We start from the raw sequence: 115,343 nt of genomic DNA, 5'->3' as shown, positions 1-115,343 counted from the left end.
ACTTCCAGTTCAGGAAGCGCCCTAACTCCTAGCTGAAATCCATACGGTAAACCAACTGAAACCTGAGCAAACGGATAAAAAAGAGCCCCTTTATCTATCCCTTCTATGGCCTGAAAAGAAAAATCCTCGCCCATAAAGCTACCATTGAACATTACTTCAGAATCTGTTCCAAAAGCTGTTGGAATTACAGCACCACGATCCCCATCATTAATAGTAAGATTTGTAAAATCATTATCCTTAACAGTAAATTCCTTTTTACTGGATGGCACAAATAAGGCATTTGCATGAAGTGAAACATCTACTTTCCAGGGTTCAAGTGCTCTTGCAGAGGTGAACCAGCCGGCTGTAGCCTGATAAGCAGCGCTTTCAGATGCAGGACTCGCAAAACCATCAGCTAGAATTAAAAAATCATTAATTATATCTGTTCCCTCCTGAGGTATAGCCTGAGAAAATGACTTACCTGATGCAAAAATAAGGACTAAAAAAAGGTATTTAAAATTTTTCACGGTATAGTAGATTAGGTTGTTGTAAAAATAATAAAATATAGGCTCGCTTCTTATAAGAACGAAAAAAACCCACACTTATTAGCACGGTGTGGGTCTTTTAAAATATATGTTAGAACTGCTTAAGCATCAATATTTGCATATTTAGCGTTCTTCTCAATAAATTCTCTTCGTGGAGGAACTTCATCACCCATTAACATAGAGAAAATCCTATCAGCTTCTCCACCATTATCAATGTTCACCTGTCTTAAAATTCTGAAATCTGGATCCATAGTTGTATCCCAAAGTTGTGAAGCATTCATTTCCCCAAGACCTTTATATCTCTGGATCTGAACTCCTCCACTATATTCAGCAGCGATCTCATCACGCTCCTTCTCAGACCAGGCGTAACGCTTCTTTTGACCTTTCTTAACAAGGTAAAGTGGCGGTGTTGCTATATAGATATGACCATTCTCGATCAATTCTTTCATATATCTAAAGAAGAAAGTCAGGATCAATGTTTCAATGTGGCTACCATCTACATCGGCATCACACATGATCACAACCTTATGGTATCTAAGTTTTGAAAGATTCAGTGCTTTGCTATCCTCTTCAGTTCCAATAGTTACTCCAAGTGCTGTATAAATGTTCTTGATCTCTTCATTATCAAAAACCCTGTGAGACATCGCCTTTTCAACATTAAGGATCTTACCTCTTAAAGGAAGAATCGCCTGAAATTTACGATCTCTACCCTGTTTCGCAGTACCACCCGCCGAGTCACCCTCAACAAGGAATACTTCACATTGTTCCGGATCCTGCTCTGAACAGTCAGATAATTTCCCAGGCAAACCACCAACACTCATGGCAGTTTTACGCTGAACCATTTCACGGGCTTTTTTCGCGGCATTTCTAGCCTGCGCAGCAAGTATTACTTTTTGAACAATGGTTTTAGCATCATTCGGATTTTCTTCCAGGTAATTCTCAAGCATTTCTGATACAGCCTGAGAAACAGCTGAAGTTACCTCTCGGTTACCAAGCTTAGTCTTCGTCTGACCTTCAAATTGAGGCTCAGCTACTTTTACCGAAATAATCGCCGTTAAACCTTCGCGAAAATCATCTCCTGTAATCTCAAATTTTACCTTATCAAGAAGTCCGGATGCATCAGCGTATTTCTTCAGCGTAGAAGTTAAACCTCTTCTAAAACCTGAAAGATGCGTTCCTCCTTCATGCGTATTAATATTGTTCACATAAGAATGAAGATTTTCATTGAAAGAGGTGTTGTAAATCATTGCCACCTCAACAGGAATATCATTCTTTTCGCCTTCCATGGAGATCACATCTCCAATAATAGGCTCACGGTTTCCATCTAGAAAGCGTATAAATTCTTTTAAACCTTCTTCAGAATGAAAATCATCATGAACAAACTCTCCATTATCTTCCTTATTTCTTTTATCTGTTAAGCTGATTCTGATCCCCTTGTTCAGATAAGCAAGTTCACGCATACGACTGGCTAACGTATCATAATTATACTCCAGCGTTTGAGTAAAAATACTAGGATCAGGCTTAAAGGTTACGATCGTTCCACTAAGCTCCGTTTCACCAGTTGGCTTTACCGGATAAAGAGGCTTTCCTAACTCATATTCCTGCTGCCAGATCTGGCCATCTCGATAAACTGTAGCCGTTAAGTGCTCTGAAAGCGCATTCACACAACTAACTCCAACTCCATGAAGACCCCCGGAAACTTTATAGGAATCTTTATCAAACTTACCCCCGGCACCAATTTTGGTCATTACAACCTGAAGTGCGGAAACCCCTTCTTTTTTATGAAGATCTATAGGAATTCCCCTACCATTATCTTCTGTGGTAATGGAATTATCTTCATTAATAGTAACTTTTATATTATCACAGTGTCCGGCAAGAGCCTCATCGATAGAGTTATCAACAACTTCATATACCAAATGGTGCAAACCTCTAACGCCGGTATCTCCAATGTACATTGAAGGGCGCATACGAACATGCTCCATTCCTTCCAACGCCTGGATACTGTCGGCGGAATAATTATGTTTCTTAGCTTCTTCGCTCATATAATATGCTAATTAATTTCGTCAATTTTGGACAACGAACAAATATAACAATTCGCATATTTTTAACAGGTCGAAGCAAGCTTATAAGCCCTTAAGTTATCAACATATTATGTGGAAAAACCCGAAGCCCTAAAGAATTCTTTAAGGTTTCGGGTATTATGAATAAATAGTGATAAATACTAAACTTTTGCCATCTCCTTTTTCATTCCCGGAGCTACATGAGTTTCGTTTGCTCTTCCGCTTGGATCCAAATCTTTTTGCCATTTCGGAACCCATCTTTTTACCGTTTTCGCAGCAGAATCCTGAGGAAAATGTTTAGAGAACAATGTTCTATAGAAATAAGCTTCTTTTGTGGCAGGTGTGTTTACAGGATATTTCTCTGCAGCTGCTTCCATTTGCTCATCGCTTACCTGCTTTGAAGCATAATCAATAAGCTCATCAATCCAGTTGTAACCAACTCCATCGCTAAACTGCTCTTTTTGTCTCCATAGAACCTCATCTGGCAAAAATGGCCTTTCTGGCGTGTCAAATGCCTTTCTAAGAATATATTTTTCAGCTCCATCATAAGTAGATGGCATTTTTTCTTCTGGTACCATTTCTATTGCAGTTTTCAGAAAAGCTTTATCTAAGAAAGGAACTCTCGCTTCCAGACCATGGGCCATTGTTGACTTATCAGCCCTTAAACAATCGGCTGTAGCTAGCCTTTGCACTCTCCTAATAGTTTCTTTTTGAAATTCTTTAGCTGAAGGAGCATTTTTAAAATACAGATAACCTCCAAAAATCTCATCTGAACCTTCTCCGGAAAGCACTACTTTAATACCTTTTTCCGCAATTGCTTTCGAAAGGAAATACATAGGTGTGCTTGCTCTAATTGAAGTCACATCATAGGTTTCTAAATGCCACACCAGTTTCTCAAGGATTTGTATACCTTCTTCCACAGTGAAGTGAATTTCATGATGCTCGGTTCCTAAAAATTCAGCCACTTTTCTAGCTGCGATCAAATCTGGCGCTTCAGCATCCAACCCTATAGAAAAAGAATGCAGTTTTTGACCGGAATCCTCCATTAATCTTGCTGCAATAGACGATGTAAGGGAAGAATCGAGACCACCACTCAGTAATACGCCTAATGGCACATCTGCCATTAATCTTTTCCTGGTCGCTTCTATAAGACTCTCTCTCAGTTTAGCCAGATCTGCTGGCTGTACCGCCTTTTCAGCATCAAACCATTCTGGAGTATAATATCTTACAAAACCGGTTTCAGGCGTATAATAATGACCAGGAGGGAATGCTGAAAATTCCAGACAATGATCGGTCAGAGCTTTCATTTCACTTGCAAACCACAAAGCACCCTTTTCATCTGTTCCGTAATACAACGGTTTAACTCCAATTGGATCTCTCCCGACAATAAAATCGTCACCATCAATAATTACAAATGAAAAGACCCCATCTAATTTATCTACAAAATCGTACCCATACTTTTCATACATATGTACGATCACTTCAGAATCTCCGGTAGTTCTAAAAGTATGATCTTTTAGTTCGTTATTTCTTAATGCCACGTGGTTATAGATCTCACCATTATGAACCATCCAGGCTGAACTGGATCCTTGAATTGGCTGAATACCTGTTGTTAGATCTACAATAGAAAGACGTTCATGCGACAACACATAACCTTTCTCTGTAATTTTTAATCCGCTTTCATCGGGTCCTCTATGGGACATTCTTTTTGAAAGGCCACTAATTTTTGCCGCTTCAATGTCTTTTCCGATAACTGCTAAAATTCCACACATGACTAATATTATTTATAATTATAATACAAATATGAGTTTAAACTTACTTTCATAAAACACTAGACGCTATTTAAGTAATAATTAAAAACAATAATTAAAGTTTTTGATATAATTTTAAAGTTTATTTTTAAATATTAGGTTTATTTCTTTCATCTGTAAAGCTTTAAAATTTTAACAGCAACTTTGTTCTTTTTTAACAATGCTAACAGCATGCTTCAATTATCTTTATTGAATATTTAAACTAAAAAGACATGAAAAATCTAATACTAGGCGGAATAAGCCTTATTTGTTTATTGATCGCGAATCCTGTAAATGCACAGGAAGAGGACAAGGTGAATTTTTCTAAAGAAGAGCTGAAATTCTCCAAAATGGATGCAAGCCCTATGGATCTTGCTTTGTATAGAGACAAGAATGATGTGGCCGTTGCCCGAGTGATCTATAGCCGACCACAAAAAAGGGATAGAGAGATCTTCGGAAAACTTATACCTTATGGTGAGGTATGGAGAACGGGAGCGAATGAAGCTACCGAACTTACATTATACCAGGATATGAAAGTAGCAAATGCTGTAGTAAAGGCGGGAACTTACACGCTATACTCTATTCCAGGTGAAAAAGAATGGACGGTTATTCTAAATAACAAAACCAATACATGGGGTTCTTATGAATATACCGATAAGGAGGACAAAGTCAGGATTAACGTTCCTGTAAGACAGGCTCCAAATACTATTGAGTCTCTTTCAATGGCATTCCAGGAGTCTAATAAAGGCGCAGATCTTTTAATTGGATGGGATGACAGTTATGTGAAAGTTCCTTTTGAATCTGTTAAATAACCTTATACAAAATAAAGTAATCTAAAAACGCCCATGAAGGGCGTTTTTTTTATGGAATATTCAGGTATTTATGTGTTTGCAAAGACACCTTCCATTTAGGATTAGCCATTACATAATCTACTATTAATGGAATTATCTCCTCTCTTTTGCTCCATTCCGGCTGCAGATAAAGAATACAATCCTTATTTACCTTTGCTGCCTGCTCCTCTGCAAATTTAAGATCATGTTTATTAAAGACAATCACTTTCAGTTCGTTTGCAACGGGATAAATTTCATTCTTCGGGAGTTTTATTTTCTTAGGCGAAAGACATATCCAATCCCAGGTCCCTGAGAGGTCATAAGCTCCGGAAGTTTCAATATGGATATCACAGCCCTGATTCTTAAGATTAGTGGTTAATGTTGTCATGTCCCAGGTAAGTGGCTCCCCTCCGGTAATCACAATCGTTTTACTATACTTAATGGCATTTTCAACTATTTGTCCAACATGTGTTGGCGGATGAACTTCTGCATCCCAGCTTTCTTTCACATCGCACCAGTGACAACCTACATCGCAACCGCCTATTCTAATAAAATAAGCCGCGGTCCCCTTATGAAAACCTTCTCCCTGTATCGTATAGAATTCTTCCATTAAAGGAAGCATCACTCCTCTGTCTACCAGCTCTCTTGTCTCTTCTGAAATCATAGCCTGCAAAGATAAGGAAACTATAACTTCTAAATTACTTAAGAAGGACTGAATAAACCAATCGCACTAATTATAAATTATAGTGTTTTTTATATCCTCGTGAGGCTCTTCCAGATTACTCAAAAATCCATTAATAATAGCATACTTCACTTCCCCATCTTTATAAAGGAAAAAATTTGCTCCCGTTCCTGGTTGTAAATCTTTTTCCAGGGTAAAATCCTCTGAAACCATATTCAAGGGATAATTGGAGTGTTTTTTATCCATCATTTCAGAGCTAACATGTAAATATGCATATCCCTCTTTTAGTAAATTGACGGGATCAAGATCATCTAATTCGCGTTTAGAGTTTATTGTCTCAGGATAAATTTCACCCATTTCCAATTTTAAACCACTAGCATCAACCTCCTCATAACCATAACTTGTAGAAAGGTCTCCCTGATCTGCTATTCTTCCTGAATAGTAAAAATCTGAATTTCCTTCCAGATCGGTTTCAGATCTGTTTATACCAATATCCAGCACAAAATCCTCTCCATCCATCTCATAATGTAACCCGGTTAATTTAAGATCAAATAACATTCTGTCGTTATTTGGAATGTTTTCGTATTCTGAAATTTCTTCATTCTTATAACTTTCAGTAGCAATAGCATTAAGGGCTGCAAGAATACTCACGAAATTTAATTTTCGGATCTCCTGTTTTTCAGGATCATTTGGATAGCCTCCAGACTCTATTAAAATTGTACTTGTACCCCATTTCTGAATATTATCTCCAAAAGCTCTTGGTTCAAAATCATCATTATATCTACCCACCTGTCCCGGAGCATACTTTTGAAGCACTTTATTCATCCCCACAATAATTTTCATCGCATTTCCCCGAACTTCGTTTATCTCTTTTTCATAATTATAAGCCGGAGCCAGGAAAGAGATCGTAGCCGGCTTTTCAGTCCTTTCGGCATTGTAATATTTACTTTGATCGTGAAGATTAAAACCAAAATCAGCATCAAGACTATCTCTTATTCTTTTTAATGTTTTCGCCTCTGGAGACTGAAGTCGCAGCGCATCACGATTTACATCTATCCCCAGAGCATTACGCCGGGTAAACTTTTCAGCTCCATCAGGATTAAGCATGGGCAGAAAGTGAATTTTTAATTCCTTCAGCATTATTCTTTTTTCATCTTCAAATTCATCTGATTTAAAAAAATTGAGAATATCAAAAATAGCCATGGTCGCAGTAGATTCGTCTCCATGCATCTGTGACCAGAGAAAAACATCAGTTTTACCAGTACCTAAACTTATTAGATTAAGACTTCGGCCTTTAATGGATTCTCCTACTTTTTGAAATTTAATATCTTCGTCAGACATCAGTTTTTCCAAAAGAGAAATAACATCTTTATGTTTAATTCTTCTTTTCGTGATCTCTTTTTCTTTAAATTCTGAATATCCTTCAAATAGTTCCTCTGAAAATTCATCATTTTGAGCTATTGAAATATTAGAAATCACCAATACCGCTAAAACCTGTATAAAAATTCTTTTCATATTTATTATTTTGAAGGAACTTTCCTGAAATTCCTGTTTTGTGTTGCATCTCTAACTGCTTTCATAAAATCTTCGCCAGGGTCAACCTTTTCTGTTCTATAGCCTGAATCTTTCTCCAACCATAATTCATGATCTTCAAAGTTGGTATATTCATAATGACCAATTACATATTGAATGTCATATTTACCACTTAAATAATTAACCAGCCAGATATTGGATTTTAATTGGGCATTTGTAAGCGGAGTATCTTTAGTTCCTCCCACGTTTTCAACCCCAATGGCGGTATGATTCAATCCAATGACATGCCGGGCCATCATGGTTTCAGGCATTAACCTATAAATAGTACCATCTCTAGCTACCAGGAAATGTGCAGATACATTTAACTGACTCGCTCCTGAAATCGCTTCCCTGGATTGAGGCAATTTTGAACTTTTGAATGCCTGAAATGAATCTTCAAGTGTTGGAATTGCCGTCCAATACAAAACGATCATCTTTGGATCTATTTCAGGTGATTTTCTGTCCAGCCCATAACGATCCTGCATATATTCCAAAGTTAGATCTATGCGATCCTCTTCAAAGTTTATAGGTTTATCTATGATTCCTGGAGATTTACATGAACCCAGAAATATAAAGAGCATCCCGATTATGACGTATATCTTTCAAGTCTTCATTTAAATTATTTTATATAAAAAAAGCCCTGCCAAAGACAGGGCTTTAAATTAATTAATTTTTATTCATCCCAGAAGACAGGATCCAGTAAGGTCACATCTGGCACGTTATTACCATTTCTGCTTACTTCTGAATCTGGATAGGCCAGTCTTCTAATAAACATTCCATTTAAATCTGGATTAATATTTTCTGGTAGATCAAAATTCTCGTAGCCATAGTCAAAACGTCGTGCATCCACCCATGCTTCCGGATTAAGAAACAAAGACACCCACTTTTCCTTGAAAATATCTTGCATTGTGAAGGCATCTACACCCATGCTTACCTCATCAGAGTTTATATAAGCATCGATTTCAGATGCTTCTACTCCTACTTTTTCCATATGAGCTCTTATGCCATCAAGATATGCCTGATAGGATCTGGCTTTATCAATTCCGAAAGCAGCTTCAGCTTCTATAAATTTCTGTTCGGCATAAGTTGCTATTAAAACCGGCCCCTGCCTGGTAGTGTAGAAATCACCTTCTTCCAGAACAGATCTTGCTCCCTGTTCCGGGGCATTTCCTCTACCTGCTCCATTCTCAGTACCTATGTATTCCCCATCATCGGTAGCTCCGACCATCAATGGCAATCGCGGATCTTCAACTCCAAAAGTGGTTCCGTCCAGAGCTTCAATAAACTGTTCTGAAATCCATCCTCCAAGAAACAGATTCGCATTATCTATAGCTACATCTGCCCAGGGATTAAATTCTTCTTCAAAATATTCCATTTGAGCATCATCAGCATTGCTTTCGAATCCATTTTCCAGAGCAGAAAGAACAGCATTGGGATCATAACTACCCGTTTCACTATAATGGTTGAGATATCGAGCTTTTAGCATGTATGCAAATTTGATCCAGTTCTCTGCGTCACCGTTATAAATAAAATCATCGTTACCTACAGAGGTACTGGTTTCCATAGAAAGATTCGCTATTCCTAGATCAAGAAGTCCTAAAATTTCTGTGTACAATTGCGCATCGTCATCAAAAGATGGGGTTACAGTAACAAAATTAAAACCTTCACTATACGGAACATCTCCCCAGGCATCAACTGTTAAAGCTAAATTATAAGCCATAAGAATTTGTCCTATCCCCTCATAATGATTCGCTTCTTCATTCTGTGCTTTCAGAATCATATCGTTAATATCGGTCATAACGTTATAAAGAGCTCTCCAGGTACCGCTATAACTCACCGGCTCCATAATATCTGAAGAACTTGCTTCATTGGGAGACGCCAGATACTGCACATAATTTGTCGCTATATCACCCATTCTGAAAGTATTCTGCGCAGTTTCAAATGTTGAATTCACCATCAATCCCGCCAAAGGTGCTTCGGTTGGATTGTTAGGATTCTCATTAATATCCAGGTAATCATCGCATGAGACAAGCAAAAACGCAAACGCAAGGATTACATATTTGTATTTATTTATTTTAAATTTCATATCGAAAATTTTTAAATTTTAAAGTCCAAGGTTTAGCGTGAAAAATAAGCTTCGAACACCCGGATAACCCAATCCTGTCAAACCAGTAGCATTTCCTCCGGCTCCTGAGCTAAATGACTCAGGATCGAACCCGTCCCACGGAGTATATAAGATAATATTATTCGCAGCTACAGACAACCTTGCCGATTCAAATGGCAACGCATTGAGCACATTCTCCTGAAAATTATATGCCAGGGTTACATTTCTCAATTTTATGAATGCAGCATCCTGAACAAAGTTTTCACTTACCGTACGATAGGTATTCCTATAAAATCCGGCACCGTAATTTCTTCCATCAGGACCTTCTCCCTGCCCAAGCCAAACTTGCTGTGTATTTGGAGATCCATCGGCGAGCACCCCATCAAAAACAATGGTTTCATTTCGATTTAAAGTATATTCTGCTATACCAAATGCAGAAAAGAAGTTATCATATTGATTGTATTGATCAACTCCCGCCCGGAAGTCTACCAGAAAAGAAAAGTCAAAACCTTTATAAGTAAAATCATTCTTTAAACCACCAATCCATTTTGGAGTTGTGTTACCCAAAACAAGCTGACTGCTATTTCTATCTGGAAAGCCATTCTCTCCAATAATGATTGGAAGTCCTTCCTTCAGATAAATACTATTAGGGTCTGCTCCTAATCTGGAATAGCTGGTTCCAAAAATATTACCGTATGGCTCACCTTCCAGAAGCTTTATAGTAACGGAAGACCCTCCGTATCCAAACTGGCCACCAACCACAATTTCTTCTATACCTTCCCTAATACTTTTAACTTCATTTTTATTATATGACGCATTAAAAGAAACATCCCACCTAAAGTCTTCCTGTTTAATCGGGGTTCCTCTTAAGATAAATTCCCATCCCCTGTTTTCAATTTCTCCGGCATTGGTCACAAAAGTTGAAAAACCTGCTGTTTCACTAACAGGCACCGGTATGATTTGATCTTTACTATTAGATTTATACCAGGTAACATCTACTCCTAACCTGTTTTCGAAGAATCGAAGGTCGGTTCCAAATTCTATGGCCGTAGTTTTTTCAGGTTTTAATTCAAGATCACCAAACTGGCTAAATCTGGTAAATCCAACCTGACCGCCTAAAGGATAAATAGAAGGTGAAGCATAAGTTTGCCCAATCAGGTATGGATCGGTATCCTTACCAACCTGTGCCCAGGAACCTCTTACTTTACCAAAGGTAAACCAATCTGGCTGTTCAAAGCTTTCAGTAAATACATATCCTAAATTAACCGAAGGGTAGAAAAATGAATTATTACCAATAGGCAATGTAGAAGTCCAGTCATTTCTTGCAGTAACATTTAAGAAAATGGTTTCAGCGTAATTGAGCATGAGGTCCCCGTAAACTCCCACCAGTCTTCTTTTTCTTTTATCCTGGGAATTTGAAATCTGGCTCGCATAACTTAAATCATAAAATCTTGGGATCACAAAATTTTCACCGGTCGCATCTACTCTTTCATAATCTCTTTCAAAAATATCATTACCTAAACGCAAGGTTGTATTCAATTTTTCGTTCCAGTCCTTTTTAAGAGTTATATAAAAGTTAGAGTTAATATCTCTACTGTTAATCCTGGTTTCTGTTATGAATCCAGTGCTACTCAGTGGAACTTCTCCATCAATTCCCAGAGGTCCAGGTGTAATCTCTGTTCTTCTATCACTATAATAATCTGTTCCAATTAAATAATTAAGGTCTAACCATTCTAACGGACTGTACGTAAATCTCAAATTACCTACGGTTCTATTTACCTCATCCTCAAAAGTACTAAAACGAGCATCGTAGATTGGATTCGTATTTTGATAAGTATTCATGGTACCGTCTGGATTAATATAATCTTCCACATCGTGATTGGGAGTCCAATAAACTAAACGTTCCATAAATCGATCATGTGGCACACGGTTACCTCCTGAAACAGTATAATTTATATTTCCTGAGAATTTAAACTTCTCACTAAACTTAACCTCTCCACTTAATTTCGCCGAAGTTCTTGCCCAGTCACTGAATGGAATAATTCCTTCCTGATCCAGCTTCCCTATTGAACCGTAAAACGTAGCATTTTCACCACCTCCAGATATACTAATATTGTTATCTATTTGCACACCGGTTCTCATAGCATCAGACCATATATCATGAAACCTAACATCAGGATCTATTTGATTGATTTCTTCCATTGAAGGACCCCAGTTAGGCCAAAAAGAAGTTGGATCATATACTCCCGAGAATCCCTGACCATATGTTTCCTGAAATTCCGGATACTGATTAATCTCATCAAATCCCACAGAACTATTCAAATTAATTCTCACTCTACCAGCCTTCCCTTTTTTGGTTGTAATAATAACAGCTCCATTGGCGGCTCTTACTCCGTAAAGAGCAGTTGCGGCAGCGCCTTTCAGAATGTTAAGGGATTCAATATCATTCGGATTAATATCAGCGGCACGATTAGAAAGTCCACGAGGCGTACCATTCGATTCTATAGTTGAATTGTCTATCGGAACCCCATCGATTACGAATAGTGGCTGATTGTCTGCATTAGGGTCAAGAGAATTAACACCCCTGATAATAATTCGAGCACTCATGCCCGGAGCACCTCCGGAGTTCGTCACCTGAACACCGGCTGCCTGACCCTGCAAAGCACTTACAAGGTTTTGCTGCTTGGTTTTTGCGATTTCTTCTGAATCTATTTCCTGTACAGCATAACCAAGTGATTTTTTCTCCTGTTCAATCCCAAAGGAAGTCACAACTACCTCATCGAGACTCTCCAGGTCTGCCACCAAAGTGACATCCAGAGTAGATTGACCTGAGTATGGAATTTCCTGTGTCTCAAACCCAAGTGATGAGAATACAATGGTTTCTCCAGATTGAACATTAATTTGATAATTTCCTTCAAAATCGGTTACGGTTCCCCGATTTGTGTCCTTGATCACAACATTCACCCCCATAAGAGGTTCTCCGTTCTCAGATCCGGTTACCAGACCGTTAACAGAGTTTTCTTGTGCTGACAAGGTTGCAAATTGAAAAACAGCCAAAAAGGCCATCATTAAAGTTTTTAATTTCATACCTTAATTTGTTAAGTAATTGTGAATGAAGTTTAAATATAACATATATTATTTTACAAAAGTTCACTACCTTATTAAAATATTTCATTATTATTAACCATATTTCAACATTCAATACCCTAAACCTGCCTTAACACCATGGTATCACTACAGATTAAAAACCTAAAAACAAGCGTATATACCTCAACAATTGTTAAGAGACTATCCTTAATTATTTTTATTTCCTTTATACTCGCTTCCTGTTCCGCAATAAAGAAAACGAACAAAAAAATAGAAGCAGATTTTCGTGAATCAAGAGTATTTAATCAAGGTTTTACTGGATTAGCTATTTACGATCCCGCAGAGAATAGCATGCTCTATACCCATGATGCGGACAAATATTTTACACCGGCTTCGAACACTAAATTATTTACACTTTATACAGGTTTGAAAATCATAGGAGACTCAATCCCGGCCCTGAAGTACACCATTAAAGGTGACAGCTTAATTTTTAGAGGCACAGGAGACCCTTCTTTTCTTAATCCTCATCTGCCAGAATCAAAAGTACATGGTTTTTTAAAACACAATGCATACAAATTATTCTATGCTCCTCCCGTTTATAAAGAAAAGCGACTTGGTTCTGGATGGGCCTGGGATGATTACGACTCTTACTATTCTGCAGAAAAGATTGACCTGCCCGTTTATGGCAACCTGTTGGAAATTAAATTTAATAAAGGTTCAAATACTCCTACGGTTTACCCTAAATTATTTCAGGATTCTATCGCATCGGTAAATCCAACAGATCCCACAAATAAATACACCCAAAGAAATATTGCGTCAAATAGTATGGAATTCCAGGATTTTAAGAGAGAAGAAAATTTCACTCAATACATTCCTTTTAATTTCTCTCACAAGCTTATAACAGAAATCATTTCGGATACAATTAATAAACCCGTAGAAGTTTATCATGGCAAATTAAAAAGCAGTGATTTGGAAAATACAGTTTACAGTGTCTCTGCTGATAGTATTTACAAAAGAATGATGCAGGCAAGTGATAATTTTATTGCCGAACAAATCCTGTTGATGGCTGCAGATAAAGTATCTGATACTTTAAAAACAAGTATCGCTATAGATTACATGAAAGAGAATTATCTTCAGGATCTGCCAGATGAGCCAATGTGGTATGATGGGTCAGGTCTTTCCAGATATAATTTATTCACTCCAAGATCGATGGTAAGGCTGATCGAGAAAATAGAAGAAGAAATACCTACAGAAAAACTTTTTAAAATACTGGCCGTGGGAGGCGAATCTGGAACTTTAAAAAATTACTATAAAGCTGAAACACCATACATTTATGCCAAAACAGGAACTTTAAGAAACAATCATAGTCTAAGTGGTTTCCTTATCACTAAAAAGGGAAGAATTCTTATTTTTAGCTTTATGAATAGTAATTATACGGTTTCAACTTCAGAATTAAAAGAAGGAATGACCAAAATACTGGAACAGGTAAGAGACTACTATTAAAACAGAACCTACTCAAATGCAAAGAAGAAAATTTATTCAGAATATAGGGATTGGCGGACTTTTACTACCGCTAAATACACACTCATTCAATAGTCTTAAGGAGTTCAGGTTAAGTAGTGACACCTTACTTCCGGAAGCTTTAATAGAAGGGGATACTATTGGGATTGTAAGCCCCGCCAGTGCTATTTTCGAGTCGGAACCCTATGAAATTGCAAAGGAATCTTTTGAAGCCATGGGCTTGAAGGTAAAATTCGGGAAAAACACCAGGAACCGTTATGGCCACCTGGCTGGTACCGATGAAGAAAGAGCTGAAGAATTCAACGAAATGTTCAGAGATGATTCTATCAAAGCGGTAATCGCTTTGCGAGGAGGTTCAGGAGCTGCAAGAATTCTGGATAAATTAGACTATGAAGCAATAAAGAACAATCCCAAGATCTTTCTTGGATATAGCGATATTACAGCATTACACATGGCCATTTTCGAAAAAACGGGACTTATAACTTTCCATGGGCCGGTGGCAGTATCCAGCTGGAATTCCTTTAGCTATGACTATTTAAAGCGTCTTCTTTTTCAAAAGGAAGCGATCACCTACGAAAACCCAAAAAATAAAGGGGATGAGCTTGTTCAAACCAAAAATCGAATCAGAGTGATAAATGAAGGAACGGTAACGGGTCAGCTTCTTGGTGGAAATCTTTCTGTACTTACCGGAATTATGGGTTCTGAATATTTCCCACAAGACTGGAAAGGAAAAATCCTGTACCTGGAAGATGTAGGTGAAAAGATCTATGCCGTTGACAGAATGATGTCCCAGTTATATTTAGGTGGTGTATTTGAACAGATCAGTGGTTTTGTTTTTGGAAAATGTACCGATTGCGATCCCGGCGGAAGCGGTTATGGCTCGTTAACTCTTGAAGAAGTTATAGATCATTATATTAAACCATTGAATATCCCGGCTTATTCTGGAGCAATGATCGGGCATATTAATGACAATGCCACCATCCCGAATGGTTTGGAGATTCAGCTCAATGCTTCTAAAGGCACTATCACAATGTTGTCTCCAGCGGTGAAGTAAATGTCTAATTTTTACGCCGAAGCAATTCTTTTTGGTAGAGCTGCCTGCCCAGTTCAGCCAGAAAAGGGATTCCTATGTTATCGTATTCGTAAATATTATCATTAAAAATCTCATTTTTATTTACGAGTAAAGTCGCTGTAAGTAAAAATTGAATATCGTTTTTCTCATCTTCAATATAAGCAGTCTCGGTTAGCGTGCCGTAGGCATAGCCCACTTTGTTATAAATTTTTACATGTGCAGGAATCCTTTCCTTTGAATCACCGTAGATAAAGAACTTTCCGTAGCTATCATAAAATTTGGTTTCATCATAATCAAGTTCTCTTGGTAAATTTGACATTGCTTCTTTAAGGAACATCTTATCTTCCTTTGTAAGATCAAAGATTTGGCATTTCTCAAAGACTTCCGGAAAGAAAAGTCTCTTCATCAGATTATGTTGAGTTTCGACCGGAAAATAATTCTTCAGGGCAAAACTAAAAGGTTCATCTACTTTTTCCCCTTCTTTCATATAGGCCTTTCCTTTAATTACATCATATATTTCCAGTGAATCAGCCTTTGCATTATTCGTGACGGGTAATTCAAAATCTCCATCTTCAGTTTTAAAAATCATTTGACGGGTAAGGGTGTCACCAGAACCTTCACCAGAAAATCTGTGAGAGATACGAATTGACGCCAGGCCTTTTGCTTTCATTCTGGAATTAATATAATCCTGTCCCAAAAACTCGAATAAACGATTGTAAGCCTCATTATCACTTACTGCGAAAATGGCTTTTATATCATCCTCGATCCTGTTTTCTACCGAATCACTCTCCAAATAATAGCTTGTATTTTTGTCAATTTTCACTCCTTCCGTATTTAATTCATTAAGTTTCTCAAGACTTAGAACTGCAATAGGTAATTTAACGGTGCTGGCGGGATAAAAATAAGCTTCAGAATCTACCCGGTATTTATAATCATGGAATTCAACTCCCCCATTTTTTTTGATGATCCTGGAATACATGATCTGAAGTTCATACTTTTCGGCATTTTGAAATACTGGCGCAAGCTTTGTGTCTTCAGAAACCGAAATTTGTTTCAGTAGGTTCCTCCTTAAACCGCAGCCACCAATAAGCACTATTAGTAAAGGAAGAAGTAGATATTTTCTCATTCTTATAAAAATAGTCTTTTAGATCATATTCTGATATTTATAAAAGTAAGCCTATATTTAAATTAAAACAATTTTCTTCTCTTTACAGAAGTGGATTGTTTTATTCTTTTGAATTATCATTTTTATAATAACTTAGCATTAATGGACAAAGCGGCACAATTCATTGAAAAAATTAAAAAAGGCTATACCACAAAAGGCGATTATCTTTATTTAGGTGCCGGGATGTTGAATGGAAATGTACATTCTGAAGCAGCAGTAAAAATCCCACTAAAAACCATGAACCGTCATGGTTTGATCGCGGGGGCTACCGGTACAGGAAAATCAAAAACACTACAGATCATTTCTGAAAATCTTTCAGAAAAAGGGGTTCCTGTATTATTGATGGATGTAAAAGGAGACTTAAGTGGCATCGCACAACCTGCGGAGGAAAAAGATTTTATTACAGAAAGACACAATAAACTCGACTTCCCATTTACCTCTCGGCAATCTCCCGTTGAGATCTTAAGCCTCTCAGACCAGGATGGAATAAGGCTAAGAGCAACTGTGAGTGAATTTGGCCCTGTTTTATTATCCAGAATATTAGATTTAAATGCAACACAATCTGGAATTTTAGCTATTATCTTTAAATATTGTGATGACAATCAGCTGCCCTTATTAGACCTTAAAGATCTCAAGAAGATCATTCAATATTCAACTGAAGACGGGAAAAAGGAGTTTGAAAAAGATTACGGTAGGATTTCTTCAGCATCCACAGGAGCTATTCTGCGCAAAATTGTAGCTCTGGAGCAACAAGGCGCCGATCTTTTTTTTGGAGAGCGAAGTTTTGAAGTAAACGATCTTCTTAGAAAGACAAGAGAGGGTAAAGGTTTCGTAAATATCCTAAGACTTACAGATATCCAGGACAGGCCCAAACTATTTTCAACTTTTATGTTAAGCCTGCTTGCTGAAATCTATTCCACATTTCCGGAAAAAGGAGATATGGATAAACCGGAACTGGTATTATTTATAGATGAGGCTCATCTTATTTTTGACGAGGCCTCAGATGCATTATTAGATCAAATTGAAAGCATCGTAAAATTGATAAGATCTAAGGGAGTTGGAATTTATTTTGTGACTCAAAATCCTGCTGATGTTCCTGAAGAAGTACTTGGACAGCTAGGATTAAAAGTTCAGCACGCTTTAAGAGCTTTCACCGCTAAAGACAGGAAAGCGATAAAACTAGCTGCGGAAAATTATCCGGAATCAGAATTTTACGATACCAAAAACATGCTTACTGCGTTAGGTATAGGCGAGGCTTTAGTCTCTGCATTAGATGAAAAAGGAAGACCTTCTCCGCTAGTTGCGACGATGCTTAGAGCACCTATGAGCAGGATGGATATCCTTACCGATAAGGAATTAAAGGACCTAATCAAAAACTCTGATCTTGTTCCAAAATATAATCAGGAAATTGATAGAGAGAGTGCTTACGAAATTCTGAATAAGAAAATTGAAATTGCAGAAAAAGAGGAAGCAAAAGAAAAGGCTAAAAAAGAAAGAAAAGAAGTAACGAAAACCAGTTCCCGCCGTCGAACAAAAAGCACCGAGGGAGCCATTATAAAAGTATTGACCAGCGCGACCTTTATAAGAGGAGTAATGGGGATACTCAACAAATTTTTAAAATAAAAAATTCTACCATTTAAAATGTACAAAAGAGCTTTATTGATTATTGGTTTATGTATTAGTGTATTATCCTGTACCAGTGATGAAGAAAATCCATTTCTTATTTCGCCTACCCAGGTTGGCCCCCTAAAAAAAGATATTAAGATAAATCAATTAGATTCAATTTTTCAGGGAGACAGTATAGTAAGGCAAACCAGCGGTCCGCAGGAATTTCGTTCAACAGATGAGATCAAGATTTTTAGCGAAGACGGGCAGGCTTTGATGAGTCTGGAACCTCTACAGGAGTTTGACTCAACGAGTACTATAGGCTACATCAGGATTCTGGATCCACGATATGAAACTAAACATGGAATAAACATTAAAAGTACTTTTAAGGAGGTTGTAGAAAATTATACTATCTCCAGAATTGAAAATACCATAAACTCTGCAGTGGTATTTCTGGACGAAATAAACGCATACATTACCATAGATAAAAATCAATTACCTACCAACCTAAGGTATGATACCGATAGTAAGATCATGGCTTCCCAGATACCGGATGATGCCAAGATCAAATACTTTATGATCTACTGGAATTAACCATGAGATATCTTTTGATAATTTAATGCCTATGTTTATTTATCGGGTGCAAATCGTCAATAGATTATCTCAACACAGATCTTAAATCCAAAAACGGGTATTATCAGGCAGTGATAGAGATCCCGGCTGGGACCAATTCTAAAATCGAGTATGATAAGATCTCTAAAGTCTTTAAGCCATCTTTGAGAGAAGGGAAAGAAAGAACAATTGACTTTCTAGCCTATCCAGCCAATTATGGTTTTATCCCTTCCACCTTTTCAGATCCAAAAAAAGGAGGAGACGGGGATGCCTTGGATGTAATGGTGCTTAGCTCTACCATCCCTTCCGGCGAAATTATAGAAATAATTCCCATTGGTATGCTTAAATTGATTGATGCAGATGAGGAGGATTTTAAAGTAATTGCTATTCCTGCAGACCCCAAACTGAGAACGATCGATGCTGAAACTTTTAAAGATTTCGTTAAAAAATACGAACCAGTGAAGAATATTCTGGAAAGCTGGTTTACAAATTACGATCCTGCAGATAAAACTGAAATACAGGGCTGGGCTGACGAAAAGGAAACTGAAAATAAGATATTACGAAATCATGCAGAATTGTAAAATTTGTTAATATTCATGTTACTTTCAATTCTTTAATTACTTTTATTTTATAACCAATAATACTAGATATGATTAAAATCTTAGCAATGATTATGCTTATTGGAGGTGCAATTGCACTTGTAATGGGTGTATTAGGAATTTTTGGCAGTGTAGCATTAATGCTCAGCCCCTGGGCGCTTACTATCCTAGGCTTCGTATTCTTTGTTGCCGGAATTTCAATGTTAAAATACAGAAAAGACACCGATGAAGTTCAGGCAAAGAGCCAGAACTCATAGTATTTAATTTTACTTAATAAAAAAAGGCTGCCAATTGGCAGCCTTTTTTCGTGGCTAGGTTAAAATTAATCTACATTATCGTGTAGAAAAGAGTTGTTCTTTCTAAAATGCAGATCATTATTTTCATCCTGATCTATACTGGTACGGGATAATTTACCTTCTCCAGGTTTTGAATTATCAAGTTCGATACCTGCTCTCTTGTAAGCAGGTTGTTTCTCGATCTCATCTATTTGAGCTGATCCTCCGGTTCTAAACTTATAATTGAATTCCTTCATTTTCGCCTTCCGCTCGGCGGTTCTTTGTCTTACCACTTCAGAAGAAATAGGATTATCGAAAGGATCATGGCCGTCACCCGTATTTTCCTTTTCAGGAGCCGGAGCTACGGTTTTCTTTTCAAAAGCGATAGTCTCATCTTTCACTTCTTCTTTCTTAGGAGCCTTAGAATTTTCAAGCTTCTGCTCCATTTCCATATAATCGTCAAGACTATATCTTTTGATTCCCTGGGCAGAACTTTCAGTAACCGGAACGATCTCTACCGCTTCGTTGACTTTAATATTCTTCGCTTCCTCTTTGATCTCCTCCTCTTCAAGATGATGCCTTGTTACTTCCTGAGACTTTTCAGTGGAAGCAGGCTTTTCTTCTTCCTTGTTCATTGGCATATCAAAAGTAAACATGAATTGATCTTCACTTTCAGATTTGGTCTCTTCAGGTTCATTTACTTCCATTGAACCAGCATCTTCATTTGTATCGTTAATAATGAAATCTTCAGGATCAACTTCTTCATAAGTCACATCCAGTTTACGAGCGAAATCTGGCGTTTTAAGAACATCATCTACTTTCTTATGAATATTGCCCACTTCGTCAACTTCCTCCACAGACTCATCCAGCTTATGAACTATTTTCTCATCCTTTGCAGGCTCGTCAAATTGCAATTCATTCTTTGGATTATCATTTACAGGTGCATTGGTCACCTGTGAAATAGGGGCAGATTTCTTAGTAGTTAAATCCTGCTCAGCCCTTTGCTCATCTTCCAGTGTATGGATGATCTTTTTAGTTTCAGTATTAGTGATCTCGTTTTGCTGTTCTACATCAAAACCAGTAGCAATAATAGTTACGGCAATCGCATCTTCTAAAGATTCATCTTCACCAACACCCATAATAATGTTAGCAGAATGTCCAGCCTCCGCCTGAATATGATCGTTAATTTCCCCAATTTCGTCAATAGTAATCTCTTCGTTGCCAGATACAATAAGCAGTAAAACATTTTTGGCACCGGTGATCTTATTATCGTTTAATAACGGAGAATCAAGAGCTTTCATAATAGCATCTGTAGCCCTGCTGGCTCCTGAAGCCTGGGCAGACCCCATAATTGCAGTACCGCTTTTACTAAGCACGGTTTTCGCATCCCGCAAGTCAATGTTTTGCGTGTAATGATGCGTAATTACCTCTGCAATACCTCTGGAAGCTGTGGCAAGGACCTCATCAGCTTTTGAAAAACCGGCTTTAAAACCAAGGTTTCCATAAACCTCACGAAGCTTATTATTATTGATCACAATTAGAGAATCAACATTCTGGCGTAGTCTTTCAACCCCTAATTGTGCCTGTTCATTTCTGTTTTTCCCTTCAAACTGAAAAGGAATCGTTACAATACCAACCGTAAGGATATCCAGTTCCTTGGCCTGCTTGGCAATGATTGGCGCAGCCCCGGTTCCGGTACCACCACCCATTCCGGCAGTTATAAAAACCATCTTGGTGTTAGAATCCAGCATTTGTTTGATTTCCTCAAAACTTTCTACTGCTGCTTTTTCCCCAATTTCGGGATTTGCTCCTGCTCCAAGTCCTTCGGTAAGGGTCACACCTAATTGAATCTTGTTTGGAACCGAACTGTTCTCTAGTGCCTGGGAATCGGTATTACAAACAACAAAATCAACCCCTTTAATTCCCAACTGGAACATATGGTTGATGGCATTGCTTCCTCCACCGCCTACTCCTATCACTTTGATGACGTTCGATTGATTCTTAGGTAAATCGAATGAGATGTCTCCAAATTCTGTACTGCTCATAAACTCTGTTTTACTGGTTGTATCTTTATTACTCTGCGTTATCTAAAAAATCTTTGAATTTCTCTGCCCACTTATCAAAAATGCTTTTTCGGGCCACTTTTTTCGAGGTTTGTTCCTCCAGATCAGCTTCTTCATAAAACTGATCCCCTTCTTCATTTTCTCCGGAATCTTCTACCGGGCTTTTTTCTGACAGCACGGCCTCTTCCTGAAATCTGCTATTTCCTTTTTCAAGGCTATTCATCACTAATCCTACGGCGGTAGCATAAACCGGACTTGTAGTTTCTGAATCTGTTGTTCCGGCTAAATGCTCATTAGGATAACCAATTCTGGTATCCATTCCCGTGATATATTCAGCCAGCTGTTTGATGTGCTTCAATTGTGCACCACCACCTGTTAATACAAGGCCAGCGATCAATTTCTTCTTTTGTTCATCATGCCCGTAATTCTTGATCTCCAGGTATACCTGTTCAATAATTTCAACTACGCGAGCATGAATGATCTTTGAGAGATTTTTTAAGGTAATTTCCTTAGGTTCTCTTCCTCGTAATCCTGGAATTGAAACGATCTCATTATCCTTATTTTCACCCGGCCATGCGGAACCGAATTTAATCTTCAATAATTCAGCTTGCTTTTCAATGATCGAGCATCCTTCTTTAATATCTTCAGTGATCACATTTCCGCCGAAAGGGATCACAGCTGTATGGCGAATAATTCCGTCTTTGAAAATGGCCAGATCGGTAGTACCACCGCCAATATCAATTAGCGCAACTCCAGCTTCTTTTTCTTCCTGACTTAAGACCGCATTTGCTGATGCTAATGGCTCCAGGGTTACTGCTGAAAGTTCAAGTCCGGAACTTTTTACGCATCTTCCAATATTTCTAATAGAAGAGACCTGGCCCACGACCACGTGAAAATTGGCTTCAAGCCGCCCACCATACATCCCGATAGGCTCTTTAATTTCAGCCTGACCGTCTACTTTAAATTCCTGCGGAAGCACATGAATGATCTCCTCTCCAGGCAACATCACCAATTTGTGAACCTGGTTGCAAAGCGTATGAATATCATCTGCATCTATCACTTCATCAGGGCTCTGACGGGTTATATAGTCACTGTGCTGAAGACTTCTAATATGCTGTCCCGCAATTCCAACCACTACTTCACTAATCTTTAAACCGCTATCGGCTTCCGCTTCCTGTATTGCCTGCTGGATAGACTGGATGGTTTGCGTAATGTTATTCACTACACCTCGATGTACACCAAGAGATTTAGATTTTCCAATCCCAATGATCTCTACCTTGCCATACTCATTCTTGCGGCCAATCATAGCCACAATCTTTGTTGTTCCAATATCTAATCCTACTGCAATATCGTTTTGTTCCATAAACTATTTTTTCGTGCATACAACCTGGTCGCCAAATTGTAGGTTCACTTTTTTGTAGGTATCTAACTTTTCTTCTTTTTGTGCTTTTTTATAAAAGGCCTTGAAATTGTTGAATTTTAAAGCCACGTTGCCTGAATCCCCAAAATACAGTTCAAAATCCTGCTCTCTTAGATCAAGCGTATATTTATCACCTTTTAACCGGTTAATACCGGTAATATGTCTTTTTAAGAACGCATCTTTCTTTATATAATCTATGATGCTATATGCTTTTGAAACATTAGAACCATCAAAACCGAACATTAAAGGCACTCTTGCCGAATAAAACTGAGATAGCGGCATGATCTCCCCATTCTTATCCAAATAAAACGATGAATTCCCAACTACTCTGCCTATCGGCTTTCTCTGACTTACTTTTGCTTCGAGCTTACCATCGAGTGTGAGGTAAACTTCCGCATTTTCAATCATTTGGTGTTCATTTAAAAGAGATTCCACCCTATTCAAATCTAAAGTTTCTTTATCTATGCTCGAGACAGTCGCTTTATTTTGTATTAACAATTTATTAACCACTTCCTCAGTCACATAGAGATTTTCGCTATCAGTAAACTCCACCTTTACTTCGCTGATATTTCGCGACTTATGTCGTTTTTCAGCAAACCCATACAGGAGACCAACAATTGCCACTAGAACGAAAGCCTTTATGTACCCTAAACTACGCTTCATGTAACAACATTTTTTTTACATTTTCAACTTCTTCTCCAATATCTCCTGCTCCCATCATTACAACGACTTCAGCCATTTCAGCTTTGATCATTTTAAGCAAGTCTTTTTTTTGTACAAGTGCTTTTTTAGAATTTTTTATTTTATCCAGTAACCATGCTGAAGAAATCCCTTCAATGGGTAATTCCCTTGCGGGATATATATCCAACAGGAATACCTTATCAAAATCTGAAAGGCTTGAGGCAAAATCTTCAGCGAAGTCACGGGTACGGCTAAACAAGTGGGGTTGAAAAACCGCTAAAACCTTTTTATTGGGGTACATCTCACGAACTGCCTGGTGCACTGCTGAAATTTCAGTAGGGTGATGTGCATAATCATCAATTAAAACCAGATTCTCCGTTTTTATCTTATAACTAAATCTGCGTTTAACACCTTTAAAACTATATAAAGCCCTGGTGAGATCGTGGGTTGGGGTTCCGTACTCGATCGCCATTGCCAGGGCTGTTATAGCATTTAGCAAATTATGTTTGCCGGGCAGATTAAATTTTAAATTCTTTATAGTTTCTGAAGGAGTTTTCAGATCAAAAACATAAGAACCGTCTTCAATTCTAACATTTTCAGCTGAAAAATCGCTGTTATCATTTATTCCAATACTACTTCCACTTATGACTAATCCACTTTTCACAAAGAGTTTTCCATCTTTCGGAACTTTAGCTGCAAACTCCTTAAACGATTTTTCCAATTCAGATTTATCTCCATAGATATCAAGATGATCTGCATCCATAGAAGTGATCGCCGCAATATTTGGTGACAGATTAAGAAATGAGCGATCAAATTCATCAGCTTCCACCACAATAACATCATCTCCCTGCGTGATCAAATTAGACTGAATATCTTCACTAATTCCGCCTAAGAAAGCAGTTACTTTAGCTCCGGTTTCTTTTAATAAGTGGCCTAGAATGGCTGTAGTTGTGGTTTTACCGTGAGTTCCTGCAACAGCAAGACATTGCTTTTTATCTGTTACCAGACCTAACAACTGCGCTCTTTTAATGACATTAAAACCTTGCTCTTTAAGCATTCCTAATTGCTGATGATCTCTTGGCACTGCCGGAGTATAAACAATGAGTGTATTTTCCCGATTATTAAGAATGTTTTCAGGAATTAAACTCACATCATCCTTATAATTAGCTTCGATCCCCTCTTGCTCCAGGATTTTAGTTAACTCTGTTAACGTGCGATCATAACCAGCCACATACGAGCCCTTTGCCTTAAAATACCTGGCAAGTGCGCTCATCCCAATTCCACCGATCCCGATGAAATAAAAATGCTTTATGTGGTTAAGATCCTTCAATTATTTTGATTTCTTGTTTATCAATTTCTCAACTTCGTCCACAATATCTGAAGTAGCATTTGGCAACGCTAGTTTTTTAATATTTGTTCCAAAACGCTTCATTCTTCTTTCGTCTTTTAACAGACTAAAAAAACAAAGTTCAAATCTTTCAGTCAATTCATCTTCCGTGATCATCAAAGCCGCATCATGATCTGTTACCGCCATCGCATTTTTTGCCTGGTGGTTTTCAGCCACATTTGGAGACGGTATAAATAAAACCGGTTTTCCCACAACACAAAGTTCAGAAACGCTCCCCGCTCCAGCTCTTGATATGATCACATCTGCAGCTGCATAGGCATAATCCATTCTATTTATGAATTCCTTAGCTCTAACACTTGCAGAAGCATATTTCTTATACTCATCAAAATAAAGTTTACCGATCTGCCAGATGAGTTGCACATCTTCATCTTTAAATTTCTTTAGATGATTCTCGATGAGTTTGTTCATTCTTCTTGCACCCAGGCTTCCTCCAAGCACCAAAACAGTTTTCTTATCCCTGGAAAGCTTAAAATGCTTTAAAGCTTCATCTCTTATTTGCTTTACTTCTAAAAGATCCTGTCTCACAGGGTTCCCTGTAATAATCGTCTTTTCGGCAGGAAAAACATTTTTCACATTTTCGTAAGCCGCACAAATTATACTTACATTTTTTGATAGAATTCTATTGGTAACACCTGGTAAGGAATTCTGCTCCTGGATCAAGGTTGGAATCCCCCTGGAAGTCGCAACTCTTAAAAGCGGACCACTGGCAAAGCCACCGGTTCCTATAACGATATCTGGCTTAAAACTTTTAATGATCTTTCTGGATTTAGAAAGACTGCTCATTAATTTAAAAGGAAAAATAAAGTTCTTAAGACTGAAAGACCTGTCTATTCCACTTATCCAAAGCCCTTCAATCTCATAACCCGCCTGTGGAACTTTTTCCATCTCCATGCGGTCCTGAGCACCAACAAAAAGGATCTCGGCATCGGGATATCTTCTTTTTACCTCATCAGCAATAGCGATCGCAGGATAAATATGCCCTCCTGTACCACCACCAGATAATATGACGCGTAAACCTTTTTTCATATCGCTTCGCTTAAGATGTCCAGAGGATTTTCTCCTTCACCTTCTATTTCTGAATTTTCAGATTCTTTTAATTCTTCTCTTTTTGCGCTTACACTCAAAATAATTCCAAGTGCAATACAAGTCATCCAGACCGATGTTCCCCCGCTACTAACCAGCGGAAGCGTTTGTCCTGTTACCGGAAATAATTCTACCGCGACACCCATATTAATTAATGCCTGAAAGACCACCGGTAAACCAACTCCCATTACAACGAGTTTCCCAAAGACTGTATTGGCCTTGGTAGCCACAATCACGATCCTGAACAGTAATAACAGGTATGCAAGCATCACTCCAAAACCACCTATCAATCCCATTTCTTCTACGATGATGGCGTAAATAAAATCTGAAGATGACTGTGGTAAAAAATTTCTCTGAACGCTTTTTCCAATTCCGGTTCCTGTGATTCCTCCCTGAGCGATTGCGATCTTGGCCTTTTCAACCTGATATTGCTCTGTTCCCTCTTCATCATCAAAAAAAGTTTCAATCCTGCTGGTCCAGGTATCTACCCTGTTGGGTAAAAGTCCGGGAAATGCTTTAGCTGTAAGAATGAAAATGCTAAGCATCACGATCCCTACACCTACAATTGCACCTAAGTATTTTATTGGATATCCTCCTAAGAACATCAACACCAGCGTCATACAAAAAATGATCGCCGTGGTGGAGAAATTGGCCGGCAAAATTAATATTAATACCACGAAAACAGGCAGCCAGAGTGGAAGAATTGTTTCTTTAAAAGTCACTGTCTTTTCAGTGATCTTCGATAAATACCTGGCCAAATAGACCATAAGCACTACAGCAGCTAAAGTAGACGACTGAAATGATACATTTAATACCGGAATTTGAATCCACCTACTGGCATAAGCACCATCTATAGTGGTTCCCTGTGCGATTGTAAACAAAAGCAACAATATCACTACTGGTAATAGCAGAATGGAGATTCCGCGGAAATAATGATAGGGTATTTTATGAACTGCGAACAATACGCAAAATCCTAAAAGCAAATGGAAAAAGTGTACCACCAGATACCCGGAAGTACTTCCATCGCCATGGAGATAAGCAAGGTTACTACTGGCGCTGTAAACCGGCAAAAATGAAAATATTGCCAACAGTCCGGCTACTGCCCAGATCACTTTGTCTCCTTTAAGATTTGCAAAAAGATTGCTCATTTAATTCTTTCTCTTTGAACGTTAAGCTGAACTTGTTACAGCTTCTATCAAAACAATATCCTGAAACAAGTTCAGGATGACGTATTACAAGTTCCTAACTGCTTCTTTAAATTGTCTTCCCCTGTCTTCGTAATTTTCGAATAAATCGAAGCTGGCACATGCCGGTGAAAGCAATACATTGTCACCCTTATCAGCCAGTCTGTATGCCATTTGAACAGCTTCGTTCATTGAAGTTGTTTCTACCATTGTATCTACGATATTTCCAAAAGCATTTACAATCTTAGCATTATCAACCCCAAGGCAAATAATGGCCTTTACTTTTTCGTTTACCAGGGGAAGTAAATCATCATAGACATTTCCCTTGTCTACACCCCCAAGAATCCAGACAGTCTCAGATTCCATGCTTTCCAGTGCGTAAAAAGTCGCATTTATATTAGTTGCTTTTGAATCGTTGATATAAAGCACATTATTTATCTTCAGCACTTTTTCAAGACGATGTTCCACACCCTGAAAATTGGCCATACTTTCACGTATGGTCTGTTTTCTAATACGAAGTAATTGAGAAACCATGGAAGCGGCCATGGCATTTTTAGCATTATGTTTGCCCTGAAGGGCAAGCTCTGATGTTGGCATAGTAAATTTGGTGTTATTAATTGTTACAACAATATTTTCATTTTCTATATAAGCACCATTTTCAAACTTGTTTTCTATTGAAAATGGTAGTTTTTGAGATTTTACAGGATGTTCTTTCAACCACTCAGTAATATTTTGATCATCTGCATCATAGATGAAAAAATCTTCCTCCGTCTGATTTTTAGCAATTCTAAATTTTGAGGCGATATAATTTTCCAGTTTATAATCATACCTGTCCAGATGATCTGGAGTGATATTGGTTAAAATCGCGATATGTGGTCTGAATTTTTCAATTCCGTCCAGCTGAAAACTGCTTAGTTCCAGCACAAACCAATCGGGTTTTTCATCGGCTACCATCTTGGCGTAGCTATTCCCGATATTCCCACCCATTAGCGAATCAACTTTAGCTTCATTTAATACGTGTTGCACAAGATTAGTCACAGTGGTTTTTCCATTACTACCGGTAATTCCAATTACCGGGACTTCAGAAAACCTGGATGCGAATTCTATTTCAGAAATCACAGAAATTCCTTTTTCCCTCAACTGTTTTATCATTGGCACAGTATCAGGAATCCCAGGACTTTTCATTACCACATCTGCATCAAAAATCTTCGATTCCGTATGCTTTTCATCTTCCCATTCGATCTCAATATGTTTAAGAACTTCTTTGTATTTATCCTTGATCGTTCCTTGATCAGAAAGAAAAACATCATATCCATTTTTCTTCGCCAGGATCGCGGTTCCAATTCCGCTTTCTCCACCACCTAGTATGACTATCTTCTTACTCACAGTTATCAGCTTAGCGAACTTTTAGCGTTACTATAGTTAGAATTGCCAGGAAGATCCCAACAATCCAGAACCTTACTACAATCTTGCTCTCATGTTTCCCTTTCTTCTGATAATGATGGTGCAATGGGGACATGAGGAAAATCCTTCTTCCTTCACCATATTTTCTTTTAGTGAACTTGAACCATCCTACCTGCATCACTACCGAAAGGTTTTCTATCAAAAAGATTCCGCATAAAAGCGGGATCAATAATTCTTTTCTTGTTGCAATGGCCAGAACTGCTATAATCCCACCAATGGTCAAACTTCCGGTATCTCCCATAAAAACCTGCGCCGGAAATGTGTTGTACCATAAAAACCCGACTAAGGCACCTGCAAAAGCGGTGATAAAAATGGTCATCTCGCCAGAACGAGGTATATACATGATATTCAGGTAATCAGAGAAAATAATGTTACCTGAAACCCAGGCGAAAAGACCCAGCGTTAATACTATTATGGCCGAAGAACCTGCGGCAAGTCCATCAATCCCATCGGTAAGATTTGCTCCATTAGAAACCGCGGTTACGATAAATATTACTATGGGGATAAAAATCAGCCAGGCATAATTGACCAGTGACGGATTAATCCAGCTTATCAGGCTTGAATATTCAAATTCGTTGTTTTTCACGAAAGGAATAGTAGTCGTAGTATCCTTAACTTCCGGCCCCATATCTACCACTTCAGCACGGGCAATCACATTTTCAGTAGGACTGGTATCTGTGACCACTTCTTTGGTGGTGATTTGCGGATGAAAATACATGGTACAACCTACGATCAATCCTAACCCAATCTGACCGATCACCTTAAAAATTCCTTTTAAGCCTTCCTTGTCCTTTTTAAAAGTTTTGATATAATCATCCAGAAATCCAATAGCTCCCATCCAAAGGGTGGTAACAATTAAAAGAATAACATATATATTTTCCAGTTTCGCGAAAAGCAGCACCGGAATTAATGTTGAAATGATGATGATCACACCTCCCATCGTTGGAGTTCCGGCCTTCTCAGTCTGACCTTTTAATCCAAGATCCCGTACACTTTCTCCAATTTGTTTAGCTCTCAGGTAATTAATAATTCTCTTACCATAAATCGTAGAGATTCCCAGCGATAAAATGATCGCCATCGCCGATCTGAACGACAGGAATTCAAACAACTGCGCTCCCGGCAACTGATACTGTTCTTCTAGAAATTGAAATAAGTAATACAGCATTATTTCTCCAGTTGTTTTAAAAATTCTTTCACGATCCTGAGGTCGTCAAAATCTATTCGCTCTCCGTTAACTTCCTGGTAGGTCTCATGGCCTTTCCCGGCAATTAAGATTATATCGTTTGCTCCCGCCATCTGGCAAGCTGTTTTAATCGCCTGCTTTCTATTGGTAACACTTATTGTTTTTTTAAAATTCTGAGGTTCTACTCCAGCCTCCACTTCAGTAATAATTTTTTCAGGATCTTCAGTTCTTGGATTATCACTGGTAAAAATCACCTTGGTGCTTAAAGCTGAAGCGATATGGCCCATTTTTGGTCTTTTAGTGCTATCTCTATCTCCACCACAGCCAACAACAGTAATAAGCTCTTCATTCCTGGTTCTAATGCTATTGATCGTTTCCAGTACATTTTTCAAAGCATCCGGAGTATGAGCATAGTCAACTATAGCCGTGATCTTTTCTTTTTTAGAAATAACATACTGAAACCTGCCATTTACAGCATTAAGCTCACTTATAATTCTAAGTATCTCTAAAGTTTTTAATCCCAGAAGATCTGCCGTAGCGTAGATCGCCAGAACATTATAAGCGTTAAAATTCCCTATGAGTTTTGTCCATAATTCCTGATCATCAATTTTCAGCAGTAAACCAGTGAAATTATTTTCCAGGATCTGGGCCTTAAAATCTGCATAAGACTTTAAAGCATAGGTATGTTTTTTAGCTTTCGTATTCTGAAGCATTACTGCACCGTTCTTATCATCTGCATTGGTCAATGCAAATGCAGAAGAGGAAAGCTCATCGAAAAAACGTTTTTTGACATCGCGATACTCTGCAAAATCTTTATGATAATCTAAATGATCATGGGAGAGATTGGTGAAAATTCCGCCTTCAAATTTTAATGCTGTGGTTCTATGCTGATCTATACCATGAGAACTCACTTCCATAAAGCAAAATTCCACACCTGCATCATTCATATCTTTTAAATATGCATTGATAGTGATAGAATCAGGTGTAGTTCTAATAGCCGAATGTTCATCATTCCCAACCATCACCTTTACTGTAGAAAGCAATCCGCATTTAAAGCCTGCTTTGGTAAAAAGATCATATAACAAGGTAGCAATGGTAGTTTTTCCATTGGTACCTGTTACGCCAACCAGTTTTAATTTTTCTGACGGATTATCGTAGAAATTAGCTGATATATAGGCCAGAGCCTTTTTTGTATCTTCAACCTCTATATAGGTAACCCCATTGATTATGTCTTCAGGAATTTGTTCACATACTATAGCAAGCGCTCCCTGATCTTCAGCATTTCTAATAAAATCATGACCATCAGAGACTGCACCTCTAATAGCGATAAATACATCATTCAGCTGCACCTTCCTGGAATCAAAATGAATATTATTAATGGTCACACCGGTATCCCCGGTAACCGATTTCATATTCACTTTATAGAGTATATCTTTTAGAACGCTCATTAACTCAATTCCAGTTTTACAGTTTGTTTATTCTTTAGTTTTTGACCTGCAGATACAGATTGCCGTTTTACCACTCCCTTTCCATTAAATCTTACTTCCAATCCAAGATTTTCCAGAATCGAGATCGCATCCATTGCGGGCATCCCGGTAACATCTGGCATCAAGAGTTTTTCATCCTGTATCTGCGCGTAATATTTTTCAAAATCTGTCTTTACCTTGTCATCGTTTACCTCCAGCGACTCCAGTTCATCCATCACTGGTGTATCTGTATAGATCTTTCGTGCGATATCTTTAAAAACAGGAGCTGCTACAATATTCCCGTAGTAACCTTTTCTCCTATTTGGTTTATGAATTACAACAATGCAGGAGTATTTGGGATTTTCAGCTGGGAAATATCCAGCAAAAGATGCGATGTATCTTCCCGGTTCTATCCAGTATTCAGTTTGACAGGTTCCGGTTTTGCCAGCCATGGAAAAGTTTTCTGTATAGATATTCGCCGCTGTACCACGTTCCACTGTTTTCTTCATCATCGCCCGTACCTTCTTTGCTGTTTCCACAGAACAAATAGCAGGATTCATTACCTGCTTATCCATAGTAATAACTGGCTTATCACGATCTTTTACTTCTTTAATAAATCTTGGCTTGATCATCTCGCCATCGTTGGCAATGGCATTATAAAAGGTTAGTGTTTGCAGAGGCGTGATAGACACACCGTAACCAAATGCCATCCAGGGCAGGCTCAAACCATTCCAGCTTTTGTCTTGAGGGTGAGGAATTCGGGGGGATCCCTCACCTTTTATTTCAAGACCAATTTTCTGGTTAAGTCCCATTGAATAAAGTCGATCAACAAATTTCGAAGGATTATTCTTATAACCTTCCGTGATCATTTTTGTAAATGCTGTATTTGATGAAACTTCAAATGCTTTCGCAGCAGAAATTTCTCCGTAACCACCATGACGGGAATCTCTAACTGGCCTTCCATAAAATCTCACCACTCCATTTTCAGTATCAATGACCTCACTGGTATCTATCACCTTATCTTCAAGTGCAGCAACCATTGCCATTAACTTGAAAGTTGAGCCAGGCTCATGGGCTTCATAAACAGCATAGTTCCGCTTTTCAAAATAGGTACCTTCCTTGGTTCTTCCCAAATTAGACATAGCCTTGATTTCCCCGGTAGCAGTTTCCATAACCACTACGGTGCCATGTTCTGCTTCAAAATATTCCAGTTGACGAAGTAATGAGTGATGAGCAATATCCTGAATATTCACATCTATAGTAGACACCACGTCATACCCATCTTTAGGCTCCATTTCATTATTATCACTAATAGGTTTCCACTGTCCTTTGGCGATCTTTTGCTTAAGTCTTCTACCGTCGGTCCCCCTTAAATAATTACTGAAAGCTCCTTCCAGACCAACCCTGGTAAAATATCCATTCTCATCCCTTCTCTCATAACCTACCGTTCTCTCTCCCATTTTTCCCAGAGGGTGCTCCCTAACCGTGCTTTGCTCTGTGATCATCCCACCTTTATAAGCTCCAAGATTGAACATAGGAAAAGATTTGATCTTCATGTATTCTGAATAACCCAGGTTTTTAGCGATGAGAACATAACGTTGTTTATTGGCTCTTGCAGTTCTTAATTTTTGAGAATAGTAAGAAGCTGAACGACCCAACATTTTTGAAAGCTTTTCTGAAAGCTGACCAATATTCTCTTCGAAATTCTTATCTGAAACCGTTACCGCATCAAAACGTATATCATACTTAGGTACCGATGTTGCGAGAAGATTTCCATTGACATCGTATAGATTACCACGATTTGCCGGAATTTTGAAATTTTTTAAAGTACGCTCTTCAGCGAGCTCTTTATAATAATCGCCATGGGCAAACTGAATATCGAGCAACTTGAAACCTACGGCTATCGCAAAAACAAGCAGACAGCCAGCCACGAAATACATGCGATTCAGGATGCTTTTTTCGGTTGTAGCCATTGCAGGTTAATCTTTTATTATCACTCTTATTTTATTGGGTGGGGTTTCTGAAGGCCCTATCCCTTTTTCTACCATTTTTTCAGTAATGGTAGACTCCATCTTAATTTTCATAAGATCTGAACGTCTTTCAACAAATTCACTTCTTAACTCTCTCACTTCATTATTCAATCTCGCTATTTGATGAACTTTCTGTTCTGCACTATGTGAACTCGCGATCATCACTATAGCCAGCACCGTACAGAAAACAATAAAACGCCAGTTTTTTACAGCATCTTCACTGATAAGAAAATTCGCTTTCAGTATGTTGTAAAAACCTTTTTTCATTGTCTTTTATAACTTTCTTGCCACCCTTAATTTGGCACTTCTGGCCCTGTTATTCGCTTTGATTTCTTCTTTTGACGGAATTATCAATCCGTTTACTTTTTTAAATGGGACTGAAATATTTCCATACATATCTTTCTCAGGCTCCCCTTCAAACAAACCACTCCTTATATACCTTTTTACTAATCTATCTTCCAATGAATGATAAGAGATCAAACTGAGCCTTCCGCCCGGCTTCAAAATCGCTTCGGTCTGCAGCAAAAACTCTTTAAGAACTTCAATTTCCTGATTCACCTCTATTCGTATCGCCTGATAGATCTGCGCCAGGATCTTATTTTCTTTCCCTTTAAACAACAAAGGCTTCAATAACTCATTTAACTGTTCACTGGTTTCGATTGGATTGTTTTTTCTTTCTGAAACAATCGTCCTGGCCAGTTTAGGAGCATTCTTAAGGTCTGCATATGCGTAGAACATTTTTTTCAATTGCTCTTCTTCATATTCATTGATCACCTCATAGGCACTCAACTTATCTCCCTGGTTCATCCTCATGTCCAGTTTCGCATCGAATCTGGTAGAAAACCCTCTTTCAGCTTCATTGAACTGATGGGAGGAAACCCCAAAATCACCAAGAATCCCATCAACCTTCTTTACACCATAAAATCTCAAAAAACGCTTTAGAAATCTGAAGTTTTCATTAATAAGTGTAAACCGATCATCGTCTATCTTATTTTCGAGAGCGTCCTTATCCTGATCAAAAGCATAAAGCTTTCCTTCAGACCCAAGTTGTTCTAAAATCGCTTTAGAATGACCCCCACCTCCAAAAGTCACATCCACATAGACTCCGTCAGGTTTTATTTCAAGACCATCAACAGACTCTTTTAAAAGAACCGGATTATGATATTTCATCAAAATCATCATTTCCCATCACCTCTTCAGCCAGATCTGCGAAATCATCTGAAGAAGCATCAAGGGTTTGTTCATACTTATCTTTATCCCAAATCTCTACAATGTTAATTGCTGAAGAAAGAACGATCTCTTTCTCAATTCCGGCAAAACCAACCAGATCTTTAGGAATTAACAATCTGCCGTTGGTGTCAACCTCAACAGTTTTCACCCCGGCAGTAAACCTTCTTATAAAATCATTGTTTTTTTTCTTGAACCTGTTTAACCCGTTCATTTTTTTCATCAACACATTCCACTCTTCCATCGGGTAAAGCTCCAGACAGTTTTGAAAAACTGCTCTTTTAATCACAAAACCTTCCTGCATCATGGGAGCCAATTGCTTTTTCAATGCTGAAGGCACCATCAATCGGCCTTTCGCATCGACTTTACATTCGTATGTCCCAATTAAATTTATCACGGTTAAGCTTTATAGAGCCAAATATATTGAAAATATTACCACAATTTACCACTTTTTACCACAATGTTGATAAGTTTTACCACCGTATGTATTTGAAAACCTTTTAAATAGAGCTATTTACTTAGGATTCAGGAATTTGAAAATCGATGATAAAACGGGAGAAATTTGGTTAAAAAAACATGGTGATTATAATTTTCCCACATCGCAGAAAAGCCTTTGCAGTTGCTCAAAAATGATTATACTTGTATCGAAATCGCTATATTTGCGATTGCTAACCGCAAAGGCTATCAATGAAAGATCACTTAAGGCAGGAGGGGAAATTCACATATCTTGAAAAAGGCGAAGGAACACCGATTGTTATTCTTCACGGACTTATGGGCGGGCTCAGTAATTTTGATGGTGTAGTTAATTATTTTCCGGAAAAGGGATACAAAGTTCTAATCCCGGAATTGCCACTTTACTCGATGTCACTTTTAAAAACCAGTGTAGGGACATTTGCTAAATACTTAAAAGAATTTATTGATTTTAAAGGATATGATAATGTGATCCTTCTTGGTAATTCACTAGGAGGTCATATTGCGCTATTAGCAACAAAAATGTTTCCTGAGGTAGTCCAGGCACTTGTTATCACCGGGAGTTCCGGTCTTTATGAAAATGCCATGGGAGAAAGTTACCCCAGACGTGGTGACTACGATTTTATCAAAAAGAAAGCGGAAGCTGTTTTTTACGATCCTGAAGTTGCTACAAAAGAGATCGTGGATGAAGTTTATAATACCGTAAGCGACCGTAATAAACTGGTTAAAACCCTGGCTATTGCAAAAAGCGCCATTCGTCATAATATGGCAAAGGATCTTCCAAACATGAAGACACCTACCTGTATTATCTGGGGTGAAAATGACACGGTAACGCCGCCTGAAGTCGCTGAAGATTTTCAACGTCTTTTACCAGATTCAGATCTTTACTGGATAGACAAATGTGGCCATGCTGCCATGATGGAGCATCCGGAAGAATTCAACCAGGTATTTCATGACTGGCTAAAACAGCGAGAGATCTAAAATAATTTTTATGAAAATTAAGACTGCTGAATTTGTAGTGAGCAACTCCAAAGTTGATCAGTGCCCTAACAGCACACTGCCAGAATATGCTTTTATTGGCAGGAGTAATGTTGGAAAGTCTTCCTTAATCAACATGCTTACAGGCAGAAAGGCTCTTGCAAAAACTTCAGCAAAACCTGGAAAGACCCAATTGATCAATCATTTTTTGATCAATAATAACTGGCATTTAGTAGATCTACCGGGTTATGGTTATGCCCAGGTTTCAAAATCTACTAAAAAAGTCTTTCAAAAATTTATCACTGCTTATTTTGAAAAAAGGGAGCAAATGATCTGCGCTTTTGTGTTAATAGATTCCAGGCATAAACCTCAACCTATAGATATGGAATTTATGCAATGGCTGGGCACCCACAATATTCCTTTTTGCATCATTTTCACAAAAGCAGATAAGCTAAAAGACAAAGTACTCGAAAAAAATATTGAGAACTATAAAGCTGAAATGCTAGAGAGTTGGGAAGAAATACCCGAGTATTTCATTACTTCGGCAACTTCAAAACTGGGACAGGAAGATATCCTGGAGTATATAGATAGCGTAAACGGCCAGCTAAAAACCTATATTTAGCAAACACTTTTATATACTAATAAAAAATCCGTTTGTCGCATTCTTAGGGTATTTTTGGAATTTGATACTTTTCTTTTAATTTAGGAGCTAGAAATTATTCTGCTTGCCCTACCATTAGCTACTTTTTTATCATTTATGAAATTAAACGAAATATTTTTCATTTATATAATCACTCTATTTTTTTATTCCTGCAATACCCCCTTACATCTCCAAAAACCAAAATATTATCAAGATAAGGATGGAGATAGTATAAGAAAAAATAAATTCTTAGAAAGCTGGCGAGATAGAGATCAAAGCTTTTCCAGATGGGATTACTATGATAAAGATAGTGGTAGGGTCGCACAACTTCATAATTATGAATATTATACTTATGAGGTAAAGTACCAACTAATAAAAAAGCAAATTGAGTCAGTTACCAATAGAAAAATAAGTGACACTACCATTTTTCTCATAAACTATAACTACTTAAATGATTTATGTACTTATGGATTAGAGGTGAAAGAGATGAACACCTGGGATAAGAAAAGGGTCCTGGAGCGAAAAAACTGGATGCAACCCTGGGTGGAGTACATCGAAAAAAATTATCCAAACGTCATATTTCTAGTTTTCTTTGAGGGAGGAATCAAACTCTCTAACACATCTTCACCTAAGGAAGAATATTTTTTTCTAGACAAACATAATTTTTTTAGAAACAGCATCTTTAAACACCCCACATGCAACGGATCTTACGCTTTAATAAAATCGAATGGAGAAACACTGATTCGAAACGGTGAAAATGCTGCTTCGGGATTTGTACAACATTTGGACAAACATAATTGGAATTTGTTTTTCCCTTAAAGATGTCTTTTTATGGTTTTGATTAAAACCTCCAAATTATTGATCTCTGAAAATTCTTTATTGGAAATTAGCACCTCGATGCCCTTATTAGTTTGCACCAAAATAACAGGGAACTCAAACTTATGACCAAATTTTGAAGCATATAACTTCTGAAATTCATCCTTATGAAGAAACTCGGTTTCCAAATCAAGGTTTTCTCTAAATTTTTTCCAGGCTGTTCGTTCGTGAAATGTGCCATAGGTAAGCTCACATAATTTGCAGGAATAAGTAGATGGATTCACCACTTTATGAAGTGAACCCATAATAGCATTCAATTTACCAGAATCAGAATTATATACAAAAATGAGCTTTTCCAATTAACTCTTCTTGATCTCTGTCTTTTCAGCAAAGTAATCGCAAAAATCTTTCATGGTATCGCGCATCTTGTCATCCTGAGTCGCTCTAAAATAGGTGTCACTCATAGATACTAAAGTTTGATGGAAGAACTTTTTCATTTCGTCTACCGGCATTTCTTTAGTCCAAAGATCTATTCTCAACGTTTCCTGATCTTTACTATCCCAAACTGATAGCATCAAAGCTTTTGCTTCTTCTTTGTGTATATTACCATCCTGAGCACTCCAGGTGATATTTTCAGGCACATGATTTTCATCTGTAACCACTTCTATATTTATTTCAGACTTTTTGAATTGAGACATTATTTTTTGGGTTTGTATTTTGCTTTATTAAAAATTTCTTCAGCTGATGTATTCAGCATTTTATTGATGGAAACATCGTTTTTATCCATGTAAGCGCGAACAATGTTCCAGCCTATATATTGCCCTAATCTTGCCGGGGATTCCGCATCGAGCTGGAGATAAAACTTAGAAAAAGGTGCAGGATACAAAAACCTGGTATATAATTGAGAATCTGTATCGTAGATAAGTTCATTCTCTATAAAATACCTCCATATTTGGTCTTCATTAGCCTGAGCCCATTCAAACTCTGCAGTTGTATATCCTATTTTTTCTTCTTCACTTCTAAATGGAATAAACCTATCCTTTAAATACAAAATCTTTCCATAGTACAACATATGCGCTAAAAAAGTTCGGGACTCCGCTTTTGGAACATATTTCATAGCGATCTCCCCTGCAGCATCGGGAACAATCTGATTTTTCCTGAAATTTTTCTTCAAATATTCCTGTAAGCCTACGTAAAATTTATGATCTTCTCCCAGGTACGTATCGAGGGAGACAAACATGTATTCACCGGTATAAATAATCTTATTTTTATAGTCTACTTCTGAAGTCACCGTAACTACATCTGGCACCTGAAAATCTGGAAAATAATATTTCACATGCTGAAAAAGGGCATGCAGATCATCTTTTTCCTCTGTAAACTGAGGGTAGGCTTTGTTTACCTCAGCATTAATTTCCACCTGAATACTATCGTTTAACTTCTGTATCCAGACACTATCTGGGTATTGTTCCGGAAAAAGGAAAGGATATTGAGATTTAAGTTCTGGGAGATTTGCTTCTGTAGCCTGGGAAAATTTTTGATCAAATCGAATCAATTCAAAATCTGCATCGATCTTTTCAATCTTAGCCTCGGTTTCAGAATTATTATTACAGGAAAACAGACTTGCAAATAGCAGTAAAAACCATAATTTCTTCAGCATAGTTCTCTATTATGAAGGCTTTAACGCCCGTCCCTTTTAAAAATTGGCTTTAAGTGTTAGATTTGTTGGGCAAAGGTATTATTTACAAATTTAATCACCCAATATTATGCCGATCGAAAAAGTAGCTGACCACATTATAAACTGGCTTAAAGATTATGCTACAAAAGCCAATATGAATGGGTTTGTAATAGGTGTTAGCGGCGGAATTGACTCTGCAGTGACTTCAACATTATGCGCAAAAACGGGTTTACCTACTCTTTCCCTTGAAATGCCCATTCATCAAGGCAAAAACCAAATAAGCAGAGCTAGAAAACACATCTCTGAGTTACAGCATAATTTTGCTAATGTAAGTACCCTTGAAGTTAACCTTACCCCTGTTTTTGATCAGTTCAAAGACGGTATGCCCCAACACAGGGAAACCTCTTCTCTAGACCTGGCCCTAGCCAATTCCAGAGCAAGATTACGAATGACCACGTTATATTACTTTGCAGGACTTCACAAGTACCTGGTTGCAGGCACAGGAAATAAAGTAGAGGATTTTGGTGTAGGATTTTACACTAAATATGGTGACGGAGGTGTAGATCTTAGCCCTATAGCCGATCTTCTAAAAAGTGAAGTTTACGAATTGGGCAATTATTTAAATATTATTGAAGAAATCATGCTTGCCGCTCCTACCGATGGATTATTTGGCGACAGCAGAAGCGATGAAGATCAGCTAGGAGCTTCTTATGATGAACTCGAATGGGCGATGAAAAGCATGGAAGAGGGAAAAACTGCTCAGGATTTTGAAGGAAGACAGCGAGAGGTTTTTAATATTTATCAAAGGCTTAACACTGCCAACAGACACAAAATGGTTCCTATTCCGGTATGTGAAATACCCGTTCATCTAAAGAAATAGACATCTTATCGAATAACTACAGCTCTTTCACTTTATAAAAAGGCAAAGCATTATTTTAGGTTAACAAAACTAAACTCAACGAGTTACCCCCGGACTTGTTTTTAACTTAAAATCATGTATCGAGTATTAATTGCAGATCACCACCCCATCATTCTGGAGGGTGTAAAATGTATACTTCAAAACAATCCGGCATTACAGGTAACTGGAAGAGTAGGAAGCGGAACCCAGCTTTTTAACCAGTTAGAAAAAGATGCACCAGACGTCTTGATCGTAGAATTAGATCTTCCCCAAATTAACGGGATCAACGCTATTAGGCGTATAAAACAGGAATTTCCAGAGGTTAAAACCTTAATTTTTAGTTCGCACCCAGAAGAGATGTATGCCTTAAGTGCCATCAAGGCAGGAGCCGCTGGTTATATTTCTAAACATACAGACAACGAAACCTTAGAGAAAGCAATTTACCAGGTTGCCCGTGGAGGAATTTACCTAAACAGGAATATTACAGAAAAATTAAACTCTGGCATCTCAAGAGGTAAGAGTTTAATTACAAAATTCAAGAAGCTTTCTACAAGAGAAACTGAGGTATTAAATTTACTTTCCTCAGGTAAGAGGAATAAAGATATCGCCGAAGCGCTGGATATTAACGAGAAAACAGTAAGCACCTATAAAACAAGATTGCTGAAGAAATTAAAGGTAGACAATGTTGCAGATCTTATTACACAATCAAGACTACTTCAACTAAATACTACATAACCCGGCCTAGTCTGTCAGATATAATAGTACTTAAGCTGGTATAGCTCATTATTTCCTGAATCTTTTCAGTTCTATCGATCTCAGAATCAACCTCTTTCATTTCTTCCAGAAGTTCGCTTATCTTTCTACCAACCAGGTGCCTTCTAAGGGAGAGAATTGTTTGTGTCACATATTGAGAAATCCCCTGATCTTTCGTTTTTACAGGAATATCATGTCTATCCCAATCGTGCAATTCGTACTGCTCTTCCTCCATAAGGATATCTGTTAACTTTATTGCCTGAGATTCTTCAATATCGTTAATGATCATCTCTACCCCAAACTCATCTTCGCTATTCAATTTTTCTATAAGAAGTAGAAATAATTTTTTAAAATCTTCATTCGTAAATTCTATCTCATCTTCCTGAAGATCTAAAAATATCTTCTCAAATACTTTTGATTCCTGAATTTCTGACTCATAGATCATTTCGCCCTGATCATTTTGTTTTAAGAGCATATCGTGAAATTCACCTTCTTCCCGTCCATAAAGAACAAGAAGACTAATGATCTTTCTTTCCAGTTCGTATAAAGGATCTACTTTGGTTTTGGCAGCCGACTCTTCCTTGACCACCTCCATTTTCTTTTTCTTGGGCTGGCTGGAAGAACCGGAACCTTTATTTTCGATCTGAGCCAGTGTAGCATAGAGCACATCTTCAGAAATATCCATGATCCTGGAGCATTCCTGTAAATAAACTTCCCGCTGGATATTATCAGGAATTTTAGCAATACTATTCACCATATCCCTGATGAGGCCTGCTTTTTTAACCGGATCGTTCTTAGCTTCATCCATAAGCAAGGAAGCCTTGTAGGTAATGAAATCATAAGAATTCTCTTCCAGGAATTCACGTAATTCATCTTCTGAATTAGACCGGGCAAAACTATCAGGGTCTTCGCCCTCCGGAAACGGACAAACTTTCACATTCATCCCCTGCTCCAGTATAAGATCTATCCCGCGCAGAGAAGCCCTGGTTCCCGCAGCATCCCCATCAAAAAGTACAGTGATATTCTTTGTTAACCTGTTAATAAGTCTAATCTGCTCTGGGGTTAATGCAGTTCCTGAAGATGAAACAGTATTCTCAATTCCACTTTGATGAAACTGGATCACATCAGTATATCCTTCTACCAGGTAGCAATTATCTTCCTTGGCGATTGCCTGCTTTGCATAGTATATTCCGTAAAGGACTTTGCTTTTATGATAAATATCACTCTCTGGAGAGTTGAGATATTTTGCAGCTTTTTTAGTGTTTGAAAGAATTCTACCTCCAAAACCCAGTACCCGGCCAGACATGGAGTGGATTGGGAACATTACCCGTCCTTTAAACCTGTCAAATCGTTTATCTTCCTTTACAATGGTGAGGCCCGTTTTCTCAAGATATTCCAGCTTGTAACCATCTTCAAGAGCCGTTTTAGTGAATACCTCCCAATCATCAGGAGAATAACCAAGATCGAACTTTTTAATAGTTTCAGAAGTAAAACCACGTTCCTTAAAATAGCTTAAACCAATAGCTTTTCCTTCATCGGTTTCATGCATTCTCTTCTGAAAGAACTCATTTGCATATTCTGAAACGAGGTACATGCTTTCCCTCTCATTCGCCTGTTCCTTCTGTTCATCGCTTTGCTCCGTTTCCTCGATCTCTATCCCGTATTTCTTAGCGAGGTATTTAATGGCTTCAGGGTAATTGAAATGCTCATGTTCCATCAAGAAAGCCACCACATTTCCTCCTTTACCACTACTGAAATCTTTCCAGATCTGCTTCACAGGAGAAACCATAAAACTGGGAGAACGCTCATCGGTAAAAGGACTTAATCCTTTCAAATTACTCCCAGACCTCTTTAACTGAACAAAATCACCAATTACCTCCTCTACCCGGGCGGTTTCAAATACATTATCTATGGTAGTTCTAGAGATCAATTCAGTGAGAATATTTATTCGGAAATTACTAAAAAAGAAAGGGCTTTAAAAATGATTTATCAAATTTAAAGCCCTGCAAAACTAAACTATATTGGCTAATTAATCAACATCAAACCTAAGACCCAGAGAAAAATTATGTAGTTCTATATTTGGGTCTTGAAATATAGGATTCAGGTCGTATTTAGCATAAAGGGTAGCGCCTCCCCAGCCCAGGTATCCACTAAGCCCGTAGACAAAATCATTCGTATTGTACCCTCCCTTTAGCTTATCTTTTTGTTTGTCACCGTCAATCTTATATTTCAACTTTTGACGTTCTCCAATATTAAAACCGGCATATCCCCCAAGACCTAATTTTATTTTTCCGTCGGCATTATAGCGAATAGTTTTAGAAGTTTCAGTTTTGGTAGAAGGCCCGAACTCAAAATGCACGGGAACTACAAGGTTATCCATTCTGAATTTTGACTTATCCAGATCATATTCAAATTCCTGAAGCTCGGTAAGGGCACCATCTTCTACGAAATATCGATTATCTGTAGGTTTCAATCCGTTAAACTGGAATGAAAAACCATATTTAAGTCTTAACCAGTTAGAATTATCGAAAACCCTCGTTTTCCATGCCCATCCAATTTCAAAGAAACGGCTGCCTCCAATTTTAAAGTCAGAATCATTTAAAGACTGCCCATCAGAAAGTGCATTATTAAAACCTGCAGCCAGAACAAGATCGCTGGTGGTTCTGTTATCATATTTTCTGTCCCTTTCGGTAGAGTTTACCTTCAGAACTTTTCCATCGGCCCCCAATTCGATGGAAACCATGTTACCATCTCCTTCATTGCGTTCCTTTAGTTCAAACTCATTTTCAAGAATAGCCAGTCGATTTTCTATATTCTTAGCATGTAAGACTGCTGCTTCTTTCTTTAACCTTTCTGCTTCATCCTGCGTAATCACTTTGTTTTCTAATTGCGCATTGTACATCTCTACCTTGGCTTTCAGCTTTTCCTTTTCTTCTGAAATTATCTCTTGTTTTTTCTTTTCAAATATCCTCTCCGAATTTTTCTCCTGAGGTAAATTTTCGGTTTCCTGGCTATAACCTGTAGGGGCTATCAGGGAAAATAATGCTAGTGTGAGGTAAATAATGATTGTTTTCATGATCTTGGATAGTTTTTAGTTTTATCAAATTCAGGCAAAAGCCCTCCTTATCAAAATGATTGATGAATGACCCTTTCGGGATGATGAATATTAAGTTTATTAATTAATCGTTTCGGGTTGCAACTGCTGTTCTTGCTTTTTTGAATTCTTCTTTCAGAAATTCGAATACTTCTTTTCTAAAAGATTGATCTACATCATATTCCACGTCGGCTAAAAGATTTTCTGCATCTACAAAATTTCCGGAATACTTTTCAGGAGTATTTTTACTTATTTCCTTTACTGCTTCTGCAAGTAATGCATCAACTTCACTTTCTGTAATTCTTTTGCCAGATTTTTTTTCAGCTTTAGAAATACTCGCCAGAAGCTCCTGTACTTTTAAAGATAGATCGACTTCTACCACCACCTCCTCGGAAATATTTTCGATGGAAACAGGCATTAGAACATCTCGTTTTTGAACAGGATTTGAGGCTAGCGTTGTTTTTGGTGCGCTCTGATTCCTCTGTGGATTCACAAATTTTTCAGCGGTATTACGAACTATTTTCTCACTTTCTGAACGAGCGTCAATACTAGTTTCTTCGGAAGCTAATTCTATCGGCTCTTCGAACTGACTTTCTTTGGATTTCTTCTGAATTTTTTCCTCCGCAGGAGTTTCTACCACTGGAGCTGATTTCTGCTCTTGCTGATTAACAAACAACAGGCTGGCAATTAAAAGTAGCATGATCGCAGCAATAGATGGGATCCAGACTTTTCTTCCGGAGCTTTTTTCAGGCCTATTTAGTCTGGAATCTAATTTTTCCCAGCTTTCTGCTGAAGGCTGAATTTCTCTTTCATCCAGCTTCTCTTTTATATGTTCTTCAAATTTAATTGGTGCCATAAACTGATGAATTATTTGTTTTTAATTTTTCCTGAAGCATTTTTCGTGCTTTAAATAACTGGGATTTCGAAGTCCCCTCATTTATGTCAAGCATTTTTGCTATTTCAGAATGCTTGTAACCTTCCACCGCATACAGAACAAACACCATTTTATAACCCTCGGGCAATGCGTCTATTAAAGCCTGAATATCGGCCACATCCATTTCAGATTTTATATTATTGAAAACCTCTGGCGTTTCCTGCCCAAGGTCTTCCTGAAATTCCAGTTTCTTATGCTGTCTTAAGAAAGAAATGGATTCTCGAACCATGATCTTTCGTATCCAACCTTCAAAACTACCTTCTTCCTTAAAATCCTTCAGATGTGAGAATACCTTAAAAAACCCATTCAGCATTGCGTCCTCAGCATGATGTATATCCTTGATATACTGTCTGCAAATGCTTAGCATCTTTGGTGCATGAATCTCATAAATTCTTTGCTGCGCATCTCGATTTCCCGAGGATGCTCTTTTGATCAAAGAGGATTCATTTTTAAAAAGCTGTATAACTTTCACCATTTTCACAAGGTCTTCTATTTATATAGACGTGTGAAAGTTACAAAAGGTTGCCTGAGGTTTTGAAAATTTTATCTTTTTTCAGTTTCGGTCCTAAAATTCTTATCCCGTATCTTTGCAGGAGAATAGATTTTATGGCAGAAGAAGTACGCATCAACAAGTATTTAAGTCAGTTAGGTTATTGCTCCAGAAGAGCAGCCGATAAACTTATAGATCAGGGCAGGATTACCATTAACGACAAGGTTCCCGAAATGGGAACTAAAGTAACTCCGGGCGATCTTGTAAAAGTAGACGGCAAACCTGTTTCCAAAGAAGAACTGAAAGAACCTAATGTGTACATCGCTTTCAACAAACCTGTTGGTATCGTTTGCACCACCGATACCCGGGTGGAAAAGGACAATATTATAGATTACATAAATTATCCTAAACGAATTTTCCCTATTGGCCGACTTGACAAACCTAGTGAAGGCCTTATTTTTCTGACCAACGATGGTGATATTGTGAATAAAATTCTTCGGGCCAGGAACAATCATGAAAAGGAATACGTAGTTTCTGTGAATAAACCGATCACTTCAGATTTCATAAAAAAAATGTCGTCGGGAATTCCCATCCTGGATACGGTAACCCGGGACTGCGAAGTAGAAAAGCTTGGTCATCATTCCTTCAGAATTATCTTAACTCAGGGACTAAACCGGCAAATTCGCCGAATGTGTGAATATTTAGACTATGAAGTTACCGCCCTGAAAAGAGTACGAATCATGAATGTTTCTCTTGATATACCTGTAGGACAATGGCGGGATTTAACTCCAGATGAATTAAAAACCATTAATGGTCTAACCGGTGAATCTACCAAAACTGAAGAAGGTTCTAAAATTGAAACTCCTATTAAACCAACTTCACGAAAAGGGAAAAGACCTCGCAAGTCTAAATCTTAACAGAGAATTAGCTCGTAAGCTTGAGTATTTGTACATAGTTCTTGTTAATTTTAGATTCTTGAATAAGATCGATTATCTTATCTTTAATAGTGTCCAGAATTAATATTTACAGCATGAAAGTACAACCATTTCACCTTGCCATCCCTGTTTCCGACCTTCAGAAATGTAGAAAATTCTATAAAGAGACCCTTGGTTGTGGCGAAGGTCGCAGTAGCGATCATTGGGTTGATTTCAACTTCTTTGGTCATCAACTGGTGATTCATTACCAGGATCCTCAAGAAACTAAGGCCGCAACATCAAATCCTGTAGATGGAAAAGAGGTACCGGTACCACATTTTGGTGTTGTATTACAATGGGATGTATTTCAGGAATTTGCGAAGTTATTAAAGAGTAAAAATGTTGATTTTGTGATAGAACCCTATATTCGATTTGAAGGAAAGCCGGGCGAACAAGCAACGATGTTTTTTAAGGATCCCTGCGGAAATGCTTTAGAATTCAAAGCTTTCAAAAATATGGATCAGCTTTTTGCCGTATAGTTTTTTTAAGTTTACAAACCAACCAGCCAAAAAATGGATAGACTTAAACCATCCTTAGTCAGACAAATTTTTGTCCTGCTACTCGTGCTTTTTTTAACGGTCTTAATTGTAAGAGAAACTTTGCCATATCTCTCTGGAGTTCTGGGGGCGGTAACCTTATACGTGATATTAAAGGGCTGGATGAAGAAATTAGTTAATAGAGGCTGGCGACCACCATTAGCGGCTTCTCTTCTTATGGCTGGTTCTTTTGTAGGGATCCTTATTCCCGTTACCCTAATTGCGATTATGCTAACTTCCAAAATAGGAAAAGCTGTTGCAAATTCTGAAAGAGTACTAAAAGCACTAAAAGATCAGTTAAATAATATTGAAGCAGAAATTGGATTTAGCATCAGCTCAAGTATAGACACGACCTCCATTACTAATTGGGTATCTTCCAATCTTCAAAATTTAGCGGGAGGCACTTTTAATGCAATTATAGCTATTGGTATTATGTACTTCATGCTATATTATATGTTGACCAATCGTCAATCTATGCGGGATTCTATGATCACTTATATTCCATTAGGCAAAGATAATCTTAGGATCATTGGAGAAGAAAGCAATCAACTGGTAAAATCAAATGCACTAGGGATCCCACTGGTTGCGATCGTTCAGGGAATTATTGCTCTGATCGGTTTTTTAATATTTGGTGTCCCAGATCCGTTTTTCTGGTTCGTAATTACGGCAATTGGCTCTATGATCCCTTTTATAGGGACTGCAATAGGAATTTTACCTGCATGCATCTTGTTATTTGCTCAGGGAAATGATTTCCAGGCCATCGCGTTACTTATTTACGGTTTTGTAGTAGTAGGCTCTACAGATAATATTATACGCCTATATGTGCTCGAAAAACTTGCGAGCGTTCATCCTCTAATAACACTTTTCGGGGTTATTGTAGGAGTCCCTCTTTTCGGGTTTATAGGACTGATATTCGGCCCATTATTAATCTCTTTGTTTCTTCTAATTCTGAAGATTTACAAGAAAGAATATGGGAATTCACACCACAGGTTATAACAAAAAATAAAAAGATATGTTCGGAAAATGGAAAAAAGAAATAGAAGAAGACTATGTGAAATCTGAAATCACGAAAATTGACAATGACGATGTTACCATCGCTATGAATAGTAAAGAAGAGGTTGATGAAAAGATTAATAACTCGGGAGTACTTCAGAAGTATGCAGAGCTAGCTAAAGTGATGTATGGAATGCTTAAAGATTACAGAAAAGGTATTTATACCAAAGTGCCGTGGTTTACAATTGCCACCATTGCGTTCTCCTTTTTATACGTGCTTAATCCTTTAGATATTATTCCAGATTTTATCCCGGGGCTCGGATATATAGATGATATGGCTATCATCACTTTTGGCCTGAGATTTATACAAACAGATATTCATAGTTATCTGGACTGGAAATTGGAGCACGGCGATACAAGTGGCGCTTTATAAAATAAAAAGAGGGAGTTAAAAACTCCCTCTTTTTATTTCTTCAAAGCTTCTGAAGCTCTATGTTTATGTCTTTCTCTGGCCAGTAAAGTATTCTTCAATAACATCGAGACCGTCATTGGTCCCACGCCACCAGGAACTGGTGTTATGTAAGAGGCACGTTTACTTACATTCTCGAAATCTACATCTCCTTTAATGACGTATCCTTTTTCAGTATTATCATCTGGAACACGGGTAATTCCAACATCGATGATTACAGCATCATCCTTGATCATCTCACCTTTTAGAAAATCAGGGATTCCAACAGCTATAATGATAATATCTGCCTGAGATGTTACCTGAGTAATATTCTTGGTAAATTCATGTGTTAAGGTAACAGTAGAATTTCCAGGAAATCCACTTCTTCCCATTAAAATACTCATAGGCCGTCCTACGATATAACTTCTCCCAATCACTACGGTATGTTTTCCTTTGGTAGGAATATCATAACGCTCTAAAAGTTCTAAAATTCCAAAGGGTGTCGCAGGGATAAAACTGGTCATATCCAACGCCATTTTCCCGAAATTAGTGGGATGAAATCCATCTACATCCTTATCGGGATCTACTGCATTCAGTACCTTTTGAGTATTTATTTGAGGAGGTAAAGGCAATTGAACGATAAAACCATCGATGTCATCATTCTGGTTCAACTCTTCGATCTTATCCAGTAATTCCAGTTCATTCACGGTATGCGGAAGTCTGTAAAGTGAGGATTCAAAACCTACTCTTTCACAGGCCTTTACTTTAGAATTCACGTAGGTCATACTAGCTCCATCTTTCCCTACAATAATTGCAGCCAGATGAGGAACTTTTTCTCCACGTTTCTTGATTTTGGTAACTTCGGCAGCGATTTCATCCTTGATGTCATTACTGATCTTTTTACCGTCGAGAATTGTCATATTCAGTATTCAGTTTTTAGTGGGCAGTTAGCAGTCTCGTACTCCAAATTTGCCTGGGTTATTAATCATGTAATTGATTAGTCTACCAATTTCATCATTCTGAGAATTTAAACTAATAGATTCTTCTTCTGAAATATAATTGCAAGCAAGAGCAAAATCTATCCATAGCTGGGTTTCTGCATTCTCACTATCAGCATCAGTCAACTTGCTTTTATAATGCTTTATATAATCTCTTTTCCTATATGCTTCAGCAATTGTAGCACAAACTGCCCTAGAAGATCTTACAATTTGCGATGTAAGAGCAAACCTCTCTTCTACTGGAAATCCTTTAGATATTTTAAAAATTTGCATAGCTAAGTCAAACGCTTTTTGATATGCCAATAAAGTTTTAAAACTCATAACTGCAAACTGTCAACTAATTTACTGTGAACTAGATCTTATTGCATCCCCTTCATCATTTGCATCATTTTTCGGCCACCACCACCTTGCATCATCTTCATCATTTTACCCATCTGGTTGAACTGCTTCAATAACTGATTCACTTCCTGAACGGTAGTTCCAGATCCTTTGGCAATTCTTTTCTTTCTACTGGCGTTGATCACCTTTGGCTCGCTTCTTTCTCCAGGAGTCATAGAATGAATAATAGCTTCAATTCCTTTAAAGGCATCATCATCGATATCTACATCTTTCAGCATTTTCCCGGCTCCTGGGATCATCCCCATAAGATCTTTCATAGATCCCATTTTCTTGATCTGTTGAAGCTGATTTAAGAAATCATCAAAACCGAAAGCATTCTTTGCGATCTTCTTCTGAAGTTTTCTCGCTTCCTCTTCATCATATTGTTCCTGAGCTCTTTCTACAAGTGACACAACATCTCCCATTCCCAGGATTCTGTCGGCCATACGAGAAGGATAGAAAATATCGATCGCATCCATTTTTTCACCGGTACCGATGAATTTAATTGGTTTATTTACAACCGATTTAATTGAAATAGCGGCACCCCCACGAGTATCACCATCTAACTTGGTAAGAATAACTCCATCGAAATTCAACCTTTCGTTAAAGGTCTTTGCAGTATTTACTGCGTCCTGACCAGTCATGGAATCTACCACAAAAAGTGTTTCCTGTGGCTGAATCGCCTGATGAATATTGGAAATTTCGGTCATCATCGCCTCATCTACTGCAAGTCTACCCGCGGTATCAATGATTACTACATTATGACCATTTTCTTTTGCGTAAGCAATAGCATCTTTAGAGATCGCCACGGGATCCTGATTTCCTTCATCTGAATAAACCTCAACGCCAACCTGCTCTCCAACTACGTGGAGCTGATTGATCGCTGCTGGACGATATACATCACAGGCAACCAAGAGTGGTTTCTTTGTCTTCTTGTTCTTTAAGAAATTCGCCAGTTTACCAGAAAACGTAGTTTTACCACTCCCCTGTAAACCAGACATTAAAATCACAGAAGGATCTCCAGAAAGATTAATACCTTCAGCTTCTCCACCCATCAGCTGGGTCAACTCATCTTTGACGAGCTTCACCATCAACTGTCCCGGCTTTAATGTTGTTAAAACATCCTGACCAAGAGCCCTTTCTTTTACCGTATTGGTAAATTCCTTGGCTATTTTATAGTTTACATCGGCATCTACTAAGGCTCGTCTTACCTCTTTAAGACTTTCCGCAACATTTATTTCTGTTATCTGCCCATGTCCTTTCAGGACGTGAAAGGCACTATCTAACTTATCGCTTAAATTATCAAACATAATCTTTCCTGTGATTTTATTCTTGTGCTGCTAAGCAGCGAATTGCAAATTTAATGATTTGAAGCTGAAAGAGAAAGTTCAAAATTGAAATTTCATTTGATATGCTGAAACAAGTGCAGCATGACGAAATATCCAACCTCTAAATTCAACCTTCGCATTTACACTTACATTCTCTCCGGAACCTCGATCCCAAGTAATTTAAATGCTGATTTTATAACATTCGCTACTAATCCTGACAATTGTACTCTAAAAACTTTTTCAGCTTCATCATCGATACCCAGAATTTGAACATTCTGATAAAAGGAATTGAAAGATTTCACCAGTTCATAAGTATAGTTGGCGATCAATGCCGGTGAATGATTTTCAGCTGCCAAAGCAATGGTTTCCGGAAATAACTGTACCTGCTTGATCAATTCTTTTTCTTTTTCGTGGAAACTGAAATCTTTCGATAGCTCTGCCGAAGTATCAAATTCAGCTTTTCTTAAAATTGACTGGATTCTGGCATAGGTGTATTGGATAAACGGCCCCGTATTTCCTTGAAAATCTACCGATTCTTCAGGATTGAAGAGAATTCTTTTCTTTGGATCCACTTTCAAAATATAATATTTCAAAGCTCCAAGGCCTATTATTCGGTATAGCTCTTCCTTTTCAGTTTCAGAATAGCCATCAAGCTTACCTAATTCCTCAGAAATATTCTTAGCAGTTTCAGCCATTTCCCTAATAAGATCATCGGCATCAACCACGGTTCCTTCCCTACTTTTCATCTTTCCGCTGGGAAGATCTACCATTCCATAACTTAAATGATACAGCGCATCTGCCCAGTCATACCCTAATTTCTTCAAAATTAGGAAAAGAACTTTAAAATGGTATTCCTGCTCGTTTCCAACGGTATACACCATCTGGTTGATATCGAAGTCTGCAAATCTCTGAATCGCCGTCCCAATATCCTGGGTCATATACACCGCCGTTCCGTCACTTCTTAGAACGATCTTTTCATCCAGCCCCTCATCGCTAAGATCGATCCAGACACTACCATCTTCTTTTTTATAAAAAACTCCGTCTTCCAGACCTTTCTGAATATTGTCTTTTCCTAATATATAGGTTTCGCTTTCGTAATAATTCTTGTCAAAATCCACTCCCAGGGCGTTATAGGTTTTCTCAAACCCATCGTAAACCCATTGATTCATAGTAGACCAGAGTTTTACCACTTCAGGATCGTTAGCTTCCCATTTTCTAAGCATTTCCTGAGCTTCTACAAAAATTGGAGCCTGAGCTTTTGCCTCATCTTCACTCTTTCCTTCTTCTTTTAGCTGAGCGATCTCCTTCTTATATTCCTGGTCAAATTTTACATAATAATTCCCAACCAGTTTATCTCCTTTTAATCCGGTAGATTCAGGAGTTTCATCATTGCCAAATTTCTCCCAGGCAACCATGGATTTACAAATATGAATTCCTCGATCATTGATCACCTGCACTTTATAAACCTCATTTCCGGCAGCTTGTAGAATTTCAGAGACCGAATAACCTAAAAGGTTATTTCTAATATGACCTAAGTGAAGGGGTTTATTGGTATTTGGGGAAGAATATTCCACCATAATTCCGCTCGCATCACTTTGCGGTAACAGAATTCCGAAATCCTCTCTATCTTTTACTTCGTTAAAGAAATTGATGTAATATTGATCACTAATCACGATATTCAGAAAACCCTGAATCACATTAAAACTGGCGACTTCTTCTACTTCATCTTCCAGATATTTCCCAATCTTTTCAGCTAACTGCGCTGGACTGGTTCTGAGCTGTTTTAGCATGGGGAAAACCACCAAAGTGATATCACCTTCAAAATCTTTACGGGTAGGCTGAAATTCGATATTTTCAGGTTCAACCTCATAATGTTTCTTCACGGCCTCGTTTACTTTTGATGCAAGAAGTTGTTCAATATTCATTTTCCTATGCTTTTTAGCGAATTTCAAATAATTAAGTGCGCAAAGATAAAAAGAATTGGAGTTCTAGGCGCCAGGCTTTATACTCAAATCCTTATATTTAGGAAAAAAGAAATGCTAGTTAATATTTCCTATAACCGCCCGGCCATTTCAGAAAAAATTAATGCAGAAGTCGGCAAGCCTCTTACGCTGATGCAAAGGGTAAAACTCAAAGGATCGGGGTCCCCAAAACTGCATATTACCTCAACAAGCATCGATATTCATAATCTTCTTATTCTGGATAACAATGCCAATATTTGCAACGTGGAAATGAGAAATAGTGGCATCATTGTGATGTTTAGGTCGCTATTAGAAACTTACGCTTTGGTAATTCCTTATTACAAATTGAACCTTTACAAAGGTAAAGCAGAAGAATACAGCATCCATAAAGACCATCATTTTATCAAGGTAAAGGCCGACACCCCGGGTATTCATAAGTTTTTCAAAAAGATCATTGATCACAAAAATGATAATGCCCCAACTCAAATTGAAGATCTTCAATAATATTTAATTTACATTCTTAAAATTTCGAGGTGTTTTGTTTAACGTAAAGTTGATTTCATTTTAATTTTTCAGAAGGAAAGCTGAAGCAATTTTGCTGAAAAAATTAATGGAATTATTTATTTATGTTTTCGCCGCACTTTTCTCGGTAATTAATCCGCTGGGCACAGTTCCAATCTTTGTTGGACTTACCAAAGAAGATTCAAAAGCAGAAAGATCAAAAACGTCTATTTTAACAGCAATCAATATTTTTGTTATTCTTTTGATCAGCTTTTTTACAGGCAGGTATATTCTAAATTTCTTCGGAATAAGTCTTGATTCCCTAAGAATAGCAGGCGGACTTATTATCACGACTTCAGGTTTTGCCCTACTTACCGGTTCTTTTTCAAAACACAAAGGAATGGATAAACCTAAGGTAAAGGAAGATGCTTTTCAAAGAGATGGCGTTTCCCTCACACCGCTGGCAATCCCCATGCTTGCCGGCCCTGGCTCTATTTCATTTCTTATAGGACTTTACCAGGAATATGATTTGTGGAATGATAAACTAATTGCTGTACTGGCAATTTTCAGCGTTTGCCTGGCCACGTTGTTGGTGCTAAGAAGTTCACATTATATCGTAAATTTTCTTGGAGCATCTGGAATTAACGCAATCTCAAGAATAATAGGATTTATAGTGATCGCTATTGGAGTAGAATATATAAGTTCTTCAGTCTTAAACTTATTAAGGAGTGTTTAATCAATTATCTTTTCCTGAAAGCCAGCCCTCCAACTAAAGAAAGTATCCCGAATACGATCATGGCATAAGACTGGGTATTATCTCCATGAGCTTCAACCTGCAAAGGTCCTGCATCTATCGAAAATTCAGGGGTGACAAGCTGATACACTCCATATCCAATCAAGCCTACACCAATGATCAAAAGCACAAATTTCAGCACGTTATTCATTTAATAAAGTTTTATTAATCTGAAGTGAAAGTAATAATTTAATCTCTAATTTGATGTTCAAATTCTTCAAATGCGCATATTACTTACCGGGGCCAATGGATATATTGGCATGAGACTGTTACCTCAATTACTTGAGCAGGGACATGATGTGGTTTGCGCGGTTCGAAACCGAAACAGGTTTACTTCAAATGAGGAACTCAAAGAAAAAGTTGAGATCGTAGAAATAGATTTTCTTGAAGATACAACTGCTGCAGAAAAGATTAAAAATATAGACGTTGCTTATTACCTTATTCATTCAATGACGGCTTCCACTAAAGACTTCGACAAACAGGAAGCTCAGGCCGCAGAGAATTTTAATAAGATGATGGCTGAAACTTCGGTAAATCAGGTTATCTACCTCAGCGGAATCATTAATGAAGAAGAGCTTTCAAAACATCTAAAATCCAGAAAGGCTGTTGAAGAAATTCTTTATAAAGGAGACTTTAATGTAACCGTCTTAAGAGCAGCTATTATTGTGGGATCCGGAAGTTCTTCTTTTGAGATCATACGTGATCTTTGTGAAAAACTCCCAGTGATGATCACGCCAAAATGGGTAAAAACAAAATCCCAGCCCATTGCCATTAGGAATATCATTCAATATCTTACCGGGGTTATTGGTCGAGAGGAGTGCTATAATGAATCTTTTGATGTGGGGGGACCAGATGTTCTTACCTACCAGGAAATGATGGAACAATATGCTGAAGTCAGGGAATTAAAAATATGGATCATCGGTGTACCATTTATGTCCCCGAAACTTAGTTCTTACTGGTTATATTTTGTCACTTCCACGTCCTATAGGCTTGCTCAAAATCTTGTGGACAGTATGGCAATTGAAGTGATAACAAAAGACACCCGGCTTCAGGAAATCCTGAATATCGAACTCATTCAGTATAAAGAAGCTATTAAGATGGCCTTCCATAGAATAGAACAAAATGAGGTGATTTCCAGCTGGAAAGACTCTCTGAGCAGTGGAAGGTTTCGAAAAGAATTGAATAAATATGTTCAGATTCCAAAATATGGTTGTTTGCAGGATAAAAAATCTATAGAAGTTGAAGATCCCAGGGAAGCACTGGAAAGAGTGTGGGCTATTGGCGGGCTCAACGGATGGTATTACGGAAACTGGCTTTGGAAAGTTCGGGGGTACATAGATAAATTTTTTGGCGGAGTTGGCCTGCGCAGAGGAAGAACACATCCAAACAGGATCAATGCAGGTGATTCACTTGATTTCTGGCGGGTTCTTCTAGCTGATAAAGAAGAAAAAAGGCTACTCCTTTTTGCTGAAATGAAGGTTCCGGGAGAAGCCTGGCTGGAATTTAAAATAGATGAGAACAATATACTTCATCAAAATGCGACTTTCAGGCCAAAAGGTTTACTTGGGCGCGCCTACTGGTACTCTATGTATCCTTTTCATTATTTCATATTTGAAGGGATGATCAATAGAATTGCGAAGGGTATTAAAAAAGATTAGTTTTATGAACTAAGAACTACCCATCTTGAGATCAAATTTCAGTGTATTATTTAAGAACAAAGTTTTTTTGGCCTCTGCGATCATTCTTGTTCTTAGCTCTATCCTCATTTTTGTATTCACAAACCAGTTTTACAATAGCATTGAAGAAATATCTCTTTGGGTAAGAAGTTATTTCGGAACATTTTATCTCTGGCTGGGACTAGGCTGTGTATTTTTTCTTCTATTCATTGCTTTTTCAAAATTCGGAAAAATACGCTTAGGAAGTTCGCCTCCTGAATTTAACAGGTTATCATGGATTGCCATGCTTTATTCTGCAGGAATGGGAGCGGGAATACTATTAAGAGCGGTTCAGGAACCGGTATTTATGTTCATGAACCCTCCAATCCAGACCGGGGAAACAATGGCAATCATCTCTTTAGAATATACTTTTTATCAGTGGGGATTTACAGCCTGGGCATTTTACGGCCTTTTTGCACTTGTAATTGGGTATTCAATTTTTGTAGAAAAGACCGATGTAAGATTGAGCTCTGGATTTTCAGCATTTAAAAAAATTCATTTTTTACCTTCTTCGATTGATATTCTTACCATACTTACCACAGTGATCGGGCTTGTAGCCGCAATAGGCTTAGGAACTACCCAGATTGAGGGTGGATTGAGTCATATCCAATCAAAAGAACCTGGTTCGTTATTTCAAAATATGGGTCTGGTCTTCCTTATCTGCTCACTTGCTTTCATGTCTGCATGGGCAGGTGTCAACAAAGGCATCAAAAGAATTTCTAACTGGAATATCTATGTAGCCTTATTATTAATGTTTTTTGTATTCCTAACCGGAGATATTTCTGAAATTCTATGGAACTTCTTCAATTCCCTCTATCATTATATTATTGATTTTATTCCGTTAAGCCTGGCATATGGAGATTATGATCCGGGAGTAGAATTTCTAACCGATTGGACTTATTATTATTGGGCATTCTGGTTAGCCTGGGCGCCTTTTACCGGTATATTTATCGCAAGAATTTCTAAAGGAAGAAGCATCCGTGAGATGATATTGGGAGTTTTACTCATTCCTTCTTTAGGAAGTTTTTTCTGGTTTAGTGTTTTTGGTACTTCGGCATTCGAATTAATTGAAAGCTGGAACGCTTATGATAATGAATTTGGAAATGTGTTTACTTCCATGTTTGTCTTCTTTGAAGCTTACCCGCTTCCGGTGATTACTAGTATGATCGTAATTTTACTTTTGATAAGTTTTCTGGTGACTTCAGTAGATTCGGCTATTTTTGTATTAAGCATGTTTACCGATCATGGTAATTCTGAACCGAAAAAAAAATACCGCCTTATCTGGGCGGTATTGATCCTTATATTTTGTGAAGCGATTATTGTTCTGGGCCAGGTAAAACCCGACGCTGACGTTTTAACCGCTATGCAGAAATTTTTAATTATCAGCTCTCTGCCTTTTGCTTTTTTAAGCGTGCTCATCATCCTTCTTTTTAGCATCAAACTTTTCAGAAGAAGATCGGAAAAATTCTAGGCTTTTGGCAGGAATACCTCTGCCATCATACATCTGGCGCTTCCGCCTCCACAAGTTTCTATCGTCTGAATTTCAGAACTTAAAATTTCGCAGTGTTTCTCAATCCTCGAAATTTGTTCTTCTGAAAGACTTCTATGAGCCCTGGCGCTCATCACAAGAAACTTTTTATCTTCAGCTCCCTGAACCTGCAGCATATTTCCGGCAAACTCGTGCATTTGCTCTTCGCTAATGGAAATAATCTCCTTTTCGTCCATTTTTAGATGCTTTACCACGTTTTTTCGCTCCTTCTTATCATCAATCGTATCCAGGCAGATCACCGCAAATTCCTCGGCGATGCACATCATGACATTCGTGTGATAAATAGGAAGTCTTTTCTTTTCGACGCTTTGATACGCATTAAAAATTACCGGGGTAAACTCAAAATCTTCGCAGAACTCGATCAATAGATCTTCATCTGCTCTTGGTGAAATAGCACAATAAGCTTTTTGATGTACCCTGTCTAAAATTAAACTTCCTGTACCTTCCAGAAAGACATCATCTTCCTCGGCAACCGTATAATCAACAATTTCTTTAATTTTTAACCCGGCTTCTTCTAGCTTAGCAAAATAATGAAGCCTGCGTTCTTTTCTTCTGTTTTCAGCAAACATTGGATAAAGGGCAATCTGACCGTTTTCGTGAAAAGAAACCCAATTATTTGGAAATATAGAGTCTGGAGTATCATCCTCGGGAACATCATCTACCACGATCACATTTACCCCAACACCTCTCAGCTTTTCTACGAAAATATCAAACTCCTGCGTAGCCAGTTCGTTAATATCATCTCCTTCAATCTTTGTCTGAAAATAATTATTTACCGCCGTTTGTTCATTCATTCTGAATCCGACCGGTCTTACCATTAAAATCGTATCTGTAATCTGCTTCATCATAATAATTTAATCTCTAATTAAGGGTAATGTGGAACACCGTAATAATCCTTCCTGCTTGGAGATTTCAGCATAAGGAACTTCTTCCACAGTAATCCCCTGCTCTCTCAGCCATGAATTCAATCTTGTAAATCCTTTTTCAGATATCACTACCTCTTCAGAAATAGAGAAAATATTAGAATTCATATGATACATCTCATCGCGAGTGATCTCATAGATATTTTCTTTTCCGAAGAAATTTACCAGCCACTCGTATTCTTCCTCGATCAGGAATCCACCTTTATACAGAATTGCTTTATTCCTGCCGACCGGCTGAAAGCAGCAATCTAAATGCAAGGCATTATCCTTTGCGATAGAATTTGATTTTTTCAGACTAAAGGAAACTACCTTTTTATCTGGAAAAGCTTTTTCCAGCGCTTCAACCGCCTGCCAGTTAGTTCTGGCAGTTATAAAATCTTTATAATCCTTGCCCTTATAAGTACCCACGAAGATATAATCTCCCATAGGCATTACATCTCCTCCTTCTATATGAGCTTCTTCAGGCAGAGTAATAATCTTAGCAGGATCTATTTTTTTTAACACGTGCTCTATGGCATCGATCTCCTGATCGCGATCTGGTAGAATATTAGATTTAATAAACTTATCCCCTATCACGAATGCGATATCCCTGGTAAAGATCTGATTGTAATCTTCAATTATCTTAGGCCTGAAAACCTGCACCTGATATTTTTTCAGAACAGCCGCTACAGCTTCCATCTCATTGATCATATCCTCTTCTTTAGGATATGTCCCGGCTTTTATATGCTCCTGAGACTTTGGGTCGTATGCCTCCTCTAAAGTGGGAATAGGACCATTGCTTTGAGCCGTACCAAGTACCACTGCTCTAAGCTTTGAGGTTTCATTAGTTATATGCAATTTCATTGCTAATATTTTGACAAATATAAAAAAGCTCCATCCTATGATGAAGCTTTTTTGATTAATTCATTTTCAAATAAAACTCAATTATGATCTGCTACCAAGTGGCTTAAAATCTCTATGATTTTCACCGATATAAATCTGACGTGGACGACCAATTGGCTCTTTTCTCAGCCTCATTTCTCTCCACTGAGCAATCCAACCCGGTAGTCTACCCAAAGCAAACATCACGGTAAACATATCAACCGGAATTCCAAGTGCACGATATATGATCCCGGAATAAAAGTCTACGTTTGGATATAATTTTCTTTTTACGAAATAATCATCTTCCAAGGCTTCTTTCTCCAGTCCTTTCGCGATATCAAGAACAGGATCCTGTACTCCTAACTGCTCAAGAACTTCATCTGCAGATTTCTTAATGATCTTTGCTCTAGGATCAAAATTTTTATAAACACGGTGCCCAAAGCCCATTAAACGGAAAGGATCTTCTTTATCCTTGGCCTTTTGCATGAACTTATGAGTATCTCCACCATCTTCTTTGATCTTTTCAAGCATTTCTATCACTGCCTGGTTTGCACCCCCATGAAGGGGACCCCAAAGAGCAGAAATCCCTGCAGAAAGTGAAGCAAATAATCCGGCATGAGAAGAACCAACCATTCTTACCGTAGAGGTAGAACAGTTTTGTTCATGATCTGCATGAAGAATTAATAATTTATCCAATGCATCGATCACTGCTTTATCTACGCTGTATGTTTTGTTAGGCTTCTCGAACATCATTTTATGAAGGTTCTCTACGTAACCAAGAGACTCATCCCCATAATTCAGCGGAAGACTATTTTTCTTTCTTAATGTCCAGGCAGCAAGTACCGGGAATTTACCAAGAATCTTCACGATTGCCTTATACATATCTTCTTCTGAAGAAACATCTACAGAAGACGGGTTAAAAGCTATCAAAGCACTGGTCAAAGAAGAAAGAACTCCCATTGGGTGAGCAGATTTCGGAAATCCATCAAGGATCTTCTTCATCTCCTCATCTACATGAGATTGTTCTTTAATATCTGTATTGAACTTTTCTAATTGTTCCTTATTTGGTAGTTCCCCGAAAATTAGAAGGTAAACAACTTCAAGAAAATCTGCTTTTTCAGCAAGATCTTCAATTGCATAACCACGATATCTTAAGATTCCTTTTTCACCGTCCAAAAATGTGATAGCACTCTCGCAGCTTCCAGTATTCTTAAATCCGGGATCTAGTGTGATAATTCCAGCTTCTCCACGAAGCTTTTTTATATCTACCCCTATTTCATCTTCGGTTCCCACGGTAACGGGAAACTCATATTTCTTTCCGTCAAATTCGAGTGTCGCTGTTTTAGACATATTATATTTAGTTCTTTTTAGATTAATTTTTAAGGATTGCTAAATTACGAAATTTAGTGTTAAAATAATTTTAAGGACAGTAACGAAATTTCATAAATACCCCGATTTTATTCAGTTTTCATGAAATTTAACTATGGGTAGCCAAAAACTTAGGCTTGTTTTAATAAGAAAATCTTGAATATCGAAAAAATATAGGTTTCTATATTTAGTTTCTATCATGAAATAAGCAATGATTTAGTATTAATCAATTTGAATCCCATAAAGCTCTTCGTAATATTTGTTCACCGATTTCTCCCAGGTAAACCTTTGTTTTCTGGCATTCATACATATTTTTTTCCATTCCTTCTTATTACTGAAAAAAAGATCTACCGCTTCAGAAAATACTTTTATGAAATCTTCAGTTTTCTCATGAGTTGTTTTTCCATCGAAACTAAACCCGGTTTTGGCGTGAACAACGGTATCTTTCAATCCCCCTGTATGATGTACCAAACAAGGCTGACCGTTTCTCATGGCAAGCATCTGACTAATTCCGCAGGGCTCAAACAGGCTAGGCATTAAATATAAGTTAGAGTCCTGATACAGCATATCGATAATACTGTCTGACTGTGCATTTATAAAAATGAAATTCTTATACTTATAACTGGCATCTCTAAATATCATCTCATATTCTGGTGCTCCGGTACCTAGCAGAATGTAAATGCCATTCACACTAGCGAGTTTCTCCATCAAACCATCAAGCAAAGCCGGATTTTCTTTGAAAAAGAAGAATTTTTGTTCAGTTAATCTGGCTACACTGGAGCAAATGAAGTCGGGATTCCTTTCCTGCCAGCGAGTTATCTTTTCGCCAGTATGAGCCAAATAATGTGCTTTATAATCTTTCTTCTCCTCCTGGAGCCATCTAAATAATCTTCGAACACATTGCCTTAGAAGAATTCCTTTTTCAACTATCTCAATATTGGCATAATTGGCTCCATTTAAAATTCCAAAAAGACGATTTTCATTTTCTGCCTTTTTGAGATCCTCCTCCAGTCCTTCTCCGCCTATAAAATGCGGAGGATCACTTGGTTTTTGAATATCTTCTTTATACGAAGGAGATACTGTATGAACCGCATCTGAGAGTCTTATCCCCACAGCCATTAGATTTATGCAATCCTGATAACGACTGTCCTGTAATATCTTATGGTCATATTCTATGTCTGGAAAAAATGCATCGACAGATGAAAAATTATTACTGAAAGGTCTTATTCCCTGTATCGCCAAATTATGAATGGAGTATACAAATTTAATATCCTTAAGCACTTTAAACTTCTCATTGAATTCTCTGAGAAACAATAACATACTGGTATGCCAGTCGTGTAAATGGATAATATCAATTTTTCCAAATACATTTTCTCTAATAGCTGCAGCTACGCCGGTACAAAAAAGCGAAAACACATTAGCATCTGTAAAAAATGGCTGGTCCGGATCATTAAAGTAAATATGTGCAATATCTCCAGCCTTTATATCATGATGATGCAACACATAATGTTTGACACCAGGAATTTCTTTCTTTCCCGGCACTTCATATATCTCAGCATTATGAGGGACACCGCGAAATACAAAATTTACATCAGTAATTTTATTACCTCCGTCCTTATGCAACCTGGAGTATGATGGTGTTATTACACGAACATGATCTTTGTTTGCCGCGATCTGTCTAGGAACATCTCTAACAACATCTCCCATCCCTCCGGCTTTACATCGTGGAATGCCATCATTTTCCGCAGCAACAAATAGAAAATTGGTGTTCAAAGTAGTGGTTGGTTATTTTACTGAATTTAGCAATTAAAAAATCTCTAGAAGTATTTTCCAATTTAAATGATTGTTAATATAACATTTAAATAATTAAGGATTAAATAAAAAAGCCCCTTCTTTCGAAGAGGCTCTATAAAATATCTTACTTGAATCTACTGTATTTTGAATGCCTTATCCTGCGGATAATATGCCACATGACCAAGCTCTTCTTCAATTCTAATTAATTGATTGTATTTAGCCATACGATCGCTTCGTGATGCTGAACCGGTCTTTATCTGACCCGTATTTAAAGCAACCGCAAGATCTGCTATGGTATTATCTTCAGTTTCTCCAGAACGATGTGACATTACAGAGGTATAACCGGCATTATGAGCCATATTTACCGCTGCAATAGTTTCAGTTAGTGTTCCAATCTGATTTACTTTGATCAAAATAGAATTTGCAATATTCTCTTTAATTCCTCTTCCCAAACGTTCAACGTTGGTTACAAAAAGATCATCACCCACTAGCTGAACTTTATCTCCGATTTTATCGGTAACTGCTTTCCAGCCTTTCCAGTCATTCTCATCCATACCATCTTCAATGGAGATAATTGGATACTTAGAAGCAAGCTCTGCCAGATACTCTGCCTGCTCTTCACTGGTTCTTATTTTTCCTTTATCGCCTTCAAATTTGGTGTAATCATATTTCCCTTTTACAAAGAATTCGGCCGCAGCACAATCTAAAGCGATCATCACCTCTTTTCCAGGTTTGTAACCAGCTTTCTTAATTGCTTTCAGTATAGTATCCAGTGCATCTTCAGTTCCATCAAGAGTTGGAGCAAAACCACCTTCATCTCCCACAGCAGTACTTAGACCACGATCATGAAGCACTTTTTTAAGATTATGGAAAATTTCGGTTCCCATTTTTAATGCGTGAGAAAAACTTTTAGCCATTACCGGCATGATCATAAACTCCTGAAATGCGATTGGCGCATCACTGTGAGAACCTCCATTTATAATGTTCATCATTGGCACTGGAAGAGTATTGGCACTTACTCCACCAACATATCTGTAAAGCGGCATATTTAATTCGTTAGCAGCTGCTTTTGCGACTGCAAGAGAAACTCCCAGTATCGCATTAGCTCCTAATTTAGATTTGTTTGGAGTACCATCCAGGTCTATCATGGTTTGGTCTATCAGGTTCTGTTCAAAAACCGAATAACCTAATAGCTTCTCGGCAATTTCGCCGTTTACATTCTCAACAGCTTTGGAAACACCTTTCCCCATGAAATCTTTTCCACCGTCACGAAGCTCAACTGCTTCATGTTCACCTGTAGAGGCTCCTGAAGGAACAGCTGCACGACCCATAATTCCATTTTCGGTATATACATCTACTTCTACAGTAGGGTTTCCTCTTGAATCAAAAATTTGACGTGCATGAATATCTAAAATAGCGCTCATTATCTTTATTTTAATTGTTAGTAGAACAATGGCAAGATACAAAGATGAGCCTAAAAAATAGACTGACAGCCTTAGTTTTAAAGCATTTATAACATTAAAATGAACTAAAACGTTTTCGGTTTATCAACTTTTTATCATAATGCAGAAAAGAGGTCATAATACACACGTATTCCTAAACCATATCCATCTTTGCTACCCCCGTTAGATTTAAAATCATAGTCTGAAAAGTCTAAAGATTGAATAACTTTCTTAGAATCCAGCAAGGTATATTTCAGATAAAATGAAAACCAAAGATGATCTACATTGAGAAGCTGACCTTCAATACCTGCGGCAAAAGACCAGTAATTCTGGGATTCAGAATAGGTTTCTTTCTGTTCCAGATCATATCTCTCATTTCCATTATAAACCAGGTAATTCCCTTTTGCAGTGCGTTTTCCGATATTATATTCAGGAATGAGCACCAATGCAGCTTCTTCATTACCAAACTTTAATTTAGGCGCGAGACTTATAGAAAAAGAAGTAAATGAGGCTCTAGATAATGCAACCGGAATAGTATTTGGATCTGGGCCTTCGTCAAATTCCCTATCCGGAATAAAACCAGCATGAAAATTCACACCAACTTCTGGCGCGAAAAATTTCCATTGATAAACCTGGCTCCCAAGATTTACATTATAAAATGCATCATTTTTAAACCCTGTATGGCGATAATATTCAAATCCGCCATAAAACACAGGATGTTTTTGTGCAAGACAATTTAAACAGCTAACAAAAAAGATTACAAAAACTACTGTGCGACCAACCATCCTAACTGCAAACCAAACAATGGGGTAAAATATTTATCACCAGCATCATTAAAGCCCATACCGAGCCCCAGATTAAGATTTAATTTAAATCCGCTGTTATATACTCTTTGCAGCCCCCAGGCCGGACCAACAAAACCTCCATAATCATTGGAAAACTCTAAATCTCCGATAATCGGGTCCCCTCCGGTGATCGAGGCGACACCAGCTATATAGTTCCCACTGTTTTCAGAAGTTTTTTTATCCTTATCAGCTCTCTTTTCTAAATTATAATAATAACGGTATTGAGCTGTGAGCCCGGGATAAATTCCAAATGCTTCTCCACTATAGGAAGATTTATGATAGGCAAATCCGATTCCTAAATCCAAATCAATTGTGGAATGATCTGAAACTGCCAGCTCATATTCAGCTGAAGGCATTACCAGATTTAAAGAAAACTGACTGTTGGTTGTAGTTTCCTGGGAAAAAGCCACAGAACCTACACATAAAAAAATAACTAATAATAATCTTTTCATTGGAGTAAATTAAAACAGGCTGCCAAAGCTAGCGGAATCTCGCATATAAACCAATTATATTTTAGGCCAAAGCGTAATAAAAAAACCGGAATCGAAATTCCGGTTTTCACTCTAGTTTTTATGATTCAGAATTAAGCTTTGACTGACTTAATTCTATCTATAAACTCATCGAACAAGTAACTTGAGTCATGCGGTCCAGGGCTGGCTTCCGGGTGATACTGCACAGAAAAAACATTTTTATTCTTCATAGCCAGACCACCAACGGTACCATCATTCAGACAAATATGAGTTACTTCCACATCAGGATGCGCTTCGGTTTGATCTTTATCTACAGAAAAACCGTGATTTTGAGAGGTGATCTCACCTTTCCCATTCACCATATTCTTAACCGGGTGATTTATCCCCCTGTGGCCGTGGTGCATTTTGTAAGTCTTAATCCCATTAGCGATAGCGATTATTTGATGCCCCAAACAGATCCCAAATAATGGATGATCATTTTCTATGATGGTTTTGGTCACATTGATAGCGCTCTCCAGAGGTTGCGGATCACCAGGTCCATTTGATAGAAAATAACCATCAGGATTCCACTCTTTCATTTCCTCATAAGTAGCATTATAAGGATATACTTTTATGTAAGCTCCTCTTTCAGCCAAATTCCTAAGGATATTTGTCTTAATCCCCACGTCCAGGGCTGCAATTTTATAGGTAGCATTTTCATTTCCGTAGAAATAAGGCTCTTTGGTAGAAACTTTTGAAGCCAGTTCGAGTCCGTTCATATCTGGCACTTCCTCTAATTGCTTCTTCAGCCCATCTATATTAGCGACATCTGTAGAGATAATTGCATTCATTGCTCCATTCTCCCTGATATAAGTAACCAAAGCCCTCGTGTCTACATCAGATATTGCAAAAATATTACTTTCATTGAGAAATTCTTCCAGCGTCTTATCTGCTGCTGGTCTTGACTCTGTATAGCTAAAATTCTTACAGATCAAACCTGCAATTTTAGCACCATCAGATTCATTTTCATTTTGATTGGTGCCATAATTACCAATATGTGCGTTGGTAGTCACCATTAACTGACCAAAATAAGAAGGATCTGTAAAGATCTCCTGATACCCGGTCATTCCGGTATTAAAACAAACTTCACCAACAGCACTACCTTCTTTGTTTCCTACAGATTTTCCATAAAAAATAGTTCCGTCTTCAAGTAAAATGATCGCCTTTCGTTTAGCCTGATACTTCATAGTTGTGTTATAGTTGCAGTTGTGGCAAATTTAATAATTTATCTATTGGGTATAAAAAAAGGATAAACTATTAAAGCTTATCCTTTTAAAATTTAGATGGTAAAAAGAATCATTTCTATTCCTCTTTTTTATCGTCCTTTTTTTCTTCAGCCTTTGGCTCTTCAGCTTTAGGCTCTTCTTTTTTAGTTTCCTTAGCAGAAGCTTCTTTCGGCTCAGCAGTAGAAGCTGTATCTTCAGCTTTCTTCTTACCAGCACGACGAGTAGATTTTTTCTTCTTAGGCTTCTCTCCTACATTGTAGGTTTCATTGAAGTCTACAAGTTCTACCAGCGCCATTTCAGCTGCATCTCCAAGACGACTACCAAGTTTAATAACTCTGGTATATCCTCCAGGACGATCTCCTACCTTAGGAGCTACTTCACGAAACAATTCGCTAACCGCTTCCTTGCTACGAAGTTTACTAAACACAATTCTTCTATTGTGCGTAGTATCTTCTTTACATTTTGTTACTAACGGCTCAACAAATACCTTAAGAGCTTTCGCTTTAGCAACAGTAGTGTTGATTCGTTTGTGTTCAATTAGGGAACAAGCCATATTCGCAAGCATTGCCTTACGATGGGCTGTTTTTCTACCTAAATGATTTGTCTTTTTTCCGTGTCTCATGACATTTTTTGTTTCATCATCTTGCTACTACTCATTTTGAGGAGCAAATTATGATGGTTATTATATTATAATTTAGACCGTAACCTTAGAAAGGTGACTAGTCTTTATCAAGTTTATATTTTGAAAGGTCCATACCAAAGTTCAACCCTTTGTTGCTTACAAGCTCTTCCAATTCAGTAAGTGATTTTTTACCGAAGTTTCTGAATTTCATCAAGTCATTCTTGTTGTAAGACACAAGGTCTCCCAAAGTATCAACTTCAGCCGCTTTAAGACAGTTCAACGCTCTCACTGAAAGATCAAGATCTACCAATTTCGTTTTAAGAAGTTGTCTCATGTGAAGGGATTCTTCATCATAAGTTTCAGTTTGTGCGATCTCATCTGCCTCTAAAGTGATACGCTCGTCAGAGAATAACATAAAGTGGTGGATAAGAGTCTTCGCTGCTTCAGTTAAAGCATCTTTTGGATGAATAGAACCATCACTGATAATTTCAAACACCAGTTTTTCATAGTCAGTCTTCTGTTCTACACGAAAGTTCTCGATACTATATTTTACATTCTTTATAGGAGTGTAAATAGAATCTACGAAAATGGTCCCTAAAGGAGCATTGGCTTTCTTGTTTTCTTCAGCCGGAACGTAACCTCTACCTTTTTCGATAGTAACCTCCATGTTCAGGCTTACTTTCTTATCCATATGACAGATTACCTGATCTGGATTAAGAACCTGAAATCCTGAAATGAATTTCTGGAAGTGACCGGCAGTTAACTGCTCTTCTCCGGAAACTGAAATGGTAACCGATTCGTTATCGATCTCATCTATTTGTCTCTTAAACCTTACTTGTTTAAGGTTAAGAATAATTTCAGTTACGTCTTCCACTACACCTGCAATGGTAGAGAATTCGTGATCTACCCCTTCAATTCGTACTGAAGTGATCGCGAAACCTTCCAAAGAAGATAAAAGCACTCGTCTTAAAGCGTTACCAACAGTTAATCCATAACCAGGCTCCAAAGGGCGAAATTCAAATTTCCCTTCGAAATCTGTTGAATCAATCATTATAACTTTATCGGGCTTCTGAAAATTTAGTATTGCCATATTTCGACTTCTGTGTGAATTATTATTTCGAATATAATTCGACTATAAATTGCTCGTTAATGTTTTCAGGAATCTGAACTCTTCCAGGAACAGTTACGAAAGTACCTTCTTTCTTTTCTGAATTCCATGAAATCCATTCGTAAACACTGCTGCTATTTGATAATGATTCCTGAACCACAGCAAGTGATTTAGATTTTTCTCTAACACCAACAACATCACCAGCCTTAAGGTGGTAAGAAGGGATGTTTACTAATTCTCCGTTCACAGTGATATGACGGTGACCTACTAATTGACGGGCAGCTCTTCTAGAAGGTGCCACACCCATACGGTACACAACATTATCTAAACGAGACTCGCAAAGCTGAAGAAGTACCTCACCGGTAATTCCCTGTGCGCGAGTTGCTTTTTCGAACATGTTACGGAATTGACGCTCAAGGATACCATAGGTATACTTGGCTTTTTGCTTCTCCATTAACTGGATAGCATATTCTGATTTTTTTCCACGACGACGGTTATTCCCGTGCTGTCCTGGAGGATAGTTTCTTTTTTCAAAAGATTTGTCATCTCCAAAAATAGCTTCTCCGAACTTACGGGCTATTTTAGTTTTTGGACCAGTATATCTTGCCATTACTATAGTTGTTTTAGAAAGGGATTATGAATTAAGGCATAAGTCCTTCGATAATCTAAATCCTCTCCTATTATTAAAATTTATTAAACTCTACGTCTCTTTGGTGGACGACAACCATTGTGCGGAAGCGGAGTAATATCAATGATTTCTGTAACCTCAATACCACTATTGTGAACTGCTCTTATTGCAGATTCTCTACCATTTCCAGGACCTTTTACATAAACCTTTACTTTACGCATTCCTGCCTCATGTGCTACTTTCGAAGCATCTTCAGCAGCCAACTGCGCAGCGTAAGGAGTATTTTTCTTAGATCCTCTAAAGCCCATCTTACCTGCAGACGACCATGCTACAACATCTCCCTTTTTGTTTGTAAGAGAAATAATGATGTTGTTGAAGGAAGCAGTTACGTGTGCTTCACCGTTGGATTCAACGATTACTTTACGTTTTTTCTGAGTTTTAGCTTTTGGATTTGCTTTCTTTGCCATACTACTTACTATTTAGTTGCTTTTTTCTTGTTAGCAACTGTTTTTCTTCTACCTTTTCTGGTTCTGGAGTTGTTCTTAGTTCTTTGGCCTCTTAAAGGAAGTCCCGCTCTGTGGCGAATTCCTCTGTAGCATCCAATGTCCATAAGACGTTTAATACTCATTTGAACCTCAGTACGTAATTCTCCTTCGATTGTAAATTGACCAACAGCCTCACGGATCTTACCAATCTCGTCATCGTCCCAGTCTGAAACTTTCTTACTCTCGTCTACTTTAGCCTGTGCAAGTATCTCCTGAGCCCTGCTTCTGCCAATTCCGAAGATATAGGTCAATGCTATAACCCCTCGCTTTTGTTTAGGTATATCTACCCCTGCAATTCTTGCCATAATTAGCCTTGTCTTTGTTTAAATCTAGGATTCTTTTTGTTAATTACGTAAAGGCGCCCTTTTCTGCGTACAATCTTGCAGTCGGCACTTCTCTTTTTTATTGATGCTCTAACTTTCATCTTATCTCTTTTTTATTCACCGGCAGAGCATTAACTCTTTCAGTGAAATTTTAGCCGTCATAAATTTTTCAGAGTGCAAAAGTATAAAAAATTTATAAAAGGCTGAAAATTACTTTTTAGTATCTGTAAGTTATTCGAGCCTTAGTTAAATCGTAAGGACTCATTTCCAGTTTTACTTTATCACCGGGAAGTAATTTTATGTAATGCATACGCATTTTCCCGGAGATATGAGCAGTCACTACGTGACCATTCTCCAATTCTACACGAAACATCGCATTAGACAATGCTTCAATGATAGTTCCGTCCTGTTCAATTGGTGGTTGTTTTGCCATAATTAAGCTACTGCTTTTCTGTTTTTACCTGTTTTCATTAATCCGTCATAGTGTCTATTCAGCAAGTAAGAATTTACCTGTTGCATAGTATCTATTGCAACTCCAACCATAATTAACAGCGAGGTACCTCCAAAGAACAATGCCCAGTTCTGCTGTACACCCAGCAATTGAACCACTATCGCAGGGAACACTGCAATAAGCGCCAGGAATATAGATCCCGGAAGCGTAATTTGAGACATAATGCGATCCAGATATTCAGAAGTTTCACCTCCGGGACGAATCCCAGGAATAAACCCTCCGCTTCTCTTAAGATCATCAGCCATTTTATTTGTTGGAACTGTGATCGCAGTATAGAAATATGTAAACACAATAATCAATAATGCGAACACCAAGTTATACCAAAAACCAAATATGTTCTGAAATGCCGCTGTCACCCCCTGTGCCGCGTCTGAGTCTGAAAGACCAGCAACCGCTACAGGAATAAACATAATCGCCTGGGCGAAAATAATAGGCATTACTCCAGATGCATTTAGTTTTAATGGAATATATTGTCTTGATCCGAAAACATTCTTTTCATATCCACCTGAGGCAGATCTTCTGGCATACTGAACCGGAATTTGACGCACTGCCATAACCAGCATCACTGAAGCCATAATAATGGCAAACCAGATAACTAATTCTATCAGTATCATTACAAGACCACCGTTCGATTCAAATACTCTTGAAGCGAATTCCTGAATAAAGGCTTGCGGCAGGGTGGCAATAATACCAACCATAATCAATAATGAAATACCGTTACCAATACCTTTATCTGTGATCTTCTCACCCAGCCACATTGCGAAAATGGTACCCGTTGTAAGGATAATTACCGATGAAACCACGAATGTTAAGTTATCTCCTAACAAAAATGCCTCCCCGGGTAAAGTAGCAAACAGGTTATAGATATAACCGGGCCCCTGTACAAGAGTAATCGCAATAGTAAGCCAACGTGTGATCTGGTTAATCTTCTTACGCCCACTTTCCCCTTCTTTCTGAAGCTTTTGAAGATAAGGAATTGCAATTCCCATCAACTGAACCACAATAGAAGCAGAGATATAAGGCATAATACCCAAAGCAAATACCGAAGCGTTCGAGAACGCACCCCCGGTGAAAGCATTAAGAAGCCCTAATAACCCACCATCTGTTTGGGTAGCAAGATTAGAAAGCTGAGCGGCATCAATTCCAGGGAGCACTACTTGCGCCCCGAAACGATATACCAAAAGCAAACCGAGGGTTACTAAAATTCTATTTTTTAGCTCCTCGATTTTCCAAATATTTTTAATCGTATTGATGAATTTCATTTGATTATCTATTATAAAGTAACAACTTCACCTCCGGCAGCTTCAATAGCTTCTTTCGCTGAGGTCGTAAATTTATGAACAGATATTTTCAACTTAGCCTTCAATTCACCTCTACCTAATATCTTAACAAGCTCGTTTCTTCCGGCAAGACCGTTTTCAACCAGCACATCCATATCAACTGTATCCTTAATTCTACCTTCATCTACCAGATTCTGAAGTGTATCAAGGTTAATTCCCTGATATACTTTACGGTTTCTGTTAGTGAATCCAAACTTAGGTACACGTCTTTGAAGTGGCATCTGCCCACCTTCAAAACCAATCTTTTTAGAATAACCTGAACGTGACTTGGCACCTTTGTGACCTCTGGTAGCGGTTCCACCTTTACCAGATCCTTCACCACGACCAATACGCTTGCTATTTTTTCTAACTGAACCTTCTGCAGGTTTTAAGTTACTTAAATCCATGAGAGATTATTATTTTGTTTCTTCTACAGAAACTAAGTGTTTAACTTTATTTACCATACCAAGGATGTTTGGCGTATCGTCATGCTCAACCGTTTGACCAATCTTCTTCAATCCTAAAGATTCAAGAACTAGTTTTTGGTTCTTCGTGCGGTTAATAGCACTTTTTACTTTTGTGACTTTTATCTTTCCCATCTTATTCCTTGATTTATCCTTTAAAAACCTTTTCCAATGAAACACCTCTCTGTTTTGCAACAGTATCAGCGCTCCTTAATTGAAGCAAGGCATCAAAAGTAGCTTTAACAACGTTGTGAGGGTTTGAAGATCCCTGGTTCTTAGAAAGTACATCATGTACTCCTACAGATTCCAATACCGCACGAATCGCACCACCAGCAATAATACCGGTACCGGCAGCAGCTGGAAGCAACATTACTCTTGCTCCACCGTACTTACCCTTTTGTTCGTGAGGTAAAGTTCCTTTATGCAAAGGAATGCGTACCAGATTTTTCTTAGCGTCTTCTACCGCCTTAGAGATAGCGTCTGCCACTTCCTTGGATTTTCCAAGTCCCTGTCCTACAACACCATTCTCATCTCCAACTACAACAATAGCAGAGAAACCAAATGCTCTACCACCTTTTGTAACCTTAGTAACACGTTGTACTCCTACCAAACGATCTTTCAATTCAAGACCTCCTGGTTTTACATGTTCTACGTTTTTATAATCTTGATACATATTTTCTAGAATTTTAGTCCTCCCTCGCGAGCACCTTCTGCTAATGATTTAACTCTACCGTGATACAAATAACCACCTCTATCGAAAGAAATAGTATCTATTCCGGCTTTCTTCGCTTTTTCCGCAATGGTTTTTCCAACCATTACAGCCTGCTCTTTTCTATCTGCAGATGCAGAAGCGATATCCTTATCTCTTGAAGAAGCTGATGCTAAGGTCTTACCTTCTACGTCGTCGATAATCTGAGCATAAATTTCTCTATTGCTTCTAAAAACAGATAATCTAGGACGGCTTGTTGTTCCAACGATATCCTTACGGATACGTTTTCTAATTTTATTTCTTCTATCTAATTTTGATAATGCCATAACTAAACTTTATTAAGCTGATTTACCTGCTTTTCTTCTCAATTGCTCGCCTACAAACTTGATACCTTTACCTTTATAAGGTTCTGGCGCTCTGAATGAACGAATCTTCGCTGCAACCTGTCCAACAAGTTGCTTATCATGAGAAGTTACCTTTACGATAGGGTTCTTACCTTTTTCTGATATGGTCTCCACTTTTACTTCGGGAGCCAAATCTAGTACAATATTATGAGAATAACCAACAGCTAAATCAAGCTTGTTCCCCTGGTTGCTAGCTCTATAACCAACACCTACAAGTTCAAGTTCTTTAGTGTAACCATTAGTAACACCTTCAATCATATTATTAATCAACGCACGGTAAAGACCGTGTTTTGCTTTCTGATCACTTTTTTCTGAGGAACGCTCGAAAGTAATAATATTATCTTCGATTTTAACATCGATATCCTTTACTTCCTGCTTAAGCTCTCCCAATTTTCCTTTTACCGTTACAATACCATCTTTGTGATCTACTGTCACACCTTCTGGAATTGTTACCGGGCTTTTACCTATTCTTGACATTTCTTTAGTCTTTTAAGTATTAGTATACGTAGCACAATACCTCGCCACCAACTTTGTTTGCTTTTGCCTGTTTTCCAGTCATTACTCCGTGAGAAGTAGAAACAATAGCAATACCAAGACCGTTAAGGATTCTTGGAATCTCTGTTGAACCAGCATATTTACGTAAACCAGGTTTACTTATTCTTTGAATTTTCTTAATTACCGGGTCTTTAGTAAGCTTATCATACTTAAGAGCGATCTTGATAGTTCCCTGCGCGGTAGTATCTTCGAATTTGTAACTAAGAATATATCCCTGATCGAATAATATCTTAGTGATCTCTTTTTTAACATTAGAAGCAGGAATTTCCACAACTCTGTGGTTTGCAGCATTTGCATTCCTGATTCTTGTTAAGTAATCTGCAATAGGATCTGTATTCATCTATCTTTATTTGCGGATGTGGTTTTCATTAGTTCGAACCTTCATCCAGTTTATAATTTTACCAGCTTGCTTTCTTAACTCCTGGGATAAGACCCTGATTAGCCATTTCTCTGAACATTACACGAGAAAGACCAAATTGTCTCATATACCCTTTAGGTCTACCTGTTAATTTACATCTGTTATGCAAACGAACTGGAGAAGAGTTCTTTGGTAATTTCTGCAGGCCTTCGTAATCACCAGCTTCTTTAAGCGCAGCTCTTTTCTCAGCATACTTCTTTACCAATTTCTGTCTTTTTACCTCACGGGCTTTCATTGATTCTTTAGCCATAATTAGTTCTTTTTAAAAGGTAATCCTAGTTCTGTTAACAATGCTTTTGCTTCCTTATCGGTTTCAGCAGTCGTAACGAATGTGATATCCATACCAGCAATTCTGTTCACTGCATCAATATCGATCTCAGGGAAAATGATCTGCTCAGTGATCCCCAGGTTATAATTACCTCTACCATCAAATCCGTTAGATTTGATACCGTTAAAATCACGTACACGCGGTAAAGCGGTAGTAATTAATCTATCTAAGAATTCAAACATTCTATATCCACGTAAAGTAACTTTAGCACCAATTGGCATTCCTTTACGCAGCTTAAACGATGCAACATCCTTCTTCGAAATAGTAGATACGGCTTTTTGACCGCTAATAGCACTAAGTTCATCAACAGCATGATCGATAAGTTTCTTATCTGCTACTGCTCCACCAACTCCACGGCTAATTACTATTTTCGTAAGTTTTGGCACCTCCATAATATTGGAGTAGCTGAATTCTTCCTTAAGAGCATTTTTCACTCTCTCGTTATATTCCTGTCTAAGTCTTGGTACGTATGCCATAACTATATTACTTCATTAGATTTTTTAGAAAATCTCACTTTCTTTCCATCTTCTTCTCTGTAACCAACTCTGGTTGTTTCACCGTTCTTATCGATTAGTGATAGATTAGAAATATGGATAGGAGCTTCTTTCTCCTTAATACCACCTTGCGGATTTGAAGCGCTAGGCTTCTCATGTTTAGAGATCATATTAACCCCTTCCACAATGGCTTTGTTCTTCTCAATAAGTACCTTCTGCACTTTACCTTCCTGACCTTTGTGGTCTCCAGCAATAACGCGAACGGTATCTCCTGATTTTATCTTAAGCTTTGTCATTTTCTTAATGTATTAAAGCACTTCAGGTGCCAATGATACAATTTTCATGAATTGCTTATCACGAAGTTCACGCGCTACAGGTCCAAATACACGGGTTCCGCGCATTTCTCCCTGAGGCCCTAATAATACACATGCATTATCATCAAAACGAATGTAAGATCCGTCTGGTCTGCGAACTTCTTTCCTGGTACGAACAACAACTGCTGTTGAAACTGCACCCTTCTTGATATTTCCGTTAGGGGTAGCTTCTTTTACACTGACAACGATCTTGTCTCCAACAGATGCGTATCTTTTCTTTGTACCTCCTAATACACGGATCGCTAAAACTTCTTTAGCTCCGGTATTATCTGCTACTTTTAGTCTGGACTCTTGTTGTACCATGGTTATTTAGCTCTTTCAATTATTTCTACTAGTCTCCAAGTCTTGGATTTACTTAAAGGTCTTGTTTCCATGATCTTTACAGTATCACCTTCGTTGCAGTCGTTATTTTCGTCGTGTGCTACGTATTTTTTCGTTTTTAAAACGAATTTACCATACATAGGATGTTTTACTTTTTTCACTTCAGAAACCACGATAGATTTCTGCATTTTGTTACTTGTAACAACTCCTACACGCTCTTTTCTTAAATTTCTTTTTTCCATCTTTCAGCAGAATAACAATTATTGTTGTTCTCTTTTAGTTAACTCTGTAGCTAATCTCGCCACGTCTCTTCTTACAGTTCTTAACTGTATTGGATTCTCTAATGGCGAAACAGCGTGAGCCATTTTTAAATCTGAATAAGCTTTTCTAGACTTACCAAGCTCTTCTTGCAATTCTGCAACAGACAATTCTTTTACTTCTGATTGTTTCATAATTCCAATATTATTCTTGATAATCTCTAGCTACAACAAATTTAGTTCTCACAGGAAGTTTCTGAGCTGCAAGACGCAATGCCTCTTTAGCTACATCCATTGGTACACCACCAATTTCAAACATGATTCTTCCTGGCTTCACTACAGCTGCCCAATATTCAACGGCACCTTTACCTTTACCCATACGTACTTCAAGAGGTTTCTTTGTAATAGGCTTATCCGGAAAAATTTTGATCCAGATAGAACCTTCTCTTTTCATATAACGGGTAGCGGCGATACGCGCTGCTTCTATTTGACGTGCAGTAACAAAACTGGAATCCATAGATTTGATTCCAAAAGTACCGTTAGAAAGTCTGTGCCCTCTTTGAGACAAGCCCTTCATACGGCCTTTTTGTTGCTTACGGTATTTTGTTCTTTTAGGTTGTAACATTTTTTCTTTCCTTTAAAAAATTACTTTCTACGACGTGATTTGTTCCCACCTCGTCCGGCACCGGATTTCTTTCCTTGGTTCTTTGCAAGACCAACAAGAGGCGAAAGCTCTCTTTTTCCGTATACCTCACCTTTCATGATCCATACTTTTACACCCAATCTACCATAAGTAGTATGTGCTTCAACTAAAGCATAGTCAATATCAGCCCTAAAAGTAGACAATGGAATTCTACCATCTTTGTATGATTCTGAACGTGCCATTTCAGCACCGTTTAAACGTCCGGAGATCTCAATTTTGATTCCTTCAGCGTTCATTCTCATTGCAGCCGCGATAGCCATCTTAATTGCACGACGGTAAGAGATACGATTCTCAATTTGTCTTGCAACACTTGCTCCCACCAAGTGAGCATCAAGTTCTGGCCTCTTAATCTCAAAGATGTTAATTTGAACTTCCTTGTCGGTAATCTTTTTTAGCTCTTCCTTAAGCTTGTCTACTTCCTGACCACCTTTCCCGATAATGATACCAGGTCTTGCAGTAGTAATAGTAACGGTTACAAGCTTAAGCGTGCGCTCGATGATTACACGCGATACACTCGCTTTCGAAAGACGAGCATGGATATACTTTCTAATCTTATCGTCTTCGGCTAATTTATCGCCGTAGTCATTACCTCCGTACCAGTTGGATTCCCAACCTCTAATGATACCAAGGCGATTCCCGATTGGATTTGTTTTTTGTCCCATACTATCTCTTAGCTTTGTGTATTATTGTTTGCTCCAAGCACCAATGTTACGTGATTGGATCTCTTTCTAATTCGGTGTGCACGACCCTGTGGAGCTGGACGAAGTCTTTTCAACATACTTCCTCCGTCTACACGAATCTCTTTCACAAATAATTCAGCTTCTTCAAGATTAGCATCTTCGTTCTTAGCTTGCCAGTTAGCAATAGCAGAAACTAATAGTTTCTCTAAGCGGTTAGATGCTTCTTTTTTACTGAATTTTAAAATATGAAGCGCATTTTCTACTTTTTCACCTCTTACTAAATCCGCCATAAGACGCATTTTTCTAGGTGAAGTAGGGCAGTTATTTAACTTTGCAAAAGCTACCTGTTTCTTGGCTTCTTTTATTTGCTCTGCTCTTTCTCTTTTACGAACTCCCATAGCTTCTATTTTCTACCTTTATTTTTCGCACCTGCATGTCCTCTGAAAGAACGTGTTGGTGAAAATTCTCCTAGTTTATGACCTACCATGTTTTCAGTTACATATACAGGAACAAATTGCTTCCCATTGTGTACTGCTATAGTTTGTCCTACAAAATCTGGAGTAATCATAGAAGCTCTAGACCAGGTTTTGATCACGGCTTTCTTTCCTGACTCAACATTCTGAGCCACTTTTTGTTCCAGTTTGTAATGAACGAAAGGTCCTTTTTTTAATGAACGTGCCATATCTTATTTTTTCTTTCTAGTCTTTCTACGTTCTACAATATATCTATTACTCGCTTTTGTTCTTGAGCGGGTCTTGAATCCTTTTGCAGGAAGACCTTTTCTAGAACGTGGGTGACCACCAGAAGCTCTACCTTCACCACCACCCATTGGGTGATCTACAGGATTCATCGCTACTGGTCTTGTTCTTGGACGTATACCCAACCATCTGCTTCTACCGGCTTTACCACCGATCATTAGCTGATGATCACTGTTAGAAACAGCTCCTATTGTAGCCATACATAAAGCTAAGACTCTACGAATCTCACCTGAAGGCAATTTAATAGTAGCATACTTTCCTTCTCTTGCCAATAACTGAGCAAAAGCACCAGCACTACGCGCCATCACAGCACCTTGTCCAGGTCTTAGCTCTATACAAGAGATCACAGTACCAAGAGGGATGTTTGCCAATGGCATTGCATTCCCAATTTCAGGAGTTCCAGCTTCACTACTTGAAGTTAGATTTTGACCTACCTGAAGCCCATTTTGAGCAATAATATACCTTTTCTCACCATCCTGATAATTCAATAATGCGATAAAGGCAGTTCTGTTTGGATCGTATTCTATACTAGCAACAGTAGCAGGAATTCCCTGCTTGTCACGTTTAAAATCGATAACTCGGTAACGTTTTTTGTGACCACCACCTTTATAGCGCATGGTCATCTTACCCTGACTGTTTCTACCACCTGATTTTTTTATCGGCGCCAATAGGCTTTTCTCCGGCTTATCAGTAGTAATGGCGTCATACCCATTAACTACTCTAAAACGCTGACCAGGTGTAATTGGTTTTAATTTTCTAACTGACATTCTTTAATCTTAAAGATTACTATATAAATCAATAGTTTCACCTTCCGCCACCTGTACTACTGCTTTTTTGTAAGCTTTAGTTTTACCAGTGATCATACCAGATTTTGTGAATTTGGTATTACGATCCGGGCGGACATTCATAGTTCGAACTTTAGTAACAGACACGCCATAAGCAGATTCGATCGAATCTTTGATCTGAATCTTATTTGCCTTGTTACTTACCACAAAAGTGAAGCGATTGTTCATCTCGCTATCTGCGGTAGCTTTTTCTGTAATAACAGGTTTAATCAAGATGCTCATAACGGTTTATTAACTTAATTTCGACTCAATTCCTTCTAAAGAACCTTCTAAAAATACGATACTCTTTGCATTAAGTATTTTGTAAGTGCTTAATTCTGAGCTACTTATAACTTCAGAGGTCTTTAAATTGCGCGACGACAAATATACATTTTTATTTGACTCACCCAACACTATTAGAGATTTTTTACTTTCAATACCCAGAGCCTTAAGAACTTCCGTGAAGTTTTTGGTCTTAGGTGTATCGAATGAAAAATCTTCAATTACCATAATAGCCTTATCATTTGCTTTAATGGAAAGCGCAGATTTTCTAGCAAGACGCTTAAGGTTTTTATTCAATTTAAAACCATAATTTCTTGGTCTTGGTCCAAAAACACGTCCACCACCTTTAAAGATAGGAGACTTAATACTACCTGCTCTTGCAGTACCAGTACCTTTTTGTTTCTTGATCTTACGAGTAGAACCCGCGATCTCTGCTCTTTCTTTAGCTTTATGAGTTCCCTGACGCTGGTTAGCCAAGTATTGTTTAACATCTAGATAAACAGCATGGTCATTAGGCTCTATAGCGAAAACAGCATCAGAAAGCTTTGCTTTTCTGCCTGTTTCTTTTCCTTTTATATCTAAAACTGCTATTTCCATTACTTACTAATGATTACGTATGAGTTTTTAGATCCTGGCACACATCCTTTTACCACTAAAAGGTTCTTGTCTGCAACTACCTTTAAAACTCTCAGGTTTTCAATTTTAACTCTTTCGCCACCCATTCTACCGGCCATCTTCATTCCTTTGAAAACTCTCGCAGGATAAGACGCTGCTCCAATAGAACCTGGTGCTCTTAATCTGTTGTGCTGACCGTGTGTGGCCTGTCCAACTCCTCCAAATCCGTGTCTCTTAACAACACCCTGGAAACCTTTACCTTTAGATGTACCTGCGATATCCACAAATTCACCTTCTTTGAAATGTTCCACGGTAACAGAGTCACCTAATTTGTAATCTTCATTATAACCCTGGAATTCAACGACTTTACGTTTTGCAACGGTTCCTGCTTTTTTGGCGTGCCCTTCAGCAGCCTTACCAACAGTCTTTTTGTCATCGAAACCAAGTTGAAGTGCTTCATACCCGTCAACCTCTTTGGTTCTGACTTGGGTAACCACGCATGGTCCAGCTTGAATCACGGTACATGGGATATTTTTCCCATTCTCGTCGAAAATGCTGGTCATGCCGATCTTTTTTCCTATTAACCCAGACATATTTAATTAATTATTAATTGTTTACTTATTTAAAAAACTAAGGGCTGAAAAATACATTTCAGCCCTGAATTGTATCTTTCACCGTTTTTCCTTTGCGAAACGCGCCGGACATGTTAACCGCGTACCGAAGTACGCGGAACTGTTTTATCACACTTTGATCTCTACCTCTACACCACTTGGCAATTCAAGCTTCATCAACGCATCAATCGTTTTTGAAGAAGAGCTATAGATATCAAGCAATCTCTTGTAAGAGCTTAACTCGAACTGCTCTCTGGATTTCTTGTTCACGTGAGGTGAACGAAGAACAGTAAAGATTTTTTTATTCGTTGGCAACGGAATTGGTCCGGTAACAACAGCTCCCGTAGTCTTTACGGTTTTTACGATTTTCTCAGCAGACTTGTCTACCAGGTTATGATCGTAAGATTTTAGTTTTATTCTGATTTTTTGACTCATTTCCTTAAGATTATTCGTTTGCTGCTCCTTTAGCTGCTTTGATCACTTCTTCAGAAATATTAGAAGGAGTTTCAGCATAGTGAGAGAATTCCATAGTTGAAGTTGCTCTACCAGATGAAAGTGTTCTTAATGTAGTTACATAACCGAACATTTCAGAAAGTGGCACTTCAGCTTTGATTACTTTCGCTCCAGATCTGTCTGACATGTTGTTTACCTGACCTCTTCTTCTGTTAAGATCACCAACAATATCACCCATGTTTTCTTCTGGAGTTACAACTTCTACTTTCATAATTGGCTCAAGGATTACAGCTCCTGCTTTCTTAGCAGCATCTTTATATCCCATTTTAGCAGCCAATTCGAAAGAAAGTTGATCTGAATCTACAGGGTGGAAAGATCCATCCTTAAGTTCAACCTTTAATGAATCCATTGTAAATCCTGCAAGAGGACCATTCTTCATAGCCTCTTTGAAACCTTTCTCTACTGAAGGAACAAATTCTTTAGGAATACGTCCACCTTTAATAGAATCTATAAACTGAAGTCCCGTTCCTTCGAAATCTTCATCGATTGGTCCCATTTCGAAAACAATATCAGCAAACTTACCACGACCACCAGATTGTTTCTTATAAACCTCTCTGTGATCTGCATTTCTTGTAATAGTTTCCTTGTATTCTACCTGAGGCTCACCAACGTTCACTTCAACTTTAAACTCACGCTTCATACGATCAATAATGATCTCAAGGTGAAGCTCACCCATACCAGAAATAATTGTCTGACCTGAGTTCTCATCAGTCTTAACAGTAAAAGTAGGATCTTCTTCAGCCAACTTACCAAGAGCCATTCCCATTTTCTCAACGTCTGCCTTAGTTTTAGGCTCCACTGCGATACCGATTACCGGTGCAGGGAAAGACATAGATTCTAATACGATTGGACTCTTAAGATCTGTAAGAGTATCTCCAGTCTTAATATCTTTAAAACCAACAGCAGCTCCAATATCTCCAGCTTCAATACTGTCGATAGGCTCTTGCTTGTTAGAGTGCATTTGGTAAATTCTTGAGATACGCTCTTTTTTACCAGAACGAACGTTTAATACGTAAGATCCAGCATCAAGAGTACCAGAATAAGCACGGAAGAATGCCAAACGACCTACGAAAGGATCGGTAGCAATTTTAAACGCAAGCGCAGAAAATGGAGAATCCACATTCGGCTTACGGCTTTCTTCTTCGCCAGTTTCAGGGTTTGTACCAACGATTGCTTCAACATCTACCGGAGATGGAAGGTAACGCATCACAGCGTCAAGCATCGCCTGAACACCTTTATTTTTAAATGCAGAACCACACATCATTGGAATGATGCTCATATCTATAGTAGCAGCTCTTAATGCAGCAATGATCTCATCTTCAGTAATGGAATTTTCATCCTCGAAGAATTTCTCCATTAAAGCTTCATCATATTCTGCAACCGCTTCTACTAATTCTGCACGGTATTTATTCACATCTTCTAAAAGCTCTTCAGGAATATCAATTGTATCATAAGTCATCCCATGATCTTCATCATTCCAGATAATCGCTTTCTTAGAAATAAGATCTACCACACCTTTGAAGTCGATTTCATCTCCGATTGGCACCTGAAGCGGCACCGGGTTACCACCAAGCATTTCTCTTACCTGACGACATACATTAAAGAAATCTGCTCCCTGACGGTCCATTTTGTTTACGAAACCTAGACGTGGAACTCTATATTTATCAGCTTGCCTCCAAACAGTTTCAGACTGAGGTTCAACCCCGTCTACTGCAGAAAACAGAGCAACAACACCATCAAGTACACGTAAAGAACGCTCTACTTCTACCGTAAAGTCAACGTGACCTGGAGTGTCAATAATATTAACTGTAAATTCTTGATCGCGGTACATCCACTTACAATGTGTAGCCGCAGAGGTAATAGTAATACCACGCTCCTGCTCCTGCTCCATCCAGTCCATAGTAGCAGCACCATCATGAACTTCACCGATTTTATGACTTATACCTGTATAATAAAGGATACGCTCTGTAGTAGTAGTTTTACCTGCATCAATATGAGCTGCAATCCCGATATTTCTAGTAAATTTTAAATCTCTTTGTGCCATGTTGTTTTAGAATCTAAAGTGAGAGAATGCTTTGTTAGCTTCAGCCATCTTATGAGTATCTACCCTTTTCTTAACAGCAGCTCCTTCTTCTTTCGCAGCAGCAAGAACTTCAGCCGCTAATTTAGCAGCCATAGCTTTCTCATTTCTCTTACGCGCGAAGCTAATTAACCACTTCATAGCAGTAGACACCTTACGGTCTGGCCTTATCTGCATTGGAATTTGAAAAGTTGCACCTCCAACACGTCTACTTCTCACTTCTACGTGAGGCATAACGTTAGAAAGAGCATCTTTCCAGATCTCTAATCCAGATTTCTCTTCGTCTTGTTTCTTTTCTTCCACGATCGCGATAGCGTCATAGAAAATTTTAAAGGCAACAGATTTTTTACCATCCCACATCATCATGTTCACAAAACGTGTTACAAGCTGATCGTTAAATTTTGGATCTGGTAAAAGAGGTCGTTTTTTCGCCTGTCTTTTTCTCATTTCTTTACATTAAAAGTTTTTAATTACTTCTTAGGGCGTTTAGCTCCGTACTTAGACCTACGCTGAGTTCTACCTTCAACACCGGCAGTATCTAACGCACCACGAACAATGTGGTATCTAACACCAGGCAAATCTTTTACCCTTCCACCTCTAACCAATACTATCGAGTGCTCTTGTAGATTGTGACCTTCTCCCGGAATGTAGGCATTCACCTCTTTTCCGTTAGTTAACCTCACCCTTGCTACTTTTCTCATAGCCGAGTTTGGTTTCTTAGGAGTTGTTGTGTACACACGTGTACAAACACCTCTCCTTTGAGGGCACGAATCCAAAGCAGCCGATTTACTCTTCTTGGTTATTTTGGCTCTTCCTTTTCGTACTAATTGTGAAATTGTTGGCATAATTTCCTATACACTAATTATTAATAAATTTAATCCCCTGTTTTTTAGGGTCTGCAAAGGTAGAAATAAAAAAATATAATTCAAACAATATCTTATTTATTTAGTTTAGAAATATTTACAGCTGCTTGAAATTCAATTTTAAATTCCTTCTATTACGCTTTCAAAACATCAGTCAGAAACACACCTCTCAAAAAAAAACTACCTGTTTTAACATTTGTTTTACAACAAATGCAAATTGATGTTAATTTTTAACCAAAAAACCTTGCTTAATTAACTTTTTATTAGCAATATTGAAGCGGCTAATTCAAATAAAACAAAAATGAAATCAAATTTACGTAGTATTTTGACGCTCTTACTGGCGTTTGTTGTGCAGATGTCTTTTGCCCAACAAAAAACTATTACCGGGACAGTATCAGATGAAGGTGGCCTTCCTCTGCCCGGTGTTAATGTCCTCAAAAAAGGTACATCAACCGGGACACAAACAGATTTTGACGGGAATTATTCCATCGAAGCTGCAGCAGGAGATATTCTTGTATTTTCATTTGTAGGACTACAATCTCAAGAGTATACCGTTGGCAATGTAAATATTGTAGATGTCACCATGAGTGCTGATGCTGCTTCTTTAGATGAAGTTGTTGTAGTAGCTTATGGTACCACCAGTAAAGAAGCTTTTACAGGTTCTGCAAGTGTGGTTGGCAAGGAAGACCTGGCTATAAGGAACGTAACATCGCCTATTGCAGCCATTGAAGGTCGAGCAACGGGGGTACAATTTACCTCTCCTTCCGGTCCCGGTGAATCTCCAGGAATCGTTATTAGAGGTGTGGGAACTCTTAATGGTGATACAGACCCTCTATATATAGTAGACGGAATGCAATTTGAAGGAAGCTTAAGCTCAATTAACCAGGAAGACATCGAGTCTTTCACCATTCTTAAAGATGCTGCATCTACCTCCCTTTACGGTTCTAGAGCTGCAAATGGGGTGGTAATAATCACAACGAAAAAAGGTACGAAGGGCGAGCCAAAAATTAGTTTCTCAACTCAAACGGGAATAGTAACCAACGGAGTGCAAACTTACGATCAGGTAACTCCAGGTGAATATTACGAAGTTATGTGGGAGGCTCTTAAAAACTCGAGTGCCGGTGGCGGTGACCCAGAATTTGCAAGCGCAAATATCTACAACCAGTTAGGCTATAATCCATTTAATGTACCTAATGATCAAATTGTAGGTACAAATGGTCAATTAAACCCGGATGCCCAGGTAATCTATCAAAGTTTAGATTGGTTTGAAGAATTACAACAAACAGGGATTAGAACAAATTACAATATGAATGTCTCAGCCGGTGGCGAAGATCATACAGTATTTTTCTCTGCTTCGTATTTAGATGAAGAAAGTTATGTAGTAACCTCAGGATTTGACAGATTAACTGCCAGACTGAATGGTGAATTTGATGTTAGTGATAGAATTAAAGTTGGAGGTAGTGCAAATATTACTATTTCTGAGGCAAGAGGACCAAGTTCTGCTGGTACAGGAAGTATTGTGAATCCATTTAGTTTCGCATTAGGGATGGGCTCTATCTATCCTGTATACGTAAATGATCTGCAAGGGAATATCGTAACCGATGAATTTGGAGAACCAGTATTTGACAACGGTGAAGGATTCCCTGAGTTTAACATTGGATCCAGACCAACGAATCAAGGGCGTCACGCACTTCAAGAGCTACTTCTAAACAATGAAAGCGATAGAAATAACACATATGGATTTAGATTCTTTGGAGATATCAATATAGTTGAGGGCCTAAATTTCAGAGCAAATTACGGTAGAGACATCAACGAACTTTTTGAAAGAGAGTATGAAAACGCCATCATTGGTGATGCACAACCAGACGGAAGATTAAGTGAGGACCGTGCACGAAGAGAAGTTCAGAACTTTAACCAGATCCTTACATATGCAAATAGTTTTGGAAACCACAATGTAGATATCACTGCTGGTCATGAAAGTTTTGAAAGGACAATTTCAAACCTGGAAGGTCTAGCAACGATACAAGCCGCCAATGGAATTTTTGAGTTCGCGAATTTCTCAAATATTGTGGATCTGGATGGCGCTACGTTTGACAAGGCTATTGAAGGTTATTTCCTTAGAACCAACTATAATTTTGACAATAAATATTATATAAGTGGTTCTGTAAGACGTGACGGATCTTCTGTATTTAATGCAGATAAGAGATGGGGAACATTTTATTCTGTAGGTGCATCCTGGAGAATAGACCAGGAGAATTTTATGGAAAATGTGTCTTTTATTGATAGATTAAAAGTTAGAGCATCTTATGGAGAGGTAGGTAACGATGATCTTTTAGATAGCTACTTATCACAGGCAAGATTCTCTATTACTTCTAATGCTGCAAATCCTGCAATTCTTTTTACAGACATAGGAAACACAGATCTACAGTGGGAAACTATAGAGAATTTTGATGTTGCCTTAGAATTTGGTTTATTCAACAACTTTTTAGAAGGTTCTATTGAATATTACAAAAAGAACTCAAGTGACCTACTTTACAATTTACCAATTGCATTAAGTAACGGATTAAACCAGGTTCCTGTTAACCTTGGTGACATGTACAACTCAGGTTTAGAACTTGCACTTACTGGTCATTTAGTAAACAAGGCTGATTTTTTCTGGGACCTGACATTACAGGCTTCAACATTTAAAAATGAAATCACCTCTTTACCAGATCCATTTATCAACGGAAGTAAAAGATGGGCAGAAGGACGTTCAAGATTTGACTTTTTCTTATTGAGAACAGCTGGAGTAGATCCAGAAACAGGAGACCAACTATTCCTTCTATATGAGCAGGATGAAGACGGTGAGAGTGTTCCTGTTCTTGATGCTAACGGAGACATTGCAACCACAAATGATTGGCAGGAAACTGAAAGAGCTTATACCGGGGATTCTTCTATCCCAGATCTATTAGGTTCTGTAGCCAATAGTTTCGGTTACAAAGGTTTCACTGTAGATTTCCTTATAACTTACGGAATTGGAGGAAGTGTTCTTGACAATGCATATTCAAGTTTGATGCATAGCGGATCTTACGGAAATTCTCTTCACCCGGATATTTTAAATGCCTGGAGACAACCTGGAGACATCACTGATGTTCCAAGACTGGAGAATGGTAACCCGAACCTGGTTAGAACACAATCAGATAGATTTTTAACTGACGCAACTTTCTGGTCACTTAAAAATGTTAATATTGGATATAGTTTTGGCAACAGCACTACAGACGCTATTGGCCTGGATGACCTTAGAATATCACTTACAGGTGAAAACCTATATTTGAGTAGTGAAAGAACAGGTTTAGATCCTCAATACAATTTGGCAGGAACACCTCCTGGTGACGATTTTTCCCCACCAAGAATTGTATCTTTAGGTTTAAATCTTTCCTTTTAATAAATTAAAAAATACAACTATGTTAAATAAATTAAAATATCTTCTCCTGGTATTTCTTACAGTACCAATTATATCCTGTGAGAAGGACTTTCTCGAAAGAACCCCGACTGACGCAATTTCGGCATCTGCCGCTTTAGCGAATCAGGAAAACATGCAACTGGTACTTAATGGTGTGCACCGTGGTTTATATTCTCAATCACAAACGGTATTTCCAGGTGGTAGCACAGCCAGAGCTAACAACCATTACTGGGTACCACTGGGAGATAACTTAACAGGGGACCTCATACATTCTGCGAATGCAAATAACCTATCCTGGAGATCTGCAATGCAATGGAACGAGCATACACAGCCTACTTCCCTTACGGTAGAATTACTATGGTATCATCGCTACAACATTATTCTTCATGCAAACTTGTTGATTAATGGAATTACGGATGGCGATCTAACAGAAACTCCTGGATTAAATACAATACTGGGACAGGCGTACGCTTATAGAGCATATGCTTACCTATCCCTAGTTCAACACTACGGAAGAGGATACTTAATTGGTAACCCGTCTTCAGACCCCGGAGTTCCATTACTTTTTTCTTCGGAAGCACCTTTTACAAGTCAGCCTAGATCTACGGTTCAGGAAATTTATGATCAAATAGGATTGGATCTGGAAGCTTCTATTAGCGCTTTTGAAAACGGTAACCCAAGACCATCTGGAGGAGCAGAAGTTAAGTCTCAGTTGAATATTGATGTAGCATACGGCCTTAAAGCACGTTGGGCTTTATCAAAAGGTGACTGGCAAACTGCTGCTGATGCAGCTGTGAAAGCAAGAGAGAGTTACGCCTTACTTGGAGAAGATGACTGGAAATCTGGTTTTAACACAAACAACCTTTCTGAGGTTATTTGGGGGAGCAATGTAATAGCAGCGGAAACTACTTTCTTCCGTTCTTATTTTTACCTGGCGAGCAACACTTTTAATGGAAGCCAGATTAGAAATAACCCGAAAATTGCAGACCGCAGAATGGTTGATGCCATTCCTGAAACAGATTACCGTAAAGATGTTTTCTTACCAGATGCACCAAATTCAAACACTTCTGCTGCAAATGGCAATGGTGGATGGGAAAATAATACAAACCCACTATACTCAACAGAAGAAGAGTTTGATGCGGCAATAGCAGACATTAAAGGAACTTATGGATTGGTTTCAGGACATAATACACATCCATACATGCACTTTAAATTGAAGCAGGCAAACCCTGGAAGTATAGATCCAGATGATGTTATTTACATGAGAGCTTCAGAAATGTATCTTATCGAGGCCGAAGCTAAATTAATGATGGGCGATCTATCTGGAGCTAAAGCAGCTTTAGCGCCTCTGGCAGAAGCTAGAGACAGCGCATGGAGCGCAGATGATTTTAGTACTGAAGATGGTTTCTTCGAGCATTTAAAATTCCAGTGGAGATTAGAAATGTGGGGCGAAGGCTTTGGATACACTAACCATATAAGATGGGATGAAGGAATTGACCATGCAGCCAATGGAGGTTCAGGAGCTTCTGAAGTTCTTTATCAGGGAGCTTATCAAATGGATAAACCTTCAGTAAATGATGACTGGATCTTTAAGATCCCTCAGGCAGAAATTAATGCAAATCCAAATTTAGGTCCTTCAGATCAGAATTAATTAAGGACCAATTTTTTGAATTACCCAAAAGTCTCCAGCTTTTTTTAAAAAGTCTGGAGACTTTTTTTCTTCATCCTTAAATTTTTAAGATTTACCTGCCCTTCTCTCGTACTAACATAATCTGAAACAAGAACCTCATTTAAGAGTAAACTTAAAAGATTATTTATATAAACTATTAAACCCCAGAAAATCATTAAATAATTAATATTATTAACAATTATTATCCATTAAAAACCAAGGAGATCCTCACATTAAAAATTTAACCATATTTAAATATTTTAATTTTAAAAGCTTGTTTAATTAACCATTTATTATCACATTTGGCGCTGGCTAATTCAAACAAATTTAAAAATGAAAGCAAAATTTAGTAGTATTTTAACGCTATTACTGGCGTTTGTTGTGCAAATGACCTTTGCGCAAGAACAAACGGTATCCGGTACGGTGACTGACCAAGATGGTCTGCCCCTACCTGGAGTTACCGTTATTATTAAAGGAACATCAACTGGTGTACAGACAGATTTTGATGGAAATTACAACATTGAAGCTTCTCAAAGTGATGTGTTAGTTTTCTCCTTTGTAGGAATGAAAACAGCAGAATATCCTGTAGGAAGCACCAATATTGTGGATGTAGTATTGGAAACGGACACCGCTCAACTTGACGAGGTAGTAGTTACCGCGTTGGGTATAACAAGAGAGAAAAAATCTCTAGGTTACGCTTCTCAACAACTTGATGGTGAAGAAATCACAAAATCCCGTAACTCCAATGCCTTAAACGCACTTAGCGGACAGGTTGCTGGTGTTCAAATTACGAACAACAGTGGTCAGCTTGGAGGTTCTACAAGAATTGTACTTAGAGGTGTTGGTTCTGTAACACAAGGGAATAAGCCACTTATTGTTGTTGATGGAATTCCATTAGATAACTCTAACTACAACACTGAATCTGCTCAAGATGGTGGTGGTGGATACGATTTCGGTGATACCGGATTCGATATCAACCCAGATGATATTGCCAGCATGAACGTACTTAAAGGTGGTGCAGCAGCAGCTCTTTATGGTAACCGTGCAAACAATGGTGCTATTATCATTACCACAAAATCTGGTAAAAAAGGTAAAGCAGAAATTACTGTTAATTCAGGTGTAAGCTTTGAAAGTATCAACATTATCCCACAAGTACAGAAGTTGTACGGTGGTGGTGGTGGTAATGCACTTACTATCGAGCAATCTGGTTTTGAGCAGGCAACCATTGAAGGAACTACTTACAATATCGTAGATTACGGTACTGATGAATCTTGGGGACCAAGATACGATGCAAACACTGAAGTTCTTCACTGGGATGCATTTGATCCTGAATTTCCAAATCAGTATTTAAACCCAAGACCATGGGTATATCCTGAGAATGACAAAGAAGATTTCTTTAACACAGGTGTGAGCCTCAATAACGGTGTAGCATTATCTTTAGGTTCTGAGAAATCTACAATGAGACTTTCCTTGAACAATACACAATCTAGTGGTATCGTTCCTCAGAGTCAACTTGATAAAACAAGTCTTAACTTTAACGGAACTTCTCAACTTAGTGATAAGTTGAAAATTGATGCTGGTATCAACCTTACAATTACTGATGGTTATAACCGTCCAGCATTTGGTTACAGTGGAAACAGTGTAATCCTTCAGTTCTTCCAGTTTGGTCAAACTCAATTGGATTACGAGAGATTAAAAGATTATGTACTTCCTGATGGAACTCAGAGAACCTGGAACAGAATTGCATTTGACAATCCTAATCCAAGATATACAGATAACCCTTACTGGATTATCAATAAAAACTATTCTGAGGATAAGCGTACAAGATGGTTTGGTAACGTAGGTGCACAGTATAATTTTACTGATGATCTTTATGTTACTGCTAAAATGTACATGGATAATTACAACTTCACAACTGGCACTAGGATTGCTGAAGGATCTCAGGCTCAATCTAATTATGTTGAGAACCAAAGATATTTTACTGAATTAAACTATGAAGCGATCTTACATTATGATAAGAGTTTCATGGATGATGTATTAGATCTTAACACATTTGTTGGAGCTAATAAAAGAGATACTAAATTTAGTCGTCTTGCAGGAAACACTCGTGGAGGTTTAGCAGTGCCAGAAATTTACAACCTTGGTAACTCAGTAGACGATCCAGCACTTCTTGATTACAACGAACAAAAACAAATTGAATCTGTTTTTGGATCGGCTTCATTTGGATATGATGATATGTTATATCTTACTGTAACAGGTAGGAATGACTGGTCTTCTACACTTCCAGCAGAAAACAACTCATTCTTCTACCCATCTATTAACGGTAGTTTTGTATTCTCTCAGGTATTAGATGCAGACTGGCTATCATTTGGTAAACTTCGTGGAGGTTATGCTGAAGTAGGATCAGATACAGATCCTTACCAGTTAAGAAACACTTTTAATAACAGAAGTGCATTTTTTGGAAACATTCGTTACAATCAGCCTGATGAAAATAAAAATCCTAACCTACAACCAGAAAGAAAAACTACCTGGGAAGTTGGTTTGGAAATGGGCTTCTTTAACAATAGGTTCAATTTTGACGTAACTTATTATGATGAAGTAACTGAAGACCTAATTACTCCGGTACAGGTTGATCCAAGTACAGGTTACAGAAGTACTTTTGCAAATGCTGGAAAACTTTCTAACAAAGGTATCGAGGCATTGGTAAATCTTACTCCGGTACAAACTGAAGACTTTGACTGGAATGTAACATGGAACTTTGCTAAGAACGAAAATGAGTTACTGGAATTACTTCCAGGTGTAAATTCTCTTGAGCTTGCAAGCTTCCCGTTTAAAGGAGTTACTTTAAATGCCATCGTTGGAGAGCAGTACGGAATCATTAGAGGTACTGATTTTGTGTACGACGATGCAGGAAACAAAGTTGTTAGTGCAGGTGGTAGATATTTAGCTACAAATACAGTTCAAAACCTTGGATCTGTACTTCCAGATTACAACATGGGTATTAGAAACTCTTTCAGATTCAAAAACATTGATTTTGGATTCCTAATCGACATGCAAAAAGGTGGTGTTTATCGTTCATTGACTAATATCTGGGGTCACTATTCTGGTATCCTTGAGTCAACTGCGGCCAACAACATACGTGAAGACGGTATCGTAATTGATGGTGTTACTGGTGATGTAGCATTTAACAATGATGGTTCTTATACTGTTACTAACACAGCAGAGAACACAACAGCGATCCCGGCTCAACTTTGGGGTGTAGATCACTTCTTTGGACCTGATGCTCAAAACGTTTTTGAATCAGATTACTGGAAACTTCGTGAAGTGACTCTAGGATATACTCTTCCAAAAGACTGGATGGGTGAAACTGGAATTGAGTCTGTAAGATTCAGTGCTTTCGGAAGAAACCTTTTAGTATGGGGATTAGATAATGATAATTTTGATCCTGAAGTAGCTACCGGTGGTAGTGGTAACATTCAAGGTTCTGAAGGTGGATCTTTACCTTCTACAAGAACTTATGGTCTTAACGTAGAAATCAAATTATAAGAAAATGAAAAAGATTAATAATACAATATGGATGTTATTCCTGGGATTGATTCTCACATCATGTGGAGAAGATATTGCAGACGTTAACAAAAATCCAAATAGTCCGGAAGTGGTCCCGACTAATACAATTTTTAACAGTGCCACTAAAGAATTTACCGACTTCTCAAGAAGTTCTTTCAACAACGGTAGATTAGTGCTAAACTGGATGGAATATTGGGGACAAAACTCATACGCAGATGAGGATCGTTACCTATACAGAGAGACCAGTGCAGAGAGTCTTTATAGAAACACGTACCTGGTTGCAACAGATCTTAAGCAGATCATCGATCTTAACACAGATCCTGAAACAGCAGGAACTGCTTCTTCAGTTGGAGCAAATGAAAACCAGATCGCTGCATCTCGTATTATGCTAGCGTACATGTTCCACCAATTGACGAATACATTTGGTGATGTACCTTACTATTCTTATGGTACTGAAGATGCAGATTTCCAGGCACTTCAAATTGATGAAGTTTTATCTCCTGTATTTGCACCTCAGGAAAAGATTTACGCTGATATCCTTAAGGAATTACGTGAATCTGCTGATATGATCAATACTTCTGAGCCTGTTTTCACTACTGGTGATAACATTTTCAATGGTGATCCTGTGAAGTGGAAAAAGTTTGCAAACTCTTTAATTCTTAGAATTGCAACTAATCTTTCTGAGGTAGATCAAGCTACTTATGAGTCTGCTGCTTCTGCTGCAATCGCCGATGGTGTAATGGAATCAAATGCTGATAACGCTGTACAGGCTTATGAGGCTTCCGATGCAACTTCATCTCCATGGTGGTCAGCTTTTATTGCTAGAACTGACTTTGCTGTAGCAGCTCCATTTGTAAACCTTCTTAAAGGTGAAACTGGAGACTTTGGACCAGATGCAAGACTTTTCGAAATGGCTGCTCCTATTACCGTAGACATTGAGGATATCAAAGCAAATTCTTATGAGAGAAGCGAAGATTACGATGATTACGAAGGGGTTCCTTATGCATTCCAGAATGCTAATGACCTTCCATTTACCGTATATAGCTTCCCAAGTAGCAAGATCCTAACTCCAGATTACGGAGAAGTATTAATGGAATATGCTGAAGTTGAATTCCTACTTTCTGAATTCAATGACTGGAGCCAGGATAACTATGAGAATGGTGTAAGAGCTTCTATGGAAAAATGGGGTGTAGACAGTGCTGAAATTGATGCTTTTGTTGGATCACTTCCTGCTGCTAGTGAAGAAACTGTTTTAACTCAGAAGTATGTTGCACTATATATGCAAGCTCACCAGGCGTATGCTGAATACAGAAGAACTGGATTCCCAGATTCTGATATTCTTTTCTTACCAGGAGAGTCTTACACACTACCTGCAGTTCAGGCAGCTGAAACTGAAGATGACACCTACACATTTGATGCGGGTGTAGAAGGTGCTACAGATCTTCCTGCAAGACTTAAGTACCCTGTTATTCTTCAAACTTTAAATGGAGAAAACAGAGCTGCTGCAGTATCAGGACTAGATAATGGAGATACTATCTTCAGTACTTTATTCTGGGATGTAAACTAATTTATTAGTCATTTCATATAATTATTAAACCACCCTTTTCAGGGTGGTTTTTTTATTCCTTAAAATTAAACTTCAGAAATATTTTAAATACTAACTTTGCAGCATGGAAGAAACTACAAGGATTTTTGGAATAAGAACGGTAATTGAAGCGATAGAAAGCAACAAAGACATCGAGAAAGTATTTATTCAAAAAGGACTTTCAGGACCTTTATTCCAGGAACTAAACAGGCATTTGAAAAATGGCAATTATAATATTTCTCATGTTCCTGTTGAAAAGCTAAATAAACTAAGCAAAGGAAACCACCAGGGTGTTGTAGCTAATATTTCCCCTGTGAGTTTTGTTAGCCTTGAAAAGCTTGTAGAAGATTCACAAAATTCCTCCACTTCCCCACTTTTTCTATTACTAGATGGTTTGACAGATGTTCGCAATTTCGGAGCTATTATTAGAACTGCAGAATGTTGTGGTGCTACCGGGATTATAATTCAGGAAAAAGGCTCTGCTCCTATTAATGCCGATACCGTAAAAACCTCGGCCGGCGCTGTATTCAATATTCCTATTTGTAAAGTAAACCATATTAAAGATGCCGTATTTCATCTACAGACCTATGACATTAAATTGATTGCTGCCACTGAAAAAACGGACGATGTGATCTATGATATAGACCTGAAACAGCCTATCGCTATTATCATGGGGGATGAAGCGAAAGGAATATCCAACTCTATTCTTAAAGCTGCAAATTACCGTGCAAAATTACCCATGCTTGGAAACATTGCCTCGCTAAATGTTTCAGTAGCCTGCGGAGCATTTCTATATGAGGCGGTAAGACAGCGTCTCTAATCCTTTTTTGGCTTTTCCTTATAGATATAGTTGAACTCATTCTCGTCTTCCTCCTCCTCTTCTATCGGTAAATTTTCTATAAAATTTCCATTTTCATCGAAGTGCCGCATAAAGAGATCTTCTTCTTCTGAATAATCTGGTTTTTGCCAGGAATATTTAGGAGGTTCTGGCACATTCTTTCGAAAGATCAGCGAAAGCCCAAATCCGCTTATCAACCCTGAAAGATGGCCTTCCCAGGAAATTGATGGATCTATAGGGGTCACATACCACACTAAACCACCATACACAAACACTACAATAAGCGATAGTGCCACTAACCTGTAATGCTTAGAAAAAACGCCTTTAAAAAAGAGAAAAGAGGCTAACAAATATATAATTCCACTGGCCCCGATGTGATTAGCAGGCCTGCCAATGAGCCATGTAAGTAATCCCGTTGAAACAAGACCTATCAGAAGTACTTTCCAGCTAATGGGACGGTAAAAATAAAAGAGTGCCAGGGATAATATAAATAAGGGAATGGTGTTATTAAACAGGTGTTTTATATCTGAATGGATAAATGGAGAGAAAATAATACCTCTAAGGCCTACAATTTCACCAGGCCTCACCCCAAAGGAATTGAACCTAATCCCAAATCGTATTTCAGCCCAGAAAACGATCCAGATCAAAAGCACGAACAACAGTGGATAACCTATAGTTCCACTCGTAAAAACAAAAGGTGAGGATGCTTTCAAGTTTTCTTCAATTTTAATTAATATTACAAAAAACCATCCAAACTAAACCGGATGTAAATCTGTCACATTTTATATAGCTATGAATCAACCACTGGCCGAAAGACTTAGACCCAAAACACTAGAAGACTATCTTAGTCAACAGCATCTTATTGGCAAAAATGGAGCCTTAAAACAACAGATTAAACAGGGAATAATTCCATCTCTGATATTCTGGGGTCCCCCAGGAGTTGGAAAAACCACGTTAGCTAATATAATTGCAGCAGAATCTGGAAGACCCTTTTTCACTCTTAGTGCAATTAGCAGTGGAGTAAAAGATGTTCGGGAGGTTATTGAAAAAGCTAAAAAGAGTGAAGGTTTATTTACGACAAAAAGTCCTATCCTTTTTATTGATGAAATTCATCGCTTTAGTAAATCACAACAGGATTCGCTTTTAGGTGCTGTAGAAAAAGGATGGGTAACTCTTATAGGAGCAACTACCGAAAATCCAAGTTTCGAGGTGATCTCTGCATTATTATCCAGGTGCCAGGTATATATTTTAAAACCTTTTACTAAAGAAGACCTTGTAGCCCTTTTGAACCGGGCTATAAAAGAAGATAAGATCATTGCGGCTAAAAATGTAAAACTTCATGAAACAGAAGCATTAATAAGATTAAGCGGTGGCGACGCTCGTAAACTCCTCAACATTTTTGAGCTTTTGGTAACCTCAGCAGAAAAAAATGTAACGATAACGAACGAGCTTGTTTTATCAAAAGTTCAGCAAAACACCGTGCTATATGACAAGACCGGCGAGCAGCATTATGATATTATTTCGGCTTTTATAAAATCTATTCGAGGAAGTGATCCTAATGCTGCCGTATACTGGCTGGCAAGAATGATCGAAGGAGGTGAAGATGTGAAGTTCATAGCTCGCCGATTGTTAATCCTGGCAAGCGAAGATATTGGCAATGCCAATCCAACAGCTTTAGTGATAGCAAATAATTCCTTCCAGGCGGTAAATACCATTGGATATCCGGAAGCCAGGATTATTCTTAGTCAATGTGTAACATACCTTGCCACCTCCCCTAAAAGCAACGCAGCCTATATGGCCATAAATGAGGCTCAGAGTCTTGTTAAGAGAACAGGTAACCTATCTGTACCTTTAGCTATAAGAAATGCGCCTACAAAGCTTATGAAAGATATTGGCTATGGAAAGGAATATAAATACGCTCACAATCACGAAGGAAATTTTGTCGCAGCTGAATTTATGCCGGAAAAAATTAGCAATACCACCCTATACAAACCTGGCAATAATCAACGAGAAAATGCACAACGTGAATTTCTAAGAAAAAGATGGCAAAAAAAATATGGGTATTAGTTCTTTAGTTCATAAGTTATAGACACCTTTTTATCTTCCTGTCTACTAAAATATTCAACAACCAGGTTACCGTCTGTATTAAAATATGCAACACCCTGATTAGTCAATGAATTATAAATATAACTCTTACCACCATTAGTTTCAATTAAGATAGCTATAGGATCTAAAGAATTCTCCTGAAACAAACCTATCCCTCTATTAGTTTCCTTAAGATGATATTCTTTTCCCGAATACAGGTAAATTTTAGAATTCTCTTTTGCCTTGTCTACCTTAGACCCCACTTCTTCTACTGCAATTTCTTCAATCTCATCTTTTTCCTTCTCCTCTTCTACTTCAACAACTTCCATAGCCTCTTCCGCTTCAGTTGCAGGTAAAACCTTTTTCTTGTCAACCTGGGCCTTATTCTCTATTTTCATTATGGAATTTTCATTTGCGATATCAGTATCCACATAATTGTATTCGATCTCTTCCAGTGACGTAAAAGCATCTCTTAAAGCCTCCTGAAAGGCTTCCTGGAAATCCTTTTCCCGACTTCGCCCTTCCTTTGATTCAAAAACTACCTGCCCCTTGCAGTCTAATAATTTTATAACCAGTCTAGTTACGAACAATCCTGAATTGTCTACAACTTTTGTTTGTAATCCCAAACATGGGTTACTATCCAAATCAGCCGGAATCTTTTCCGTATTCATCAGGGTATTATATCCATTCTTTTCAAAGAGAAATTTTGTCAAGGAATTCAACCTATATTCATCAGTTGCGCCTGCAAATTCATAGGTTTCCGGAATACTTACGTATTTATAGTCATTAATTTCCTGAGCAGAAGTAGTAATTACACACCCAAAAATGAGTATGCTCGCTAGTATTTTTTTCATTCTTTTATTTTTAATTCTTTTAAGCATTAAGCACCAATTAGTCAATCACTATTAACTTAGCAATTTTTCCGTATTTACGCTATTAAATGATCCTGAGTCTTTAATTTCTATTTTTTTTAGTCTTTAAATACAAATTGAAACCCCAGTTGTAAAGATGCACTGTTAGCTTTTGCTAAATTAGTATAACCAATAATATCATTTGCAGCAAGATAAATATTAAAATTCTTAAATCTCGAAGAGATCATTGCTCCAAGTTTGGTAATTGAGTATTCATCTGCTCCATAAGCCACGCGAAATCTTAAATTATCATTCACCTTTCTATCCCAGTAACCAGTTACACCATAAGTTGGACCTTTAGGTCTGTTTACGCCCGAAACCAACATCCCAAAAAGGTTCATAAACCTGGGCTTTTTACTAATAAGATAATCACAGGGAAGAATGGATTTTCCCGTACCAAATTGAAAGGAAGCATTAAATTTAATAGGGCGCCAGGTAGTATAGGCATTTTCAGTAGTCTCTTCATTTAAGTCCCGATCTATTCTTTCTTCAAAAACATCCCAGTATGGAATAGCAGCTTCATTTTCGTCCAATTCTGGAAATAGAGGTTCCAATCCACTTGTCTGGGAAGATCCAAAATATGTAGAATTTTCTAAATCTTTCTGATGAAACATTAAACCCAGATCCTGTATAGATCCATTCACCGAAAACTGATCTGTGACCCTGTAATGGAATCCCAGGTCTACCCCCACACCAACATTCTGACCGAAAAAAGATCTGCTTAACAATTCTGCAACCGCATTATCAACGGTCATATCTTCTTCATTCTTTAAAGAAGCGTAACCAGACGTATTAACCCTTACATTTAAACCAACAACTTCATGCCGGTAAAAATTGGGCCCGTTTGGTGTTTCTATAGTCCTGAAAACACCTTCGTTATTAGTGCTTTCAGCATTAAATATCCCGGAATACAATTTAAACCTTCCCCCCACGGTCAACTTATTGTCACCCTTATAATTTAATCCAGCATGATACACAGTTAAAACTTCACCCGTGAAACTTACATCTGAAAAATTAAAATCCTGGTTAATATAATCTGCGTTTCCTTCAAATGCCAGAAGTGCAGGATCTTTTGGGAAATAAGCAAAAATATCCAGTTCCTGATAAATCCCGGTTGAAAAGTATGTTTTAGCACCCATCTTCCAGCCTAATGAAAGTATTTCAATTTGTTCGTTTACGGAGAAATAATCACCAGCCGTAATTCTATTCATTACCCCACGAACCCGGTCATTAACATTAGAATCTGCATCAGAAAAAATATCGTGCGCCGTGACTCCTGTAGAACCCGCAGACAGGTGTATTTGAGAAAAAAAAGGAACTCCAAAATGTCTGGTAAAGTCTATACGGGCGCCGGGATTCTGCATTAGTGATTGCGGCAAATCATCTACACTATAGAGCAAAGGTTTATTTTGACCAAAACTGGACAGGCAGGTTAAAAGAAATAAGACCAGGCCAATCTTTTGCATATTAAAATTCGAACTTGAATAGACCTTTAGACAAAAAATCCAAATCTCCATCCATATCTTTTCCACCACCAATCACCTCTAATTCCACAAGCATTTTTATTGACCTCTTTACTTTTCTAATATCACCACCTTCAACTACATGGATAGTATCAATTATAGCAGGTACTTGGGCAGAACCACCAGGAATATCATAGTTCACCGAGAATTGAGTTCTATCATTTTCAGATAAAAACCGAATCTTACTTTTAATTAAATAAGGAAATCTATTTTCATGTTTAAACCTGAATTCAGTATAAGTTAGACCATCCTGAATATAGTCATCATCTAAAAACTCCAATCTAACCGTATCCCGAATTACTGGCGTGTAAGCAATTGTTTCAGAATCAAAAAAATCTGGTTCGGTAAGTGTGTAGTATAAAAGATCCACCTCAAGGTCTGGAGCTAACTGAATATCCTGTGCCTGCTCAAAATCTACATCTTTAAAACAGGACGAAAGCAACAGGCTAAAGACACCTAAAAAGAATGGTATTTTTAAAGAGTTAAGCTGCGACATGAATAAGGCTTTCTTTGCGAACGAAAATACCTATTCTTTAGTATTATAAATAATTTAGAAGTTCTTTTAACTTTTGAATTCGAGGATATTGATTTTGAACCGATTGCTCCTCTGAATCTACATGAATTACATGTAAACCAAACTGATGAGCCCCAATAATATCAGCTTCCAGATTATCACCGATCATGACTGAATTTGTTTTAAGAGCCCCGCTTTTATGAATCGCTTTTTCAAAAATTAAAGGATGTGGCTTCTTTACTCCAGCTTCTTCTGAAGTAGTGATGGTTTCAAAATAGTCAAGAATTGCTGAATTTTCCATTTTCCTGTGTTGGACTTCCTCAAAACCGTTGGTAATAATATGGAGTTTATAATTATGCTTTAGATGATCCAGGATTTCAACAGCACCCTCTAAAAGATGATTGTTATTAGGAAGATATTCAATGTAATTATCAGCAATTATATTGATAGTACTATCCTGAGTTTTAAATTTCAGACTGTCAAAGCTGTCTTTAAGTCTTCCAAATCGCAAAGCCTCTTTGGTAACAGAATCATTCCTATACAATTCCCAGTATTTAAAGTTTATCGGTATATATACGTCCAGGAACTCATCGATACTCAAGCCAATCTTTTGCTTCTGAAAGATTTCCTGAAATGCCAGTGCCGAATTGCGATTGAAATCCCACAAAGTATGATCCAGGTCAAAAAAAACGTGTTCTATATCAGTCAATTTCATAAATCTGCTTTAAAAGAGAGTAATATAATTTATTATCGGAGTAATCAGAAAAATCATGGTTACTAAAAACAGCTCTAAACATTCCCCGTACCTCTTTTACCTCTAACAACATCCTGGAAATATCTTCCTTCAACCTGGTTTTTGAGGTTTTTCCCACGACATTAGAATGAAAAGCGTATGGATGAATTCGTAAGGGAGTTGTCACTTCCATATTTATATCATAGAAAAGATACGGCGTACAGGTTCCAGCGCGAAATCCCGGATGATCTGGATATCCCATAGAATGATCATTGGTAATTTCCAACTCGCTAAGATTATTATATTGATCTGGCAACCTTAAATTATATTGCGAGTTCATGGCATGTTCTACCGGACTGTGAATAATTTCTTCTAATCTCAGTTTCTCCTTCCGAAGACTTCTAACTTCTTCCATGGCGTAATAACCCATTAGTAAACCTACTTTAGCATAATCTGCCACAGATTTAATTACGGCCCGATGCGGTATACGGTTATGACTAATATTACGATCGTGAATAGAAAAATCACTTAACTGAAACATGAAAAGCATGTAGATCTTATGTTCCTTTATCAAATTGATAAGGTCTTCAAAAATATCATTGGGATCATCTTTAATTCTTATCCACACCTGAAGTCGATCCACAACTTTTCCAATATTCAGTTTAAAAACATCAAACCAAAGACCGATAAAGCTTCTAAGGAAACCCTTATTTTTGAAAATGAACGTATGGTTTGATTCTATGATAGTTCCTGTTTTATAGTTCCTGTCTGAAAATTTGAGATCAGGAAAACGATCTAGTAAAATATCCCGGAACTGATAAGCCCAAATATCTACCACCGGTTTATGTAAAAAACTTTCCTGATAAGCTAGACTTTCCCCGGCAGGAAATCTTCCGTCTTCATCTTTCACGTGCGGAAGATATTCTTCATACCTGCTTAATAAATAAAAAGAAGCCGCAAAAATATCAAAAGGCAGGTCACTTGCTTCCGGTAATGCAAAAAAGCAAACCGTATCATCCCATGGCTGCACTTTAATCTCCAATTCTGAGAACCCCTGCTCCATTAAAAGATCTACCTTCTGGATAAAAAACTCATTCCCCAGTGCTTGCCGACCATAAGATAATTTAGCACCATCATGAGCGATGAATTCTTCAATTTTAGAAGTGAATTTTATTGGAATTCCCAGAATATGGGTGCAAATATGCTTAAAAACATAAATGATTCTGGGGGTGACTTTCTGGGTGTAAATCAATAACATTAAAAAGCTATCTTAGAGCATACCTTCATCGGCAAAGCTAAGGTATGATTTTTCAGTTACAATAATATGATCGAGCACTTTGATATCCAGACTCTCTGCCGCTATTTTTAATTTTCGGGTAAGCTGCTTATCTGCTTCACTGGCCTTAAGATTTCCTGAAGGGTGATTATGCACCAATATTATTGAGACCGCACCAACCTCAAGAGCTTTTTTTAAGGTTATTCTGACATCCACCAGGGTTCCCGTAATACCGCCTTTGCTAATTTGAAACTGCTCAATTACCTTATTGCTATTATTGAGATAAAGTATCCAAAACTCTTCATGAGACAATTCTCCAATGACAGGTTGCATCATTTCAAATACTGAATTACTCGATGTGATTTTTTGCTGTATTAAGGCTTCCTCCAGTCTTCTTCTCCTTCCCAGTTCCAGAGCCGCAACTATAGCTATTGCCTTTGCAGGTCCTATTCCTTTAAAATTACATAGCTGGCTTACCGATAGCTTTCCTAACTCATTCAAATTATTTTTTGCGGAAGAAAGGATACGTTTTGATAATTCTACAGCAGTCTCGCTCCTGCTGCCAGAGCCAATTAAAATAGCGATCAGTTCAGAATCACTTAAAGTAAGTTTGCCCTTTTGAAGGAGTTTTTCGCGGGGCCTGTCATCTTCGGCCCACTTCTTTATACTAAGCTTAAATTTTTCATTATCCATCTTAAGTTAAAGATAAACAATGAATTAAAATTTTGATAATTATTAATGGAAACGTAAAATTAAATTAATTGTTTAAGCTCTTCCATATCCAGACCACCGTAATTCCCACTGCTCATCATCAGCAAAACCGAATTTTTTAAATCGGTTTTCTTCAATTCGCCTTTAAATGTTTCCGAGGTCGTGAAGATTTTAAGGTTTTCTTTCTGAAAAGATTTTCTTATTTGATCTTCGCTTACTTCTTCTAACTTTTTGATGGCTACCGCATCTGGAGAGTAAAAAACCAAAGCAATATCTGCCTTCTCGAGACTATTTTTATATTCCTTTAAAAACTCAGCATTCAAACTACTGTAGGTATGCAGTTCTAAACAGGCTATCACTTTCTTATTCGGAAATTGTTCTTTAACCGCTGCTGTGGTTGCAGAAACTTTGGATGGACTATGGGCAAAATCTTTAAAAATCACAGAAGATGGAGATTCAGCTACTTTTTCCAAACGTTTTGAAGCCCCTTTAAAAGTGGCAATAGCCTCATAAAAATCATCTTCATCCACACCCATGTGCTGACAAATCCATTTTGCTCCTGCCAGATTATTAAGATTATGTTTTCCAAAAATTTCTAATGGCAATTCCCCCTCAGGAACATCTAAAATAGTTTGGTTATCTTCTTTATGATATTCTGGAGTATTATAAGGGTGCTTTCTTATGGGGTTTTCAGTTTCTTCAGCAAGCCTTTTCACTTCTGTATCTTCTTCATTATAAACCAGAATACCTCCATTTACAATGGAATCTATAAAAATTTTGAACTGCTCAACATAATTTTCATAAGTCGGAAAAACATTAATATGATCCCATGCAATCCCGCTCAACAAGGCAATATTTGGTTGATATAAATGAAATTTTGGTCTCCTATCCAGTGCAGACGATAAATACTCATCCCCTTCAATAACTATAAAATCATTTTCTTCTGTTAAATGAACAGGATTCTCTAGGCCTTCTAGCGCTGCCCCCACCATGAAATCTACTTCCTTCTCATGATAATTCATTACATGCAGGATCATTGAGGTAATGCTTGTTTTACCGTGAGAACCTCCTATAACCACTCTGGTTTTGTTCCTGGACTGTTCGAAAAGAAATTCAGGATAGGAATATATTTTCAAGCCAAGTTCCCTCGCTTTAATCAATTCAGAATTGTCATCTTTCGCATGCATTCCCAAAATCACGGCATCAAGATCTGTTGTAATATGATCCTTAGACCAGCCTATTTTCTCAGGATAAATACCATTCTCTTTAAGTCTTGTTTTTGAAGGTTCAAAAATAGCATCGTCACTTCCGGAAATCTCGTAAGACTTTTGTTTTAGGGCGATCGCTAAACTATGCATAGCACTCCCTCCAATGGCAATAAAATGAATTCTCATAGAACGATTTTGTGCAAATATAAGAGTTTGAGTAAGGTATTGAGCTTCTTAAAGTCGTTGAATTTTTTGCTTTTCAACAAGTGCTTTATCAAAATCCGGATCTATTTCAAGAGATTTTTCAATAAGGTTAAGAGCAGCCTGTTGATTATTTCTTGCTCTTTCAATTTGAGCCAGTCTAAGGTAGGCCCATGCCGGGGACTTTAAATCCTTATATCCATAATTCGCAATATACTCCCTCAGAAATTTTTCACCTCCATCAAGTTGAATTTCGTATATCGCAGCAGCTTCTCCCAACTCATATTTCAAATAATTCCTGGTTAATAAATCAGGTTTTTTCAGTGCTACTCTTATCGCCTCATTATACTTGTTTCTCGCCAGATCTTTGTACTCCTGATTTTTGTAGATGTAAGCGTCAGCTAATAGGGCATCCACCTCATTTAATCTATCTAAATCTGAAGCATAGCTTTCGGCAATCGTTTTACTCCCCCCTAACACGCTGGGAATCTGTACATACAACTCTACCAAAGCCCTGCGTGATTCTTTATGAGTTGGATCCATGGCTGCTGCTTTTTTTAAATATTCTTTGATATCCCCTAAGAGAAGCGCGGCCTGAAATTTAGAACCGTAATAAGCTTTCATACCCATTGCTCCTCCTAATTTAAAATTGTACTTGGCATTTTCGGGGTCCATATCGATTAAGGTTTCGTAATATTCTATGGCCTCATCCCAGTTTTTATTAAAACTGGCAATATCTCCCAAGTATTCAATTGATTTTGGCATTTCTTTATTCTGTAGAAAAATTGTTCTCGCTTTCTCAATTTCCCCATTATTGAGAAATTTTTCTGCACTTTCTACTCCCGTCTGTGCCATAGATCCGAAGGTGAAAAGGTGAAAAAGTCCGACTATTAACCTGAAATTTGCTAGCATAAATATTTTTTTTATAAATTTAGGGCGCCCAATAGCTTGTTTTACAGCAAACTTAAGGCAACTTAATATTAAATGTTAAGATGTTTCTTAATTTAACTCAGCATATTAAAAATTATTTTAATATTTGCGCAACTTTAATTGAGTTTTAACCAAATACTAATTTTGAATTTAACACCTAGCCTATGCAAAATTTTACTTTTGGGAGGAAAGGCCTTAATTGGTTCCTTTTCGCCTTTATTTTATTTGTTGGAAATTTGGCCTCTTATGGCCAAGACTGCGCCACACCAGGTTCAGACCAAAATTACTGTTATCTTGAGACAGTAGACGATTTACGTTATTCAGACGCCACAAATGGAGCTGTTTATGAAACAGCAGATACTGAAAACGACACAGACCCTATTGATGGGGATGAACTTCTTACAAATGGGGAGACCTATTTTATTGGGAGTACAACTGAAGATTGTAACAGAGTACCTGTTACAGTAACCGTAGTTGCGGCAGACACTCCAATGAATACTGTTACAAATGACAGAAGTGACTTTACTATTTCTCCCTGTGAATCTTCTGGTTATACCGCTGGTCAGCTTGAAGATCTCTTCACTGCTGATTCTGGTTACCAGATAGAAGTCTATGATGAAGAATTTGGCACAACACCAATGGCTGATGGTGAACCATTAGTAGCTGGCGATAGCTACTTTGTAGGTCAGGTTGATGGTGATACTTCCGATTCAAATGATCTTTGCCCTTCTACAAGGGCGGCAGTGGGATATGATCCACTTGAATCTCCTGCTCCTACAGCAGATGCAAACCAAACTTATTGTGAGGGAGCAACGGTAGCCGACTTAATGGCTTCAGGAACTGAACCAAATACTCAGGCTATCAGATGGTATAGAAGTAGAACTTCTAATTCACCACTTGCTGATGATGTAGAACTTATAAATGGTGAAGATTATTTCGCAGCACAGGTTGTGAACGATAGAAACAGTCCATTTCCTCCTTGTGAAACATCAATGGATGAAAGAACTCAGATAATTGTTGAGGTAATTACCTTTGATGCTGGCGCTGACGCATCTGAAACTATTTGTCAAGGGGATCTCGAAGAAAGGCTTGATGGCGGTGAAAGCCCCACTGAAATTTTCTTAAGCTTGGTTGATGACAGAAGTTTGCCTTCAGATGTTACTTTTAATCCAACTATAAGCAGTCTTGTGAGTGATTACAATGACAATCCCTTCCAAACATTTACAACCTTAGCTACTTTTACTACCACAGAAGGTTGCGAAGACGATGTTGAGCTTGCAGTAACTGTGGTTGAAGACCCAGATGCTGGTGAAGATGGAACGGTAACTTTAAGTTCTACTGATGACCCAATAAATTTATTCGATTCTTTAAATGGAACACCAGATATGGGTGGAACCTGGTCACCTGGTGATGGAACTTTTGATCCATCAACCGACTCTCCCGGTGATTTTACATATACGGTTGATAATGGAAGTTGCTCAGATTCGGCAACAGTCACTGTTATTGTTGAGGGTTGTACGGCAAATGCTGGAGATGACAATCTTAACAATACAATTTGTAGAGATCAAATTGTTGCAAATCCTAGTCAGGATCAGGTTAGAGCTTATTTTAGAACTTTAATCAGGAATGCTAGCAGCACATCAGGTACATTCTCAGATATTCCTAGTATTACTTCCCGCATAAGAGCAGGAGAATCTGGTCCGTTTAATACGACTTATACCGTTGAAGCAGGAACTTCTTGTGAAGATACAGCGGAATTCTCTGCTTCTATCGTTGAACCATCGGAAGCAAATGCAGGTGATTTTGATAATATAGAGGCTGTATGCTCAAATGATGAATCAATTGACCTTACTAGCTTAGAAAATAATGATCCTGATGCTACTCCAGGTGGCATGTTTACAGGGGAAGGAGTTACAGATAACGTTTTTGACCCATCTATTGGAGCTGGAACTTACACTATCACTTATAGTGTAGATGATTCCCTTCCTTGTGTTACTGGTGAAGATGATATAGATTTTACTATCTCTGTTCAAGACGCTCCAGATGCTGGTGAAGATGGAACGGTAACTTTAAGTTCTACTGATGACCCAATAAATTTATTCGATTCTTTAAATGGAACACCAGATATGGGTGGAACCTGGTCACCTGGTGATGGAACTTTTGATCCATCAACCGACTCTCCCGGTGATTTTACATATACGGTTGATAATGGAAGTTGCTCAGATTCGGCAACAGTCACTGTTATTGTTGAGGGTTGTACGGCAAATGCTGGAGATGACAATCTTAACAATACAATTTGTAGAGATCAAATTGTTGCAAATCCTAGTCAGGATCAGGTTAGAGCTTATTTTAGAACTTTAATCAGGAATGCTAGCAGCACATCAGGTACATTCTCAGATATTCCTAGTATTACTTCCCGCATAAGAGCAGGAGAATCTGGTCCGTTTAATACGACTTATACCGTTGAAGCAGGAACTTCTTGTGAAGATACAGCGGAATTCTCTGCTTCTATCGTTGAACCATCGGAAGCAAATGCAGGTGATTTTGATAATATAGAGGCTGTATGCTCAAATGATGAATCAATTGACCTTACTAGCTTAGAAAATAATGATCCTGATGCTACTCCAGGTGGCATGTTTACAGGGGAAGGAGTTACAGATAACGTTTTTGACCCATCTATTGGAGCTGGAACTTACACTATCACTTATAGTGTAGATGATTCCCTTCCTTGTGTTACTGGTGAAGATGATATAGATTTTACTATCTCTGTTCAAGACGCTCCAGATGCTGGTGAAGATGGAACGGTAACTTTAAGTTCTACTGATGACCCAATAAATTTATTCGATTCTTTAAATGGAACACCAGATATGGGTGGAACCTGGTCACCTGGTGATGGAACTTTTGATCCATCAACCGACTCTCCTGGTGATTTTACATATACGGTTGATAATGGAAGTTGCTCAGATTCGGCAACAGTCACTGTTATTGTTGAGGGTTGTACGGCAAATGCTGGAGATGACAATCTTAACAATACAATTTGTAGAGATCAAATTGTTGCAAATCCTAGTCAGGATCAGGTTAGAGCTTATTTTAGAACTTTAATCAGGAATGCTAGCAGCACATCAGGTACATTCTCAGATATTCCTAGTATTACTTCCCGCATAAGAGCAGGAGAATCTGGTCCGTTTAATACGACTTATACCGTTGAAGCAGGAACTTCTTGTGAAGATACAGCGGAATTCTCTGCTTCTATCGTTGAACCATCGGAAGCAAATGCAGGTGATTTTGATAATATAGAGGCTGTATGCTCAAATGATGAATCAATTGACCTTACTAGCTTAGAAAATAATGATCCTGATGCTACTCCAGGTGGCATGTTTACAGGGGAAGGAGTTACAGATAACGTTTTTGACCCATCTATTGGAGCTGGAACTTACACTATCACTTATAGTGTAGATGATTCCCTTCCTTGTGTTACTGGAAGTGACTCTACTACTTTTGAGATTACAGTAGAAGATTCACCAATAAGCACCTCTATATCCAGAACTTTATGTATTACAGATGCAAGAGATTTGATATCTAATCCTACAGCAGGAATAGCTTTCTTACAAGGTTTAGTAGAAGAAACTGGTGTAGAAGATTTTGATGCTGATAATTTTAGTGATGGAGCTATTGCCGAGGCTACTAGGCTTTCAAACTTTATCGATACTCCAACTTCAGATTCTGAAACTTTCAATTTTGAATATACAGATCCTTCTGAGTCAATTTGTGATGATGGAGTGATTTCAATTGAGATCACTATCACCAATGAACAGGATGCAGATGCAGGAAATATTGAAGATCAAACTGTTTGCGAATCTAATGGAATGATAGATTTGACAACTTTCTTTACTGAAGAAACAGTTCCTGGTGGAACTTTCAGTGGAATGGGTGTTGATGGCGATATGTTCGATACTTCCTTAGGCTCAAACGAAGATGGATACGAAATAACATATTCTGTTGATGATTCTGCAGATTGTGTTACAGAAGGCACAAGCGACTCAACCACTTTTACAATTTTCATTGATGAGGCAGTAGAAGCCGGTGCTCCTAATAGCGCAAACGTTTGTAGAGTTGAGGTAAATGATTTGTTTCCAAATAATTCTTCAGTAAGAAATTTCTATTTGGATTTACTAGAAGATGGAACGCCTAGAAATGGAACCTTTGCACCAACAGTTCAACAGCTGATTAGTTCTTATAATTCGAATCCAGACCAGGACGAATTCACAACTACTTATACAATTAGCAATGGAAGTTGTTCTGATTCAGTAGAACTTACAATTAATGTTGTAGATTCTTTGCCTGCCGAAATCGGCGATATCGCAGATCCAGATCCTATCTGTAGAAATGCAGAGGACGTAGACCTATTCTCTTTCTTACCGGAAGATGCAAATCCGAATGGAACATTTGAAGGCTATGAAGATGGGATATTTAGTCCAGGATTGGAAGGTGAAGGTTCTTTTGAAATTACCTACACCCTTACTGACGATTCACCTTGTACTGTAGGAGAAGCTTCAGCTACATTCACTATTACCGTTCTTGAATCTGCTTTTGCAGGTATGAATATGGATTTAAGTGTTTGTATGGATGAAGACGCTCAGGATCTTTTCTCTTTCCTATCTATTGATGCTGATACTACCGGAGAGTTTACTCTTGATGGAAATGTGATTGCAGATGGAATGTTGAACCCAGCCGATCTTGCAGCTGGTGAGTATACCGTAATTTACACTGTTGAAGCAATTAATGATTGTGGAGATGATACAGCTGAATTCACTGTCACAGTTGAAGAAGCACCTGGTGCTCCAACAGTAGATGGCAATCCATTTACTTTCTGTGCAACAGATGGCGCTACAGGAGCAGATCTTTCAGCAACCGGATCTAATCTAACTTTTTATTCAGACGAAGATCTAACAATGATGCTTGCTGCCGAAGATGCTTTAGCAACTGGTACTTACTATGTAACACAAAGAAATGATGATGGTGGATGCGAATCTGAAGCTACTGAGATTTCAGTGACTATTAATGATGCAGCTACACCTACAATTTCTGAGACAAATCCAACATTCTGCGAATTTGATGATGCAACATTAGCAGATCTTACAGATCTAATCAACGAAACAGGAACAGTTACCTGGTACGATTCCGCAGATGGAGATAATGCATTAAACAATGGTACGTCTCTTCAAAACGGAGTGACATATTATGCAACTCTATTCAATGTTGACACAGGATGTGAAAGTTCAGTTAGATTAGCAGTGACAGTTACTATAGATGACGATTGTCCGCTTACGATTCCTGAAGGTTTCTCTCCTAACGGCGATGGATTGAATGACAGATTTGAGATCAGAAATATCAGAGACAAATATCCTAATTTCACTATGGAAATCCGCAATAGATTCGGAGACGTAGTTTACAAAGGAAATGCAAACACTCCTGACTGGGATGGATTTAGCACCGAAGGTTCTTTCGGTAGCGATGTTCTACCTGTGGGGGCTTACTTCTACTATCTAAATTACAACGATGGTAGCACAGAGCCTGTAAGAGGAACAGTATACTTAAGTAGATAATTAGGATAAATAAGAGAACGAAATGAAAAAAATAATCACAAAATATTTATTATTCGCAGGCATTATCCTTTTTTCTATAAAAGGATTCGCCCAGCAAGATCCACTTTTCACTCAGTATATGTATAACATGAGTATGGTGAATCCTGCATACGCAACAGACGATCCGGGAATGCTGGATCTGGGAGCTATTTATAGAATGCAATGGACAGACGTTGATGGTGCACCTCGCACCCTCAACTTCTTTGCCCACACTCCCGTTAGCGAGAGAGTAGAACTTGGACTAACTGTTGTTCATGACGAAATTGGAAATGTTGAAAAAACAAACAACATTACTGCAGATTTCGCTTATGTAATACCAACTGGTGAAAGCACTAATTTGTCTTTTGGTGCAAAAGCAGGTCTTACAACTTTTGACGCCAACCTATCTGGTTTAGTGGTCAATGATCCTAATGACCCTGCATTTGAGAACGTGAGTGAGATATTTCCTGTTTTCGGAGTTGGAGCTTACTGGTTTGGAGACAATCACTATTTAGGTGTTTCTGCCCCTAACCTATTAACTTCAGATCACCTGGACAGCAGCCAATTACTACGTGACCGTGGTACTGAAGAGATACATTACTATTTAACAGGTGGATATGTATTTGATATTAGTGAGAATTTCAAATTAAAGCCTTCTACTATGGTAAGAGGTGTACAGGGAGCTCCACTATCAGTTGACGTAAATGCTAACGTTTTGTTGTACGACAGGCTTGAAGCAGGTGTAGGTTATAGATTTGACGAAACTATAACCGGTTTGGTTAACTTCAGAGTTACTCCAGGCCTTAGAATTGGATATGCTTACGATTATCCAACCTACGATTTAAGTAACGATGGATCACACGAGATCATGCTTTTATTTGATTTCGATCTATTCGGTCTTAAAAAAGGATATGACAAATCACCTAGATTCTTCTAAAACCCGAATAACATGAAAAATATATATAGTACACTTTTAATACTCTTTGTAAGCGTTACTGCTTTCGCTCAAAAGTCTGACATTAGGGATGGAGACAAGTTTTTCGCCCAGGCAGCTTATGTAGATGCAGCAGATGCTTACGAGAATGTAAATGATAAATCTCAGATGGTTCTTCAAAATCTTGGAGACTCTTATTTCTATACAAATCAGATGCAGAATGCGGCTGAAGTATATGAATTGCTTTTCCTTAGACATGAAGGAGCTGTAGAACCTGAGTATCAGTTTAGATATGCCCACACCTTAATGGCTGCTGGTAATTACGTAAAAGCTGATGAAATGATGAATGCATTAACTGGCGAAAACTGGGATCATGAAGAATTTGCAAGTGAACTGGATACTATGGTTCCTCACAAATTCAACTATGACCAGGTGATGAACAACCAGTCTTCTTCAGACTTCGGAATTGGATTTTACGGAGACCGTGTAGCTTTTGCTTCCACAAGAAATCAAGAGCGTCCAATCTACCCATGGAATAAGCTTCCTACATTAGATCTTTACAGTGCCGAAATGAATGATGAAGGTGAAATGACCGATATTGTTCTTTTCTCTGATGCTATTAATACTGATGAGCACGAAAGTTCTGCTACCTTCAGTCAGGATGGTATGGTGATGTTTTTTGACAGAACTAATGAAGACAGGGTTAAAAATGAAAATGATGTTCGCGTAGCGCACATCAGTCTCTACCGTGCTGAAAATGTAGATGGTGAATGGACAAATGTTGAAAAACTACCATTTAGTAGTGAAGAATATTCAGTAGAACACCCAAGCTTAAGTGCTGATGGAACTAAGTTATACTTCTCAAGCGATATGCCTGGCGGAAGTGGATCTTTTGATATTTACGTAGTAGATGTGAATGAAGATGGAACTTACGGAACTCCTCAAAATCTTGGAGCTGGAGTGAACACTGCTCACAGAGAGCAATTCCCTTTTATTAGTGATGAAGACGTTCTTTATTTCACTTCAGATGGACATCAGGGATTTGGAAATCTTGATATTTACAGATCTGAAGGAGATTTTTCAGAAGTAGAAAACCTTGGTGAATCTATCAATAGTGGAAATGACGATTTTGCTTTCGTGATTAAAGAAAGTGAAGAAATGGGATTCTTTGCCTCTAACAGAAGAGGGACAGATAACCTGTATCAATTTACTCGTGAAGAGAACGAAATTATTGAAGCTCCAACGGTAACTGATGAAACAAGTGGTCAGGATGTTATTCCGGTTGATGGAAGCAAGATCTACTTCGATTTCGACAAGGCGACAATTAAGCCTGAATCTAAACCGGTATTAGACTCTGTTGTAACCTACATGAACCAGTATCCTAATATTAAAGTGAAAGTTGAGTCTCATGCAGATGCAAGAGGAACTGACTCTTACAATATGGCTTTATCTAAAAGAAGAGCTGCTTCTACTGTAAACTATCTTGTTGAAAACGGGATCGACAAAGGAAGGCTAATCTCTGAAGGATATGGAGAAAGCAGACCTACTAATGATTGTACTGAACCAACAGGTTGTACAGAAGAGCAGTATGCTAAAAACCGTAGAAGTGTGTTCGTAGTATCTAACCGAAATGGATCTATGAATGAAGATACTGATATGGAAGAACCAGAAATGGACGAAGAGGAAATGGAAGATCAAGACGAAAACTAAGTTTTCTAACTGATACTAACTAACCAATCAAAAAGTGAAAGCCCCGCAATTTGCGGGGCTTTTTTATTTAGCGTAAAAGAAAAAGATTATTTTTCAGGAGGATATGCTTCCAAAGCCTTTGCTACAATTTTGTCAAACTTAGCCTGCCTCTCCTGTGGCTTGGCATTGATATTAAAAGGACTTTCAACTACCGCCTGCCATATTAGTGCGTCGTTTTCTACATCTATAAAGTCAAAAGTAAGTTCTAAGTAACTATCCATTTGGCCAACAGGAATCCCGCCAGAAACTCCAACTCCAACGTTACCGCCTCCACCTCCAATTCCAACCCCTACTCTACTGCGGTTATCCTGCTCGAATCTTTTGGTATATACATTTACGTACACGCCTGGATCTTCGGACTGAGAGAATCCCTTCCCGTTCATTCCTGAATGAATACTTTCCATTAATCTGGCTTCATCCAACTGACTCAATCCTGTTTGCAGATCGGGGAAAATTGAATAGGTGTTATATTGATTGAAATTTACCTGTTGATCATAATCATAAACCGCCTTTGGAGAATTACAGGCAGCTATAAACAGGAATAAAAAAGCATATTTTAATAGTCTCATAATCTGATTTTTACTAAAAATAAGCAAAATCAGTTCCAGACTTTATAGGTTTAACAGGATTTAAACAGGCTCTTTATTCAGCATTTGCCATAATTTATCCTTCAATTCAGTAAGTCCTGCTTGCGCTACAGATGAAATGAAGATATAAGGAAGTTTGAGTTCGCTATCGAGTTCTTGAGCCATTTCAGCTTTTAATTCCGCATCCAGAAGATCACTTTTTGAAATCGCGATCAACCGGTCCTTATCCATCAATTCAGGATTATAACGCTTTAATTCATCTAACAGGATATCATACTGCTCTTTAATATTCTTAGCATCAGCTGGAATAAGAAACAATAACGTTGAATTTCGCTCAATATGCCTTAAAAATCTATGTCCCAAACCTTTACCTTCAGCAGCACCCTCAATAATACCGGGAATATCTGCCACTACAAAAGTCTTAAAATCACGATATTCTACAATTCCAAGATTTGGTTTTAAAGTGGTAAACTCATAATTAGCGATCTTAGGCTTGGCTGCTGTGATCACAGAAAGTAAAGTTGATTTACCGGCATTTGGAAAACCTACCAGACCCACATCTGCCAATACTTTTAATTCTAGTGTAATATCTACTTGCTGGCCATCTATACCGGGTTGGGCATAACGCGGAGTTTGATTTGTTGAGCTCTTAAAATGCCAGTTTCCGCGGCCTCCCATTCCACCTTCTGCCACGATAAATTCCTGACCGTCTTCTGTGATCTCTTTAATGATCTCATTAGTATCTGTATCACGAATTACCGTTCCCAAAGGAACCTCGATATACTCATCTGTTCCCTGCGCTCCTGAACTTCTTTGTTTACTTCCATTTCCACCATGTTCGGCCTTTACATGGCGTTTAAATTTAAGGTGAAATAATGTCCAGAGATTTTTATTCCCTTTTACAATTACGTGACCACCGCGACCACCGTCACCGCCATCCGGTCCTCCTTTGGTTATATATTTCTCCCTGTGAAGGTGAGCAGAACCCTTTCCTCCTTTCCCGGAAAAAACATGGATTTTTACGTAATCAACAAAATTCCCTTCAGTCATTTTTTATTGTTTCATTAAATCATCTATCACCTTGCTTAGTCGCTCTGTGATCTCCTCAATACTTCCTACGCCATCAACTCCATAATACCTATCCTGCTTCTGATAAAAATTCTTCAGAATGGCAGTTTCATCATAATATACCTTAATTCGGTTTCTTATCACTTTTTCATCGGCATCATCCGGCCTTCCCGAAGTCTTACCTCTTTCCAGCAATCGCTGTACCAGCACCTCATCATCCACTTCTAAAGCGATCATGGCATGAACTTTTGTACCCTTAGACTTAAGATAAGTGCTTAAAG

At 38.0% G+C, this 115,343-nt stretch carries 115 protein-coding genes (2 of these 115 running past the window's edge); 29 read left to right on the top strand and 86 right to left on the bottom strand.

Going from position 1 to position 115,343, the window contains the following annotated elements; all coding sequences use genetic code 11:
• The 3 genes from BLT95_RS12980 to asnB all read right to left on the bottom strand — a co-directional run.
• Positions 1-506, bottom strand: the 5' portion of a protein-coding gene (locus BLT95_RS12980) for a DUF6588 family protein (protein WP_157718061.1). Its footprint begins 469 nt before the window's first position; 506 of the gene's 975 nt are visible here — the first part of the coding sequence; the start codon lies at positions 504-506; its stop codon lies beyond the left edge, outside the window.
• 119 nt (positions 507-625) lie between these two features.
• Positions 626-2,566 (bottom strand): DNA topoisomerase (ATP-hydrolyzing) subunit B, encoded by a 1,941-nt coding sequence (gyrB, locus tag BLT95_RS12975; protein WP_089666574.1) that lies wholly within the window; start codon positions 2,564-2,566, stop codon positions 626-628.
• A gap of 179 nt (positions 2,567-2,745) precedes the next feature.
• The gene (asnB, locus tag BLT95_RS12970) at positions 2,746-4,356 is read right to left on the bottom strand and encodes an asparagine synthase B (RefSeq protein WP_089666573.1); all 1,611 of its coding nucleotides are present in this window, start codon (positions 4,354-4,356) and stop codon (positions 2,746-2,748) included.
• A 251-nt stretch (positions 4,357-4,607) separates the two neighbouring features.
• On the opposite strand from asnB, the gene BLT95_RS12965 reads away from it, so the two are divergent.
• Complete coding sequence (locus BLT95_RS12965) at positions 4,608-5,186, top strand: DUF2911 domain-containing protein (protein WP_089666572.1); 579 nt, start codon at positions 4,608-4,610, stop codon at positions 5,184-5,186.
• Between the two features lie 49 nt (positions 5,187-5,235).
• Here BLT95_RS12965 and BLT95_RS12960 read toward each other — a convergent pair whose 3' ends face one another.
• The 5 genes from BLT95_RS12960 to BLT95_RS12940 all read right to left on the bottom strand — a co-directional run bounded on the left by BLT95_RS12960 (position 5,236) and on the right by BLT95_RS12940 (position 12,649).
• Entirely contained in the window at positions 5,236-5,868 is a 633-nt protein-coding gene (locus BLT95_RS12960) for a 7-carboxy-7-deazaguanine synthase QueE (protein WP_089666571.1), read from the bottom strand.
• Positions 5,869-5,934: 66 nt separating this feature from the next.
• Positions 5,935-7,401: a M14 metallopeptidase family protein gene (locus tag BLT95_RS12955; protein ID WP_089666570.1), complete on the bottom strand. Its 1,467-nt coding sequence runs from the start codon at positions 7,399-7,401 to the stop codon at positions 5,935-5,937.
• A 5-nt stretch (positions 7,402-7,406) separates the two neighbouring features.
• Complete coding sequence (locus BLT95_RS12950) at positions 7,407-8,039, bottom strand: peptidoglycan recognition family protein (protein ID WP_172822593.1); 633 nt, start codon at positions 8,037-8,039, stop codon at positions 7,407-7,409.
• A gap of 92 nt (positions 8,040-8,131) precedes the next feature.
• Positions 8,132-9,544: a SusD/RagB family nutrient-binding outer membrane lipoprotein gene (locus BLT95_RS12945; protein WP_089666569.1), complete on the bottom strand. Its 1,413-nt coding sequence runs from the start codon at positions 9,542-9,544 to the stop codon at positions 8,132-8,134.
• Between the two features lie 18 nt (positions 9,545-9,562).
• Complete coding sequence (locus BLT95_RS12940; protein ID WP_089666568.1) at positions 9,563-12,649, bottom strand: SusC/RagA family TonB-linked outer membrane protein; 3,087 nt, start codon at positions 12,647-12,649, stop codon at positions 9,563-9,565.
• Between the two features lie 138 nt (positions 12,650-12,787).
• Between BLT95_RS12940 and BLT95_RS12935 the strand changes: the two genes are divergently transcribed.
• Both BLT95_RS12935 and BLT95_RS12930 read left to right on the top strand, forming a co-directional pair.
• Entirely contained in the window at positions 12,788-14,152 is a 1,365-nt protein-coding gene (locus tag BLT95_RS12935) for a D-alanyl-D-alanine carboxypeptidase (protein WP_089666567.1), read from the top strand.
• Positions 14,153-14,168: 16 nt separating this feature from the next.
• Positions 14,169-15,224: an LD-carboxypeptidase gene (locus BLT95_RS12930; protein ID WP_089666566.1), complete on the top strand. Its 1,056-nt coding sequence runs from the start codon at positions 14,169-14,171 to the stop codon at positions 15,222-15,224.
• A 4-nt stretch (positions 15,225-15,228) separates the two neighbouring features.
• Here BLT95_RS12930 and BLT95_RS12925 read toward each other — a convergent pair whose 3' ends face one another.
• Positions 15,229-16,368, bottom strand: a complete 1,140-nt coding sequence (locus tag BLT95_RS12925) for a serine hydrolase (protein WP_089666565.1) — start codon at positions 16,366-16,368, stop codon at positions 15,229-15,231.
• Between the two features lie 141 nt (positions 16,369-16,509).
• Here BLT95_RS12925 and BLT95_RS12920 point away from each other — a divergent pair, with 141 nt between their 5' ends.
• From BLT95_RS12920 to BLT95_RS12905, 4 genes are all read left to right on the top strand, one after another.
• The gene (locus BLT95_RS12920) at positions 16,510-18,030 is read left to right on the top strand and encodes a helicase HerA-like domain-containing protein (protein WP_089666564.1); all 1,521 of its coding nucleotides are present in this window, start codon (positions 16,510-16,512) and stop codon (positions 18,028-18,030) included.
• Between the two features lie 18 nt (positions 18,031-18,048).
• Complete coding sequence (locus tag BLT95_RS12915) at positions 18,049-18,606, top strand: hypothetical protein (protein ID WP_089666563.1); 558 nt, start codon at positions 18,049-18,051, stop codon at positions 18,604-18,606.
• A 110-nt stretch (positions 18,607-18,716) separates the two neighbouring features.
• Positions 18,717-19,205: an inorganic diphosphatase gene (locus tag BLT95_RS12910; protein ID WP_231896371.1), complete on the top strand. Its 489-nt coding sequence runs from the start codon at positions 18,717-18,719 to the stop codon at positions 19,203-19,205.
• 68 nt (positions 19,206-19,273) lie between these two features.
• A complete protein-coding gene (locus tag BLT95_RS12905; RefSeq protein WP_089666561.1) occupies positions 19,274-19,480 on the top strand; it encodes a hypothetical protein in 207 nt (68 codons plus the stop codon).
• Between the two features lie 65 nt (positions 19,481-19,545).
• On the opposite strand, the gene ftsZ is transcribed toward BLT95_RS12905, so the two are convergent.
• The 13 genes from ftsZ to mraZ form a co-directional block, all read right to left on the bottom strand.
• Positions 19,546-21,543 carry a cell division protein FtsZ gene (ftsZ, locus tag BLT95_RS12900; protein ID WP_089666560.1) on the bottom strand — a complete coding sequence of 666 codons (1,998 nt, stop codon included), beginning with the start codon at positions 21,541-21,543 and terminating at the stop codon, positions 19,546-19,548.
• A 28-nt stretch (positions 21,544-21,571) separates the two neighbouring features.
• Positions 21,572-22,924, bottom strand: a complete 1,353-nt coding sequence (ftsA, locus tag BLT95_RS12895) for a cell division protein FtsA (RefSeq protein ID WP_089666559.1) — start codon at positions 22,922-22,924, stop codon at positions 21,572-21,574.
• Positions 22,925-22,927: 3 nt separating this feature from the next.
• Positions 22,928-23,644, bottom strand: coding sequence for a hypothetical protein (locus BLT95_RS12890; protein ID WP_089666558.1), 717 nt, complete (start codon positions 23,642-23,644; stop codon positions 22,928-22,930).
• Entirely contained in the window at positions 23,634-24,992 is a 1,359-nt protein-coding gene (gene murC / locus BLT95_RS12885) for a UDP-N-acetylmuramate--L-alanine ligase (RefSeq protein ID WP_089666557.1), read from the bottom strand. Before murC ends, BLT95_RS12890 begins: the two co-directional genes overlap by 11 nt.
• The gene (murG, locus tag BLT95_RS12880) at positions 24,993-26,096 is read right to left on the bottom strand and encodes an undecaprenyldiphospho-muramoylpentapeptide beta-N-acetylglucosaminyltransferase (protein WP_089666556.1); all 1,104 of its coding nucleotides are present in this window, start codon (positions 26,094-26,096) and stop codon (positions 24,993-24,995) included.
• Entirely contained in the window at positions 26,093-27,301 is a 1,209-nt protein-coding gene (locus BLT95_RS12875) for an FtsW/RodA/SpoVE family cell cycle protein (RefSeq protein WP_089666555.1), read from the bottom strand. Before BLT95_RS12875 ends, murG begins: the two co-directional genes overlap by 4 nt.
• Before the next feature lie 84 nt (positions 27,302-27,385).
• Positions 27,386-28,723 (bottom strand): UDP-N-acetylmuramoyl-L-alanine--D-glutamate ligase, encoded by a 1,338-nt coding sequence (gene murD, locus BLT95_RS12870; RefSeq protein ID WP_089666554.1) that lies wholly within the window; start codon positions 28,721-28,723, stop codon positions 27,386-27,388.
• A 10-nt stretch (positions 28,724-28,733) separates the two neighbouring features.
• Positions 28,734-29,966, bottom strand: a complete 1,233-nt coding sequence (mraY, locus tag BLT95_RS12865; protein WP_089666553.1) for a phospho-N-acetylmuramoyl-pentapeptide-transferase — start codon at positions 29,964-29,966, stop codon at positions 28,734-28,736.
• Positions 29,966-31,432: a UDP-N-acetylmuramoyl-L-alanyl-D-glutamate--2,6-diaminopimelate ligase gene (locus BLT95_RS12860; protein WP_089666552.1), complete on the bottom strand. Its 1,467-nt coding sequence runs from the start codon at positions 31,430-31,432 to the stop codon at positions 29,966-29,968. The genes mraY and BLT95_RS12860 overlap by 1 nt, the downstream gene beginning before the upstream one ends.
• On the bottom strand, positions 31,432-33,423 hold the full coding sequence (locus BLT95_RS12855) for a penicillin-binding protein (protein WP_089666551.1): 1,992 nt from the start codon (positions 33,421-33,423) through the stop codon (positions 31,432-31,434). The genes BLT95_RS12860 and BLT95_RS12855 overlap by 1 nt, the downstream gene beginning before the upstream one ends.
• Before the next feature lie 6 nt (positions 33,424-33,429).
• Positions 33,430-33,747: an FtsL-like putative cell division protein gene (locus tag BLT95_RS12850; protein WP_089666550.1), complete on the bottom strand. Its 318-nt coding sequence runs from the start codon at positions 33,745-33,747 to the stop codon at positions 33,430-33,432.
• Between the two features lie 6 nt (positions 33,748-33,753).
• Positions 33,754-34,650: a 16S rRNA (cytosine(1402)-N(4))-methyltransferase RsmH gene (rsmH, locus tag BLT95_RS12845; RefSeq protein ID WP_089666926.1), complete on the bottom strand. Its 897-nt coding sequence runs from the start codon at positions 34,648-34,650 to the stop codon at positions 33,754-33,756.
• Complete coding sequence (gene mraZ / locus BLT95_RS12840; RefSeq protein WP_089666549.1) at positions 34,637-35,104, bottom strand: division/cell wall cluster transcriptional repressor MraZ; 468 nt, start codon at positions 35,102-35,104, stop codon at positions 34,637-34,639. The genes rsmH and mraZ overlap by 14 nt, the downstream gene beginning before the upstream one ends.
• A 290-nt stretch (positions 35,105-35,394) precedes the next feature.
• Between mraZ and BLT95_RS12835 the strand changes: the two genes are divergently transcribed.
• From BLT95_RS12835 to BLT95_RS12825, 3 genes are all read left to right on the top strand, one after another.
• A complete protein-coding gene (locus BLT95_RS12835) occupies positions 35,395-36,159 on the top strand; it encodes an alpha/beta hydrolase (RefSeq protein WP_089666548.1) in 765 nt (254 codons plus the stop codon).
• Between the two features lie 10 nt (positions 36,160-36,169).
• The gene (yihA, locus tag BLT95_RS12830; protein ID WP_089666547.1) at positions 36,170-36,778 is read left to right on the top strand and encodes a ribosome biogenesis GTP-binding protein YihA/YsxC; all 609 of its coding nucleotides are present in this window, start codon (positions 36,170-36,172) and stop codon (positions 36,776-36,778) included.
• A gap of 135 nt (positions 36,779-36,913) precedes the next feature.
• Entirely contained in the window at positions 36,914-37,615 is a 702-nt protein-coding gene (locus tag BLT95_RS12825) for a hypothetical protein (RefSeq protein WP_089666546.1), read from the top strand.
• On the opposite strand, the gene BLT95_RS12820 is transcribed toward BLT95_RS12825, so the two are convergent.
• The 3 genes from BLT95_RS12820 to gldB are packed head-to-tail and all read right to left on the bottom strand — an operon-like array spanning position 37,612 to position 39,269.
• The gene (locus BLT95_RS12820) at positions 37,612-37,971 is read right to left on the bottom strand and encodes a GTPase (RefSeq protein ID WP_089666545.1); all 360 of its coding nucleotides are present in this window, start codon (positions 37,969-37,971) and stop codon (positions 37,612-37,614) included. The two genes, BLT95_RS12825 and BLT95_RS12820, sit on opposite strands and share 4 nt — an antisense overlap.
• A complete protein-coding gene (gene gldC / locus BLT95_RS12815) occupies positions 37,972-38,310 on the bottom strand; it encodes a gliding motility protein GldC (RefSeq protein ID WP_089666544.1) in 339 nt (112 codons plus the stop codon).
• Positions 38,310-39,269, bottom strand: coding sequence for a gliding motility lipoprotein GldB (gene gldB, locus BLT95_RS12810; RefSeq protein WP_089666543.1), 960 nt, complete (start codon positions 39,267-39,269; stop codon positions 38,310-38,312). The genes gldC and gldB overlap by 1 nt, the downstream gene beginning before the upstream one ends.
• Positions 39,270-39,375: 106 nt before the next feature.
• Here gldB and nadE point away from each other — a divergent pair, with 106 nt between their 5' ends.
• Positions 39,376-40,167, top strand: coding sequence for an NAD(+) synthase (gene nadE / locus BLT95_RS12805; protein WP_089666542.1), 792 nt, complete (start codon positions 39,376-39,378; stop codon positions 40,165-40,167).
• 114 nt (positions 40,168-40,281) lie between these two features.
• Positions 40,282-40,920: a response regulator transcription factor gene (locus tag BLT95_RS12800; RefSeq protein ID WP_089666541.1), complete on the top strand. Its 639-nt coding sequence runs from the start codon at positions 40,282-40,284 to the stop codon at positions 40,918-40,920.
• Here the strand turns inward: BLT95_RS12800 and dnaG are convergent.
• From dnaG to BLT95_RS12780, 4 genes are all read right to left on the bottom strand, one after another.
• Positions 40,913-42,868: a DNA primase gene (gene dnaG / locus BLT95_RS12795; RefSeq protein ID WP_089666540.1), complete on the bottom strand. Its 1,956-nt coding sequence runs from the start codon at positions 42,866-42,868 to the stop codon at positions 40,913-40,915. The two genes, BLT95_RS12800 and dnaG, sit on opposite strands and share 8 nt — an antisense overlap.
• A gap of 99 nt (positions 42,869-42,967) precedes the next feature.
• Positions 42,968-44,014, bottom strand: a complete 1,047-nt coding sequence (locus BLT95_RS12790) for a hypothetical protein (protein ID WP_089666539.1) — start codon at positions 44,012-44,014, stop codon at positions 42,968-42,970.
• A gap of 103 nt (positions 44,015-44,117) precedes the next feature.
• A complete protein-coding gene (locus BLT95_RS12785) occupies positions 44,118-44,888 on the bottom strand; it encodes a hypothetical protein (protein WP_089666538.1) in 771 nt (256 codons plus the stop codon).
• Positions 44,875-45,438, bottom strand: a complete 564-nt coding sequence (locus BLT95_RS12780) for an RNA polymerase sigma factor (RefSeq protein WP_172822616.1) — start codon at positions 45,436-45,438, stop codon at positions 44,875-44,877. The genes BLT95_RS12785 and BLT95_RS12780 overlap by 14 nt, the downstream gene beginning before the upstream one ends.
• 134 nt (positions 45,439-45,572) lie before the next feature.
• Here BLT95_RS12780 and rluF point away from each other — a divergent pair, with 134 nt between their 5' ends.
• The 4 genes from rluF (at position 45,573) to BLT95_RS12760 (ending at position 48,392) form a co-directional block, all read left to right on the top strand.
• Positions 45,573-46,373, top strand: a complete 801-nt coding sequence (gene rluF, locus BLT95_RS12775) for a 23S rRNA pseudouridine(2604) synthase RluF (protein ID WP_089666537.1) — start codon at positions 45,573-45,575, stop codon at positions 46,371-46,373.
• A 113-nt stretch (positions 46,374-46,486) separates the two neighbouring features.
• Positions 46,487-46,909: a VOC family protein gene (locus BLT95_RS12770; RefSeq protein WP_089666536.1), complete on the top strand. Its 423-nt coding sequence runs from the start codon at positions 46,487-46,489 to the stop codon at positions 46,907-46,909.
• Positions 46,910-46,942: 33 nt separating this feature from the next.
• Positions 46,943-47,962, top strand: a complete 1,020-nt coding sequence (locus BLT95_RS12765; RefSeq protein ID WP_089666535.1) for an AI-2E family transporter — start codon at positions 46,943-46,945, stop codon at positions 47,960-47,962.
• Positions 47,963-47,978: 16 nt separating this feature from the next.
• Positions 47,979-48,392, top strand: coding sequence for a YkvA family protein (locus BLT95_RS12760; protein ID WP_089666534.1), 414 nt, complete (start codon positions 47,979-47,981; stop codon positions 48,390-48,392).
• Positions 48,393-48,424: 32 nt separating this feature from the next.
• Here the strand turns inward: BLT95_RS12760 and BLT95_RS12755 are convergent, their stop codons facing one another.
• The 4 genes from BLT95_RS12755 to argS all read right to left on the bottom strand — a co-directional run bounded on the left by BLT95_RS12755 (position 48,425) and on the right by argS (position 53,036).
• Positions 48,425-49,327 (bottom strand): bifunctional 5,10-methylenetetrahydrofolate dehydrogenase/5,10-methenyltetrahydrofolate cyclohydrolase, encoded by a 903-nt coding sequence (locus BLT95_RS12755; protein ID WP_089666533.1) that lies wholly within the window; start codon positions 49,325-49,327, stop codon positions 48,425-48,427.
• Positions 49,328-49,354: 27 nt separating this feature from the next.
• Entirely contained in the window at positions 49,355-49,726 is a 372-nt protein-coding gene (locus BLT95_RS12750) for a four helix bundle protein (protein ID WP_089666532.1), read from the bottom strand.
• 38 nt (positions 49,727-49,764) lie between these two features.
• Positions 49,765-51,093, bottom strand: a complete 1,329-nt coding sequence (gene ffh / locus BLT95_RS12745; RefSeq protein WP_089666531.1) for a signal recognition particle protein — start codon at positions 51,091-51,093, stop codon at positions 49,765-49,767.
• Between the two features lie 164 nt (positions 51,094-51,257).
• Entirely contained in the window at positions 51,258-53,036 is a 1,779-nt protein-coding gene (gene argS, locus BLT95_RS12740) for an arginine--tRNA ligase (protein ID WP_089666924.1), read from the bottom strand.
• A 111-nt stretch (positions 53,037-53,147) separates the two neighbouring features.
• Here argS and BLT95_RS12735 point away from each other — a divergent pair, with 111 nt between their 5' ends.
• Both BLT95_RS12735 and BLT95_RS12730 read left to right on the top strand, forming a co-directional pair.
• Positions 53,148-53,576, top strand: a complete 429-nt coding sequence (locus BLT95_RS12735; RefSeq protein WP_089666923.1) for a hypothetical protein — start codon at positions 53,148-53,150, stop codon at positions 53,574-53,576.
• Between the two features lie 106 nt (positions 53,577-53,682).
• Complete coding sequence (locus BLT95_RS12730) at positions 53,683-54,309, top strand: MarC family protein (protein WP_089666922.1); 627 nt, start codon at positions 53,683-53,685, stop codon at positions 54,307-54,309.
• 4 nt (positions 54,310-54,313) lie between these two features.
• Here the strand turns inward: BLT95_RS12730 and BLT95_RS12725 are convergent, their stop codons facing one another.
• On the bottom strand, positions 54,314-54,517 hold the full coding sequence (locus BLT95_RS12725; protein ID WP_089666530.1) for a hypothetical protein: 204 nt from the start codon (positions 54,515-54,517) through the stop codon (positions 54,314-54,316).
• 70 nt (positions 54,518-54,587) lie between these two features.
• Here BLT95_RS12725 and BLT95_RS12720 point away from each other — a divergent pair, with 70 nt between their 5' ends.
• On the top strand, positions 54,588-56,024 hold the full coding sequence (locus tag BLT95_RS12720) for an SDR family oxidoreductase (protein WP_089666529.1): 1,437 nt from the start codon (positions 54,588-54,590) through the stop codon (positions 56,022-56,024).
• Between the two features lie 25 nt (positions 56,025-56,049).
• On the top strand, positions 56,050-57,552 hold the full coding sequence (locus tag BLT95_RS12715) for a BCCT family transporter (protein WP_089666528.1): 1,503 nt from the start codon (positions 56,050-56,052) through the stop codon (positions 57,550-57,552).
• Here BLT95_RS12715 and BLT95_RS12710 read toward each other — a convergent pair.
• The 40 genes from BLT95_RS12710 to rpsL all read right to left on the bottom strand — a co-directional run bounded on the left by BLT95_RS12710 (position 57,549) and on the right by rpsL (position 83,889).
• Entirely contained in the window at positions 57,549-58,475 is a 927-nt protein-coding gene (locus BLT95_RS12710) for an arginine deiminase-related protein (protein WP_089666921.1), read from the bottom strand. The two genes, BLT95_RS12715 and BLT95_RS12710, sit on opposite strands and share 4 nt — an antisense overlap.
• Before the next feature lie 9 nt (positions 58,476-58,484).
• On the bottom strand, positions 58,485-59,396 hold the full coding sequence (locus BLT95_RS12705) for an arginine deiminase family protein (protein ID WP_089666527.1): 912 nt from the start codon (positions 59,394-59,396) through the stop codon (positions 58,485-58,487).
• A gap of 81 nt (positions 59,397-59,477) precedes the next feature.
• The gene (locus BLT95_RS12700; RefSeq protein WP_089666526.1) at positions 59,478-60,764 is read right to left on the bottom strand and encodes a citrate synthase; all 1,287 of its coding nucleotides are present in this window, start codon (positions 60,762-60,764) and stop codon (positions 59,478-59,480) included.
• Positions 60,765-61,004: 240 nt separating this feature from the next.
• Positions 61,005-62,555, bottom strand: coding sequence for a glycogen/starch synthase (locus BLT95_RS12695; protein ID WP_089666525.1), 1,551 nt, complete (start codon positions 62,553-62,555; stop codon positions 61,005-61,007).
• 155 nt (positions 62,556-62,710) lie between these two features.
• Positions 62,711-64,000: a phosphopyruvate hydratase gene (eno, locus tag BLT95_RS12690; protein ID WP_089666524.1), complete on the bottom strand. Its 1,290-nt coding sequence runs from the start codon at positions 63,998-64,000 to the stop codon at positions 62,711-62,713.
• Positions 64,001-64,134: 134 nt separating this feature from the next.
• Complete coding sequence (locus BLT95_RS12685; protein WP_157718060.1) at positions 64,135-64,731, bottom strand: hypothetical protein; 597 nt, start codon at positions 64,729-64,731, stop codon at positions 64,135-64,137.
• Between the two features lie 53 nt (positions 64,732-64,784).
• Positions 64,785-65,315: a hypothetical protein gene (locus tag BLT95_RS12680; RefSeq protein ID WP_089666522.1), complete on the bottom strand. Its 531-nt coding sequence runs from the start codon at positions 65,313-65,315 to the stop codon at positions 64,785-64,787.
• 131 nt (positions 65,316-65,446) lie between these two features.
• Positions 65,447-66,559, bottom strand: coding sequence for a glutamine-hydrolyzing carbamoyl-phosphate synthase small subunit (gene carA / locus BLT95_RS12675; protein WP_089666521.1), 1,113 nt, complete (start codon positions 66,557-66,559; stop codon positions 65,447-65,449).
• 115 nt (positions 66,560-66,674) lie between these two features.
• Positions 66,675-67,220 (bottom strand): 50S ribosomal protein L17, encoded by a 546-nt coding sequence (gene rplQ / locus BLT95_RS12670; RefSeq protein WP_089666520.1) that lies wholly within the window; start codon positions 67,218-67,220, stop codon positions 66,675-66,677.
• A 97-nt stretch (positions 67,221-67,317) separates the two neighbouring features.
• Complete coding sequence (locus BLT95_RS12665) at positions 67,318-68,310, bottom strand: DNA-directed RNA polymerase subunit alpha (protein ID WP_089666519.1); 993 nt, start codon at positions 68,308-68,310, stop codon at positions 67,318-67,320.
• A gap of 22 nt (positions 68,311-68,332) precedes the next feature.
• Positions 68,333-68,938, bottom strand: coding sequence for a 30S ribosomal protein S4 (gene rpsD / locus BLT95_RS12660; protein ID WP_089666518.1), 606 nt, complete (start codon positions 68,936-68,938; stop codon positions 68,333-68,335).
• Between the two features lie 83 nt (positions 68,939-69,021).
• On the bottom strand, positions 69,022-69,423 hold the full coding sequence (rpsK, locus tag BLT95_RS12655) for a 30S ribosomal protein S11 (RefSeq protein WP_089666517.1): 402 nt from the start codon (positions 69,421-69,423) through the stop codon (positions 69,022-69,024).
• Between the two features lie 8 nt (positions 69,424-69,431).
• Entirely contained in the window at positions 69,432-69,806 is a 375-nt protein-coding gene (gene rpsM / locus BLT95_RS12650) for a 30S ribosomal protein S13 (protein ID WP_089666516.1), read from the bottom strand.
• 2 nt (positions 69,807-69,808) lie between these two features.
• A complete protein-coding gene (gene ykgO, locus BLT95_RS12645; protein ID WP_010519235.1) occupies positions 69,809-69,925 on the bottom strand; it encodes a type B 50S ribosomal protein L36 in 117 nt (38 codons plus the stop codon).
• A 116-nt stretch (positions 69,926-70,041) separates the two neighbouring features.
• Entirely contained in the window at positions 70,042-70,257 is a 216-nt protein-coding gene (gene infA / locus BLT95_RS12640) for a translation initiation factor IF-1 (protein ID WP_072553873.1), read from the bottom strand.
• 2 nt (positions 70,258-70,259) lie between these two features.
• On the bottom strand, positions 70,260-71,597 hold the full coding sequence (gene secY, locus BLT95_RS12635) for a preprotein translocase subunit SecY (RefSeq protein ID WP_089666515.1): 1,338 nt from the start codon (positions 71,595-71,597) through the stop codon (positions 70,260-70,262).
• Positions 71,598-71,608: 11 nt separating this feature from the next.
• The gene (rplO, locus tag BLT95_RS12630) at positions 71,609-72,061 is read right to left on the bottom strand and encodes a 50S ribosomal protein L15 (protein ID WP_089666514.1); all 453 of its coding nucleotides are present in this window, start codon (positions 72,059-72,061) and stop codon (positions 71,609-71,611) included.
• Between the two features lie 9 nt (positions 72,062-72,070).
• Entirely contained in the window at positions 72,071-72,253 is a 183-nt protein-coding gene (gene rpmD, locus BLT95_RS12625; RefSeq protein WP_026933557.1) for a 50S ribosomal protein L30, read from the bottom strand.
• A gap of 13 nt (positions 72,254-72,266) precedes the next feature.
• On the bottom strand, positions 72,267-72,791 hold the full coding sequence (rpsE, locus tag BLT95_RS12620; RefSeq protein ID WP_089666512.1) for a 30S ribosomal protein S5: 525 nt from the start codon (positions 72,789-72,791) through the stop codon (positions 72,267-72,269).
• Positions 72,792-72,796: 5 nt separating this feature from the next.
• Positions 72,797-73,153, bottom strand: coding sequence for a 50S ribosomal protein L18 (gene rplR / locus BLT95_RS12615; RefSeq protein WP_089666511.1), 357 nt, complete (start codon positions 73,151-73,153; stop codon positions 72,797-72,799).
• A gap of 12 nt (positions 73,154-73,165) precedes the next feature.
• On the bottom strand, positions 73,166-73,708 hold the full coding sequence (gene rplF / locus BLT95_RS12610) for a 50S ribosomal protein L6 (protein ID WP_089666510.1): 543 nt from the start codon (positions 73,706-73,708) through the stop codon (positions 73,166-73,168).
• Between the two features lie 19 nt (positions 73,709-73,727).
• Positions 73,728-74,126 (bottom strand): 30S ribosomal protein S8, encoded by a 399-nt coding sequence (rpsH, locus tag BLT95_RS12605; protein ID WP_089666509.1) that lies wholly within the window; start codon positions 74,124-74,126, stop codon positions 73,728-73,730.
• Between the two features lie 58 nt (positions 74,127-74,184).
• On the bottom strand, positions 74,185-74,454 hold the full coding sequence (gene rpsN / locus BLT95_RS12600; protein WP_011710683.1) for a 30S ribosomal protein S14: 270 nt from the start codon (positions 74,452-74,454) through the stop codon (positions 74,185-74,187).
• A gap of 2 nt (positions 74,455-74,456) precedes the next feature.
• Positions 74,457-75,008 carry a 50S ribosomal protein L5 gene (gene rplE / locus BLT95_RS12595; RefSeq protein ID WP_089666508.1) on the bottom strand — a complete coding sequence of 184 codons (552 nt, stop codon included), beginning with the start codon at positions 75,006-75,008 and terminating at the stop codon, positions 74,457-74,459.
• 2 nt (positions 75,009-75,010) lie between these two features.
• Positions 75,011-75,322 (bottom strand): 50S ribosomal protein L24, encoded by a 312-nt coding sequence (gene rplX, locus BLT95_RS12590; protein ID WP_026933551.1) that lies wholly within the window; start codon positions 75,320-75,322, stop codon positions 75,011-75,013.
• Positions 75,323-75,334: 12 nt separating this feature from the next.
• Positions 75,335-75,703, bottom strand: coding sequence for a 50S ribosomal protein L14 (rplN, locus tag BLT95_RS12585; protein WP_026933550.1), 369 nt, complete (start codon positions 75,701-75,703; stop codon positions 75,335-75,337).
• Positions 75,704-75,705: 2 nt separating this feature from the next.
• Complete coding sequence (rpsQ, locus tag BLT95_RS12580; protein ID WP_011710687.1) at positions 75,706-75,963, bottom strand: 30S ribosomal protein S17; 258 nt, start codon at positions 75,961-75,963, stop codon at positions 75,706-75,708.
• Between the two features lie 18 nt (positions 75,964-75,981).
• Positions 75,982-76,173 carry a 50S ribosomal protein L29 gene (gene rpmC, locus BLT95_RS12575; protein WP_011710688.1) on the bottom strand — a complete coding sequence of 64 codons (192 nt, stop codon included), beginning with the start codon at positions 76,171-76,173 and terminating at the stop codon, positions 75,982-75,984.
• A 10-nt stretch (positions 76,174-76,183) separates the two neighbouring features.
• On the bottom strand, positions 76,184-76,603 hold the full coding sequence (gene rplP / locus BLT95_RS12570; protein ID WP_011710689.1) for a 50S ribosomal protein L16: 420 nt from the start codon (positions 76,601-76,603) through the stop codon (positions 76,184-76,186).
• Positions 76,604-76,623: 20 nt separating this feature from the next.
• Positions 76,624-77,343, bottom strand: a complete 720-nt coding sequence (gene rpsC, locus BLT95_RS12565; RefSeq protein ID WP_011710690.1) for a 30S ribosomal protein S3 — start codon at positions 77,341-77,343, stop codon at positions 76,624-76,626.
• Between the two features lie 8 nt (positions 77,344-77,351).
• Positions 77,352-77,759, bottom strand: a complete 408-nt coding sequence (gene rplV / locus BLT95_RS12560; RefSeq protein WP_089666507.1) for a 50S ribosomal protein L22 — start codon at positions 77,757-77,759, stop codon at positions 77,352-77,354.
• A 5-nt stretch (positions 77,760-77,764) separates the two neighbouring features.
• A complete protein-coding gene (gene rpsS, locus BLT95_RS12555) occupies positions 77,765-78,043 on the bottom strand; it encodes a 30S ribosomal protein S19 (protein ID WP_011710692.1) in 279 nt (92 codons plus the stop codon).
• Between the two features lie 3 nt (positions 78,044-78,046).
• Positions 78,047-78,886, bottom strand: coding sequence for a 50S ribosomal protein L2 (gene rplB, locus BLT95_RS12550; protein WP_089666506.1), 840 nt, complete (start codon positions 78,884-78,886; stop codon positions 78,047-78,049).
• Between the two features lie 9 nt (positions 78,887-78,895).
• Positions 78,896-79,186, bottom strand: coding sequence for a 50S ribosomal protein L23 (gene rplW / locus BLT95_RS12545; protein WP_011710694.1), 291 nt, complete (start codon positions 79,184-79,186; stop codon positions 78,896-78,898).
• Positions 79,187-79,195: 9 nt separating this feature from the next.
• Positions 79,196-79,822, bottom strand: coding sequence for a 50S ribosomal protein L4 (gene rplD / locus BLT95_RS12540; protein ID WP_089666505.1), 627 nt, complete (start codon positions 79,820-79,822; stop codon positions 79,196-79,198).
• Entirely contained in the window at positions 79,822-80,433 is a 612-nt protein-coding gene (gene rplC / locus BLT95_RS12535; RefSeq protein ID WP_089666504.1) for a 50S ribosomal protein L3, read from the bottom strand. Before rplC ends, rplD begins: the two co-directional genes overlap by 1 nt.
• Before the next feature lie 147 nt (positions 80,434-80,580).
• Positions 80,581-80,886, bottom strand: coding sequence for a 30S ribosomal protein S10 (gene rpsJ, locus BLT95_RS12530; RefSeq protein WP_010519396.1), 306 nt, complete (start codon positions 80,884-80,886; stop codon positions 80,581-80,583).
• Between the two features lie 10 nt (positions 80,887-80,896).
• The gene (gene fusA / locus BLT95_RS12525) at positions 80,897-83,008 is read right to left on the bottom strand and encodes an elongation factor G (RefSeq protein ID WP_089666503.1); all 2,112 of its coding nucleotides are present in this window, start codon (positions 83,006-83,008) and stop codon (positions 80,897-80,899) included.
• Between the two features lie 6 nt (positions 83,009-83,014).
• Complete coding sequence (gene rpsG, locus BLT95_RS12520) at positions 83,015-83,491, bottom strand: 30S ribosomal protein S7 (protein WP_089666502.1); 477 nt, start codon at positions 83,489-83,491, stop codon at positions 83,015-83,017.
• Between the two features lie 23 nt (positions 83,492-83,514).
• Entirely contained in the window at positions 83,515-83,889 is a 375-nt protein-coding gene (gene rpsL / locus BLT95_RS12515; RefSeq protein ID WP_010230128.1) for a 30S ribosomal protein S12, read from the bottom strand.
• Positions 83,890-84,208: 319 nt separating this feature from the next.
• Here rpsL and BLT95_RS12510 point away from each other — a divergent pair, with 319 nt between their 5' ends.
• The 5 genes from BLT95_RS12510 (at position 84,209) to rlmB (ending at position 94,990) form a co-directional block, all read left to right on the top strand.
• Entirely contained in the window at positions 84,209-87,331 is a 3,123-nt protein-coding gene (locus BLT95_RS12510; RefSeq protein WP_089666501.1) for a TonB-dependent receptor, read from the top strand.
• 19 nt (positions 87,332-87,350) lie between these two features.
• Complete coding sequence (locus BLT95_RS12505) at positions 87,351-89,000, top strand: RagB/SusD family nutrient uptake outer membrane protein (protein ID WP_089666500.1); 1,650 nt, start codon at positions 87,351-87,353, stop codon at positions 88,998-89,000.
• A gap of 351 nt (positions 89,001-89,351) precedes the next feature.
• Positions 89,352-92,564 carry a SusC/RagA family TonB-linked outer membrane protein gene (locus BLT95_RS12500; protein WP_089666499.1) on the top strand — a complete coding sequence of 1,071 codons (3,213 nt, stop codon included), beginning with the start codon at positions 89,352-89,354 and terminating at the stop codon, positions 92,562-92,564.
• Positions 92,565-92,568: 4 nt separating this feature from the next.
• The gene (locus BLT95_RS12495) at positions 92,569-94,152 is read left to right on the top strand and encodes a SusD/RagB family nutrient-binding outer membrane lipoprotein (RefSeq protein WP_089666498.1); all 1,584 of its coding nucleotides are present in this window, start codon (positions 92,569-92,571) and stop codon (positions 94,150-94,152) included.
• Between the two features lie 103 nt (positions 94,153-94,255).
• Positions 94,256-94,990: a 23S rRNA (guanosine(2251)-2'-O)-methyltransferase RlmB gene (gene rlmB / locus BLT95_RS12490; protein ID WP_089666497.1), complete on the top strand. Its 735-nt coding sequence runs from the start codon at positions 94,256-94,258 to the stop codon at positions 94,988-94,990.
• Here the strand turns inward: rlmB and BLT95_RS12485 are convergent.
• The gene (locus BLT95_RS12485) at positions 94,987-95,721 is read right to left on the bottom strand and encodes a rhomboid family intramembrane serine protease (protein ID WP_089666496.1); all 735 of its coding nucleotides are present in this window, start codon (positions 95,719-95,721) and stop codon (positions 94,987-94,989) included. The genes rlmB and BLT95_RS12485 overlap by 4 nt on opposite strands.
• 79 nt (positions 95,722-95,800) lie before the next feature.
• Between BLT95_RS12485 and BLT95_RS12480 the strand changes: the two genes are divergently transcribed.
• Complete coding sequence (locus BLT95_RS12480) at positions 95,801-97,075, top strand: replication-associated recombination protein A (protein WP_089666495.1); 1,275 nt, start codon at positions 95,801-95,803, stop codon at positions 97,073-97,075.
• Here the strand turns inward: BLT95_RS12480 and BLT95_RS12475 are convergent.
• From BLT95_RS12475 to BLT95_RS12440, 8 genes are all read right to left on the bottom strand, one after another.
• Positions 97,072-97,947, bottom strand: coding sequence for a hypothetical protein (locus tag BLT95_RS12475; RefSeq protein ID WP_157718059.1), 876 nt, complete (start codon positions 97,945-97,947; stop codon positions 97,072-97,074). The two genes, BLT95_RS12480 and BLT95_RS12475, sit on opposite strands and share 4 nt — an antisense overlap.
• Before the next feature lie 116 nt (positions 97,948-98,063).
• Positions 98,064-99,470, bottom strand: a complete 1,407-nt coding sequence (locus tag BLT95_RS12470) for a DUF5723 family protein (RefSeq protein ID WP_089666493.1) — start codon at positions 99,468-99,470, stop codon at positions 98,064-98,066.
• Between the two features lies 1 nt (position 99,471).
• Positions 99,472-100,023 (bottom strand): hypothetical protein, encoded by a 552-nt coding sequence (locus tag BLT95_RS12465; RefSeq protein ID WP_089666492.1) that lies wholly within the window; start codon positions 100,021-100,023, stop codon positions 99,472-99,474.
• 43 nt (positions 100,024-100,066) lie between these two features.
• Positions 100,067-100,756 carry a YjjG family noncanonical pyrimidine nucleotidase gene (locus tag BLT95_RS12460; RefSeq protein ID WP_089666491.1) on the bottom strand — a complete coding sequence of 230 codons (690 nt, stop codon included), beginning with the start codon at positions 100,754-100,756 and terminating at the stop codon, positions 100,067-100,069.
• A complete protein-coding gene (locus BLT95_RS12455; RefSeq protein ID WP_089666490.1) occupies positions 100,743-102,032 on the bottom strand; it encodes a polysaccharide deacetylase family protein in 1,290 nt (429 codons plus the stop codon). The genes BLT95_RS12460 and BLT95_RS12455 overlap by 14 nt, the downstream gene beginning before the upstream one ends.
• Before the next feature lie 12 nt (positions 102,033-102,044).
• The gene (radC, locus tag BLT95_RS12450; protein ID WP_089666489.1) at positions 102,045-102,743 is read right to left on the bottom strand and encodes a DNA repair protein RadC; all 699 of its coding nucleotides are present in this window, start codon (positions 102,741-102,743) and stop codon (positions 102,045-102,047) included.
• A 59-nt stretch (positions 102,744-102,802) separates the two neighbouring features.
• Positions 102,803-104,155 carry a Mur ligase family protein gene (locus BLT95_RS12445; RefSeq protein WP_089666488.1) on the bottom strand — a complete coding sequence of 451 codons (1,353 nt, stop codon included), beginning with the start codon at positions 104,153-104,155 and terminating at the stop codon, positions 102,803-102,805.
• Between the two features lie 48 nt (positions 104,156-104,203).
• A complete protein-coding gene (locus BLT95_RS12440; protein ID WP_157718058.1) occupies positions 104,204-105,082 on the bottom strand; it encodes a tetratricopeptide repeat protein in 879 nt (292 codons plus the stop codon).
• A gap of 182 nt (positions 105,083-105,264) precedes the next feature.
• Between BLT95_RS12440 and BLT95_RS12435 the strand changes: the two genes are divergently transcribed.
• The 3 genes from BLT95_RS12435 to BLT95_RS12425 are packed head-to-tail and all read left to right on the top strand — an operon-like array spanning position 105,265 to position 113,368.
• Positions 105,265-110,706, top strand: a complete 5,442-nt coding sequence (locus BLT95_RS12435; RefSeq protein WP_089666486.1) for a gliding motility-associated C-terminal domain-containing protein — start codon at positions 105,265-105,267, stop codon at positions 110,704-110,706.
• 22 nt (positions 110,707-110,728) lie between these two features.
• The gene (locus tag BLT95_RS12430) at positions 110,729-111,661 is read left to right on the top strand and encodes a type IX secretion system membrane protein PorP/SprF (protein ID WP_089666485.1); all 933 of its coding nucleotides are present in this window, start codon (positions 110,729-110,731) and stop codon (positions 111,659-111,661) included.
• Between the two features lie 12 nt (positions 111,662-111,673).
• Complete coding sequence (locus BLT95_RS12425) at positions 111,674-113,368, top strand: OmpA family protein (RefSeq protein ID WP_231896370.1); 1,695 nt, start codon at positions 111,674-111,676, stop codon at positions 113,366-113,368.
• Between the two features lie 86 nt (positions 113,369-113,454).
• On the opposite strand, the gene BLT95_RS12420 is transcribed toward BLT95_RS12425, so the two are convergent.
• The 3 genes in view from BLT95_RS12420 to BLT95_RS12410 are tightly spaced (at most 60 nt apart) and all read right to left on the bottom strand, a layout consistent with a single transcriptional unit that may run on beyond the window.
• Positions 113,455-113,976, bottom strand: coding sequence for a DUF4136 domain-containing protein (locus BLT95_RS12420; protein ID WP_089666484.1), 522 nt, complete (start codon positions 113,974-113,976; stop codon positions 113,455-113,457).
• A 60-nt stretch (positions 113,977-114,036) separates the two neighbouring features.
• On the bottom strand, positions 114,037-115,044 hold the full coding sequence (gene obgE / locus BLT95_RS12415) for a GTPase ObgE (RefSeq protein WP_089666483.1): 1,008 nt from the start codon (positions 115,042-115,044) through the stop codon (positions 114,037-114,039).
• A 3-nt stretch (positions 115,045-115,047) separates the two neighbouring features.
• Positions 115,048-115,343: the 3' portion of an adenylate kinase gene (locus BLT95_RS12410; RefSeq protein WP_089666482.1), read on the bottom strand. It continues 286 nt past the right edge of the window; 296 of the gene's 582 nt are visible here — the last part of the coding sequence; the start codon falls outside the window, past its right edge; it ends in the stop codon at positions 115,048-115,050.

Source organism: Gramella sp. MAR_2010_147 (assembly GCF_900105135.1).
In the GTDB taxonomy this organism is placed as follows: domain Bacteria; phylum Bacteroidota; class Bacteroidia; order Flavobacteriales; family Flavobacteriaceae; genus Christiangramia.
This window is presented reverse-complemented; position numbering and strand designations above follow the sequence as displayed.

Coding starts and splice junctions, on each gene's coding strand:
- gyrB (WP_089666574.1), bottom strand. CDS start 2,566: ATGAGCGAAGAAGCTAAGAAACATAATTATTCCGCCGACAGTATCCAG.
- asnB (WP_089666573.1), bottom strand. CDS start 4,356: ATGTGTGGAATTTTAGCAGTTATCGGAAAAGACATTGAAGCGGCAAAA.
- BLT95_RS12965 (WP_089666572.1), top strand. CDS start 4,608: ATGAAAAATCTAATACTAGGCGGAATAAGCCTTATTTGTTTATTGATC.
- BLT95_RS12960 (WP_089666571.1), bottom strand. CDS start 5,868: ATGATTTCAGAAGAGACAAGAGAGCTGGTAGACAGAGGAGTGATGCTT.
- BLT95_RS12955 (WP_089666570.1), bottom strand. CDS start 7,401: ATGAAAAGAATTTTTATACAGGTTTTAGCGGTATTGGTGATTTCTAAT.
- BLT95_RS12950 (WP_172822593.1), bottom strand. CDS start 8,039: ATGCTCTTTATATTTCTGGGTTCATGTAAATCTCCAGGAATCATAGAT.
- BLT95_RS12945 (WP_089666569.1), bottom strand. CDS start 9,544: ATGAAATTTAAAATAAATAAATACAAATATGTAATCCTTGCGTTTGCG.
- BLT95_RS12940 (WP_089666568.1), bottom strand. CDS start 12,649: ATGAAATTAAAAACTTTAATGATGGCCTTTTTGGCTGTTTTTCAATTT.
- BLT95_RS12935 (WP_089666567.1), top strand. CDS start 12,788: ATGGTATCACTACAGATTAAAAACCTAAAAACAAGCGTATATACCTCA.
- BLT95_RS12930 (WP_089666566.1), top strand. CDS start 14,169: ATGCAAAGAAGAAAATTTATTCAGAATATAGGGATTGGCGGACTTTTA.
- BLT95_RS12925 (WP_089666565.1), bottom strand. CDS start 16,368: ATGAGAAAATATCTACTTCTTCCTTTACTAATAGTGCTTATTGGTGGC.
- BLT95_RS12920 (WP_089666564.1), top strand. CDS start 16,510: ATGGACAAAGCGGCACAATTCATTGAAAAAATTAAAAAAGGCTATACC.
- BLT95_RS12915 (WP_089666563.1), top strand. CDS start 18,049: ATGTACAAAAGAGCTTTATTGATTATTGGTTTATGTATTAGTGTATTA.
- BLT95_RS12905 (WP_089666561.1), top strand. CDS start 19,274: ATGATTAAAATCTTAGCAATGATTATGCTTATTGGAGGTGCAATTGCA.
- ftsZ (WP_089666560.1), bottom strand. CDS start 21,543: ATGAGCAGTACAGAATTTGGAGACATCTCATTCGATTTACCTAAGAAT.
- ftsA (WP_089666559.1), bottom strand. CDS start 22,924: ATGGAACAAAACGATATTGCAGTAGGATTAGATATTGGAACAACAAAG.
- BLT95_RS12890 (WP_089666558.1), bottom strand. CDS start 23,644: ATGAAGCGTAGTTTAGGGTACATAAAGGCTTTCGTTCTAGTGGCAATT.
- murG (WP_089666556.1), bottom strand. CDS start 26,096: ATGAAAAAAGGTTTACGCGTCATATTATCTGGTGGTGGTACAGGAGGG.
- BLT95_RS12875 (WP_089666555.1), bottom strand. CDS start 27,301: ATGAGCAATCTTTTTGCAAATCTTAAAGGAGACAAAGTGATCTGGGCA.
- mraY (WP_089666553.1), bottom strand. CDS start 29,966: ATGCTGTATTACTTATTTCAATTTCTAGAAGAACAGTATCAGTTGCCG.
- BLT95_RS12860 (WP_089666552.1), bottom strand. CDS start 31,432: ATGAGCGTTCTAAAAGATATACTCTATAAAGTGAATATGAAATCGGTT.
- BLT95_RS12855 (WP_089666551.1), bottom strand. CDS start 33,423: ATGGCTACAACCGAAAAAAGCATCCTGAATCGCATGTATTTCGTGGCT.
- BLT95_RS12850 (WP_089666550.1), bottom strand. CDS start 33,747: ATGAAAAAAGGTTTTTACAACATACTGAAAGCGAATTTTCTTATCAGT.
- rsmH (WP_089666926.1), bottom strand. CDS start 34,650: ATGAAATATCATAATCCGGTTCTTTTAAAAGAGTCTGTTGATGGTCTT.
- BLT95_RS12835 (WP_089666548.1), top strand. CDS start 35,395: ATGAAAGATCACTTAAGGCAGGAGGGGAAATTCACATATCTTGAAAAA.
- yihA (WP_089666547.1), top strand. CDS start 36,170: ATGAAAATTAAGACTGCTGAATTTGTAGTGAGCAACTCCAAAGTTGAT.
- BLT95_RS12825 (WP_089666546.1), top strand. CDS start 36,914: ATGAAATTAAACGAAATATTTTTCATTTATATAATCACTCTATTTTTT.
- gldC (WP_089666544.1), bottom strand. CDS start 38,310: ATGTCTCAATTCAAAAAGTCTGAAATAAATATAGAAGTGGTTACAGAT.
- gldB (WP_089666543.1), bottom strand. CDS start 39,269: ATGCTGAAGAAATTATGGTTTTTACTGCTATTTGCAAGTCTGTTTTCC.
- nadE (WP_089666542.1), top strand. CDS start 39,376: ATGCCGATCGAAAAAGTAGCTGACCACATTATAAACTGGCTTAAAGAT.
- BLT95_RS12800 (WP_089666541.1), top strand. CDS start 40,282: ATGTATCGAGTATTAATTGCAGATCACCACCCCATCATTCTGGAGGGT.
- BLT95_RS12790 (WP_089666539.1), bottom strand. CDS start 44,014: ATGAAAACAATCATTATTTACCTCACACTAGCATTATTTTCCCTGATA.
- BLT95_RS12785 (WP_089666538.1), bottom strand. CDS start 44,888: ATGGCACCAATTAAATTTGAAGAACATATAAAAGAGAAGCTGGATGAA.
- rluF (WP_089666537.1), top strand. CDS start 45,573: ATGGCAGAAGAAGTACGCATCAACAAGTATTTAAGTCAGTTAGGTTAT.
- BLT95_RS12770 (WP_089666536.1), top strand. CDS start 46,487: ATGAAAGTACAACCATTTCACCTTGCCATCCCTGTTTCCGACCTTCAG.
- BLT95_RS12765 (WP_089666535.1), top strand. CDS start 46,943: ATGGATAGACTTAAACCATCCTTAGTCAGACAAATTTTTGTCCTGCTA.
- BLT95_RS12760 (WP_089666534.1), top strand. CDS start 47,979: ATGTTCGGAAAATGGAAAAAAGAAATAGAAGAAGACTATGTGAAATCT.
- BLT95_RS12755 (WP_089666533.1), bottom strand. CDS start 49,327: ATGACAATTCTCGACGGTAAAAAGATCAGTAATGACATCAAGGATGAA.
- BLT95_RS12750 (WP_089666532.1), bottom strand. CDS start 49,726: ATGAGTTTTAAAACTTTATTGGCATATCAAAAAGCGTTTGACTTAGCT.
- ffh (WP_089666531.1), bottom strand. CDS start 51,093: ATGTTTGATAATTTAAGCGATAAGTTAGATAGTGCCTTTCACGTCCTG.
- argS (WP_089666924.1), bottom strand. CDS start 53,036: ATGAATATTGAACAACTTCTTGCATCAAAAGTAAACGAGGCCGTGAAG.
- BLT95_RS12735 (WP_089666923.1), top strand. CDS start 53,148: ATGCTAGTTAATATTTCCTATAACCGCCCGGCCATTTCAGAAAAAATT.
- BLT95_RS12730 (WP_089666922.1), top strand. CDS start 53,683: ATGGAATTATTTATTTATGTTTTCGCCGCACTTTTCTCGGTAATTAAT.
- BLT95_RS12725 (WP_089666530.1), bottom strand. CDS start 54,517: ATGAATAACGTGCTGAAATTTGTGCTTTTGATCATTGGTGTAGGCTTG.
- BLT95_RS12720 (WP_089666529.1), top strand. CDS start 54,588: ATGCGCATATTACTTACCGGGGCCAATGGATATATTGGCATGAGACTG.
- BLT95_RS12710 (WP_089666921.1), bottom strand. CDS start 58,475: ATGAAGCAGATTACAGATACGATTTTAATGGTAAGACCGGTCGGATTC.
- BLT95_RS12705 (WP_089666527.1), bottom strand. CDS start 59,396: ATGAAATTGCATATAACTAATGAAACCTCAAAGCTTAGAGCAGTGGTA.
- BLT95_RS12700 (WP_089666526.1), bottom strand. CDS start 60,764: ATGTCTAAAACAGCGACACTCGAATTTGACGGAAAGAAATATGAGTTT.
- eno (WP_089666524.1), bottom strand. CDS start 64,000: ATGAGCGCTATTTTAGATATTCATGCACGTCAAATTTTTGATTCAAGA.
- BLT95_RS12680 (WP_089666522.1), bottom strand. CDS start 65,315: ATGAAAAGATTATTATTAGTTATTTTTTTATGTGTAGGTTCTGTGGCT.
- carA (WP_089666521.1), bottom strand. CDS start 66,559: ATGAAGTATCAGGCTAAACGAAAGGCGATCATTTTACTTGAAGACGGA.
- rplQ (WP_089666520.1), bottom strand. CDS start 67,220: ATGAGACACGGAAAAAAGACAAATCATTTAGGTAGAAAAACAGCCCAT.
- BLT95_RS12665 (WP_089666519.1), bottom strand. CDS start 68,310: ATGGCAATACTAAATTTTCAGAAGCCCGATAAAGTTATAATGATTGAT.
- rpsD (WP_089666518.1), bottom strand. CDS start 68,938: ATGGCAAGATATACTGGTCCAAAAACTAAAATAGCCCGTAAGTTCGGA.
- rpsK (WP_089666517.1), bottom strand. CDS start 69,423: ATGGCAAAGAAAGCAAATCCAAAAGCTAAAACTCAGAAAAAACGTAAA.
- rpsM (WP_089666516.1), bottom strand. CDS start 69,806: ATGGCAAGAATTGCAGGGGTAGATATACCTAAACAAAAGCGAGGGGTT.
- ykgO (WP_010519235.1), bottom strand. CDS start 69,925: ATGAAAGTTAGAGCATCAATAAAAAAGAGAAGTGCCGACTGCAAGATT.
- infA (WP_072553873.1), bottom strand. CDS start 70,257: ATGGCAAAACAACCACCAATTGAACAGGACGGAACTATCATTGAAGCA.
- secY (WP_089666515.1), bottom strand. CDS start 71,597: ATGAAATTCATCAATACGATTAAAAATATTTGGAAAATCGAGGAGCTA.
- rplO (WP_089666514.1), bottom strand. CDS start 72,061: ATGGATTTAAGTAACTTAAAACCTGCAGAAGGTTCAGTTAGAAAAAAT.
- rpmD (WP_026933557.1), bottom strand. CDS start 72,253: ATGGGAAAGATAAAAGTCACAAAAGTAAAAAGTGCTATTAACCGCACG.
- rpsE (WP_089666512.1), bottom strand. CDS start 72,791: ATGTATCAAGATTATAAAAACGTAGAACATGTAAAACCAGGAGGTCTT.
- rplR (WP_089666511.1), bottom strand. CDS start 73,153: ATGGCATTATCAAAATTAGATAGAAGAAATAAAATTAGAAAACGTATC.
- rplF (WP_089666510.1), bottom strand. CDS start 73,708: ATGTCAAGAATAGGTAAAAGCCCGGTAACAATTCCAGAAGGTGTGACA.
- rpsH (WP_089666509.1), bottom strand. CDS start 74,126: ATGAATACAGATCCTATTGCAGATTACTTAACAAGAATCAGGAATGCA.
- rpsN (WP_011710683.1), bottom strand. CDS start 74,454: ATGGCTAAAGAATCAATGAAAGCCCGTGAGGTAAAAAGACAGAAATTG.
- rplE (WP_089666508.1), bottom strand. CDS start 75,008: ATGGCATACGTACCAAGACTTAGACAGGAATATAACGAGAGAGTGAAA.
- rplX (WP_026933551.1), bottom strand. CDS start 75,322: ATGACAAAGCTTAAGATAAAATCAGGAGATACCGTTCGCGTTATTGCT.
- rplN (WP_026933550.1), bottom strand. CDS start 75,703: ATGGTACAACAAGAGTCCAGACTAAAAGTAGCAGATAATACCGGAGCT.
- rpsQ (WP_011710687.1), bottom strand. CDS start 75,963: ATGGAAAAAAGAAATTTAAGAAAAGAGCGTGTAGGAGTTGTTACAAGT.
- rpmC (WP_011710688.1), bottom strand. CDS start 76,173: ATGAAACAATCAGAAGTAAAAGAATTGTCTGTTGCAGAATTGCAAGAA.
- rplP (WP_011710689.1), bottom strand. CDS start 76,603: ATGTTACAACCTAAAAGAACAAAATACCGTAAGCAACAAAAAGGCCGT.
- rpsC (WP_011710690.1), bottom strand. CDS start 77,343: ATGGGACAAAAAACAAATCCAATCGGGAATCGCCTTGGTATCATTAGA.
- rplV (WP_089666507.1), bottom strand. CDS start 77,759: ATGGGAGTTCGTAAAAGAGAAAGAGCAGAGCAAATAAAAGAAGCCAAG.
- rpsS (WP_011710692.1), bottom strand. CDS start 78,043: ATGGCACGTTCATTAAAAAAAGGACCTTTCGTTCATTACAAACTGGAA.
- rplB (WP_089666506.1), bottom strand. CDS start 78,886: ATGTCAGTTAGAAAATTAAAACCAATTACACCTGGTCAGCGTTTTAGA.
- rplW (WP_011710694.1), bottom strand. CDS start 79,186: ATGAGCATCTTGATTAAACCTGTTATTACAGAAAAAGCTACCGCAGAT.
- rplD (WP_089666505.1), bottom strand. CDS start 79,822: ATGGAAATAGCAGTTTTAGATATAAAAGGAAAAGAAACAGGCAGAAAA.
- rplC (WP_089666504.1), bottom strand. CDS start 80,433: ATGTCTGGGTTAATAGGAAAAAAGATCGGCATGACCAGCATTTTCGAC.
- rpsJ (WP_010519396.1), bottom strand. CDS start 80,886: ATGAGTCAAAAAATCAGAATAAAACTAAAATCTTACGATCATAACCTG.
- fusA (WP_089666503.1), bottom strand. CDS start 83,008: ATGGCACAAAGAGATTTAAAATTTACTAGAAATATCGGGATTGCAGCT.
- rpsG (WP_089666502.1), bottom strand. CDS start 83,491: ATGAGAAAAAGACAGGCGAAAAAACGACCTCTTTTACCAGATCCAAAA.
- rpsL (WP_010230128.1), bottom strand. CDS start 83,889: ATGCCAACAATTTCACAATTAGTACGAAAAGGAAGAGCCAAAATAACC.
- BLT95_RS12510 (WP_089666501.1), top strand. CDS start 84,209: ATGAAATCAAATTTACGTAGTATTTTGACGCTCTTACTGGCGTTTGTT.
- BLT95_RS12505 (WP_089666500.1), top strand. CDS start 87,351: ATGTTAAATAAATTAAAATATCTTCTCCTGGTATTTCTTACAGTACCA.
- BLT95_RS12500 (WP_089666499.1), top strand. CDS start 89,352: ATGAAAGCAAAATTTAGTAGTATTTTAACGCTATTACTGGCGTTTGTT.
- BLT95_RS12495 (WP_089666498.1), top strand. CDS start 92,569: ATGAAAAAGATTAATAATACAATATGGATGTTATTCCTGGGATTGATT.
- rlmB (WP_089666497.1), top strand. CDS start 94,256: ATGGAAGAAACTACAAGGATTTTTGGAATAAGAACGGTAATTGAAGCG.
- BLT95_RS12480 (WP_089666495.1), top strand. CDS start 95,801: ATGAATCAACCACTGGCCGAAAGACTTAGACCCAAAACACTAGAAGAC.
- BLT95_RS12475 (WP_157718059.1), bottom strand. CDS start 97,947: ATGAAAAAAATACTAGCGAGCATACTCATTTTTGGGTGTGTAATTACT.
- BLT95_RS12470 (WP_089666493.1), bottom strand. CDS start 99,470: ATGCAAAAGATTGGCCTGGTCTTATTTCTTTTAACCTGCCTGTCCAGT.
- BLT95_RS12465 (WP_089666492.1), bottom strand. CDS start 100,023: ATGTCGCAGCTTAACTCTTTAAAAATACCATTCTTTTTAGGTGTCTTT.
- BLT95_RS12460 (WP_089666491.1), bottom strand. CDS start 100,756: ATGAAATTGACTGATATAGAACACGTTTTTTTTGACCTGGATCATACT.
- BLT95_RS12455 (WP_089666490.1), bottom strand. CDS start 102,032: ATGTTATTGATTTACACCCAGAAAGTCACCCCCAGAATCATTTATGTT.
- radC (WP_089666489.1), bottom strand. CDS start 102,743: ATGGATAATGAAAAATTTAAGCTTAGTATAAAGAAGTGGGCCGAAGAT.
- BLT95_RS12445 (WP_089666488.1), bottom strand. CDS start 104,155: ATGAGAATTCATTTTATTGCCATTGGAGGGAGTGCTATGCATAGTTTA.
- BLT95_RS12440 (WP_157718058.1), bottom strand. CDS start 105,082: ATGCTAGCAAATTTCAGGTTAATAGTCGGACTTTTTCACCTTTTCACC.
- BLT95_RS12435 (WP_089666486.1), top strand. CDS start 105,265: ATGCAAAATTTTACTTTTGGGAGGAAAGGCCTTAATTGGTTCCTTTTC.
- BLT95_RS12430 (WP_089666485.1), top strand. CDS start 110,729: ATGAAAAAAATAATCACAAAATATTTATTATTCGCAGGCATTATCCTT.
- BLT95_RS12425 (WP_231896370.1), top strand. CDS start 111,674: ATGAAAAATATATATAGTACACTTTTAATACTCTTTGTAAGCGTTACT.
- BLT95_RS12420 (WP_089666484.1), bottom strand. CDS start 113,976: ATGAGACTATTAAAATATGCTTTTTTATTCCTGTTTATAGCTGCCTGT.
- obgE (WP_089666483.1), bottom strand. CDS start 115,044: ATGACTGAAGGGAATTTTGTTGATTACGTAAAAATCCATGTTTTTTCC.